We start from the raw sequence: 114,660 nt of genomic DNA, 5'->3' as shown, positions 1-114,660 counted from the left end.
GTCGGGGAGGCGGCCACCGGAGCAGAGGCCGTGTCCGTGGTGCGGGCCCTGGCCCCGGACGTGGTGCTGATGGACGTGCGGATGCCCGAGGTCGACGGGATCCAGGCCACCCGGCGGATCCTCGCCACCATGACCGAGCCGCCGCGGATCGTGGTGGTCACCACCTTCGAGAACGACGCCTACGTCTACGACGCGCTGCGCGCGGGAGCCGCCGGGTTCCTGCTCAAGCGGGCCCACCCCGACGAGCTGGTGGCCGCCGTCCGGCTCGTGGCGCGCGGGGAATCGCTGCTCTTCCCGGCGGCCGTCCGCTCCCTGGCCGCCGCCCACACCCCGTCCGGAGCGGGGCAGGGCGCCGCGCCCTGGGTGGCCCGGCTCACGGACCGGGAGGCCGACGTACTGCGCCTGATGGCCGCCGGGCTGTCCAACCACGAGGTGAGCGAGCGCCTCGGGGTCGGTCCGCAGACGGTGAAGACGCATGTGGCGGCGGTGCTGGCCAAGACCGGTTCCCGGGACCGCACCCAGGCGGTCATCGCGGCGTACGAGGGAGGTTTCCCCATGAAGAAAGGCTGAGAACTCCGCCACAATCGGGGCAGAGCGGAACGGCCGGGGCGGCCCGGACGTCCTTCTGGGGGATGAACAAGACGATCAGGCGTGCGTCGGTCTTCTGTCTGCTTCTGGTGCTGGCCCTTTTGGTGCGGGTCACCTGGGTGCAGGCATATCAAGGCCAGGCCCTCGCAGACGACAAGAACAACCGGCGGAACCTCATCGGGCAGTACGAGAACCCGTTGGGGAACATCATCGTGGGCGGTGAGCCGATCACCGGCTCCACGAAGACGGGCGGACGGGACTTCCAGTACAAGCGGACCTACACCGACGGGCCGCTGTACGCGCCGATCACCGGGTACAGCTCCCAGGCCTACGGCTCCAGCATGCTGGAGGGTGTCTACAAGGACGTCCTCAACGGCTCGGACAACCGGCTCAAGAGCATCATGGACACGCTCACCAACAAGCGTGCCTCCCCGGGCAACGTCCTGACGACCATCGACAAGGACGTCCAGAAGGCCGGCTACGACGCGCTCCAGGGCAAGCAGGGCTCCGCCGTGGCCATCGACCCGGCCACCGGCGAGATCCTGGCCGTGGTGAACAACCCCTCCTTCGACCCGGGCACGATCACGGGCGCCACGGACGAGGACGCCTGGAAGAAGCTCAACGCCGACGAGGGCAAGGCGATGGAGAACGTGGCGCTGCGCAAGCCGCAGGCGCCCGGATCCACCTTCAAGCTCGTCACCCTGGCCGCGGCGATCGAGAACGGCCTGGTCACGAACATCGACACGCCCACCGGGATCCCCGGCAACTACACGATTCCCGGCACCACCACCAAGCTGCGCAGCGAGGTGGACGACTCGATGTGCAACAACGTCTCCCCCCGGACCGCCCTGAAGCTGTCCTGCAACAACGTCTTCGCGGAGTTCGCGCACAAGCTCGGCCAGGACAAGATGCGCGCCATGGCGGAGAAGCTCGGCTTCAACGTGGTCCAGAAGCTTCCCGTCGAGGCCCGCCCCGCGAGCAAGTACCCGGCGAAGAAGATGTCGGTCGACCAGGTCGCGCAGACCGGTATCGGCCAGTTCGACGTACAGGCCACCCCGCTCCAGATGGCGATGGTGACGGCCGCGATCGAGAACGGCGGGAAGCTGGTCTCCCCCCACGAGGTCTCCGAGGTCACCGACTCCAACGGGAACGTGCTGGAGAGCTTCAAGAACCCGAAGTCCCAGCAGGTGATGAGCGAGAAGACCGCCTCGATGGTGCAGGACGCCATGCGGACGGTCGCCACCGAAGGCGGTGGCAAGAACGTCCAGATCCCGGGTGTCGAGGCCGGCGCCAAGACCGGTACCGCCCAGCGCGGAGTCAACAACAGCCTGCCGCCGCTCGCCTGGTACACGACCTACGGGAAGATGGGCGGCAAGCAGATCGTGGTCACCGTGGTGATCGAGAACTCGGACACCGACCGCTCCGAGATCGGCGGCGGCAAGCTGGCCGCTCCCGTCGCGCAGAAGATGATGCAGGCCTGGCTGAAGAAGTAGCCGCGCCGTCGCACCGACCGGAGAAGTCGCACGGACCCCGCGCCGCCTCGTACGCGTGGCCGAATCCGGTGGGTCGTGGACACGCGGGACGCGCGCCGGGAACCGACGGGGTTTCCGGCGCGTTCCCTTGTCCATGATCCGGACCGCGCACCCCGCCGACCTCGACGCCATCGCCGCCCTCCACACCCGGGCCCGTGCCACCTACTACCGGGGCCGGATCCCCGAGGAGAGCTACGGCGGCGCGGCCGAGCTGGCGCGCACCCGCGAGGGCTGGTCCCGGGCGGTCACCCGGACCGGCACCGAGGGCGGGGTGCTCTGCGCCGAGCGGGACGGCGAGCTCACCGGGGTCGCGGCCTTCCGCACGGACGGCGACGAGACCACCCTGACCCAGCTGCACGTGGACCCCGTCCACTGGCGCCGGGGCACCGGGGCCGCCCTGCACGAGGCCTGCCTCGAGGCCTGGCGCCGGGCAGGCATCCGCAGGGTCCGCCTGGAGGTCTACGAGCACAACCTCCGCGCCCAGGCCTTCTACGCCCGCCAGGGCTGGCTCCCGGACCCCGCCGGAGCCCAGGCCGGCTCCCACCGCATCCTCTGGCTCGCGGTGGGGGAACCGTCCGGGGAATGAGACAGGACCGGGAATGGTTGAACCCGGAACAGTTGATTCCATGGAGAGAAGAAGGAACATGCGCGTCGAGATCTGGAGCGACATCGCCTGCCCCTGGTGCTACATCGGCAAGGCCCGTTTCACCAAGGGGCTGGCCGAGTTCGCGCACCGCGACGAGATCGAGGTCGTCTTCCGCTCCTTCGAGCTCGACCCGAACGGCCCCAAGGGCGTGGTGGCGCCCGTCCTGGAGATGCTCGCCAAGAAGTACGGCCGCACCCTCGACGAGGCCCGCGGCATGGAGGAGCACGTGGCCGCGAGCGCGCGCGCCGAGGGGCTGGCGTACCGGACCGAGGGCCGCGACCACGGCAACACCTTCGACATCCACCGCCTGCTGCACCTGGCCGCCGCCCGCGGCCGCCAGGAGGAGCTGCTCGACCTCGCCTACCGCGCCAACTTCGGCGAGGAGCGCTCCGTCTTCGACCCGGAGACCCTGGTCGAGCTCGCCGTCGAGGCCGGGCTGGACGAGGCGGAGGCCCGTACGGTCCTGGCCGACGACTCGGCCTACGCCGCCGAGGTGCGGGCCGACGAGCGCGAAGCCGCCGAACTGGGCGCGAGCGCCGTACCGTTCTTCGTGCTCGACCGCCGCTACGGAATCTCGGGCGGCCAGCCCGCCGAGGTCTTCACCCGGGCGCTGGAGCAGGCGTGGGCCGGGCGCGAGGTCCTCGTCACGGCCGCCCCCGACGGCGAGGTCTGCGACCCGGACGGCAGCTGCGCGGTGCCGCAGCACTGACCCCGCTTACGGGCCGCGCTGCATAAGTAATCCTTTGGTGTGGCCCGTAAAACATGGCAATGGACTTTGGGTTGATCCTGGCGCAGAGTGGAATCCATGGATCTACTGCCGCCCGAAACGGTCCGCGCCGAGTTCGCGCACTCCACCACCTACCTCAACACCGCCACCTGCGGCGTCCTCCCGCGGGCGGCCGTCGCCGAGGTACGGCGACTGGCCGAGGCCGCCGGGGCCGGAATCCCGTCCGGCTTCGGTGACTTCGACCGGGTGAACCGGGTCCGGGGCGCCTTCGCGCGCATCGTCGGGGTGACCCCGGACCGGGTGGCCGTCGGCTCGGCCGTGTCCACCCACGTCGGCCTGGTCTCGGCCTCCCTCCCGGCCGGATCCGAAGTCCTGTGCCCCGAGGGTGAGTTCGCCTCCGTCATCAACCCCTTCGTGGTGCGCGACGACCTCAAGGTCCGCTTCGCCCCGCTGGAGTCGATCGCCGAAGCCGTCGGGCCGGGCACCGCGCTGGTCGCACTGAGCGCCGTACAGTCCGCGGACGGGCGTACGGCGGACCTCGCCGCGGTCCGCGAGGCCACCCGCGGCTACGGGGCGCGCATGCTGGTCGACGCCACCCAGGCGGCGGGCTGGCTGCCCTTCGACGCCTCGCCCTACGAGTACACGGTCACCGCCGGGTACAAGTGGCTGCTGGCCGCGCGCGGGGTCTCGTACCTCACGGTCTCCGAAGAGGCCCAGTCCACGCTGGTCCCGCTGCACGCGGGCTGGGTGGCGGCCGAGTCGATGTGGGACTCCACCTACGGCCCGATGCCCGAACTGGCCCACGGAGCCCGCCGCTTCGACGAGTCCCCGGCCTTCCTCGGCTACCACGCCGCCGAACCCTCGCTGGCCCTGCTCGAGCGGATCGGCATCGAAGCGGTGCACGCCCACGACACCGCCCTGGCCGCCCGCTACCGGGCCGGCCTGGCCCGCCTGGGCCGCGAACCGGTCCCCGGCGACGCCCCGATCGTCTCGGTCCCGGGCCTGGCCGACCGCCAGGGCGCCCTCCTCGCCGCGGGCATCGCCACCGCCGCCCGCGCAGGCAATCTGCGGGCCTCCTTCCACCTCTACAACACCGAGGCGGACGTGGACCGGCTGCTGGACCTGCTCTCCTGAAGCCCTGAAGCCCGTCCGTCAGGCGGACGGCGCCGCCGACCAGGCCGCCCCGGCTGCCGCCAGGCCCGCGGCCGGGTCGAGGGAGAGGGCCGCGGCGAGGGCCCGCAGGCAGGACCGGACGGATTCCAGGGAGGCCGCGGTGCCGTAGTGGTTGACCCGGAGCATCTCCTGGGCCAGGGCGCCGCCGCCCGCCGCGAGGGGGACCGCCGGGTCCGCCGCCAGGGCCTTCGCCGCCACCAGGGAGGCCTCCGGAACCCGCAGGGTGGTGGCGACCGGGGCGGCCGCCGCGTCCTGGGCCACGTACGGGGCGATGCCCAGGGCCGCGGCGCCCGCGCGGGTCGCCGCCGCCGCGGCCGCGTGGCGGGCCGTCACCGCGGGCAGCCCCTCGGCCGCGATGCGGTCCAGGCAGGCCTCCAGCGCCAGCATCTCCAGCTGCGCGGGCGCGTGCGGCAGCGCCATCCGCCCGCCGTCGATCCAGCGCTGCTTCCAGTCCAGGAGGGAGAGGTAGGAGCTCCTCGGGGCGGCGGGGTTCGCGGCGAAGCGGACCCAGGCGCGGTCCGAGACCGACACGGCCGAGACGCCCGCCGGTCCGCCCATCGCCTTCTGTGCCCCGATCACGCACAGGTCCACGCCCCACTCGTCCGGCAGCAGCGGCTCCGCGCCCACCGAGGCCACCGCGTCCAGCATGAACAGCGCCCCGTGGGCCCGTACGGCCTCGCCGATCTCCGCGACCGGGTTCGTGTTCCCGGTGGCCGCCTCCGCGTGCACCAGCGAGACGAAGTCGATCTCCGGGTGCGCCGCCAGGGCGTCCGCCACCTGGGCGCCCGTGACGGCGGTGTCGAAGGGGACCGCCAGATCCACGACGGTCGCCCCGCAGTCGCGCAGCCAGTTCCCGAAGGTGGTGCCGTAGGGGCCGGTGACGATGTTCAGCGCGGTGGAACCGGGCCGCGCGCCGGAGCGGATGCAGCCCTCCAGCGGGAGCAGCGCCTCGCCCTGGGTGATCACCACGTCCGCCCGGGTGGAGAGCAGCTCCGCGACGCCCCGCTCGATCGACGCGAACCGCGTGGCGGTCAGGGGCGGAAGGTCCAGGAGGGGGTGGCTCACGGCGGTGCTCTCTTCGTGTCTCGGGCTTCGTGTCTGGGGTTGGCCGGAATCGTCCGGAGCGACCTGGAGAGCCTACCGATCACGCACGTACAGTGCCGACATGAGCGACGACGTCAAAGGCGACAGGGCACAGGGCGGGCTGCTGCACGTGAAGGGACGGGTGCTGGTCGGCCCCGAGGAGGTGCGCGACGAGCTGTGGGTGATCGGCGGACGCGTCTCCTACGAGCGCCCGCGCGGGCCCGGTCAGGTCACCGAGGTGTCCGGCTGGGTGCTCCCCGGGCTGGTGGACGCGCACTGTCACGTGGGACTCGATGCCCACGGACCCGTGGACGCGCAGACCGCCGAACACCAGGCCCTGGCCGACCGCGACGCCGGCACCCTCCTGATCCGCGACGCCGGATCCCCGTCCGACACCCGCTGGATAGACGACCGCGAGGACCTGCCGAAGGTCATCCGGGCCGGGCGCCACATCGCCCGCAGCCGCCGCTACATCCGCAACTTCGCCCACGAGATCGAGCCGGCCGACCTCGTCGAGTACGTCGGCCGCGAGGCCCTGCGCGGGGACGGCTGGGTCAAGCTGGTCGGCGACTGGATCGACCGCGAAGTGGGGGACCTGACCGCCTGCTGGCCGCGCGCCGAGGTCGAGGCGGCCATCGCCGAAGCCCACCGGCTCGGCGCCCGAGTCACCGCCCACTGCTTCGCCGAGGACTCCCTGCGCGACCTGGTCGAGGCGGGCATCGACTGCGTCGAACACGCCACCGGGCTCACCGAGGACACGATCCCGCTGTTCGCGGAGCGCGGGGTCGCGATCGTGCCGACCCTCGTGAACATCGCCACCTTCCCGAAGATGGCGGCGGGCGGCGAAGCCAAGTTCCCCGGCTGGGCCTCGCACATGCGCCGCCTGCACGAGCGCCGCTACGACACCGTCCGGGCCGCCTACGACGCCGGCATCGGGGTCTACGTGGGCACCGACGCGGGGGGTTCCCTCCCGCACGGCCTGGTCGCCGCCGAGGTGGGCGAGCTCGTCAAGGCCGGGATCCCGCCCCTCCAGGCCCTCTCGGCGACCACGTGGGGGGCGCGCGAGTGGCTCGGCAGGCCCGGCCTGACCGAGGGGGCACCCGCCGACCTGGTGGTCTACGCGGGCGATCCGCGGGCCGACGTACGGGCGCTGGCGCAGCCGCTGCGGGTGGTGGTGAACGGCAACGTGGTCGCCTGAGCGCGATCCGGGCCCTGCGCGGCGGCGCGTTGACGGGGCGTGACCCCAGCCGCCGACCGGTCGTTGACTACCGCTTTCGGGGGTGGGGAACGGCCGCGGGCTGTGGTGGGAGGGAACTGTCGTTCCGGATGGGGCGTATTTATTCGAACCTGTGCGTGGAAACCACCCTTTGGGGTGAACTCACGCCGGGTTGGCACCCGTTCACTCTCGGTGCGTAAAGATTCCGGGGTCGAGGCCGTCGGCGCACGCGATGTCCCCCATTGGCGGCGCGACGGCTCCCATCTCCCTGGGGGTTCCACCACCTTGAACAGCAACACCTTCCGCATGCCCGTGGCCGCACTCCTCGCCACGGGAGCGGTAGCCCTCCTCGCCGCCCCGCCCGCCTTCGCCACCGCGCAGCACGGCGCCGGCGAAGGAAAGGCGGGCGCCGTCGTCCTGCGCACCACCCTGGACGTGGGCCTGCTCAACAAGACCGTGCACGTCCCGCTCACGGCGACCCTCAACGAGGTCAGCGCCCCGGCGGACGCGACGAAGACGGCGCTGAGCGTCACCCTCGACGGAGTCGAAGGGGGAGCGCCGGTGAGCGTGCTGCGCGCCGACGTCGCCACCTCCATGGCCACCGCCGACGGGCACCGGGCCCAGGCGGAGGCCAACCTGGCCAAGGCCCGGGTGCACGTGCCGGGACTGCCGGCGCTCGCCCTGATCGAGGTGGAGAAGGTCACCGCCAAGGCCGTCTGCGAGGCGGGCAAGAAGCCGGTCGCCAGCTCCGCCGTCCCCGGCGCGGTGACCGTCCTCGGCAAGAAGGTCACCGTCGCGGCGAGCGGGCCCACCAAGGTCGAGGTCCCGAAGGTCGGCCTGGTCAGCCTGGAGCTCTCGGCCGCCGAGACCACCTCCTCCACGGCCGCCGCGACCGCGCTGCGGCTCAAGGTGTCGGTCAACCCGCTCGACCTGAACGTGGCGCAGGTGGAGGGCGAGATCGTGCTCGCCGAAGCGCACTGCGAGTCCCCGGCCGGCCCCGCCCCCAGCCCCTCGCAGACGCCCGACATCAAGCCGCAGACGGGGACCGCGGGCACCTCGGCCGGCTCCGGCACCGCGGCCGACCTCGCCGAGACCGGCGGCGGTTCCCTCACCCCGTACGTCACGGGCGGGGCGCTGATCCTGCTCGGCTTCGGCGCCGCCGCGCTGGTCGCGACCCGGCGCGGCAAGGCCTCGTAGCGCGGCAGGGCCTCGTAGCGCGGCGGGCCGTCGTACCTACTTGGTGGCCCGCGTCAGACCCTGTTCGGCGGCGCCCCGCGACATCACGGCCTTGGTGACCTCGCGGTCGACGGCGGTGTAGGTGGCGTCGGCGGATCCGGAGCCGGTGGAGTCGCAGGAGGCGCAGACGACGCGGAACGGCTGCCGCATGTCCGAATACTGCGTGAGGTACTCGGCCTTGGACACCTCCCACCGGCCCGGATGGGCGGCCGAGGGGGCGAAGGTGAAGCGGGGGATCGAGGACATGTTGCCGCGGGCCTTGTCGGCCTCGTAGAAGCTGGCGACCTGGTCGCCCATGCCGTACACGACCCAGGTGCCGTTGATCTTCTCGTAGGGCTGCGGCACGTGGTTGTGGGTGCCCAGGATCAGATCGATGTCGGGAAGGCCGTCCGCCCCGCGCGAAGCGGTCAGGGCCTTTGCCAGGTCCAACTGCTGCTGGTCGGGCGCCGTCTGCCACTCGGAACCCCAGTGGACGCTGAGGACGACGACGTTCGCGCCGGCCGCGCGCGCGGCGCGGGCGTCGGCGACGATCCGCTCCGGGTCGATCAGGTTCACGGCCCAGGGCTTGCCGGAGGGGAGCGGGACGCCGTTGGTCCCGTACGTGTAGTCCAGCTGCGCGACCTTGGCGCCGCCGGCTTCCAGCAGCGCCGGGGCCTTGGCCTCCTCGGCGCTGCGGGCCGAGCCCACGTGGCGGACGCCGACGCGGTCGAGGTTGTCCAGGACGCGGACGAGGCCGTCGTATCCGTCGTCCAGGGTGTGGTTCGAGGCGGTGGAGCAACTGTCGTACCCGGCGTCCTTGAGGGCGTCGGCCAGTTGGTGCGGGGCCTTGAAGAGGGGGTATCCGGTGTAGGGGCCGCCGGGCCGGCCGTACGGTATCTCGTGGTGGCATATCGCCAGGTCGGCGGCGGAGACGATGGGCTTGACCCCGGCGAGCATCTTCCGGAAGTCGTAACCGCCCTTCTCCGCGGAGTCGTCGGCGGCCCGCTGGACGATGGACGGGTACGGGATGATGTCGCCGGTCCCGACGAGCGTGAAGGGTTTCGCGTCGGCGGGGACCGTGGTCCCCGGCGCGGGGCTCGCGCCGGACCCGGGCTTCGCCCCGAGCCGCTGCTCGGTGGAGGCCTTGCCGTCCTTGCCGACGAGGTGAGGTATGCCGAGCGCGGCGCCCCCCACGACGGCCAGTCCGGCCACGGCCGTGCCTATCTTCCCCGCTGTCTTCATTTCCGGACCCCCCGGTCTCAAATGATCTCTACCTGGGGAAATAGTCGCCCAGCCCGGATCCCGCGGCCACACCCACCCCCCGGAATACGGCCGTCCGGGTGACATCGCGCGGGCTTCTTCCCGGCCGGGTCCCTGCTCGTCCGCTTGCCTTGCTCGCTGCCGTCCGCGGTCCGGATCAGCGGCCGGCCAGCGCCACGTCCAGGGCCTGGAGGAGCCGGCCCGTCGTCGCGCGGTCGCGGACCGCCAGGCGCAGCCAGTTGCGGTCCAGGCCGGGGAAGGTGTCCCCGCGGCGGGCGGCGAAGCCCAGCGCGCGCAGCCGGGTGCGGATCTCCATCGCGCCCTCGATCCGGATCAGTACGAACGGTCCCTGCGCCACGCCCGCCACCGAGATCTCCTCGAACTCCGCGAGTCCGGCGAGCAGGTGCTCGCGGTCCACCGCGATCTGCCGGGCCGCGGCCTCCGCCTCGGCCAGCGCCTCCGGGGCCACGCAGGCCTCGGCCGCCACCAGCGCCGGCGTGGAGACCGGCCACAGCGGCTGCGCCGCCGCCAGCTTCGCGATCACCCCGGGCTCGGCCAGCGCGTAGCCGATGCGCAGCCCGGCCAGGCCCCAGGTCTTGGTCAGGCTCCGCAGCACCACCAGCCCCGGTATGTCCGTCCGCCCGGCCAGCGCCTCCCGCTCGCCCGGGACCGCGTCCATGAACGCCTCGTCCACCACCAGGATCCGGCCCGGCCGGGCCAACGCGGCCAGGGTGGCCGCCGGGTGCAGGACCGAGGTCGGGTTGGTCGGGTTCCCGACCACCACGAGGTCGGCCTCCTCCGGCACCGCCGCCGGGTCGAGGCGGAACCCGTCCGCCGCGCGCAGCACCACCCGCTCCACCTGGTGGCCCGCGTCGCGCAGGGCCGCCTCCGGCTCGGTGAACTGCGGGTGCACCACCACGGGCCGTACGCAGCCCAGGGCCCGCGCGATCAGCACGAAGGCCTCCGCGGCCCCCGCCGTCAGCAGCACCCGCTCGACCGGCAGCCCGTGGCGCAGGGCCACCGCCGCGCGGGCCCGGCGGCCGTCGGGATAGGCGGACAGGACGTCGAGCGAAGCCGCGATCCGGTCCTTGAGCCACTGCGGGGGCGTGTGCGCCCGTACGTTCACCGCGAGGTCCACCAGCGCCGCGTCCGAGTCCGCCACCTCCGCGTCCCCGTGGTGGCGCAGGTCGTGCGTGTGGGCCGTCGCGACCGCGCAGGTCGCCGCCACCGACCGGCGCTTGGGTACGAGGAGCTCCCCGCCCCCGGCCAGGGCGGCGGCCTCCGCCACCGACGGGGTGCCGGCGGCCTCGCGCGCCGCGTCCGAGGGGTGCGGCACGGCGATCGTGGCCAGCCGGTCGGCGGGATAGCTGAGCAGAGGCACGCCGAAACGTTCCGCCGCGCCCGCGATCCCCGCCTCCACCGCCTTCGCCTCCACCGTGGCCAGCGCCGTCACGGCCTTCGCCGACAGCCCGGCCCCGCGCAGGGTCTCCTCCACCAGCGCGCAGACCTCGGCCACGGACACCCCCGCGCGGCCGCCGACCCCGACCACCAGCTGCGTCGCGTACTCGCCCACCAGGTTCACCCGTTTCAGTCGATTTCAGTCGTTCGTCGTCGTGGCGGCAGTCACGGCCGTCGTGGCCGTCAACCGCCCGTGGTCCGCCACCCGGGCGCGGAAGTGCGCGGGAGGCGAGGAGTCGGTATGCAGGGGCACATGGCCGTGATCGTGGCGTTGGGTGCGTTCCTGATGACCCTGGCAGGCGGATGGACGGCGCAGCGCGTCACCGACCGCCGCCACCTCGTGCTGGGCCTGGCCGGCGGGCTGATGCTCGGCGTCGTGGGCCTCGACCTGCTGCCGGAGGCCATGCACGCCGCGGGCTCCGAGGTGTTCGGGGTCCCGCTCGCCCTGCTGCTCTTCGTCGGCGGGTTCCTGGTCGCGCACTGCGTGGAACGCGTCCTGGCCGTCCGCCAGGCCTCCCACGGCGGCGAGAACGGGTCCGCGGACGGGCACGGGCACGGCGACCACGGGGAACGGGTCCCCCAGGTCGGCCTGACCGCGGCCGCCGCCATGGTCGGCCACAGCCTCGCCGACGGAGTGGCCCTCGGCGCCGCGTTCCAGGTCGGAGGCGGGATGGGCGTGGCCGTGGCCCTGGCCGTCATCACCCACGACTTCGCCGACGGGTTCAACACGTACACGCTCACCCGGCTCTACGGGAACGCCCGCCGCAAGGCGCTGATCATGCTGTTCGCGGACGCCGTGGCCCCCGTCGTGGGCGCCGCGTCCACTTTGCTGTTCACTCTTCCGGAGGAACCCCTCGGGGCGTACCTCGGGTTCTTCGGAGGGGTCCTGCTCTACCTGGCCGCTGCCGAGATCCTGCCCGAGGCCCACCACAAGCACCCCGCGCTGTCCACGCTGCTGTGCACCGTGGGCGGGGTGGCCGGGATCTGGCTGGTGGTGGGCCTCGCGGACTGACCGCGGCGGCGAGGGTCTTCCGCTCACCGGTGCGCTGCCGCGGCCTCGGCGAACCGCAGGGCCACGGAGGGCTCCGCCGCCCAGTGGGTGTGCAGGTAGCTGGCGTGCACCCCGTGCTGCACGAAGCCCTCCACCCGGCGCTCGGGATGCGTGAAACCCCAGGCGGGCGCGGGGCCTGCGCCCGGCTCGATCACCGTCCGGTGGAACTCGTGCCCGCGCAGCCGGGTACCGGCCGGAGCCAGGACGCTGTCGGACACCGCCACCGCCTCGCGGTAGCCGAGCGTGAGCCGCTCCGACATCCGCGCGTCGGAGTCGAGCACCCCGCACATCGGCTTCCCGTCCAGCGAACGGGCCAGGTACAGCAGCCCGGCGCACTCGGCGGCCACCGGACCCCCGGCGGCCGCGAACGCCGCGACGGCCTTGCGGAGCGGCTCGTTGGCCGACAGCTCCGGGGCGTACACCTCGGGGAACCCGCCGCCGATCACCAGACCGGTGGTTCCTTCGGGCAGCGCCTCGTCCCTGAGCGGGTCGAAGGTGACCACCTCGGCGCCGGCCGCTTGCAGCAGCTCCGAGTGCTCGGCGTACGAGAACGTGAAGGCGGGCCCTCCGGCGATGGCGATGACGGGTGCGCCGCCGTTGCTGGGGCTCCGCCCCGGACCCCGCGCCTCAAACGCCGGCGGGGCTGGAGAATCCAGCCCGTCCGGCGTTTGAGGACCGGGTCCGGGCAGAGCCCGGTTTCGGGAAGGGGCGGGGTGGGGGAACAAGGCCAGGTCCGGAGCCCAGGCTTCGCAGGACAGCGCTGGGGCCGTGCGGGCCAGGGCCATCAGCGCGTCCAGGTCGCAGCCTGCCCTGACCTGCTCCGCCAGCGCCGCCACCGAGGCGACCGCGTCACGCCGCCGCTCGGCGACCGGGACCAGCCCGAGGTGACGGGAGGGCGCGGCCACCTGCGGAGCACGCCGCAGGACGCCCAGCACCGGCATCCCGGCCTCCTCCAGCGCCTCCCGCAGCATCACCTCGTGCCGGTCGGAGCCGACCTTGTTCAGGATCACCCCGCCGAGGCGCACCTGCGGGTCGAACGAGGCGAAGCCGTGGACCAGCGCCGCCACCGACCGCGACTGCGCGGACGCGTCGACGACCAGCACCACCGGCGCCCGCAGCAGCTTCGCCACCTGCGCCGTGGACGCCAGTTCACCCCGGCCCGCGGCCCCGTCGTAGAGGCCCATGACCCCTTCGACGATGGCCAGATCGCATCCGGCCGCGCCGTGCGCGAACAGCGGAGCGATGAGCTCCGCGCCGCACATGAAGGAATCCAGGTTGCGCCCCGGCCGGCCGGTGGCCAGCGCGTGGTAGCCCGGGTCGATGTAGTCGGGCCCGGCCTTGTGCGGGGACACGGCGAGGCCGCGCTCCGAGAAGGCCGCCATCAGGCCCGTGGCCACGGTGGTCTTGCCGCTGCCGGAGGAGGGCGCGGCGATGACCAGTCTCGGTACGTTGAACGAGGTCACCACTCGATGCCCTTCTGGCCCTTCTGGCCGGCGTCCATCGGGTGCTTGACCTTGGTCATCTCGGTGACCAGGTCCGCGAACTCCACCAGCTTCTCCGGCGCGTTGCGGCCGGTGATCACCACGTGCTGGGTGCCGGGACGGTTGCGCAGCACCTCGACGACCTCGTCGACGTCGATCCAGCCCCAGTGCATGGGGTACGCGAACTCGTCCAGCACGTACAGCTTGTGCGTCTCGGCGGCCAGGTCGCGCTTGACCTGCTCCCAGCCCTCCTTGGCCGCCTGCTCGTTGTCGAGCTGCGCGTCGCGCTGGACCCAGGACCAGCCCTCGCCCATCTTGTGCCAGACGACCGGGCCGCCCTCGCCGGAGGCGCCGAGCACCTTCAGCGCGTTCTCCTCGCCGACCTTCCACTTCGCCGACTTGACGAACTGGAACACCCCGATCGACCAGCCCTGGTTCCAGGCGCGCAGCGCCAGGCCGAAGGCCGCCGTCGACTTGCCCTTGCCCGGTCCGGTGTGGACGAAGACGAGCGGGCGGTTGCGGCGCTGGCGCGTCGTGAGTCCGTCGTCCGGAACGACGGACGGCTGTCCCTGCGGCATTACGCGGCCCTCCTGAGGGTCTGGGTCTGGGATGAGGTACGTACGTTCTTGACGAGCCCGGCCAGCGAGTCGGCCCGCAGCCCGTCCAGGGTGATGGCGGGCCCGCCCAGATCGGCGGCCAGCACTCCGGCCAGCCCCAGCCGGACCGGCCCCGACTCGCAGTCCACGACCACGGAGGTGACCCCTTCGGCCGCCAGCAGCCGGGCACTGCGGCCGGACAGCTCACGGGGGTTGCCCTCGACACCGCCGGCCGAAGTGGCCCGCCCGTCGGTGACGACCACGAGCAGCGGCCGTCGGCTGGGGTCCCGCAGCCGCTCGATCCGCAGCACTTCGCGGGCCTTGAGCAGCCCCGCGGCCAGCGGGGTGCGCCCGCCGGTCGGCAGCTTCTCCAGCCGGGCGGCGGCGGAGTCGACGGAGGAGGTGGGCGGCAGGGCCAGCTCGGCGGTGGAGCCGCGGAAGGTGATCAGGCCGACCTTGTCGCGGCGCTGGTAGGCGTCCAGCAGCAGCGACAGCACCGCGCCCTTGACCGCGCTCATGCGCTGCCGGGCGGCCATGGAGCCGGAGGCGTCGACCACGAACAGGACGAGGTTGCCCTCGCGGCCCTCGCGCGTCGCCTGCCGCAGGTCGTCCTTGCGGATCACCAGCCCGCGCCCGGCGCGCCCGCGCGCCCGCTGGTGCGGGGCGGCCGCCTGGATGGTCGCCGCCAGGTGCAGCTTCGTCAGATGGCCCCGGGGGTGCTGGGCGCCGGTGGTGCGCCCGTGCGCGGTGCGGGCGCGCGACCGGCGGCCGGACGCGCCCTCGCCGAGCCCCGGCACGCTGAGCATCTTGGTGCGGAACGGCTCGGAGGCCCGTACGGCGGGCTGCTCGGGCACCTCGGCCTCCTGCCGGGAGGGCTCCGGCTCGGGGGTCTCGGAGGGCTGCTCGGGCCCGCTCTCCGGCTGCCGGTCGTCCTCGGCCTCGGGGGCGTCCGGACCGGACCCCTGCGGGGGTACGCCACCCCCGTCGTCACCGCCGCCGTCCGGACCGTCGCCGTCGCCGTCCGGGCCCTCGCCCGGACCCTCCGGCTCGGGCTCCGGCTCGTGGTCGGGCTCGTCGTCGGGGAACTGGTCCAGGATCCGGTCGAGCTTCTCCTCGTCGAGGCCGGGGGCGTCGAAGGGATTGCGCCGGCGCCGGTGGGGGAGGGCCAGCAGGGCGGCCTGCCGGACGTCCTCCTTGCGCACCTCGGTCCGCCCGGCCCAGGCGGCCAGGGCCGTCGCGGTCCGGGCCATCACGATGTCGGCTCGCATGCCGTCGACCTCGAAACCGGCACAGGTCGCGGCGATCTGCAGCAGCGAGGTGTCGCCGAGGACCACCTTCGGGAGCAGGCCGCGGGCGGCCACCACCCGGGCGCGCACCTCGTCCTCGTCCCCGGCCCAGCGGCCGGCGAAGGCGGCCGGGTCGTCCTCGTAGGCGAGCCGGCGGCGCACGACCTCGACCCGCTGGACGGGCTCGCGGGAGGCGGCGACCTCCACGGTCAGCCCGAACCGGTCCAGGAGCTGCGGGCGCAGCTCGCCCTCCTCGGGGTTCATGGTGCCGACGAGGAGGAAGCGGGCGGCGTGCCGGACGGAGATGCCCTCGCGCTCCACGTAGGAGGCGCCCATCGCGGCGGCGTCGAGGAGCAGGTCGATGAGGTGGTCGTGGAGGAGGTTGACCTCGTCGACGTAGAGGATCCCGCGGTGCGCGTCGGCCAGCAGGCCGGGCTCGAAGGCCTTCACGCCCTCGGCGAGGGCCCGTTCGATGTCGAGGGCGCCGACCAGGCGGTCCTCGGAGGCGCCGACGGGCAGCTCGACCATCCGGGCGGGACGACCGGTGCCCGCGCCGGGCTCGTGCGGGCCGTCGGGGCAGCCGGGGTCGGGGGCGGCGGGCGCGCAGCTGAACCGGCAGCCGGGGACCACGTCGACCTGCGGCAGCAGTGTGGACAGCGCGCGGACGGCCGTGGACTTGGCCGTCCCCTTCTCGCCGCGCACGAGCACACCGCCGACCGCGGGGCTCACCGCGTTGAGCAGCAGCGCGAGGCGCAAGTCGGTTTGACCGACCAGTGCGGTGAACGGGTAGGGCGTGCTCACGTGTTGCTCACTCCTTCGAAGGTGCGGACCGTTGTCGTCTGCGGCGCCGTTGCCGGGGGCGCCGCCCCCGGACCCCCGCGCCTCAAACGCCGGCGGGGCTGGATTTGGCCCGGCGGGCTGGATTGCGCGCAGCGCAATTCCAGCCTCGCCGGCGATTGAGGCGCGGGTCTGGGCGGAGCCCAGGGAACGGGCGAAGGGCGGGTCGGGGACAGGCCCCGCAGGGTCCCCGTCACGGCGCGCCCGGCGGGAGGAAGGGGAGGCCCGAGGGGGCTCCGTCTTCGATCAGGCGCAGCAGCGCAGCGGTATCGGCGTGTTCCTCGATCAGGTCGCCGAGCAGGTCGAGCTGTTCCTCCCGCAGCGTGCCGAAGGAGGTGTCCGGAGCCGGGATGAATCGGCGGCCCGCCGCAGCCGCCACCTCACGCAGGAACGCCCGGCGGAAGCCGTCCGACTCCAGTGAGCCGTGCCAGTGCGTGCCCCACACCTCTCCGACCCGGCAGCCGTCCAGGAAGGGGGTCCCGCCCAGGACTTCGGCCACGCCGTGGTGGATCTCGTAGCCCTCGACGGACTCGCCCAGCGCCGAACCCACGGGCCGCGCCAGGATCTTCTCCCGCTCGAAGCGGACGCGCACCGGCAGCAGCCCGAGCCCGGGCACGGAGCCCGCCTTCGACTCGACCTCGTCCTCGATGTGTTCGCCCAGCACCTGGAAGCCTCCGCAGATCCCCAGCACCGGCCGCCCCTCGGCGGCCCGCCGCGCCAGCGCGTCCGCGAGCCCGCGCTCCCGCAGCCAGGCGAGGGCCTTCACCGTGCCGCGGGTGCCGGGTACGACGACCAGGTCCGCGTCTGCCAGCTCCTCGGCCCGGTCCACGAACCGCACCACCACCCCCGGCTCCGCCGCGAGCGCGTCCACGTCCGTGAAGTTCGACATCAGCGGGACCGCGCACACCGCGACCCGCAGCACGTCCTCGCCTACGGGCGGGGCGACCACGGATTCCCGTACCGCACCCCGCAGGGAGACCCGCAGGCCGTCCTCCTCGTCGATGCCCAGACCGTGCTGGAAGGGCAGCACCCCGTACGTCGCACGCCCCGTCAGGCCCCGCAGCATCTCCATGCCGGGCTCCAGCAGGCTGACGTCGCCGCGGAACTTGTTGACCAGGTAGCCCGCGATCAGCGACTGGTCCTCGGGCGACAGCAGCGCCGTGGTGCCGAAGAAGGAGGCGAAGACCCCGCCCCGGTCGATGTCGCCGACCACGACGACGGGGAACCGCGCGGCGCGCGCGATCCCCATGTTGACGATGTCGGTGCGCCGCAGGTTGATCTCGGCCGGGCTGCCCGCCCCCTCGCAGATCACGGCGTCATACGTGCCCCGCAACTGCTCCAGGCAGTCCGTCACGATGCCGAGCAACTGCTCCTGGCGGCCGCCGTGCAGTGCTTTTCCGGGGGACGACCCCCCAGCCCCCCCGAAGAACCCGCGGGCGCTCATCTCGCCCACCGGCTTGCCCAGCAGCACCACCTGGCTGCTGCGGTCACTGCCGGGCTTGAGCAGCACCGGGTTCATCAGCGCGGTCGGCTCCACGCGCGCGGCCTGCGCCTGCATGGCCTGCGCCCGGCCGATCTCCGCGCCCTCCCGGGTCACGAAGGAGTTCAGCGACATGTTCTGCGCCTTGAACGGAGCCACCTTCACCCCGCTGCGCGCCAGCCACCGGCAGATGCCGGCCGTGACCACGCTCTTGCCCGCGTCCGATGTCGTACCGGCGACGAGGAGTCCCCCGCCGCGCTTCGCGCCGCTGCTCATGCGCGCCGCCCCTTCTTCTTGCGGGAGTTCGTACGGGAGACCAGCGTCCGGACTGCCACGCAGGCACCCAGCGCCGCCCATGTCACCTGCCGCGAAAGCCTGACCGCCCGCTCGATGTCGGCGACCTCCACCGGCCGCCCCGCCGCTCCGTTGAGCACGGCCCGGTGCTCGATGCGGCCCCCGTACGCCAGGGTCCCGCCGAGGCGGACGCCGAGCGCCCCGGCGAAGGAGGATTCCACCGGCCCCGCGTTCGGGCTCGGGTGCTTGGCGGCGTCCGCGCGCCAGGCCCGTACGGCTCCCCGCCGGTCGGGTCCGGCCAGTACGGCGGCCAGGGCCGTCAGCCGGGCGCCCGGCCAGCCCGCCAGGTCGTCGAGGCGGGCGGAGGCCCAGCCGTAGCGCAGGTAGCGGGGGGACTTGTGGCCGACCATCGCGTCCAGGGTGTTCACGGCACGGAAGGCCAGCAGCCCGGGGACGCCGCCGACGGCGCCCCACACCAGGGCCCCGACCACCGCGTCGGAGGTGTTCTCGGCGACCGACTCCACGACGGCGCGGGCCATCTGCTGTTCGTCCAGGGCCTGCGGGTCGCGCCCGCACAGGTGCGGCAGCCGCTCGCGGGCCGTCTCGGCGTCCCCGGCGGCCAGCGCCCCGCCGATGGCGCGGGCTTCGCGGCCCAGCGAGGTGCCGCCCACGACGGACCAGGTGGCGGCGGCGGTCAGGGCTATGCGGGCGGCGGCGGGCCGGGAGCGCACGGCGCGGGCGCCCAGTGCGCCGATGGCGGCCGCGCCCCCGGCGCACACCAGGGTGTGCAGGGCGCCGCGGGCGCGGTCGTCGCGCCACAGGGCGCGTTCGACCGCGGCGGCGGCTCGTCCGAAGGCGGCCACGGGGTGCCCTCGGCGCGGATCCCCGAGGATCCGGTCGCCGATCAGGCCGGCCGTGGCGCCGTACGCGAAGACGCGATCGGCACGCATGGTGGCAGGTATGTCCTCACTCAGGGTCCGCGCCCTGGTTCGACGTGTCCGGCGGCGAGAGTTCCTGGCTCCCGGTCGCACTCGGCTGGAGCGCTCCGGTGACAGTGGCGGGACCGCGCCGGATTCGCACCGGACTTCCTCTCCATGCCGCCGTATTGGCTCGGGCAGTCCACCACGCACCGCGAAGGCCCGTCAACTCGCCGTTGACCTGCGTCGGGGGCGCCGGGACGGCGGGCTCGGGGGAGCCGGGACGGCCGGGCCGGGTGCGCCGGGAGGGCCCCCCGGGCACGCGAAAGCTCCCCCCGGGGGAAACCCGGAGGGAGCGTTCGCAAGGGGGTGCCCGGTGTCTCAGGCGACGATCAGGTAGATCCCGTAGCTCACGGCCGCCGCGCAGAGCGCGAAGCAGGCGTAGGCGCCGGTACGGGCCAGGGTGGCGGCGCCGCCCTGCTCCGTGGCGGCCTCGTGCTTGGACAGGCCCATGAGACCGAGGGTGAACAGGGTCACGAGGACGACGGTGGCGGTGAGGCTGACCCCGAAGACGGAGCCGAGTGCTGCCCAGTCGATCTTCATACTGCGGATTCCTCTGTCGTTCTCGGGGTCAGACCGCCGCGGCCGGAGCCGCGGGGGTCGCCGGGGCGGCCGGGATGGTGGCCTTGAGGGCTTCGTCCGTCACCGCGGCGGTCGTGCCGGCGGTGCCCGCGAGCGGCGGGACGGCGACGGCGGCCATGGCCGTGGTGACCACGCCGGGCTCCTCGGCGGCGGCCGGGGCCACCTCGTTGACGTTGGTGTGGTCGACGACCTGGCGGCGCGAGATGAACCAGATGGCCACGCAGGAGGCGACCAGGAAGACCGCGACGGCGGTGACGCCGATGTCACCGGTGCGCATGACCAGCTCGGCGCCGGAGGCGACGAGGGCCGCGGCGGGCAGGGTCAGGCCCCACGCGATGAACATGCGGGTGGCGGTGGACCAGCGGACCACACCGCCCTTGCGGCCCAGGCCCGAGCCCATGACGGCGCCGGAGCACGCGTGGGTGGTGGAGAGGGAGAAGCCGAGGTGCGAGGAGGCCAGGATGACGCTGGCGGCCGAGGTCTGGGCGGCGAAGCCCTGCTGCGGCTGCAGGTCGGTCAGGCCGCTGCCCATGGTGCGGATGATGCGCCAGCCGCCCAGGTAGGTGCCCATCGCGATGGCCATGCCGGCGGAGACGATGACCCAGACCGGCGGGTTGGAGCCGGGGGCGATGGCACCGCCGGCGACGAGCGCCAGGGTGATGATGCCCATCGTCTTCTGCGCGTCGTTGGTGCCGTGCGCGAGGGAGACGAGGCCGGCGGAGGCGATCTGACCGGCGCGGTAGCCCTTGGCCGAGGTCTTCTCGCCCATGCCCTTGCCGACCTTGTACGTGACCTTCGCGGCCAGGTACGCGGCGATGCCGGCGACGATCGGAGCGGCGATCGCGGGGATCAGCACCTTGGTGACGACGACACTGCCGTTGACCGCACCCATGCCGGCCGAAGCGACCGCGGCACCGATCAGACCGCCCATGAGGGCGTGCGAGGAGCTGGAGGGCAGTCCGACCAGCCAGGTGACGAGGTTCCAGAGGATCGCGCCGACCAGTGCGGCGAAGATGACCTCCGGCTGGATGCCTTCCTCGTTGACCAGGCCCTTGGAGATCGTCTTGGCGACCTCCACGGACATGAAAGCGCCGACGAGGTTGAGCACGGCGGACATGGCCACCGCGGTCTTGGGCTTGAGGGCGCCGGTCGAGATGGTGGTGGCCATCGCGTTGGCCGTGTCGTGAAAACCGTTCGTGAAATCGAACACGAGAGCGGTGATGATCACGATCCCGAGGAGAAGCGTTATGTGCTCCATTTACCCAGGCTTCTGTTTGACGTCAGTGGTTCGTGGACCGTAGGCAACCTGAATGAACGGAAGGTGAACTGGCGGGGGTCGTACGGTGTATCGATCCGGCACCGGATCGGGACCTTCGTCCTGTTAAAGCCGTGGATCCCTCCATTGATGCACGTCACGGGCGGGTCCGCGCCCGCCCCGGGACGGGACTTCCGGTAGGTTCCGCCGCGCGGACGGGCCGGGGAAGAGACCCAGATCACCCTCCGGCGAGCCCCTCCCGCACCCTTCCGCTCTCCACGGGCTCCCCTTCCCCGCACCCTCCCACCGCCCTCCGCGGCCCCTTCCGTTTCCCCTTCCGCTTCCCTTCCGCATCCCGTCCGGTCGCCCCGGGGGAGCGGGGTGCGGCGCCGGGAACGCCGGGCGCGGCGATCCCCTCCGGTGGCCCGCCGCCCGATCCGCCTCGACACTGGAGCGGTGCGTACCGCCACAGCGACGGCAGCGGCCGTCACCACGACTCTTCTGGGCGCCGGCGCGGCCGTCACCGCCGCCGCCCTCGCCGGGCGGTACGCCGCCGACGCCGCCCTGCGCAACGAGCCCGGCCGCCCGCTCCCCGGCGGCCCCCGGCTCAGCGTCCACTCCACCGCCGCGGGCCGGGTCGAACTGACCCGCTCGCTGGCCTCCCTGCGCCCCGGCACCTACGGGCTGACCGCGCCCGGGGTGCACGCCGTGGTCGGGCCCGTCCTCCCCGACGCCCCCCACGGCCCCGACACCGTGGTGCGCAGACTCCTCGCCGTCACCCACGGCAGCCTCGAACCCGGCACCCGCGTCACCCTCACTCCCCAGGTCCACCTGGGCAATCCGAGCTCCGCCCTCGGGCTGGACCACGCCGACGTGGACGTGCCGGGCGAGCTCGGAGCCCTGCCCGCGTGGTTCGTGCCCGCCGCCCGCGACACCTGGGTGATCACCGTCCACGGGCTCGGAGCCACCCGCGAGCACCCGATGGTGGTGATGCCCTTCCTGAACCGCCAGCGGATGCCCGTCCTGGACCTCGGCTACCGGGGAGACCTCGGGGCCCCCGCGTCCCCGGACGGCCTCGGCCACCTCGGGGAGTCCGAATGGCGCGATCTCGACGCCGCCATCCGCTACGCCCTGCGCTACGGAGCCCGTCGCGTGGTCCTGCACGGCTGGTCCACCGGAGCCACCATGGCCCTGCACGCGGCCGAGCGCTCTGCGCTCTCCGACCGGATCTCCGGGCTGGTGCTCGACTCTCCCGTCCTGGACTGGCACACCACCCTCAGGGCCCTCGCCGCGGCGCGCCGCACCCCGGCCGGGCTGCTCCCGCTCGCGGTCAAGGCCGCCGAGGGCCGGGCGGGGCTGCGCGCCGACCGCCGGGCCCCGGGATCGGATCCCGCGGCGCTGCGGGTCCCCGTCCTGATCTTCCACGGCCCCGACGACACCCTCGCGCCCTGGGAGCCCTCCCGCCGGCTCGCCGCCGCCCGCCCGGACCTGGTGACCCTGCGCCCCGTCCGCGAAGCGGCGCACGGGGCGATGTGGAACGCCGACCCGGCCGGATACGAGGAGGCGCTGCGCCGCTTCCTGACCCCTCTTATGTGACGCCCCATGTGACGGTCCGTCGGCCGCGGTGTCCGAAGAATGTGCGCCGGATGGGACGGGGAGGGTGGTTTATGTCGATCTGCCCCCTCGGTACCCCGTGGCAATGGCCGGTTCCGTTTGGGCTTTCGGCCGGTGACGGGCGAGACTGCTCACGTGACGTCCCGAAAGCCTGATGAGCAGTTGGCTCGCGACTCCAGACTCCGACTCGTCTACCCGCGGTCCGTGGGTACGGCCCGCAAAGCGGTGACCGACCGGCGGACCCGGACCGTCCCCAGGCCTCCGGCGGGCACCCCCGCCACGGCCGACCTGGCGAACAGAGCACGCGCCTCGCTCGCCGACGCCGTACGGCTGGCCCGCTGGGCCGAGCTCAACCTCGGCGCCGGAGACGGCGGCAGGCCCGCACCGGCGGGAGCCCTGCCCGCCGCCGATGTCGAACGCGCCGCCGCACAGCTGCGCCTGACGCCCGGCCAGATCCGGGTCGGCTGGGACCGCTCCCGGCTGGCCGGCCTGGTCGAGGTGCACGGAGGCCATGCCCGGCCGGGCTGGCGCCTGCGCGCCTGGGACCGGGACGACGCCGCCGTACTGCGCGGCTGGGTCGCCCTCTTCGACGCCTGGTCGCTGGTCCACCCCGCCCCCGCCGACATCGCCCCCGCGGCCGTCGCCGAGGTCGTCGAGGCCATGCCCCAGCTGCTCTCCCTGCTCCAGCTCTCCGCCGGTCCCGTGACCGTCCCCGACCTGCTGGACCTGCTCGGGCAGCGCGTCGACGAACTGCGCGACGAGCGGTGCGAGGTCCCCTACGAGGCCACCGCGCAGGCGGACGGCCCGGATCGGGACGACTCCGGACTGGACGACTCCGGGCGGGACGGCTCCGGGCCGGGCGACTCCGGTGCGTCCGACCCCGCTCAGGCCGCGCCCCCGGTACCGCTCGCCCGGCTGCTGCGCTGGGCGCTCGGCGGACTGGCAGCCGTCGACGCCGTCACCCTCGGTCCCGCCCGGGCCACCCTCACCCCGCTCGGGAGCTGGGCCGTCTGGGTCAAGCTGGAGCAGATCTGCGTCGCCGCGCAGAGCCCGGCCGGCAACATCGAGCAGTCCGCCGCCGCCATGCTCCACGGCTGCGCACGGCTGTCTCCGGGCCCGGCCCGCGCCGAGTACCAGGCATGGCTGGCCGCCCGGCCCGTCGGCCACGCCGTCTCCGAGCTGCTGCTCGCCGCCCGGGGCGAGGACGCCCTGCTGCGCGGGCTCGCCTTCGAGGCGCTGCGCGTGGTCGGGGCCCCGGCCGAGCCCGAGGTGCGCGCCGCCACCCGCGAGCCGGCCCTGCGGCCCTACGCCCTGCTCTGGCTCGCCGAGCACGACGGGGTCGACCCCGACGAGGCGCAGGACGTGCTCACCTCCGAGGAGCAGACCTGGCTCTGGGTGGACACGGCGGCCGCCATCGCCGACCACGGCGAAGCCGAGCTGCTCGCCCGCCACCTGGACTCGGCCGTGCGGACCACGGTCCCGCGGCTGCTGGACGAGGTCCGCGCGGTCGGTCATCCCCGGACGGTGCAGGTGCTGGTCGCGCTGGCCGCGGCCCACCCCGACCCGGCTCTGGCCAAGGCGGTCCGCCGGGCGGCCTTCCAGGTCCACACCGGCGGCTCCTGAGGCTCCGCAAGGCCGCGTAGGCCCCCGTAGGACCCGGAAGGGCCCGGCGGGGTCCCGTCCCGGCGGGGTCCCGATCGCCGGAAGCGCGCCGGGCGTGCGCGCCGCGGGTCAGACCTGCGGCGCGTACGTCCCGAAGCTCCAGATGTTGCCCTCGGAGTCCCGGGCCATGTAGTCGCGGCCGCCGTAGTCCTGGTCGGTGGGCGGCATCAGGATCTCCACGTCGTGCTCCACGGCACGCTTGTGGTGGGCGTCCACGTCGTCCACGACCACGTACACCCCGGTCGGGCCGCCGCCGGTCATCGCCGCGTCGAAGGCCCCGCCGCGGCCCTTGCTGCCCAGCATCACCACGCCGTTCCCGTAGGAAAGCTCCGCGTGCTGCACGATCCCTCCGTCCCCCTCGAAGGCGGCGACCTGGGTGAAGCCGAACGCCTCCGTGAGCTGGCGGATCGCCGCCTTGGCGTCGGTGTAGAGCAGTGTCGGACAGATGGACGCAGCGCCTGCCATGACGATCACTCCCTCTCGCTGTCGCGGGTCAGGGTGACCCGGATCACAGCATGGCAGGGGCCACTGACAGTCAGCGGAAGGTGTTGCACTGGGCCATGTCGCCCGTGCGGTAGCCCTGGTAGAACCACTGCTGGCGCTGCTCGGCCGACCCGTGCGTCCAGGACTCCGGGGTCACCCGGCCCTGGAACTTCTCCTGGATCCGGTCGTCGCCGACCGCGGCCGCCGCGTCCAGGCCGTCCTTGATGTCCTGGTCGGTCAGGCTGGTGATCAGCGGCTTGCCGGTGGACTCGTCCGGGGTCTTCGTCGCGTTGTGCGCCCACACCCCGGCGTAGCAGTCGGCCTGGAGCTCGACCCGCACCGCGTTGCTGTTCGCGCCCTGCCGCCCGTCCTGGGCCTTCTGCAGGGTGCCGGTCAGGTTCTGGATGTGGTGCCCGTACTCGTGGGCGACCACGTAGGCCTGGGCGAAGGGGCCGCCGCTCGCGCCGAACTTGCTGCGCAGCTCGTTGAAGAAGCCCAGGTCCAGGTAGACCTGCCGGTCGCCGGGGCAGTAGAAGGGGCCGACGGCCGAGGTGGCGGCGCCGCAGGCGGTGTTCACCTTCCCGGTGAAGAACACGGTCTTCGCCGGGGTGTACTGGGCGCCCCGCCTGGCGAACTCCTGCTTCCAGAAGTCCTGGGTGCTGTTGATCACGGCCACCAGTCGGCAGTCCTCCCGCGCGTTCGCGTCCTGCCCGGTCTTGCAGGCCTGCTGCACCTGGGCGGCGGAGGAGGAGGCCGACGCCGGCTGCGGGTTCCCGTCGGACAGGCCCAGCTGCTCCGGGCCCACCCCGAAGATCAGACCCATGATCAGTGCGATGAATCCCACGATGCCGCCGCCGATGGTGGCCCTCCCGCCCGGGATGCGGCTCCCGCGGACATCGTTGACCTCGGAAGTGTCCAGATTGGCGTTGTCGTCGAACTGCATCCCGCACCGCCCTCTATTCGTGAAGCCGTGGGCGGCCACGTGTCCGGCCCCTGCGGCGAGTACCAACGTGTTCATCCTGATACGCCCCCCGGCCGGGAGCCGCACGCGATGGGCCGAACGGGGGACGCGGCGGAGCGGGCCCGAGCGGCCGCGGATCGGCGTGCGTCAGCGGCGGACCGGTGGCGGACGGGCCCGAAAGTGGTTGCGCACCCCCGGTAGAATGAGTTCCATGGCAAATCTCCTCGCGGATTAGCGGCGTCGAAGCATCGCGTCCTGCCTTCCGCCGTCCCCACCCCGCCCTGGAGTATTTCCGTGATCACCGCCACCGGCATCGAGCTGCGCGCCGGCGCCCGCATCCTCATCGAGAACGCGTCCTTCCGTATCGCCAAGGGCGACCGCGTCGGTCTCGTCGGCCGCAACGGAGCCGGCAAGACCACCCTCACCAAGTGCCTCGCGGGCGAGGGGACGCCGGCCGCCGGCAGCATCGCCCGCTCCGGCGAGGTCGGCTACCTCCCGCAGGACCCCCGCACCGGCGACCTCGACGTCCTGGCCAGCGACCGGATCCTGTCCGCGCGCGGCCTCGACGTCCTGCTCAAGAAGATGCGGATGAACGAGGAGCGCATCTCCAGCGGCTCCGGCGCCACCCGCGAGAAGGCGATGCGCCAGTACGAGCGCCAGGAGACCGAGTTCCTCACCAAGGGCGGGTACTCCGCCGAGTCGGAGGCCGCGACCATCTCGGCCGCCCTCGGCCTGCCCGACCGGGTGCTCGGCCAGCCGCTCCACACGCTCTCCGGCGGTCAGCGCCGCCGCGTGGAGCTGGCCCGGATCCTCTTCTCGGACGCCGACACCCTCCTCCTCGACGAGCCGACGAACCACCTCGACGCCGACTCGATCGTGTGGCTGCGCGACTACCTGAAGAACTACCGCGGCGGGTTCATCGTGATCTCCCACGATGTCGACCTGGTCGAGACGGTCGTCAACAAGGTCTTCTACCTCGACGCCAACCGCGCCCAGATCGACGTCTACAACATGGGCTGGAAGCTCTACCAGCAGCAGCGCGAGGCCGACGAGAAGCGCCGCAAGCGCGAGCGTCAGAACGCCGAGAAGAAGGCCGCGGCGCTGAACTCGCAGGCCGACAAGATGCGCGCCAAGGCCACCAAGACGGTCGCCGCGCAGAACATGGCCAAGCGTGCCGACCGGCTGCTCGCCGGCCTGGAGGCCGTGCGCGTCTCCGACAAGGTCGCCAAGCTGCGCTTCCCGGACCCGGCGCCCTGCGGCAAGACCCCGCTGACCGCCGAGGGCCTGTCGAAGTCGTACGGCTCGCTGGAGATCTTCACCGACGTCGACCTGGCCATCGACAAGGGCTCGCGCGTGGTCATCCTCGGCCTCAACGGCGCCGGCAAGACCACGCTGCTGCGTCTGCTGTCGGGCACCGAGAAGCCCGACACCGGCTCGGTCGTCCCCGGCCACGGCCTCAAGCTCGGCTACTACGCCCAGGAGCACGAGACCCTGGACCCGGAGCGCTCGGTCCTGGAGAACATGCGCTCCTCGGCGCCCGACCTGGACCTGGTCGCCGTCCGCAAGACGCTCGGCTCCTTCCTCTTCTCCGGCGACGACGTGGACAAGCCCGCGGGCGTCCTGTCCGGCGGCGAGAAGACCCGCCTCGCCCTGGCGACGCTCGTGGTCTCTTCGGCGAACGTGCTGCTGCTCGACGAGCCCACGAACAACCTCGACCCCGCGAGCCGCGAGGAGATCCTGGGCGCGCTGCGCACGTACAAGGGCGCCGTCATCCTCGTCACGCACGACGAGGGCGCGGTGGAGGCGCTGGAGCCGGAGCGGATCATCCTGCTCCCGGACGGCGTCGAGGACCTCTGGGGCCCGGACTACCGGGACCTCGTGGCGCTCGCCTGATCCGCTTCCGCAGGTTGATCCAGTTGCTTATGGATCATTCGGCTCAGGCGTGATCCATCATCTGAGTGAGACGGTCTCATACCGTTCGGCGCTCGACTACGGCCCCGGTCGCACCTCTACGGATGTGCGACCGGGGTTTCGTGTTTTCGCGCTCTGGCCCCTGACCTGGCGATTCATCCCGGGGGAGCGGAAATGTGACGGAGGTCATGCAGCGGAAGAGGAGATTCCGTTCTGCATGGGTGTCCACCCCGCGAGAAATGCCGCCGCACCGACCTTGCTGAATGGGTGGCCAGGAAGGCGGGGAGGGGTGATCATGAGAAGTCCAGAGCGCACTTCCCATAGAGGAGGCACGGGTGGCCGAAACTCTGAAGAAGGGCAGCCGGGTAACCGGCGCCGCGCGTGACAAGCTCGCGGCAGACCTGAAGAAGCAGTACGACTCCGGTGCGAGTATCCGGGCGCTGGCCGAATCGACTGGCCGGTCCTACGGATTCGTCCATCGGATGCTCAGTGAGTCCGGAGTCACGCTGCGTGGTCGCGGTGGCGCGACGCGCGGCAAGAAGGCGGCTACGGCCTGAGCATCGGATCAGGGTTCCACTTGTAGTTCCGTTTGTGGTTCCACTTGTAGTTCCTGCAGTTCCGATTCCAGATCCACCGTCTTCGGTGACCCCCGGTCGGCTCCACGGTCGGCTGGGTGGTTACTGTGCAGTCACTTAGGCCGGCAATCCGGCCGACCGACCGCACAGCCCCACCGGAGGCATAGAGATGGCTCTGCTCGACAAGGACGGCGTACGGCTCACCGTCGACGACACGGTAGCCACGGTGACACTGACCAATCCGGCCAAGCGAAACGCTCAATCCCCCGCGCTCTGGCGGGCGTTGGCGGAGGCCGGACGGTTGTTGCCGGGCACCGTCCGGGTCGTCGTGCTGCGCGGCGAGGGGAAGTCCTTCTCCGCAGGGCTCGACAGGCAGGCCTTCACACCAGAAGGCTTCGAGGGCGAGCCGTCCTTCCTCGACCTGGCGCGCGGTTCGGACGAACTGCTCGACTCCACCATCGCCGAGTACCAGGAGGCATTCACCTGGTGGCGGCGCAACGACATCATCTCCGTGGCCGCCGTACAGGGGCACGCGATCGGTGCCGGTTTCCAGCTTGCGCTCGCGTGCGATCTGCGCGTCGTCGCGGACGACGTGCAGTTCGCCATGCGCGAGACCGGCCTGGGCCTGGTCCCCGACCTCACCGGCACCCAGCCGCTGACCGCCCTGGTCGGCTACGCCCGCGCGCTCGAAATCTGCGCGACCGGCCGCTTCGTACAGGCGGACGAGGCGGAGCGGGTCGGCCTCGCCAACCTGGTCGTCCCCGCCGACGAACTCGAGGCGGCGGTCCAGGACCTCGCCACGGCCCTGCTCGCCCCGCCGCGGGACGCGGTCATCGAAACGAAGGCCCTGCTCCAGGGCGCCGGTTCCCGCTCGTACGACGACCAGCGGGCCGCCGAACGCGCCGCCCAGGCCCGCCGCCTGCGCGACCTGGCGGGCCTCTCCGACTAGCCGCGGGCCCGTTCGCCGTTGCCCGACGGGGCTGGATTTTGCCGCGTAGCGGCATATCCAGCCCCGCCGGCGTTTGAGGCGCAGGTCTGGGCGGAGCCCAGGGAACGGTGGAAGGGCGGGTAGGGGACAAGCCCCGCAGGGTCGACCGCCCGCGGCCGAGCCGGGAGAGGCGGCGTACGGACTCCCGACTTAACGTGGTCGGGAGCCCGTACCTGCGAAGGGACACGCGATGACCGAATCCGCCGCTTCGGGCGGCAGCGCCGCCAAGCCCCCCGCCGACCGCGGCCGGACGACCATCGCCGACGGGGTGGTCGAGAAGATCGCGGGCCTGGCCGCAAGAGAGGTGGCCGGGGTCCACGCCATGGGCAGCGGCACCGGCCTCTCCCGTACCTTCGGCGCGGTCCGCGACCGCGTCCCCGGCGGGTCCAAGTCCTCCGTCAGCCGGGGCGTGAAGGCGGAGGTCGGCGAGGTGCAGACCGCCCTCGATCTGGAGATCGTCGTGGACTACGGCGTGTCGATCCGGGAGGTCGCCCGGGCGGTCCGTGAGAACGTCGTCTCGGCGGTGGAGCGGATGACGGGCCTGGAAGTCGTCGAAGTCAACATCGCGGTCAGCGACGTCAAGCTGCCCGACGAGGACGACGAGGAGCCGGAGTCCCGACTGCAGTAGAGGAGCCCGCATGAGCATGGCGGTCGTCGGCCTGATGGCCGGCATGGCACTGGGGTTCGCCGGGTACTTCGGTGGCTTCGGGGCCTTCCTGCTGGTGGCGGCGCTCGGCGCCATCGGCTTCGTCGTCGGCCGGTTCCTCGACGGGGACCTGGATCCCGGCGACCTCTTCCGTCCGCGCGACCGCGGCCGAGGCGGCGACCGTGGCAGCGACCGAGGCCGAGGCGGGGACCGATGAGCACCCAGCCGGGCTCCACCCCGCCGAGGTCCGCCCCGCCCCGGGTGGCCGCCGCCGACCGGGGGGCCACCCGGATCGCCGACCGGGTCGTGGCGAAGATCGCCGCCCGGGCCGCTCGGGAGGCGCTGGAGCGCCCCGCGCCGGACGGATCCCCGCCGCACGCCACCGTCACCGTGCACCACGACATCGCCCGCGTACGCGTGGCCCTGGACCTGCCCTATCCCTGCGACCTCGCCGCCCAGTGCGCGGCCGTACGCCGCCGGGTCGCCCAGCGCGTCGAGGAGTACGCGCAGATGTCCGTACCCGAGGTGGACATCGACATCGAGCACCTGCGCCCCACCGCGGTCCGGCCCGCCGCCGGGCGGGACCGGAGGCTGCGGTGAGCGCCCGGTTCCGGTCGCCCCGCAGGATCCCGGCCGCCGCCCTGGCCGTCGCCGTCCTGGCAGTGGCGGGGCTGTTCCTCTACGACCTGGCAGCCGTACGGGCCCACCGGCCCGGGATGCACTGGCGCCCGGAGCTCGTCCGCCAGCTGGAGCGGCACACCCCGGCGGACCCGGGCGTCCTGATCGGCGGCGGGATCCTCGCCGCGGCCGGGGCCGCGCTGCTGCTGTCCGCCGTCCTGCCGGGCCTGCGCGGGATCCTGCCGATGCGGGCCGAACATCCGCTGGTCCGGGCCGGTCTGGAGCGCGGGGCCGCCGTGCAGGTGCTGCGGGACCGGGCGATGGAGGTGGCCGGGGTGCGGTCGGTCCGGGTGAGCATGGGCCGGGCCCACGTCGGGGTCCGGGCGGTGTCGCACTTCCGCGAACTGGACGACGTACGGGCCGACCTGGACGCGGTGCTGGCCGTCGGGATCGGGGAGCTGGGCCTGGCGCACGAGCTGCGGCCGAGGGTACGGGTGAACCGGCGGTGACCCTCGGAGCGGTGAACCGGGCGCTGCTCGCGCTGTTCGGCCTGGCCCTGCTGGCGGCCGGGGTGGCCGTGCTCACCGGATCCTGGCCGCTCGGGGGCCGCGGGGAGCCGCTGCTGGCCCGGGGGCCGCACGGCGGGCTGCCGCCCTGGTGGGCGGTGCTGGCCGCACTCGCGGCCTGCGTGATGCTGGCGCTGTGGTGGCTGCTCGCCCAGCTGCGGCGGGCCCGGCTGGCGGCGCTGCTCGTGGACACCGGTGACGGGGCGTTCGCGGTGCTGCGCGGCCGGGCCCTGGAGGAGGCCGTCGCCGCCGATGTCCGCGCCGCGGTGGACGGGGTGGCCGACTGCCGGGTCGCCCTGCGGGGCCGCCGCGGAGCCCCGGACCTGTGGGTCCGCCTGGAACTGGAGCCGCACGCGGTGCCGTCCGACGCCCTGGCTGCCCTGGCGGGCCCGGTCCTGACCCGTGCCCGCACCTCGGCCGGCCTACCCACCCTCTCGGCCGAGGCCCGGCTCCGCGTCACCCCCCGGCGGTCCCGGCGGGTGACGTGAGCAGGGTGCGCCCCTCGTCAGAAGCCGTGGCGGGAGCCGCCGTCGACCGGGAGCATGATGCCGGTGAGGTACGAGGCCGCCGGGGAGAGCAGGAACGCCGCCGAGCGGCCGAACTCCTCCGGAGCTCCGTAGCGCCGCAGCGGGATGCGGGACTCGTTGCCGCTGCGCGCGGCGGCCGCGTCCCCGGACAGGGCGTCGAGCTCGCGGACCCGGTCGGTGTCGATGCGGGCGGGGAGCAGGCCGACCACGCGGATGCCGCGCGGACCCAGTTCCACCGAGAGGGACTTCGCGAAGCCGGCCAGGCCCGGGCGCAGGCCGTTGGAGATGGTCAGGCCGGGGATCGGTTCGTGGACCGAGCCCGACAGGACGAAGCCGATGACCCCGCCCTCGCCCAGCTCCGCGGCCGCCGCCCGCGCGAGGCGGACCGCTCCGAGGAAGACCGACTCGAAGGCCGCCGTCCACTGCGCGTCGGTGTTGTCGGCGGCGGAACCCGGCGCCGGGCCGCCGACGCTGATGAGGATGCCGTCGAACCGGCCGAAGCGCTCCCGGGCGGTGGCGACGAGGCGGCCGGCGGCCTCGGGGTCGGAGTTGTCCGCGGCCACGCCGACCGCGTTCGGGCCCAGTGCCGCCGCGGCGGCCTCGGCGCGCTGGGCGTCGCGGCCGGTCAGTACCACCTTCGCGCCGTCGGCGGTCAGTTCGCGGGCGGAGGCGTAGCCGAGGCCCCTGGTGGCGCCGGTGACGACGTAGACACGGTCCTTCAGTCCAAGATCCATGCCCGATACGCTACGCCGCCGGTGACGCCGCCGGCTCCTGGTCCAGCTCAGCGGCCGCCTTCGCCGCGGCCTCCTCGCGGTCGCGCTTCTCGCGCCGTACGAGGATGATCCAGCCCGCCGGCACGCCGAGGGTGAAGAGCCACCACTGCACGGCGTAGGCCATGTGCGGCCCGATCGAGTCGTGATCGGGCTCGGCGACCACCTCGGGGCTGCCGTCCGCCGGGACGGGGGCGGTGAGTTCCAGGTATCCGCCGAGGACGGGCTTGCCGAGGTACTCGGCCTGCTGCGCGCTGTTGATCAGCATCACCTGGCGGTCCGGGAGGCCCTTGCGGTCCTTGATCCCGCTGTCGCCGCTGGTCTCGTCGGCCTTGAGCCGGCCGGTCACCGTCACTTCGCCCGCGGGTGCGGCGGGGACGGGCGGGTAGGCGCGCGGATCGTCGCCGCCCGCCACCCAGCCGCGGTTGACGAGGACCGCCTTGCCGTCGTCCTGGACCAGCGGGGTCACGACCTGGAAGCCGACCTTGCCGTCGTTCGAGGTGCGCATCCGTACGACGACCTCGTGCGCGGAGTCGTAGGTGCCGGTGGCGGTCACGGCGCGCCAGAAGTCGGCGCGCGGGACGGTGTGGCCGGGGGAGGTGACCTGACCCATCGGAACCGGCTTGTCGGTGAGGTTCTTCGCGATCAGCTCGTTCTGCGCGACCCGGTGCTCATGGCGGTGGAACTGCCAGAACCCCAGCTTGATCATCGCGGGGATGAGCACGAGGCCGATGAGGGTGAGGCACACCCACTGCCGGGTCAGCACAAAGCGGTACACGCCCACGACGGTACCCCCAGCGGCGAAGACCCCGGAGGCCGGGTGGCCGTCCGGGGTCGTGGGGAAGGGAGGGGGGAGGGGAGCGGGGAGGGGGGTGCCGAGAGCGGGGGCGGGTCAGACGCGGTCGGTGATGCCCACCTTCCCCTCCGCGCGGGCGCAGTGCCCTCCGCAGAACCACTGCCCCTCCACCTCGACGCCCTGCCCGATGATCTGGACCCGGCAGTGCTCACAGATGGGCGCCATGCGGTGGATGGCGCAGGAGAAGCAGTCGAAGACGTGCACAGCACCCTGTGCGTGGACTTCGAAGGACATGCCGTAATCGTTTCCGCAGACTTCGCAACGTGCCATGCGCCACAGGGTGGGACCGGACCGGCCGGACGGGAAAGCGGACGCCGGGCGAGTCGCCCGACGGTCACCCGTCTGCCGCAGCCACGTCCCGCAGGAGCTGGGTGAAGGCGGCCTCGTCGACGACCGGGGTTCCGAAGGACTTCGCCTTGACCGTCTTGGAGGTCGAGGAGTCCGGGTCGTTGGTCACGAGCAGGCTCGTGAGCCGCGACACGCTCGTCGCGATGTGCAGGCCCGCCTCGACGGCGCGGTCCTCCAGCAGCTCCCGGTCCACGGAGGTGTCCCCGGAGAAGGCGATCCGCATGCCCTGCTTGAGCGGGGTGCCGTCCGCCCAGCGCCCCGGGTTGGGGTACGGGCACGGCGGCCGCTTGCGCGAGGCCCGCCAGCTCGAGCTCCCGCCGTAGGAGGCCTGGTAGCCGACGCGCGGGGCGGCGGGGGAGTCCGACCACTCCGTCAGCGGCCGGCATTCCAGCAGGGGCAGTCGTACGTTGTCCCGCGCGGCCGCGTGCAGGGAGGGCCGGAAGGCCTCCGCGAGGACGCGGGCGTCGTCGAGGGCGTGGTGGGCGCGCTGCTGGACCACGCCGAAGTGCGCGGCGAGCGACTCCAGCTTGTGGTTGGGCAGCGGGAGGTTCAGCTCCTTCGACAGGGCGATGGTGCACAGCCGCTGACGGACCGGAGCGGTGGCCTCGGCCCGCGCGTACTCGCGGGCGATCATCTGCCAGTCGAAGATCGCGTTGTGCGCGACCAGCACCCGGTCGGCGAGCCGGCCGGCGAACTCCTCGGCGATGTCCTTGAACAGCGGGGCGTCCTGGAGCATGTCGCTGGTCAGGCCGTGGATCCACACGGGGCCGGGGTCCCTCAGCGGGTTGACCAGCGTGTACCAGTGGTCCTCGACATTGCCCTGAGCGTCGAGCCGGTAGACGGCGGCGGAGATTATCCGGTCGTCGCGAGCGAGTCCGGTGGTCTCCACGTCGACGACCGCGTACCCCTGTGGGTAGGCGGTCGGCCACATCGTCTCTGCGGTCGTACGGTCGGCGAGCATGGTCACAGAGGATATCGGCCCGCACCGACACCCGGGGCCAGACGGGGTCCCGTCCCCTCCCCGTCCCCTCCCCGTCCCGTCCCCTCCCGGGCCACGGCTCGGCCGCGATCAGCCGCCGACCGTCAGCAGGGCCCGTACCAGCGATCGCACGGACAGCTGGAACAGCCGCTCCGGGTCCACCGGCCGGGCCAGGGCTCGAGCCAGGGGCGGGTCGTGCGGGGCGTCGGCCGGGTCCCACAGTTCGCTCTCGGCGGGGGACTGGGCGGGGGAGCGTTCGCGATTGCGCTCGACCAGGACGAAGCCGATGATCTGGAACTGGATCGCGCGCACCGCGTCGGCGGCCCGCGCGCCCCGCAGTCCGGCCGCGTGCACCTCGTGCACCAGGGCCTGCTGCGCGGGCAGGAACATCCGCTCGGTGAGTCCGCGTTCGTGGACCATCGCGATCAGGTGCGGGCGTGTCCGTAGTTCGCGGCGCAGGATCCGGGCCACAGACAGGATCCGGTCGGCGGGGTTGCGGCCGACCGGGCGGATCGCGCCCATGTCCTGCACGGTCCGCTCCACGAGGGCGTCGAGCAGGGACTCGCGGTTGCCGACGTGCCAGTAGATCGAGGTCACCGCCGTGCCCAGCTCGGCGGCGAGCTTGCGCATGGTCAGGGCGGCCGGGCCGTGCTGTTTGACCAGCGAGGCGGCCGTGTCCAGCACCTCGGCACGGGTCAGCGCGGTTCTGGCCATGGGGGTCGTCCCAACTTTCTGTCGATTCGTCAGATCGTGTCGGTGCAGGGGTCTTTACCCTTCATCGGTCCCGGTGTAACTGTGTTACAGACGAACCTACCGAAGGGTGGTGCTGGACATGGCACGCGTACGGTACGGAGCGCGCACCGAGGCCGAGATCGCGGCGTCGCGCGAGAAGAGTTCCAAGCTCCCCGACATCTGGTCCACCGGCGTGGTGGCCGTCTGGGAGAGCGATCCCGACGTGGTGGCGGCGGTCCTGCCGCCGCCGCTGAAGCCGGCCGACCGGCCCCTGGTCCGGGCCAACATCAGCAAGGTGGACCTGCCCGGATACCCGCTCGGCGCCGGCTCCGTGGCCGTCGCCGCCCAGCACGGCGGGGTCGAGGGCTGGTACCCGCTGGTCATGCCGATGACCATGGAGCGCGCCCTGACCGGCGGCCGCGAGGTCTTCGGAGAGCCCAAGAAGCTCGGCGAGGTCACCGTGGAGCGCGACGGCCTGGTCGTACGGGCCGCTCTGGCCCGGCACGGGATCGCCTTCGTGGAGGTGCGCGGGGCGGTGGACCGTGAACTGCCGCTGCCCGAGCCCACCGTGAAGACCGACTTCTACTTCAAGTTCCTTCCCGCCGTGGACGGTTCGGGCTTCGACTGCGACCCGGTGCTCGTGCACTGCACGCGCAACGAGAAGGTCCGCAAGCTGGAGCACATCACCGGCGACGTGGTGCTCCGGGAGTCGATGTTCGACCCCATCGCGGACCTGCCCGTACGCCGCATCGTCGAGATCACCATCGGCGAGAAGACCACCGACCAGAAGGGCAGGGTCGTCGAGCGGGTCAGCGCCCAGGCCCTGCTCCCGTACATCCACCAGCGCTACGACGACCCCATGCAGATCCTCGACGGACCGCCCGAGGGGAGCGTCTGATGCGACTCGAACCGGGACAGGTGGCCGTGGTCACCGGAGCCGCCAGCGGCATCGGCCTCGCCATGGCCCGCCGCTTCGCCGCCGAGGGACTGAAGGTGGTCCTCGCCGACGTGGAGGAGGGCGCCCTTCGCGAGGCCGCCGGGGAACTCGCGGCGGACGGCGCCGAGGTGCTCGCCAAGCTCGTCGACGTCAGCGACCGGGACTCCGTGATCTCGCTCGCGGACGCCGCCTACGAGACCTTCGGCGCCGTGCACGTGCTCTGCAACAACGCGGGCGTCGGATCCGGCGCCGAGGGACGCATGTGGGAGCACGAGCCCAACGACTGGAAATGGGCCTTCTCCGTCAACGTCTGGGGCGTCTTCCACGGCATCCAGGCCTTCGTCCCCCGCATGATCGCGGCCGGCGGCCCCGGCCACGTCGTCAACACCTCCTCCGGCGACGGCGGCATCGCCCCGCTGCCCACCGCGTCCGTGTACGCGGTCACCAAGGCGGCCGTGGTCACCATGACCGAATCGCTCTACGCCCACCTCAAGGCGGAGGGCGCGGCCATCGGAGCCTCCGTCCTGTTCCCCGGACCGCACATGCTGCGCACCGGGCTGTGGGAATCGCACCGCAACCGGCCCGACCGGTACGCGAAGGAGCGCCCGCGCAAGTCCCCGTACCGCAGCCTCGACCAGTACGAGGCCGCCATGAAGCAGGCCGGGCACGAGGTGAACTTCACTCCGGTCGAGGACGTCGCCGCCCACGTGGTCGACGGCATCCGCGCCGACCGGTTCTGGATGCTCCCGGACAGCGAGCACAGCGACCGGCAGATCCGCGCCCGCTCGCAGTCGATGCTCGACCGGGCCAACCCCGCCTATCTGGAGAGCTTCATCCTCGACTGAGGGAATCGACAGGAGTGCAGTGAGTACGTACGAAGATCCGTATCTGATCATCTCCTCCGACTGTCACGCGGGGCTGCCCACCGAGCAGTACCGCCCCTACCTGGACAGCGCGTTCCACCCCCAGTTCGACGAGTTCCTCGGCCAGCGCGACGCCCGCCGCGCCGAGGCCACCAAGCTGGGCGTGCGCAACGAGGCCTTCGCCGAGAAGTGGTTCCACGACCACGAGGAAGGCCTCAGGGGCGGCTGGGACGTCGCCCAGCGGCTGAAGGAACTCGACGGCGACGGCGTGGCCGCCGAAGTCGTCTTCCCCGACGCCGACGCCGTGGACAGCCAGACCGCCGCCCCCTTCGGGGTCGGCCTCGGGCTCTCCGGCGACCAGGACCCCGAGCTCGGCATGGCGGGCGCCCAGGCGCACAACCGCTGGCTCGCCGAATTCGTCTCCGAGAACCCCGAACGCCACTGCGGGGTCGCGCTGCTCCCCATCACCGGGGAGCCCGACAAGGTCGTCGCCGAGATCCACCGGGCCAAGGCGTCCGGGCTCGGCGCCCTGATGATCCCCGCGATGTGGGTGGACAAGGCGCCCTACCACGACCGCCGTTACGACCCGGTGTGGGCGGCGGCCGCCGAGACGCAGATGCCGATCGTCACCCACTCGGGATCCTCGCCGCGCCACGAGTACGGGGACCATCTGGGCATCTTCGTCTCCGAGGTCACCTGGTGGCCCTCGCGCCCGCTCTGGTTCCTGCTCTGGTCCGGGGTCTTCGAGCGGCACCCGGGGCTGAAGTTCGGCGTCGCCGAGTCGGGCTGCTGGTGGCTGCCGAACCAGCTGTGGTTCATGGACCGGCTCTACCTCGGCGCGCACGGCGGCAAGAAGCTCTCGCCCTTCGAGGAGCTGAAGCGGCCGCCGAGCGAGTACCTGGACCGCCAGGTGTTCATCTGCGCCACCAACACCAAGCGGCGCGAGCTCGCCCAGCGCTACGAGATCGGCGTGGACAACATCCTGTGGGGCTCGGACTTCCCGCACCCCGAGGGGACCTGGCCCGCCACCCGGAACTGGCTGAAGAACACCTTCCACGACATCCCCGTCGGCGAGACCCGCCGGATGCTCGGCCTCGCGGCGGCCGAGGTCTTCGGCTTCGACACCGAGAAGCTGGCGCCGATCGCCCGCCGGATCGGGCCCACCCCGGCCGAGCTGGGCCAGAGTCAGGACCAGGCGGCCGTCGAAGCCTCCTGGGCGCGCTCGCGCGACGTGGGCCGGCACTGGCTGACGGAGAACGACTTCCCGGTGCTGGGGGTGAACGGATGACCCCGGGCGAGGAGCGCGAGGACCGCTACACGGTCATCTCGGCGGACTGCCACGCGGGCGCCGACCTGCTGGACTACAAGCCGTACCTGGAGAGGCGCTACCACGAGGAGTTCGACGCCTGGGCCGCCACCTACGTCAACCCGTACGAGGACCTCCTCGCGGACACGGCGGACGCCAACTGGAACTCCCAGCGCCGGCTCGCCGAGCTGGAGGCCGACGGGATCGTCGCGGAAGTCCTCTTCCCGAACACCATCCCGCCGTTCTTCCCGAAGTCCTCGCTGATGGCCCAGCCCCCGACCCCCTCGGAGTTCGCCCTGCGCTGGGCGGGGCTCCAGGCCCACAACCGGTGGCTGGCCGACTTCTGCGCGGACGCCCCGGGCCGGCGTGCGGGCGTGGTCCAGATCCTGTTGAACGACGTGGACGAGGCGGTCCGCGAGATCCGCCGCACCAGGAAGGCCGGGCTCACCGGAGGGGTCCTGCTGCCCGGGGTCCCGCCGGGCTCCGGGATCCCCGAGCTCCACTCGCAGGTCTACGACCCGATCTGGGCCGTCTGCGACGAGCTCGACGTCCCGGTCAACCACCACGGCGGTTCGGCCTCGCCGCCGCTGGGCGACGAACCGGCCGCGCGGGCCGTCTTCATGGTGGAGACCACCTGGTTCTCCCACCGGGCCCTGTGGCACCTGATCTTCGGCGGGGCCTTCCGCCGCAACCCCGGGCTGAAACTGGTCCTGACGGAGCAGGGCTCCGGCTGGATCCCCGGGGTGATGGACATGCTCGACTACTACCACGGCCGCCTGGTGGCGGCCTCGGCCACCGCCGAGGCCAAGTTCGGGGCGGGCCTGGCGGAGTCCATGGGCAAGGGGCCGAGCGAGGTCTGGCGGGACAACTGCTTCGTGGGAGCGAGCTTCATGCGCCCCCACGAGGTCCCGCTGCGGGGGCGGATCGGCCTCGACAAGATCATGTGGGGCAGCGACTACCCCCACGACGAGGGCACCACCCCGTTCTCCCGCGAGGGCCTGCGCATCGCCTACGCGGGCCTGCCGCGCGAGGAGGTCGCCGCCATGGTCGGCGGCAACGCGGCCCGGGTGTACGGCTTCGACCTCGGCCTCCTCGACGCGCTGGCCGCGAAGCACGGCCCGCTGGTCTCCGAGATCGCGGAGCCCCTGACGGAGGTCCCGGCGGGCGCGACCAGCCCGGCCTTCGCCCGAGGGGGCTCGGTCCGGGTCTGGTGACACCGAGCGCGCAGGCCCCGTAGCCCCGTAGCCCTGTGGCTACGAGGTCCGGTGGCCCGGCGGTGATCCCGCCGGAGCGGCTCAGTCCTTGCGGACGAGCCGCTCCGGCGGGATCCGCTCCGCCCCGGTCACGTGCGTGCCCCGGCGCACCTCGATCACCAGCCGGTCCATGGCCGCCAGCGGGGACAGGTCCACGGTCCCCAGGCATTCGCTCAGCACCACCCGGCGCAGCGCCCCGAACTCGCGCAGCGGCTCCAGCGATCCCTCCAGGGCGCACCGGATCAGCACCAGCCGGGCGAGGCGCTCGTACGGCAGCAGCGCCGCGACCGACACCGGCGCGGCGTGGCGGATCTGCAGGCTGTCCAGGCTCCTGACGGGCAGCGCGCGCACCAGCTGCCGGTACTGGCCGCTCCCGGCCACCGTCAGAGTCGTCACCCCCGGCCAGCGCTCGATCCCGTCCAGGGTCATCCGCCGGGCGCCCTGCCACAGGTGCAGCGCGGTCAGCGACGGGGCCGCCGGAACCTCCCCGATCCGCCGCTCCCGCGGTTCGAAGCCGATGACCAGGGAGCGCAGCCCCGGCACCCCCGCGAGCGGGGCCAGCGACAGGTCGTCCTGCAGGTAGCCGAAGGCGAGGCTGTCCGTGCCCAGTTCGCCGACCACCTCGATCCCGTTCACCTGCGGGCAGTCCAGCACGCCCAGGTGCCGCAGCGTCGGGTGCCCGGCCAGCGGGGACAGGTCGGCCAGCCGCGGATTGCGGTGCAGGATCAGCGACTCCAGGTCCCGGCGCCGTGCGATCTCCTGCGGGACCGGGCCGTCCCAGGTGACGTGCAGCCGGCGGATGTGCGGCAGCCCGTCCAGGGCCCCCAGCTGGCCTGCGGTGCGCACGTGCAGGTGGGCCACGCGCATGGGGGCATCGGCCAGCACCGTCTCCGCGTACACCTCCACGGGGAACCGCCCCCAGGCGTCGGACAGTTCGCGGGCCGCCTCGTAGCGGTCGTCGGTCCGGAAGCCCGCGATCACCTGGAGCGCCCGGTCGCCGCCCACCAGCGCCGCCGTACGGATCGTCGCGGCCGCCTCGCCCTCGGTCAGCCCGGCCGGTTCCGGCAGCAGCTCCAGCACCAGCTCGCCCGCCTTGGCCAGCCCCTCGGCCTGGCTCGGGGAACGCGGGGGCAGCAGCCGCGCCGTACGGGCCTCCACTTCGCGCCAGACCTCCGGATCCAGCTCCGGGGCATGCTCCAGACAGGCCGCCGCGAGCAGCACCAGCCGACTGCGGTCGCGCTCGGACTGATCGGCCCTGGCCAGCAACTGGCGGAGGATGTAGGAGCGTTCGTCGGGCCGGGCGTGACCCACCGCCATCCGGACCACGTTGTCCCAGGTGTCCTCGTGGGCGTTGTGCACCAGCACCCCGAAGTCCCGTGCCTCCACCGCCGCCTTGGCGCCGAGGTAGTCCTGGAAGGTGCGGTGGACGAAGTGCACCGAGCCCGGCACCGGCTCCCGGAGCAGCCCGCTGCGGATCAGCAGGTGGCGGAAGACTGTCTGGGCACTGCCCTGCGCTTTGACCTGCGGCATCGCGTCGAGGGATTCGGCGATCATCCCGATCGCCTCGTCGGCCGCCGCCTCCACCTGCCCGTTGCGGATCAGCCAGTACGCGAGCCGCTGGAGCAGCAGGGTCTGCTCGTCCCGGCTGAGGTAGACGCCCTCGACCCCGGAGATGTCCCGCTCGCTGTCGCGGCGGATCAGGAGCATGTCCAGGGCGGCGTCGTAGAGCTCCTTGCGGGCCCGGGGCAGATGCATCCGCCGGTCCCGGTTCAGCGCGCACAGCAGGGCGCACATCAGCGGGTTCGTGGCGAGCCGGCCCAGGTCGCGGCGCTTGCCCACCGCCTCCAGGAGCGCCTTCTCGTACCGGTCGAGCAGCTCCCGCTCCCGCTGCGGGCCCTCGCCCGGACCTCCGTCGGGGCCGTCGGCCTCCACCTGCGCCCGGGCGGAGGCGTGCCAGTGCGTGATGAAGGCCTTGACGTCCTCGCGCTCCATCGGCAGCAGGGCGAGGGAGGAGAACCCCTGGGCGGTCAGCCAGTCCTCCGGGACGGCCGAGGGGCGGGTGGTGACCACGAAGCGGGCCGCGGGATAGGCGGCCAGCAGCGCCCGGAGCCAGGACTTGGTCCGGCTGCGCAGCCACGGGGGCACCTCGTCGACCCCGTCGACCAGCACCAGTGCCCGCCCCGCGGAGAGCAGCCCCTCCACCCAGCCCGGCGGCGCCGCCAGCGGCACGCCCGTCGCGTGCAGCCAGTCCTGGGGCCGGGGCAGTCCGGTGGGGGAGTTGAAGGAGCGCAGCGGCAGGACGAAGGGGACCAGGGAGTTCCAGTCCCGCAGCTGGGTGCCGAAGCTGCGGCGGGCCGCGTTGAGGGCCAGCCACTGGACGAGGGTGCTCTTGCCCGATCCGGCCGGGCCGCGCAGCAGCACCCGCTCGGTGGCGTCCAGTGCCGGTTCGGCCTTCATCGGCGTCTGCAGGCCGGGCTCTTCGAGGAACTGCGCCCCGCTGACCGCGAGGCTGATGTAGGCCAGGTCCAGCGGCCATTCCTGGCGGGCCTGGCTGAAGGTCAGGCCGAAGAGCTGGACCCGTCCCTGGGTCTGGGCCACGTACTGCGTGTACCGCGCCTCGAAGGCGGTCGAGGCGTTCTCGGCCTCCGTGCGGGCCGCGGAGCCCGGGGGGCCCGCCGCGTGCTCCGGGGTGTACTGGGCCGCGTACTCCAGGGCGTGCGCGCGGCAGACCGCGACCAGCTCGCGGTAGGCGGACCGAGCCTTGGGGCTCAGGGCCGATCCGGGCGGGGGCGGCAGCGGCGCGGTGCGGCCGGTGCCGCCCGCCGGATCCCGGTGCTCCGCCGCCTCCGCCGGGTCCGCCGGGCCGTCCGGGTCCGCCGGGCCGTCCGCCGCGAGGAGGGCCCGTGCCTCCTCCCGGCCCAGCGCGGCGAAGGCCTCGCCCAAGGCCGTCACCGCGGCGAGCCGGTCGCGCTCCGGGAGGTCCTCGCAGGCCCCGGCCAGCCGGCCGGCCAGCCCGCGCGCGAAGCTGCGTAACGCCGGTCTGCCGCGCTCACCCGCGGGCGGCAGCGCCCCCGCCACCACACTCGCCGCCCTTAAGGCGGCCGCCTCGAAAGCCGTCATTCCCCTGCCCTCCCCCTCGGACCGGACATCATCCTCCGAACCGTCGGTAACGCAGATGGATACCGATCGGTAACAACCTCTAGCCGAGTCCCCGAACCCGCCTCTATGGTGCGGACATGCCGAACCTGCCCGATGTCGTGCTGTGGTCCATACCCGCCTTCGTACTGCTCACCGTCATCGAGCTCGTGAGCTACCGCATCCATCCCGACGAGGACGCCGCCGGGTACGAGACCAAGGACGCCGTCACCAGCCTCGGCATGGGAATCGGCAGCCTGGTCTTCGACTTCCTCTGGAAGATCCCGATCCTCGCGATCTACACGGCGGTCTACGAGCTCACCCCGCTGCGGGTCCCCGTCCTGTGGTGGACCGTCCCGCTCATGCTGCTCGCCCAGGACTTCTTCTACTACTGGCAGCACCGCGGCCACCACGTCATCCGGATCCTGTGGGCCTGCCACGTCGTCCACCACAGCAGCCGCAAGTTCAACCTCACCACCGCCCTGCGCCAGCCCTGGACCAGCGCCACCTCCTGGCCGTTCTACCTGCCGATGATCGCGCTGGGCGTGCACCCGGCCGCCATCGCGTTCTGCTACTCGGTCAACCTCGTCTACCAGTTCTGGATCCACACCGAGCGCATCGACAAGCTGCCCCGACCCGTCGAGTTCCTCTTCAACTCGCCCTCCCACCACCGCGTCCACCACGCCTCCCAGGGCGGCTACCTGGACCGGAACTTCGGCGGGATCCTGATCGTCTGGGACCGGATGTTCGGCTCCTGGGTCGGGGAGACCGACAAGCCCGTCTTCGGCCTCACCAAGAACATCAGCACCTACAACCCGCTGCGGGTCGCCACCCACGAGTACGCCTCCATCGCCCGCGACCTCAAGGCCGCCCGGAGCTGGCGCGAGCGCGCCGGACGCGTCTTCGGCGGCCCCGGCTGGCAGCCCTCCGACGCCGCAGCCGCCGCAGCCGCCGCCCCCGCGAAGGCCTCGGAGCACGCCGCGTGAGCGCCACCGAGTCCCGTACGCCGTCCTGGGCGCGCCCCGTCGTGACGCCGGGCGCCGGGCCCGCCGCCCGGCTCCTGCTCGGCGCCTTCGCGGCCGCCACCGCCCTCGACCTCGGATCGCTCCTCGCCGGCTGGCACCCGGGGCACGTCGTCGCCAAGCCGCTGCTGATGCCGCTGCTCGTGGCCTACGTGGCCCGGGCCGCCCGGGACACCGGCCGCCCCGCCCCGAGGCTGCTGATCGCGGCCCTGCTGTGCGGCTGGGGCGGAGACCTGGCCCTGCTCTTCGACGCCGACCCGGCCTTCCTGATCGGCATGGGCTCCTTCGCCGCCGGGCACGTCTGCTACCTCGTCCTCTTCGGCCGCCGCCGGTCCCACCCCGCGCTCGGGGCCGCGTACGCCGGCGCGCTGCTCTCCACCGTCACGCTGCTCTGGAGCGACCTGCCGGCCGATCTGCGGATCCCCGTCGCCGGGTACAGCCTGCTGCTCACCGCCATGGCGTTGCGCTCCAGCGCCCTCGGGTGGCGGGCGGGGCTCGGCGGGGCGCTGTTCCTGCTCTCCGACACGCTCATCGCCACCGGGGTCGCCCACTGGCCGCAGCCGCCCCGGGCGGACTTCTGGATCATGGCCACCTACGTGGCGGCCCAGTACCTGCTGGCCACGGGAGCGCTCGCTCCCGAGCGGGCGTACGGTAGAGAAGTCCTACAGGACTGAACTATCTCCATCCCCTAGCCGGAGGATTGCATCACCATGCGCGCCACCGTCATCCACGCCCCGCACGACATCCGCGTGGAGGAGGTGCCCGACGCTGCGATCCAGCGCCCCGAGGACGCCGTCGTCCGCGTGCTGCGTTCCTGCATCTGCGGCAGCGACCTGTGGGCCTACCGCGGCGAGGCCAAGCGCCAGCCCGGTCAGCGCATCGGCCACGAGTTCCTCGGCGTCGTGGAGGCGACCGGCACGGCCGTCTCCGGCCTGCGCGCCGGCGACCTGGTCGTCGCCCCCTTCATGTGGTCCGACGGCACCTGCGACTACTGCTCCGAGGGCCTGTACACCTCCTGCGTGCACGGCGGCTTCTGGGGCTCGGTCGGCCACGACGGCGGCCAGGGCGAGGCCGTCCGCGTCCCGCACGCCGACGGCACCCTGGTGAAGCTGCCCGCCGAGGCCGTCTCCGACGACCACCTGCTGACCGGCCTGCTGGCGCTGTCCGACGTCATGGGCACCGGCCACCACGCCGCGCTGGGCGCGGGCGTCCGCAAGGGCTCCACGGTCGCCGTCGTCGGCGACGGCGCCGTCGGCCTGTGCGGGGTCCTCGCCGCCAAGCGCCTGGGTGCCGAGCGGATCATCGCACTGGGCCGCCACACGGCCCGTACGGACATCGCCAAGCTCTTCGGGGCCACCGACGTCGTCGCCGAGCGCGGCGAGGCCGCCGAGGCGGCCGTGCGCGAGCTCACCGGCGGCCAGGGCGCCCACTCCGTCATCGAGGCGGTCGGCACGGAGCAGTCCATGCGCACCGCCGTGAAGATCACCCGCGACGGCGGGGCCATCGGCTACGTCGGCGTCCCGCACGGCAGCGGCACCGGCCTCGACCTCGGTGTCATGTTCGACCGCAACATCACCCTGCGCGGCGGCGTCGCGCCGGTCCGGGCGTACATCCCGGAGCTGCTGGCGGACGTGCTCAGCGGCGCGATCGACCCGGCGCCGGTCTTCGACCGGGCCGTCTCCCTGGACGAGGTCCCGGACGGCTACCGCGCCATGGACGACCGCAGCGCGCTGAAGGTCCTCATCAAGGGCTGACGCCGGAACGCGGCAAGGGCCGGACGGGATGCTCCCCGCCCGGCCCTTGCGCGTATCAGCCGCTTGTTTGACCTATCGGCCGGTTACTTGACGGCCTTCAGCGCGTCGACCACGCCGTAGCCGTAGTAGCCCGTCTGGCCCCACGCACTCTTGCAGGTGGTGGCGTCGATCAGGGTGCCCGCGCTGTTGTATATCTGCGTCGGGCAGTCGGCCTTGGTGGCCTGGGCCTTGAGCATCGCCTGGAGCTGCGCCGGCGTGGCCGACGGGTGGGCGCTCTTGAGCAGCGCCGCGACGCCGGCGACGTGCGGGCCGGCCATCGAGGTGCCCTGCTTGTAGCCGTAGAGGCCGCCCGGGATGGTGGACAGCACACGGCCGTTGGCGTCCGGGGTGGCCGGGATCTGCCACTTGTCGCCGCCGGGGGCGGCGACGTCCACGACTCCGAGGCCGTAGCTGGAGTAGTACGACCGCAGGCCCTTGTCGCCGGTCGCCGACACCGTGACCACACCCGGGAGCTGGGTGGGCAGGTCCAGGCAGACCTTCGGGTCGATGGTGCGCGGCACCGGGGTGGCGTCGTCCGGGCTGGTGTCGTCCGTGAGGGAGTCCGCCGCCAGGTCCTGGTTCGAGTTGCCGGCCGAGGCCACGTGGAGCGTGCCCTTGCGCTCGGAGTACTTGGTGGCCCGGCCGATGGCCTCCACCAGCGCCTTCTGGTCGTCGTCCGTCTTGCAGTTGAAGAGGTACGGGTCGACGTAGTAGCTGTTGTTGGTCACCTCGATCCCCTTCTCGGCGGCGAACATGAAGCCGCAGACGACCGCCTCGGTGTAGAAGAGGCTGGTGCCGGGCTCGCTCACCTTGATCGCGGCGATCTTGACGCCGGGCGCGACACCGCTGATGCCGATGCCGTTGCGAGGGGCCGCGATGGTGCCAGCCACGTGCGTGCCGTGGTCGCTGCCGTCCGCGTACGGGCGCCAGGCGCCCTCGGTGGTGTCCGCGACACCGCCGACGCAGTTGGCCGACTGCTCCTTGGAGAAGTTCGCGGCGAGATCCGGGTGAGTGTCGTCGACACCCGTGTCGATGATGCCCACCGTGACGTCCGGGCTGCCATCGTTGATCTTGTGAGCCTGATCGGCCTTGATCGCCCGGAGGTCCCACTGGTTGGACTCCAGCGGCTCCTGACCCTCCGTTGCCGCCGCTGCCGCCTTGGCGGCGTCCGCCGCGCTCAGCTGCTGCGTCGCGCCCTCGTCGGTGGTCGCCACCGACTGGAGGGGGGCCGTACGAGTGGCGCCGACCGAGGCGAACAGGCCGCGGTTGGCGCGCAGCGTCTTGGCGAACTCCGGGTTCTGGGAGTGCGCGACGATGACGCCGATCTGCTCATAGGCCGTCACCACCGTTCCGCCGGCCCGCTCGACGGCCTTCTTGCCCGCCTGCACCGTGGCATACGTGTTCAGGTTCACCACGTACGACAGCTTGGGGCCGGTGAACTCGGCCTGCGATGCCGTGGCCGCGTCCGCCGTGCTGCCCAGCGGGGCGGCTGAGGCCGCGACCGAGGGCAGGAAGGCGAGCGAGGCGGTGAGCGCCAGGCCGACCGGTACGGCGAGAGCACGCCGGCGGCCGGATCCCAGATGAGCCATGGGTTCTCCAGATCATCTTTGAAAAGCCGTCCGGGCGCGGTCGCGACGGACGGGTTCATGACAGGCGAACCTAGCGTTCTCGTTCCCTTCTGCGCCATTAGTTCGAGGAATCAGTTCACGAAGAAGTAAAGGATGTTGAACCGCCCCGACGCGCCGGCCGTGCCGTTGACAGGGGGGATCAGCGCCACCGTCCCCCCACACGGAGGTTGTTTTGTCCGTCGTCCCCACCGCACCCGCGTCACAAGGAGAGCCCCCCGTGACCACCGAAGCAGCGCCGCCCCCGGGCAGCGCGGGAGCGCCGCCGGCGAGCCCCGCGGCCGCAGAGTTCGTACGCGTCCAGCAGAGCCCGGAGTTCGCCGAACTGCGCCGCGCCCACCGCTCCTTCGCCTTTCCGCTCACCGTGGCGTTCATCGCCTGGTACCTGCTCTACGTCCTGCTCTCGAACTACGCGGGCGGCTTCATGGGGACCAAGCTCTTCGGCAACATCAACGTCGCCCTCGTGCTCGGCCTGGCCCAGTTCGCGACGACCTTCCTGATCGCCTTCCTGTACTCGCGGCACGCCGCCGCCAAGCTCGACCCCAGGGCCTCGGCGATCAAGGCGCAGATGGAGGCCGGAGCGTGAGCGCCCCCCTGCTGGTCTCCGCCGGCACCGCGGCCACGGCCGGCACCACCGTCGCCGCCGGAGCCACCGAGCACCGTCCGCTGATCATCACCCTGTTCGGGCTGTTCGTCGTGGCCACCCTGGTCATCACGATCTGGGCCGGCCGCCAGACCAAGGGCGCCGCCGACTTCTACGCGGGCGGCCGCCAGTTCACCGGTTTCCAGAACGGCCTGGCCATCTCCGGCGACTACATGTCCGCCGCGTCCTTCCTCGGCATCGCGGGAGCCATCGCGCTCTTCGGCTACGACGGCTTCCTCTACTCCATCGGCTTCCTCGTGGCCTGGCTGGTCGCGCTGCTCCTCGTCGCCGAGCCGCTGCGCAACTCCGGCCGCTACACGATGGGCGACGTGCTCGCGTACCGGATGCGCCAGCGCCCCGTACGGACCGCCGCCGGCACCTCCACGATCGTGGTCTCGATCTTCTACCTGCTCGCCCAGATGGCCGGCGCCGGCGTGCTCGTCTCGCTGCTCCTCGGCATCACCAGCGACCTCGGCAAGATCGTGATCGTCTCGCTGGTCGGCGTCCTGATGATCCTCTACGTCACCATCGGCGGGATGAAGGGCACCACCTGGGTCCAGATGATCAAGGCGGTGCTGCTCATCGCGGGCACCCTGCTGATCACCTTCCTGGTGCTGCTCAAGTTCAACTTCAACATCTCCGACCTGCTCGGCAAGGCCGCCGACAACAGCGGTCAGGGCGCGAAGTTCCTGGAGCCGGGCCTGAAGTACGGCAAGGACTCGCTCACCAAGCTCGACTTCATCTCGCTGGGCCTGGCCCTGGTGCTCGGCACCGCCGGCCTGCCGCACATCCTGATCCGGTTCTACACCGTGCCCACGGCCAAGGCCGCCCGCAAGTCCGTCAACTGGGCCATCGGCATCATCGGCGCCTTCTACCTGATGACGATCGTCCTCGGGTTCGGCGCCGCGGCCCTGCTCAAGCGGACCGACATCATCGCCTCCAACAAGGCCGGCACCACCGCGGCCCCGCTCCTCGCCCAGGAGATCGGCGGCGGCGCGGACTCCACCGGAGGCGCGGTCCTGCTCGCCGTGATCTCCGCGGTGGCCTTCGCCACCATCCTCGCGGTCGTCGCGGGCCTGACGCTGGCCTCCTCCTCGTCCTTCGCCCACGACATCTACGTGAACGTGATCCGCAAGGGCAAGGCCACGGAGAAGGAAGAGATGCGGGCGGCCCGCTGGTCCACCGTGGTCATCGGCGCCGTGGCCATCACCCTCGGGGCCATGGCCCGGGACCTCAACGTCGCAGGACTGGTCGCGCTCGCCTTCGCGGTCGCGGCCTCCGCCAACCTGCCGACGATCCTCTACAGCCTCTTCTGGAAGCGCTTCACCACCCAGGGGGCGCTCTGGTCCATCTACGGAGGCCTGGTCACCGCCGTCGGCCTGGTGCTCTTCTCCCCGGTCGTGTCCGGAAAGCCCACCTCGATGTTCAAGGACGCCGACTTCTACTGGTTCCCCCTGGAGAACCCGGGGATCATCTCGATCCCGGTCGGCTTCCTGCTGGGATGGCTGGGAACCCTCCTCTCCAAGGAGCAGGCCGACCCGCAGAAGTTCGCGGAGCTCGAAGTCCGCTCACTGACCGGCACCGGCGCACACTGACACGCTGCACCCGAGCGAATTAGTCCGAACACCCAGCGTGGCCGTGTCGTATTTCCCTACGACGCGGCCACGTCCCGTCTCGTTCCTTTGGGCACCCCTACATGTCACAGCGGTCGCGTAGGCTCATTTATAACGACCGCGCTCTACCCACAGCGGCGTAAACCTCTACAAACCGGACAGGGGAGGGGGCCCACAGTGCTTCTCGACACCTACGGCCGCGTGGCCACGGACCTGCGCGTCTCGCTCACCGACCGGTGCAACCTGCGCTGTACCTACTGCATGCCAGAAGAAGGCCTGCAGTGGCTCGGCAAGTCCGATCTGCTCAGCGACGACGAGATCGTCCGGCTGATCCGCATCGCCGTCACCCAGCTCGGCATCACGGACGTCCGCTTCACCGGCGGCGAGCCGCTGCTGCGCCCCGGCCTCGTCGGGATCGTCGAACAGTGCGCGGCCCTGGAGCCGCGCCCCAAGATGTCGCTGACCACCAACGGCATCGGCCTCAAGCGCACCGCGCAGGCCCTCAAGGCCGCCGGCCTGGACCGGGTGAACGTTTCCCTGGACACCCTGCGGCCCGAGGTCTTCAGGACCCTCACCCGGCGCGACCGCCACAAGGACGTCGTTGAAGGCATGGCGGCCGCCCGCGAGGCCGGCCTCACCCCCGTCAAGGTCAATGCCGTGCTGATGCCCGGACTGAACGAGGACGAGGCCCCCGACCTGCTCGCCTGGGCCGTGGAGAACGAGTACGAGCTCCGCTTCATCGAGCAGATGCCGCTCGACGCCCAGCACGGCTGGAAGCGCGAGGGCATGATCACCGCCGGGGACATCCTGCAGTCCCTGCGCACCCGCTTCACGCTCACCGAGGAAGGCGCAGAGGAGCGCGGCACCGCTCCGGCCGAGCGCTGGATCGTGGACGGCGGCCCGGCCACGGTCGGAGTCATCGCCTCGGTCACCCGCCCGTTCTGCGGCGCCTGCGACCGTACGCGGCTGACCGCCGACGGCCAGATCCGCACCTGCCTCTTCGCCACCGAGGAGTCGGACCTGCGCGCGGCCCTGCGCTCGGGCGCCGCGGACGAGGAGATCGCCCGCCTGTGGAAGGTGGCGATGTGGGGCAAGAAGGCCGGGTCCGGTCTCGACGACCCGTCCTTCCTGCAGCCCGACCGCCCGATGTCGGCGATCGGCGGCTAGTCCGTCCGTCTCTTCCTTTCGGACCACGAGGACCCCGAGGGCTCGGCAGCGGCTACAGCCGCTCCGAGCCTTCTGGCTGTACCCACTCCTCGAGCTTCACCACGTCCTTGAGGAAGCCGCGGACCCCCAGGAACTGGGAGAGGTGCTCGCGGTGCTCCTCGCACGCCAGCCAGGTCTTGCGGCGCTCGGGGGTGTGCAGCTTCGGGTTGTTCCACGCCAGCACCCAGGTGGCCGCGTCACGGCAGCCCTTGGCCGAACAGGTGGGTGCCGGGTCGCCGGATGTGTCGTTTCGCGGTGCGTCGTCGAGGGGAGTCACGGCTCAACCCTAAGACGGAAAGGCGACGCCGAGCAGCCACGGGGGGAGCTGCCCGGCGTCGGTCCGTCGCTCCGACGGGGGATGCGGAGCGCGTAGGCAGTATGTCACGCAGGACCCCGTGCGGTGCACTGGAACTTCATGATTGATCTGAGCTTTTCTTGAGGTTTCCCTCGTCCAGTGCGGGGTGCACAGGGGTCGGGATGAAGTGCGAGGGGAGCGAGGGCGTCGACTCGCGCCCCGCGTTGGCGATGACCACCGCCACGTACGGCAGCAGGGCCCCCGCGACGAGCGTCACGATGGCCACGGGCCGCTGCACGTTCCACAGGACCACCGTGGCGATGACCGACAGGGTCCTGATGGCCATCGAGATCACGTACCGGCGCTGACGCCCCCGCACGTCTTCGGCGAGGCTCATCCGAGCCCCCGTGATCCGGAAGACCTCGGCCTTGTTCCGCTTCGACCGCTCCACAACCCACCACCCGATCAACCGCCGAACACTCCCCGGCCCGGACCCTCCCACGGTACGCCCGCCCCTTACGGCCGGGGGAGAGGGGGTATCCCCCGAATGGGGCTGTCCGAAATGCGCCGTACGCCGGACGGGTCGAGACTGGGCCCACATGCGCACGACGCGCCAGGAGGAGGCTCGACATGGGTTGGTTGTGGGCGATCATCGTCGGTTTTGTGCTGGGCCTGATAGCCCGGGCGATCCTGCCGGGCAAGCAGCACCAGCCGCTCTGGCTGACCACCGTCTTCGGCATCATCGGCGCCGTGCTCGGCAACGCGGTGGCCTCGTGGATCGGTGTGCACGACACCAAGGGCGTCGACTGGATCCGGCACTTGCTGCAGCTTGCCGGAGCCGTCGCGGTCGTCGGCCTCGGCGACATGGTCTACAGCATGGTCCGGGGCAACAAGCGCCAGATGACCTAGTGCGGTGACCTCGGTCCGCCGCCCGGCGGACCATGACGGAGGGGCCGGCCGGACAGTGCGTCCGAACCGGCCCCTCCGCCGTGCGCGGCGGGCAGGGCCCGCCGTCGTGCTCTCGTACCGGCTAGCCGGTCACCTCGACCGCGGCCAGGTTCTTCTTGCCGCGGCGCAGCACCAGCCAGCGCCCGTGCAGCAGGTCCTCCTTGGCCGGGACTGCGTCCTCGGCGGTGACCTTCACGTTGTTCACGTAGGCCCCGCCCTCCTTCACGGTCCGGCGGCCGGCCGACTTGCTGGCGACCAGCCCGGTCTCCGCGAGGAGGTCCACGACCAGGCCCGGCTCGGTGATCCTGGCGTGCGGCAGCTCGGACAGGGCCGCGGTCAGCGTGGCCTCGTCCAGCTCCGTCAGGTCGCCCTGGCCGAACAGCGCCTTGGACGCCGCGATCACGGCGGAGCACTGGTCCGCGCCGTGCACCAGCGTGGTCAGCTCCTCCGCGAGCGCCCGCTGGGCGGCGCGCGCCTGCGGCCGCTCGACGGTCTGCGCCTCCAGCGCCTCCAGCTCCTCACGGGTCTGGAAGGACAGGATCCGCATGTAGGTGGAGATGTCCCGGTCGTCCACGTTCAGCCAGAACTGGTAGAACGCGTACGGGGTGGTCATCTCCGGGTCCAGCCAGACGGCCCCGCTCTCGGACTTGCCGAACTTGGTGCCGTCCGCCTTGACCATCAGCGGGGTCGCCATCGCGTGGACGTGCGCGCCCGGCTCCACCTTGTGGATCAGGTCGAGCCCGGCCGTCAGGTTGCCCCACTGGTCGGAGCCGCCCTGCTGCAGGGTGCAGCCGTAGCGCCGGTACAGCTCCAGGAAGTCCATGCCCTGGAGGAGCTGGTAGCTGAACTCGGTGTAGCTGATGCCCTGGTCGGACTCCAGCCGCTTGGCGACCGAGTCCTTCGTCAGCATCTTGTTGACCCGGAAGTGCTTGCCGATGTCCCGCAGGAACTCGATGGCGGACATGCCCGCCGTCCAGTCCAGGTTGTTCACCATCAGCGCCGCGTTCTCGCCCTCGAAGGACAGGTACGGCTCGATCTGCGAACGCAGCCGGTTCACCCACTCCGAGATGACGGCGGGATCGTTCAGGGTGCGCTCGGCGGTCGGGCGCGGGTCGCCGATCTGGCCCGTGGCCCCGCCCACCAGCGCCAGCGGCCGGTGTCCGGCCTGCTGGAGGCGGCGCACGGTGAGCACCTGCACCAGGTGTCCCACGTGCAGGGAGGCCGCGGTCGGGTCGAAACCGCAATAGAAGGTGACGGGACCGTCCGCGAAGGCCTTGCGCAGGGCTTCTTCGTCAGTGGACAGCGAGAAGAGCCCGCGCCACTTCAGTTCGTCGACGATGTCCGTCACGGTTCTGGGTCTCCTTGAAAGATGAAACAGAATGTTGAGGCTTCCCCGCCAGCATAGGCGGGGAAGGCCCGCACGTCAGACGCCTTTCGGGATCAAACTCCCTTGCTGACCGAACTCATGTTGAAGTCCGGGATCCGCAGGGCCGGCATCGCCGTCCTGGTGAACCAGTCGTTCCACTCCCGCGGCAGGGTCTTCTCGGTCCGGCCGGCCTCCGAGGCCCGCGAGAGCAGGTCCACGGGGGACTCGTTGAAACGGAAGTTGTTGACCTCGCCGACCACCCGGCCGTCCTCCACCAGGTAGACGCCGTCCCGGGTCAGGCCCGTGAGCAGCAGCGTCGCCGGGTCCACCTCGCGGATGTACCAGAGGCAGGTCAGCAGCAGCCCGCGCTCGGTCTCGGCGACCATCTCCTCCAGGGACTTGTCGCCGCCCCCGTCCAGGATCAGGTTTCCGAACGACGGGGACACCGGCAGGTCGGTCAGGCCCGCGCTGTGGCGGGTCGTGGTCAGCCGGGCCAGCTCGCCGTTCCTGATCCATTCGGTCGCCGGGATCGGCAGGCCGTTGTCGAAGACGGAGGCGTCGTCGCCGGAGCTGTGCGCGATCACGAAGGGCGCCGACTCCAGGCCCGGCGCGTTCGGGTCGGAGCGCAGGGTCAGCGGCAGCTCGGTCAGCCGCTCGCCGAGCCGGGTGCCGCCGCCGGGCTTGGAGAAGACCGTCCGGCCCTCCACCGCGTCCCGGGCCGCCGCCGACCACATCTGGTAGATCAGCAGGTCGGCCACCGCGGTCGGGGGCAGCAGCGTCTCGTACCGCCCGGCGGGCAGGTCGATCTTCCGCTCCGCCCAGCCGAGCCGTACCGCCAGCTCCGCGTCCAGCACGGTCGGGTCCACGTCCTTGAAGTCCCGCGTCGCGCGGCCGGCCCAGGCCGAGCGCTGGCGGTCCGGGGACTTCGCGTTGAGCTCCAGGGTGCCGTTGGGCTGGTCGTGGCGCAGGCGCAGCCCCGTAGAGGTGCCCACGTAGGTGGAGACCAGCTCGTGGTTGGCGAAGCCGTACAGCTCCCGGCCGCCCGCGCGGGCGCGGGCGAAGGCCTCGCCGAGGGCCGGGGCGAAGGCGTCGAAGACGGAGGAGGAGGTCTCGCCCGGGGCGTCGGTGAAGTCCGGCGAGGACGGGGTCCCCGTGATCAGCGGCTGGGCGTCCTCGGCGGCGGCCGCGTCGCGCGCGGCGGCCTCGGCGGCCCGGACCAGCGGCTCCAGGTCCCCGGCGGTGACGGCGGAGCGCGAGACGACCCCCGAGGCCGTGCCCTCCTTGCCGTCGACGGTGGCGATGACGGTCAGGTTCCGGCCGCGCGTGACCCCGTTGGTCGTCAGGGCGTTGCCCGCCCAGCGCAGGTTGGCCGACGACTGCTCGTCGGCGATGACCACACAGCCGTCGGCGGTGGAGAGCTCCAGCGCCCGCTCGACGATCTCGTGGGGCTTGGTCGTTCGGTTCGTCGCCATCAGCGTCCGGCCTCCTGCGTGGTGTTCAAGATGTTCACGTCGCGGAACAGCGCGGACGGGCAGCCGTGCGAGACGGCCGCCACCTGGCCCGGCTGGGCCTTGCCGCAGTTGAAGGCGCCGCCCAGCACATAGGTCTGCGGACCGCCGACCTTCTCCATCGAGCCCCAGAACTCGGTGGTCGTGGCCTGGTACGCGACATCGCGCAGCTGTCCGGCCAGCTTGCCGTTCTCGATGCGGAAGAAGCGCTGCCCGGTGAACTGGAAGTTGTAGCGCTGCATGTCGATCGACCAGGAGCGGTCGCCGACCACGTAGATACCGCGCTCCACCCCGCCGATCAGGTCCTCGGTCGAGAGCCCGCCCGGATCCGGCTGGAGCGAGACGTTCGCCATCCGCTGCACCGGAACGTGCCCGGGGGAGTCGGCGAAGGCGCAGCCGTTGGAGCGCCCGAGGCCGGTGAGCTTCGCGATCCGCCGGTCCAGCTGGTAGCCGGCCAGGGTGCCGTCCTTGACCAGGTCCCAGCTCTGCGCCTCGACGCCCTCGTCGTCGTACCCGATCGTGGCCAGCCCGTGCTCGGCGGTCCGGTCGCCCGTCACGTTCATCAGGGGGGAGCCGTAGGTGAGCTTGCCCAGCTGGTCGAAGGTGGCGAAGGAGGTGCCCGCGTACGCCGCCTCGTAGCCCAGTGCCCGGTCCAGCTCGGTGGCGTGGCCGATGGACTCGTGGATGGTGAGCCACAGGTTGGACGGGTCCACGACCAGGTCGTAGCGCCCGGCCTCGACGCTCGGCGCCCGCATCTTCTCGGCGAGCAGCCCGGGGATCTGCTCCAGCTCCGCGTTCCAGTCCCAGCCGGTGCCGGTCAGGTACTCCCAGCCGCGCCCGGCGGGCGGGGCGATGGTGCGCATGGAGTCGAACTCGCCGCTGTCGGCGTTCACCGCGACGGCGGTGAACTGCGGGTGGATCCGGACCCGCTGCTGCGTGGTGGAGGTACCCGCGGTGTCGGCGTAGAACTTGTTCTCGTGGACCGCGAGGAGCGAGGCGTCCACGTGGGCCACCCCGTCGGCCGCGAGCAGCCGGGAGCTGAAGTCGGCGAGCAGCGCCGCCTTCTCCGCGTCCGGCACCACGAAGGGGTTCACGTCGTAGGCGGAGATCCAGGTCTTGTCCGCGTGCACGGGCTCCTCGGCGAGCTCGACCCGCTCGTCGGAGCCGGCGGCCTTGATCACCTTGGCGGACAGCTTGGCCATGGCCACGGCCTGCGAGGCCACCTTGGCGGCCCCGTCCATGGTCAGGTCCACGCCGGAGGCGAACCCCCAGCTGCCTCCGTGCACCACGCGGACCGCGTAGCCGAGGTCGGTGGTGTCGGAGCCGCCGGAGGGCTTGGCGTCCCGCAGTCGCCAGGAGGCGCTTCGGATCCGCTCCAGGCGGAAGTCGGCATGGTCGGCGCCCAGCGCGCGGGCCCTGGCGAGCGCCGCGTCGGCGAGCGCCCGCAAGGGCAGCGCGGTGAAGGCCGCGTCGATGGAATGGGGCACGGAGGTCCTCCCGGGGTCGGGGCAGCTGGCACGATCATGTCGCGCGGCGGCTTGCCGTGCCTACATCTTTCTGTAGGGACTCGACAGAGCGCGTACCAAGGCCCTGTGGGAGCCCGATTCTCCGTATGGGGTACCTGACCTATAGGTTTTTGGTATTCAGACCGCTAGTCGAAAGGGTGATCCGTTGAGCCGCTCGGTTCTCGTCACCGGAGGAAACCGGGGCATCGGCCTCGCCATCGCCCGAGCCTTCGCGGAGGCCGGAGACAAGGTCGCGATCACGTACCGGTCGGGCGAGCCGCCGGCGGAGCTCACCGCTCTGGGCGTGCTGGCGGTCCGCTGCGACATCACCGACTCCGACCAGGTCGACCAGGCGTACAAGGAGATCGAGGACGCCCACGGCAACGTGGAGGTCCTGGTCGCCAACGCGGGCATCACCAAGGACACGCTGCTGATGCGCATGTCCGAGGAGGACTTCTCCTCGGTCGTGGACACCAACCTGACCGGCACCTTCCGTGTGGTCAAGCGCGCGAACCGCGGGATGCTGCGCGCCAAGAAGGGCCGCGTCGTCCTGATCTCCTCGGTGGTCGGACTGCTCGGCTCGGCCGGCCAGGCTAACTACGCCGCCTCCAAGGCCGCGCTGGTGGGCTTCGCCCGTTCCCTCGCCCGCGAGCTGGGCTCCCGCAACATCACCTTCAACGTCGTCGCCCCGGGCTTCGTGGACACCGACATGACGAAGGTGCTCACCGACGAGCAGCGTGCGGGCATCGTCGGTCAGGTGCCCCTGGGCCGGTACGCGCAGCCCGAGGAGATCGCGGCTGCCGTGAGCTTCCTGGCGTCCGACAACGCCGCGTACATCACTGGAGCCGTCATTCCCGTTGACGGCGGATTGGGCATGGGTCACTGATCACCATGAGCGGAATTCTCGACGGCAAGCGCATCCTCATCACCGGGGTGCTGATGGAGTCGTCCATCGCCTTCCACACCGCCCGGCTGGCCCAGGAGCAGGGCGCCGAGGTCATCCTCACCGCGTTCCCGCGGCCGACGCTGACCGAGCGCATCGCACGCAAGCTGCCCAAGCCCGCCAAGGTGATCGAGCTCGACGTCACCAACGACGAGCACCTGGCCCGGCTGGCGGACCTGGTCCGCGCGGAGCTCGGCGGCCTCGACGGCGTCGTCCACTCCATCGGCTTCGCCCCTCAGGACGCCCTCGGCGGCAACTTCCTGAACACCCCGTTCGAGTCGGTCGCCACGGCCATGCACGTCTCGGCGTTCTCGCTGAAGTCGCTGACCATGGCGTGCAAGCCGCTGTTCCCGGCGGAGGGTGCGTCCGTCGTCGGCCTCACCTTCGACGCGCAGTACGCCTGGCCGCAGTACGACTGGATGGGCCCGGCCAAGGCCGCGCTCGAGGCCACCAGCCGCTACCTCGCCCGTGACCTGGGCAAGGAGAACATCCGCTGCAACCTGATCTCGGCCGGTCCGATCGGCTCGATGGCCGCGAAGTCCATCCCGGGCTTCTCGGACCTGGCGGACGTCTGGAACCACCGCTCCCCGATGGAGTGGGACATGGCTGACCCGGAGCCGACGGGCAAGGGCGTCGTCGCCCTGCTGTCGGACTGGTTCCCGAAGACCACGGGCGAGATCGTCCACGTGGACGGCGGCCTGCACGCGATGGGTGCCTGATCCCACGACCCGTTCCATCCGTACGGCGGCGGCCGCGGCTCCCTTTCCGGGAGGCGCGGCCGTCGCCGTTTTCGGCTGTGGGGGCTGTGGGCGGCTGGGGCCCCGTAGGCGTCGTGGTGGTGTGCCGGCAGCGTTCCCGCGGGCGGTTCGATCAGATTTTCGGCGGCTGATCAGATCTTCCCGAGTCGAAAATCGGGACATTTGCCTGCAAACTGGCCCCGTCGGGATCTTCCCGGCTCCTGTGGGGAGGAGGTACGGGAGTGCGTGCGAGGCGGAGCCGAGCGGTATCGCTGCTGGTCACCTCGATGGTCCTGACCGCATTCCTGGTCCCGGGGGCCGTTGCCCGGTCGGAGGACACCGATCCGGCGCCCGGCCCCGAGACGGTGGCCCCCGCCGCCGGGGACCGCGCCGTGGTGGACCTGGCCCAGATCCCCGCCGAACCCCCCGTACAGCCCGCTCCGCCCGCCGCCAAGGAGCTCTTCGGCGCCGACTGCGACACCGAGATCGTCGGCTCGCAGGTGGTCGCGAACTGCCACAACGGCTATCCCGACACCGATGTGGTCCGCCTGCACGTGGAGTGCGACCGCTGGTGGGACGTGGACGGCGACGGCGCGGCCGTCGCCGTCGGTCCGGCCGGCCGGGCCGAGCTCACCGGCCGCTGCTGGAAGGAAGTCCGCTCCGCCTGGGTCAGCCACCGTCGGCAGTGACTCGCGCCTCCCTGCCCAGGCAGATGAACGGATAACCGGCCGCCTCCGAGGCGGCCGTGTCCCCGTCCCCGCGCCGGATCGCCTCGATCAGGCGCCCGTGGTCCATTTGCGAGGCGGGATCGAGGTCCTTGCCCACGTCGGCGCGCAGCCAGTCGGCCACCAGGTCGCCGAGGTCCGCGTACAGCTCGATGAGCACGTCGTTGTGCGAGGCCGCCACCACCGCCATGTGCAGGGCCACGTCCGCCGCGACGAACACCTCCGCGTCCCCGCCCGACCACGCCTCCTCGCGCCGCGCGAGCAGCGCGTCCAGCTGTACGAGGTCCCGTGCGGTCCGCCGCTCCGCCGCGAGGCGGGCCGCGGAGGACTCCAGCGTCGAACGCAGCTCCGCGATGTGGCGCGGGTCGGCCCCGGCGAAGCGGCGGTGCATCACCCCGGCCAGCTCGCTGGTGGCCAGGACGTAGGTACCCGAGCCCTGGCGGATGTCGAGGAGGCCGTTGTGCGCGAGGGCCCTGACGGCCTCCCGCACGGTGTTGCGGGCGACCCCCATCAGCTCCACGAGCTCGGGCTCGGTGGGGATGCGGGAGCCGACGGGCCATTCGCCGGTGGTGATCTGGTTCCTGAGCTGGGCGATCACCTGGTCGACGAGCGCGGATCGCCGGGGCGAGGTCAGCGGCATGCGGTCGGGGGTCCTTTCCGGACACGGAAGAACAAACAGACTGGACAACCAATCATCCCATGATTCTATGATGGTTCAATGTCCGACGAAGAAATCCAGACCCTGAACCGGCCCACGGCCGCGCGCACGCACTCACCGCACCCCTCCTCCTCCGCCGCCACGCGTGCCGCGTCCGCCCTCCACGCCGCCCCGCAGCCGGCGTGGCTCGGACCCGTGCTCCTCGTCGGCATCGTGCTGGCCGCCCTCAACCTGCGGCCCGCCATCACCAGCCTCGGCGCCCTCTTCGAAGAGACCCGCACGGGCCTCGGCATGAGCGGCACCGTCGCCGGCCTCATCACCTCCGTACCCGCGCTCTGCTTCGCCGTCTTCGGCGTCACCGCCCCCCGGCTCTCCCGCCGCTTCGGCCCCGCCGCCGTCGTCTGCGCCGGCATGGCCGCCGTCGCCGCGGGCCTGCTGATCCGGCCCCTCGCGAGCAACGCCGCCGGGTTCCTCGCCGCCAGCGCCCTGACCCTGGCCGGCATAGCCCTGACCAACGTGCTCCTGCCGGTGATCGTCAAGCGCTGGTTCCCGGACCGGGTCGCCACCATGACCGGCCTCTACTCCATGGCCCTGGCCGCCGGCACCTCGCTCGCCGCGGCCGCGACCGTCCCCATGACCGAAGCCCTCGGCGGCAGCTGGCGCACCGGCCTGATGATGTGGGGCTTCCTCGCCCTGGCGGCCGTACTGCCCTGGCTGGCCATCGCCGCCGCGGCCCGCAAGGAGAAGGCGGCGGCCGCAGCCGACCCCGCCCGCCCCAACGGCCCCTCCGGCCGCGCCGGAGCCGACACCGGGCCGCGCGTCGTGCGCAGCCGCACCGCCTGGGCCCTCGCCTGCTACTTCGGACTCCAGGCCACCGGCGCGTACATCACCATGGGCTGGCTCCCGCAGATCTTCCGCGACGCCGGAGTCTCCGCCTCCACCGCCGGAATCCTGCTCGCCGTCACCATGGTCATGGGCGTCCCGCTCGCCTTCGTCATCCCCGGCCTGGCCGGCCGGATGAAGAACCAGGGCCCCATCGCCGCCGTCCTCGGCCTCTTCGGCCTCGTCGGCTACCTCGGGCTCTACTTCGCCCCCGTCGCCGGAGCGTGGGCCTGGGCCCTGCTGCTCGGCGTCTCCAACTGCGCCTTCCCGCTCGTCATCACCCTGATCGGGCTGCGCGCCAAGTCCCCGGCCGGGGTGGTCAAGCTCTCCGCCTTCGCACAGAGCACCGGATACCTCATCTCCATCCCCGGACCGCTCCTCGTCGGCGCCCTCTATCAGCACAGCGGCGGCTGGGACCTTCCCCTGGCCGTCATGGCCGCACTGCTCGTCCCGCAGATCGCGCTCGGCCTGCTGGCGGGCCGGGACCGCACGATCGAGGACGAATGCGGCATGCGAGACTGAACGGCATGTCGCCCGTACTCGAACCCAATCCCCAGAACGGCCACAAGAAGCTCGGCCTCGTGCTGGGCGCGATGCTCCTCGTGACCGTGATCATCTCCATCATCGCGACCATCGCCTCCCCGGGGTAGCAGGGCCGTTGGCACGTCGTTGCGGGGCTGTTCGCGGGGCCGTTCGCAGGGCCGTTGGTGGGGTTATCCCCCCAACCCCTAGGGGGTCAGGCTCAGGGTGAAGTGGGGTGCGTCCCCGATGGGAACCGCCGGCTCGAATCCTTAGATTCGAAGAACAAGAGCGAGCCCGTCCCACGCGCACCCACGGAGGCGGCCATGTCGGCCCCCACGCACACGCCCGCCCCCCGAGCCGTCGGGGCCAACGCCCGCCTGCACTGGTGGACGCTCGCCCTGCCCGCCCTCGCCTTCGCCCTGCTGTTCACACTCCTCGCCGGATCCGGCCAGGCCCACGCCGACTCCGGCGGCGGATCGGCGCTCGTCCAGGTCACCCACCAGCTGCTGCGCGCCGTCGGCTGACGGCGCACCAGGTCCCGGGAGACCGGGCGGTCGCCCGTGCGCCCCGGCGCTCCTCACCCCCCTGGGTGAGCCCCGGAGCACCCTGCGCCCCCTGGCTCGATTCATGCGAAGCTGGGAGCCATGAGCGCCGACACACCCCGCAGGATCGTCCTCCTCCGGCACGCCAAGGCCGAATGGTCGGACGGCACAGACCACGACCGCCCCCTGGCGGAGCGCGGCCGTCACGACGCCCCGGCGGCCGGCCAGAAGCTGGCCCAGACCGGTATCACCTTCGACCTGGCCCTCTGCTCCAGCGCGGCCCGGACCCGCGAGACCTGGAAGCTCGCCGTCCAGGAGCTGCCGCACCGGCCGAAGACCTCGTACGAGGAACGGCTCTACGAGGCCTCGCTCGGCGAGCTCATCGCCCTGCTCAACGAGACCTCCGACGAGGTCGACAACCTGCTGGTCATCGGCCACAACCCCGGCATGCACGCCCTCGCCGACGCCTTGGCCGGGACCGCGGAGGGCGACGTACTGGCCCGGATGAACCGCTCCGGCTTCCCGACCTCCGCGATCGCCGTGGTCTCCTTCGCCGGCTCCTGGAAGTCCGTGGAGCACGGCGTCGGCACCCTGCTCGACTTCTGGACCCCGCACGCCTGAGCGCGGTCCGAGCCCCCGGACACCCACGACGGAGCGGGCCCCGGCACTTGTCCGTGCCGGGGCCCGCTCCGTCGTACGACAGCCACCGCTCACGCCAGGTCGGCGGCCTCGACCTCTTCCCGGGTGATCCCCAGCAGGTACAGCACGGCGTCCAGGAACGGCACGTTCACCGCGGTGTCCGCGGCCTGGCGCACCACCGGCTTGGCGCAGAAGGCCACGCCCAGCCCGGCGGCGTTGAGCATGTCCAGGTCGTTGGCGCCGTCGCCGATGGCCACCGTCTGGGCCAGCGGTACGCCGGCCTCCGCGGCGAACCGGCGCAGCAGACGGGCCTTGCCGGCCCGGTCCACGATCTCGCCGATGACCTTGCCGGTCAGCTTGCCGTCCACGATCTCCAGGGTGTTCGCGGCGGCGAAGTCCAGCCCGAGCCGCTCCCGCAGATCGTCCGTCACCTGGGTGAACCCGCCGGAGACCACGCCCACCTGGTAGCCGAGCCGCTTGAGGGTGCGGATCAGGGTCCGGGCGCCGGGGGTGAGACGCACCTCGGAGCGGACCTTGTCCACGACGGAGACGTCCAGTCCGGCCAGCAGCTCGACCCGGGCGTGCAGGGACTGCTCGAAGTCCAGCTCGCCGCGCATGGCCCGCTCGGTCACCTCGGCGACCTCGGCCTCGCAGCCGGCGTGCGCGGCGAAGAGCTCGATGACCTCGTCCTGGATCAGCGTGGAGTCCACGTCCATGACGACGAGGCGCTGGGCCCGCCGGTGCAGCCCGGCCGAGACCACGGCCACGTCCACGCCGATCTGCGCGGCGGCGGTGGCCAGGGCGGTGCGCAGTGGCTCGGTCTCGGTGCCCGAGACGGCGAACTCCACCGCTGTCACAGGGTACTTCGCCAGGCGGAAGATGCGGTCGATGTTGCCGCCGGTCGCGGTGATCCGGGCGGCGATCTGCGCGGTGGACTCGGCGGTGAGCGGGTGCCCGAGCACGGTGACGTGCGAACGGCCACTGCCGCGCGGCCGGTTGTCACCGGTGCCGGAGAGGATCTCGGCCTGCAGCTTGAGCGAATCGGCCCAGCTGTGGACGGTGGCCCGCAGCTCGCCTTCGGAGCTGTCGGCGGGATGGGTGACGAGGGCGCACAGGACGATGCGGCCTCGGGTGACCACCTGCTCGATGTCGACCACGTCGACGGAGTAGGCGGCGAGGGTGTCGAACAGCCCGGCGGTGATCCCGGGACGGTCCTTGCCGAAGATCTTGACGAGGAGGGTGGGGACGTCGGAGGTCTGCGAAGCGCTCATGGTGGCTTCACCGTATCTCCCCGGCCTGCGGACCAGGACTCCCGTCCCACCTGCCGGAACCGTTTCGCTCCGGACGGCCGCGATCCGGCCTCGGACCGGCCGCGCGATCCGGCCTCGGACCGGCCGCGCGCACCGGCCGCGACCGACCGGTGCCCGTACCCCTCCGGGACGTCCCGCGAGGAGCGCGGGGGTGGTCGGGAAGTCCTGAATCAGACGCTCCGGGCTGCTTTCGCCCCTCTCCCAGAGCCCTCCGGAGCGCCGTGACGTGGCCCGGATTCCCCTTGTGGCCGTGCGCCTGAAATAGTTCCCCCGGATGTTCGCCATCCCTAGACTCCCTGACGTCATGGGGGATTCTCGGGGGACTTAAGTGGGGCTGGAGTGCCGGAACTCGTACTGGAATTGAATGGAAGGACCTGGACGCTCGATCCGTCCAGGTCGTACTCGCTGGGGCGCGATCCCCAGGGAGACGTGGTGATCGATGATGCCCGGGTGTCGTGGCGGCACGCCACCATCGCCTGGAACGGCCAGGGTTGGGGGATCGAGGACCACGGGAGCACCAACGGCACCTATGTGCACGGGGCGAGGGTCCAGCAGGCCGAGCTCGTGCCCGGTACGCCGGTGCACCTGGGCAACGCCACCGACGGCCCGCGGCTGAATCCCGTCGCGGGCGCGGCCGCGCCGGTGCCGCAGCAGGCCGTGCCGCAGCAGGCGCAGGCGCAGGTGCCGGCGTACGCGCAGCCGCAGCAGCCCCAGGCCCCGCAGGCCTGGGAACAGCAGCAGCCGCAGCAGGCTCAGCAGCAGACCCCGCCGTTCCCGCAGCAGCAGGGCGGCGGCACCCCGGGCTACGGGGACCACCGCAGCCCGACGACGTTCCACCAGCTCGCGCTGGGACACGTCATCCGGATCGGCCGTGCGCTGGAGAACGAGCTGGTGGTCTCCGACCTCCAGGTCTCGCGCCACCACGCGGAGTTCCGCTCGATGCCGGGCGGCCGCTTCGAGATCCGCGACCTCGGCAGCCACAACGGCACCTACGTCAACGGCCAGCCGGTGGCGAAGTCGGGTACCGCGCTGCTCGGCCCGAACGACATCGTCGGCGTCGGCCACTCGACCTTCCGCATCGTCGGGGACCGGCTCGAGGAGTTCGTCGACACCGGCGACGTCTCCTTCTCGGCCCGCCACCTCACGGTCACGGTCGACGGCGGCAAGCAGATCCTCAAGGACGTCACCTTCGGCGTCCCGGAGAAGTCGCTGATCGGGGTCATCGGCCCCTCCGGCTCCGGAAAGTCGACGCTGCTCAAGGCGCTGACCGGGTACCGCCCGGCCAACGAGGGCGACGTCCTCTACGACAACCGCAACCTGTACAAGCAGTTCGCGGAGCTCCGCCAGCGCATCGGCCTGGTCCCGCAGGACGACATCCTGCACAAGGAGCTGCGGGTCCGCACCGCCCTGAAGTACGCGGCCAAGCTGCGCTTCCCGGCGGACACCACCGAGTCCGAGCGGGCCGCCCGCATCGACGAGGTGCTGCGCGAGCTCAAGCTCGACATCCACAAGGACAAGAAGATCACCGCGCTCTCGGGTGGTCAGCGCAAGCGCGTGTCCGTGGCCCTGGAGCTGCTCACCAAGCCGTCGCTGATCTTCCTGGACGAGCCGACCTCCGGCCTCGACCCGGGCATGGACCGCGATGTCATGCAGCTGCTGCGCGGGCTGGCCGACGACGGCCGTACGGTCCTCGTCGTCACCCACTCGGTCGCCGAGCTGGCCATCTGCGACAAGCTGCTGGTCATGGCCCCGGGCGGTTCGGTGGCCTACTTCGGCCCGCCGGACGAGGCGCTGAACTTCTTCGGCTACACCACGTGGGCCGATGTGTTCTCCGCCTTCGAGAGCTACCGCGACTACGACTGGGCCGGCCGCTGGAAGGGCTCCCAGCACTACCAGCTGTACGCGGCCGACATCGACGCGGTCGCCCCGCAGTCGGTGCAGCCCGCCGTGCAGCAGACCCGGCCGCCCAAGCCGCAGGGCTGGGGTTCCCAGCTCTGGACGCTGATCCGCCGCTACCTGTCGGTCATCGCGTCCGACAAGGGCTTCATCGGCCTGATGCTGATCCTCCCGGCGGTCCTGGGCGTGGTCTCCACGGTCATCCCGGCGAAGTTCGGCCTCGCGCCCAACCCGGCCGGCTTCAACAGCGCCGCCGGCACGATCACGCTGATCCTCGCGGTCGGCATGTGCTTCTCGGGCGCCGCGAACTCGGTCCGTGAGCTGATCAAGGAACGGGTGATCTACGAGCGGGAACGCGCGACCGGCCTGTCCCGGTCGGCGTACCTGATGTCGAAGGTGATCGTCCTCGGATTCATCACGGCCATCCAGGGCGTGATCATCTGCGGGATCGGCTTCTTCCCCCGCAAGATGCCGACCGAGGGCCTGCTCATGCCCCCGGCCGTCGAGATCTGCCTGTCGATCACCGCGCTCGGCTTCACCTCGATGATGTTCGGCCTGGTCATCTCCTCGCTGGTGAAGACCTCCGAGAAGACGATGCCGCTGCTGGTCATGTTCGCGATCGTCCAGGTCGTGTTCACCGGCATCCTCTTCCAGGTCTACGACTCACCGGGCCTGGAGCAGGTCGCCTGGCTGATGCCGTCCCGCTGGGCCGTCGCCGCGGCCGGTACGACCCTGCACCTTGTGCAGCTCATGCCGCCGTGGGACCGCGACCACCCGGAGAACACCGACCCGCTCTGGGACGCCACGGTCGGCCAGTGGAGCTTCGACATCATCGTCCTGATCCTGCTGGGCGTCGCCTGCGGCTTCGCGGTCGCGCGCCTGCTGCGCCGCCACGAGCCCGAGGTCATGCGCAAGTAGCCCCTCGGACGGCCGCACGGCCCGCACGAACGCCTCAGGGCGGCACCGGAACACCGGGGCCGCCCTGAGGCGCATGGGGGGCGTGGGAGGTCGCCAGCGGCCTAGTAGGCGCTGTTGACGTTGTCCATCGAGCCGTAGCGGTCGGCGGCGTAGTTGCACGCGGCGACGATGTTCGCGACGGGGTCGTACAGGTCGAACTTCGTGCCCTTGACGTGGTAGGCGGCGAAGGTCGGCTGAATGACCTGGAGCAGGCCCTTCGAGGGGATGCCGTTCTGGGCGTTGATGTCCCAGTTGTTGATCGCGCGGGGGTTGCCGCTCGACTCGCGCATGATGTTCTTGTGGATGCCGGCGTACGAGCCCGGGATGCCCTCCTTCTTCATGATGAAGAGGGCTTCCTTGATCCAGCCGTCCAGGTTGTTCGCGAAGACCGGGGTGCGGGCGGCCGACCGGCTGGCGGCCTCCTTCGCGTCACGGTCCTTCTTCGCGTCCGCCTCGGCCTTGGCCTTGGCGGCGTCCTGCGCGACCTTCGCCTGCTTGTCGGCGAAGACCTGCTGGACGGTGAGGTGCTGCTGCATGGCCTGCGTCTGCGCACTGTCGACGACCTTGGACCAGGCGACCGGGGCCGTGGCCACGACGGTCGAGGTCTCATCGGCTCCGGCACCGGCGGCCGGGACGAGGGAGAAGGCGAGGGCGGCGGCGCCCAGGGTGGCTACACCGGCGAGCGAAAGCTTGTTGGCCTTCGTCAGACGACGACTGTGGCCGGGAGTGTTGGTCTCGGACATGCGTAGCAACCTCTTCGAATAGCGGGAGCCGCAGGAAGGCGCCGGGAGATCCGGGGATCAGCGGTGCTGTGCGACGAGGGCAATTCTTAGCGGTGGCAAAAACGCCTGGCAAAGGTGTGACGTACGATGCTGCTTAGTGGATCACGGGCAGTCGATCAGCCCGCATTTGACGGCTCGACGCTAGGCGCGGCAGTGCTGACAGCATCTTTATCTGTCCACTAGGGAGCTTCGTAAGTGATCTGCGTCCTATGCCCGGGCTCACATCGGCCGCGTAACAATCTCACCGACCGTTGCGACAGCAATTCATTGCGTGACCGATCTCATCCTTGAGTAGCAGGCGAACCGCCCGGAACTCCTGCCAGAGGCAGAGAAGGACCCCCGCTCGCACCTCCTCAGGCCGTACGACCGCCCCCGCGACCGCCGCCCCGAGCTCCGGCGGCGGGCGGCCCCGGGCCGAACGGCATGGCGGAATGTCCGTTATATGCAGCCCCTCTTTCCGTAGCGCCCGCCCCCGGCCCGCCCCCGGCCCGCCCCCGGCTCCCGCCGGTCCTAGGCCGATCCCTAGGCCGATCCCTGGGCCGACCCCCGGCCCCAGCCCTAGGACCCGCGCCCGATCCCGAGGACCGGCGCCGCGAGTACGGTGAGGCCATGACCGGTAGCCCCCCGCACGGCGGCCCCTGCACACCCCGAGGCCCCCGCAGCGGCCTGGCCGCCGTGAGCACCGCGCTGCTCGCCATGAGCCGCCGTCTCGAAGTGCGCGACGTCCTGCGCACGATCGTCGCCTCGGCCCGCGAGCTCCTCGACGCCGAGTACGCCGCCCTCGGCGTCCCGGACGACCACGGCGGCTTCGCCCAGTTCGTGGTGGACGGCATCAGTGAGGAGCAGTGGCGGGCGATCGGCCCGCTGCCCCGCCAGCACGGCATCCTGGCCGCGATGCTCCACCAGGACGGCCCCGAGCGGCTGGCCGACGTGCGCGAGGACCCGCGCTTCGAGGGCTGGCCCGCCGCCCACCCCGACATGTCCGACTTCCTCGGGCTGCCCATCCGCGACGGCGAGGAGACCCTCGGGGCCCTCTTCCTCGCGAACAAGCGCACCAATAGCGGCACCGGCACGGGCACGGGCACCGACGGCGACGGCGGGCGCGGATCCGGCTCCGGATCCGGCTCCACCGGCGGATTCACCGACGAGGACGAGGAACTCCTCTCCCTCCTCGCCCAGCACGCGGCGATCGCCCTCACCAATGCCCGCCTCTACGAGCGCAGCCGCGAGCTGACCATCGCCGAGGAGCGCTCCCGCCTCGCCCACGAGCTGCACGACGCGGTCAGCCAGAAGCTCTTCTCGCTGCGCCTGACCGCCCAGGCCGCCGCCGCCCTCGTGGACCGGGACCCGGCCCGGGCCAAGGAGGAGCTGCACCAGGTCGCCGCCCTCGCGGCGGAAGCCGCCGACGAACTGCGCGCCGCCGTCACCGAGCTCCGCCCCGCCGCCCTCGACGAGGACGGCCTCACCGCCACCCTGCGCAACCAGGTCCGGGTCCTGGACCGCGCGCACGCCGCACACGTCACCTTCGCGTGCGACGGCGTACGGGCCCTTCCCGCGGCCCAGGAGGAAGCCGTCCTGCGGGTGGCCCAGGAGGCCCTCCACAACGCCCTGCGCCACTCGGACGGCGAGCGGATCGCCGTCACCCTCACCCGCCGGGAGGCCGGGGGAGCCGTCCTGAAGGTCACGGACGACGGGTCCGGCTTCTCCCCACCCACGGTCCGCCGGGCCGGCCGGCACCTCGGCCTGGTCTCCATGCGCGACCGCGCGGCCGGCGTCGGCGGCCGGCTCACCGTCCACTCGCAGCCCGGTACGGGCACCACGATCGAACTGGAGGTCCCCGGTGGCTGACGCGTCCGGCCGGAGCAGCAGCACCGGCGACAGCGGCATAAGGGTGCTGCTCGTCGACGACCACCAGGTGGTCCGCCGCGGACTGCGCACCTTCCTGGAGGTCCAGGAGGACATCGAGGTGGTCGGCGAGGCCTCCGACGGAGAAGAGGGCATCGCCCGCGCGGAGGAGCTGCGCCCCGACGTCATCCTGATGGACATCAAGATGCCGGGCACCGACGGCATCGAGGCCCTACGGAGGCTGCGCGCGCTGGCGAACCCGGCCCGCGTGCTGATCGTCACCAGCTTCACCGAGCAGCGCACGGTGGTCCCCGCCCTGCGCGCGGGCGCCGCCGGATACGTCTACAAGGACATCGACCCCGACGCCCTGGCCGCCGCCATCCGCTCGGTGCACGCCGGTCACGTCCTCCTCCAGCCGGAGGTCGCGGTGACCCTGCTCTCCGAGGAGGGCCACCCGCCGTCCCCCGGCCGCGGGGGCTCCCTGACCGACCGCGAGCGCGAGGTGCTCCGACACATAGCGGACGGGCGCTCGAACCGGGAGATCGCCCGCTCGCTGGTCCTCTCGGAGAAGACGGTCAAGACGCACGTTTCGAACATCCTGATGAAGCTGGACGTCACCGACCGCACCCAGGCGGCGCTCTGGGCGGTCAGACACGGACTCGCCGAGTGATTCATACGGTCGGGTGTATGTCGCCCACATGGCGCATCCCGTTCGTCGGATGACCGTTCTTCATGACGTGCCGCGGCGGCTGGCCGCGGCAGACGTACGGAGGACCAGAACGTGAAGAACATCAAGAAGGCCGCTGCCGTCACCATGATCGCGGGCGGCCTCCTCGCCGCCGGCGCGGGTGTCTCCTCGGCGCACGGCGGTGCGTCGGCGGAGGGCGAGGCCCTGAACTCGCCCGGCGTGGCCGCGGGGAACCAGCTGCAGCTCCCCGTCCACATCCCGGTCAACGCCGTGGGCAACTCGGTCAACGTGATCGGCCTGCTGAACGGCGCGTGGGGCAACACGGGCGTCAACAACTGACCCGGCCCCTCCCCGCACCGCGGCCCCGTTTCCCCACCTCTCCCCGGGAAGCGGGGCCGTTGCGTTCTCCAGCGATCGGGGCCCGGCGCAGCCAAATCCAGCCCGGCCGGTGATCGGGGCCCGGCGGAGCCAAATCCAGCCCGGCCGGTGATCGGGGCCCGGCGGAGCCAAATCCAGCCTCGCCGGCGTTTGAGGCGCGGGGTCCGGGGCGGAGCTCCAGGAGCCCCGGCGCAGCCCGGAGCCGCCCCGGTCACCCCGGCCCGGCCACAGTGCGCAGCCGGGGGTCAGTCCCGCTCCCGCTCCTCGACGGCCGAGTTGTACGCCGCGACCAGCGCCCGCCGGGCCACCCGCTCCACGGGCCGCAAGGCCTCGGCCCGCGCGGCCATCTCCGAGGCCGCCACCGCCGCCCCGTGTCCGCGCTCGTACGCCAGCGACACCATCAGGTCCACCCGCTGCGCCAGCGACAGCACCCGCACCGCCCGCGGCGGGTACCCGGGGGCCAGTACGTCCCGGGCCGAGGCCTCGGCCCGCGCCCGGTACGCGGACAGCGCCGCCTGGGCCACCGGCCCGGACCCCGCCACGTCCAGCCGGGTCAGCACCACCGTGGCCTCGCGCAGCGCCTCCGCCAGCTCCCGCTCCGCCTCGCCGAGAGACGGCACGTCCGCCGGCGGAGCCTCCCGCACCGGCAGGCAGTGCCAGGTCACCGTGGTGTGCACGTCGCCCTTCGGCCCGACCTCGTACACCTCCGGCACCAGCCCGACCGCCGCACCCACCGCGAGGACCGCCTCCTCGGCGTCCAGCGCCCTCGCGTTGAACTCCGGCGGCCCGCTCAGCCCCAGCGGATGCCCCGGAGCCGGCAGGGCGACCCGCAGCCCGGTCACCCCCAAGGCCCGCAGCCGGCCCAGCGCGAGGGTCAGTCCCACCGGGCCGGATTCCCCCGGAAGCCCCTCCACGCGGTGCACGGCGTCCTCGCCCACGATCGACAACACGGCCTCGTCGGGCGAGACCAGACCGGCCAGCAGAGCGTTCCCCCAGGCGGCGAGCCGCCCTGAACGTGGTTCGAAAAGCATCCCCCTACTTTACGGATGAGCACTGACGGGTCACTAGGACCCGGCCTGGCGCCCGGACCCCTCCGCGAGTGGCGTAGGTTTTCCCCTGGGGCTGCGCCTTCCGGTGCACAGACGAACCGAGACTGCAAGGGGAGACAACACGCTCATGAGCGATGTTCTGGAGCTGGTGGACGTATCCGTGGTCCGCGAGGGCCGGGCGCTGGTGGACCAGGTCTCCTGGTCGGTCAAGGAGGGGGAGCGCTGGGTGATCCTCGGCCCCAACGGCGCCGGGAAGACCACCCTGCTGAACCTCGCCTCCAGCTACCTCTTCCCCACCAAGGGCTCCGCCTCCATCCTCGGCAGCACCCTGGGCAAGGTGGACGTCTTCGAGCTGCGCCCCCGCATCGGCATGGCCGGCATCGCGATGGCCGACAAGCTCCCGAAGCGGCAGACCGTCCTGGAGACCGTCCTCACCGCCGCGTACGGAATGACGGCGACCTGGCAGGAGGAGTACGAGGACATCGACGAGCAGCGCGCCCGCGCGTTCCTCGACCGCCTCGGCATGACGGAATTCCTGGACCGGAAGTTCGGCACCCTCTCCGAGGGCGAGCGCAAGCGCACCCTGATCGCCCGCGCCCTGATGACCGACCCCGAGCTGCTCCTCCTCGACGAGCCCGCGGCCGGTCTGGACCTCGGCGGCCGCGAGGACCTCGTACGCCGTCTCGGCCGGCTGGCCCGCGACCCCATGGCACCGTCCATGATCATGGTCACGCACCACGTCGAGGAGATCGCCCCCGGTTTCACGCACGTGCTGATGATCCGCCAGGGCAAGGTGGTCACCGCCGGTCCCATCGACCTGGAACTGACCTCGCGCAACCTCTCCCTCTGCTTCGGGCTGCCGCTCGTCGTCGAGCGCAACGGCAACGACCGCTGGACCGCCCAGGGCCTGCCCCTGCGCTAGACGCTCCAGGCCGTATCCGGGCCGCCTCCGGGGCTCACGCACCCTGTCCTGACCGCGCCCACCCGACCTACCATGACCATGTGGACATCGACGCGTGGGTGTGGTGGCTCATCGGCGCGGTCGGACTGGGGATTCCCCTCGTCCTGACCGCGATGCCCGAATTCGGCATGTTCGCGGCCGGCGCCGTGGCGGCGGCCGTCACGGCGGCCCTCGGTGGGGGAGTGGTCGCCCAGGTACTGGTCTTCGTGATCGTGTCGGTCGCCCTCCTCGCGGTGGTCCGCCCGATCGCCAACCGGAGCCGCAACCAGAAGCCCCAGCACCGCAGCGGGATCGACGCCCTGAAGGGCCGCAGCGCCGTGGTCCTGGAACGGGTCGACGGCAGCGGAGCCGGCCGGATCAAGCTCGCCGGGGAGATCTGGTCCGCCAGGGCCCTGGACGCGGACAGCAGTTTCGAACCCGGGCAGTCCGTCGACGTGGTGGAGATCGACGGGGCGACCGCGATCGTCATGTGACAAGCAGCCGACTCGCGGCCCCGAGGTCTGCGAGACTCCGCTCAACGGGGCAGCACAGACAGCCGGAAGGGCACGGGGAACCGCATGCAACCGATCATCATCGTTCTGATCATTCTGGTGGTTCTGGTCTTCATCGCACTGGTCAAGACGATCCAGGTGATCCCGCAGGCCAGCGCCGCCATCGTCGAACGGTTCGGCCGCTACACCCGCACCCTCAACGCGGGCCTGAACATCGTCGTCCCGTTCATCGACTCGATCCGCAACCGGATCGACCTCCGCGAACAGGTCGTCCCTTTCCCGCCGCAGCCCGTCATCACCCAGGACAACCTGGTCGTCAACATCGACACGGTCATCTACTACCAGGTGACCGACGCCCGCGCCGCGACGTACGAGGTGGCCAGCTACATCCAGGCCATCGAGCAGCTCACCGTCACCACACTGCGCAACATCATCGGCGGCATGGACCTGGAGCGGACCCTGACCTCCCGCGAGGAGATCAACGCGGCCCTGCGCGGAGTCCTCGACGAGGCCACCGGCAAGTGGGGCATCCGCGTCAACCGCGTGGAACTCAAGGCCATCGAGCCGCCGACCTCCATCCAGGACTCGATGGAGAAGCAGATGCGCGCCGACCGCGACAAGCGCGCCGCGATCCTCCAGGCCGAGGGTGTCCGCCAGTCCGAGATCCTGCGCGCCGAGGGTGAGAAGCAGTCCTCCATCCTGCGCGCCGAGGGTGACGCCAAGGCCGCCGCCCTGCGCGCCGAGGGCGAGGCGCAGGCCATCCGTACGGTCTTCGAGTCCATCCACGCCGGAGACGCCGACCAGAAGCTGCTCGCCTACCAGTACCTCCAGATGCTCCCGAAGCTCGCCGAGGGCGACGCGAACAAGCTCTGGATCGTCCCCAGCGAGATCGGCGACGCCCTCAAGGGGCTCTCCGGCGCGATGGGCAACTTCGGTCCGATGGGCGCCGCTTCGGGCTTCAATCCGGGCAACGTCGGCAAGGATGGCGGCGATGCGGCCGACAAGGCCGCCGCGGAGCGCCGCGAACAGCCCCCCATCGACTGAACCGCCCGTCCCCTCCGGCATGATCAGTGAGGCCCCTCGACCTTCATGGCGGGGAGGCGACTCACTCATGCAAAGGGGACGGCTGTGTCTGCCTTCTCGATGTCTCTCTGGGAATCCCTGGCGGTCTTCGCCGCCGGCGTCGGCGCCGGCACCATCAACACCATCGTCGGCTCCGGCACCCTGATCACCTTCCCGGTGCTGCTGGCCACCGGCCTGCCGCCGGTCACCGCGAACGTCTCCAACACCCTGGGCCTCGTACCCGGTTCGCTCAGCGGAGCCTTCGGCTACCGCAAGGAACTCCAGGGCCAGCGGGCCCGCATCCTGCGGCTCGGAGCCGTCTCGCTCGTCGGCGGACTCGCGGGCGCCGTCCTGCTCCTCACCCTGCCGTCGGACTCCTTCGACACGATCGTGCCCGTCCTCATCGGCCTGGCCCTCGTACTCGTCATCTTCCAGCCCCGGCTCGCCGCCGCCCTGAGGGGGCGCCAGGAGGCCGCCGGAGGCGATGCGGGCCACCCCGACGGCGGACCGGCCCTGCTCACCGGAATGCTGCTCTCCAGCGCGTACGGGGGCTACTTCGGCGCCGCCCAGGGCGTGCTCTACCTCGGGCTCATGGGACTGCTGCTCCGCGAGGACCTCCAGCGGATCAACGCGGTGAAGAACGTCGTCGCGGCGATGGTCAACGGCATCGCGGCCGTCTTCTTCCTCTTCGTCGCCGAGTTCGACTGGACGGCCGTCCTGCTCATCGCCGTCGGCTCCACCCTCGGCGGCCAGATCGGCGCCAAGGTCGGCCGCAAACTCTCGCCCACCGTCCTGCGCGCGGTCATCGTGACCGTCGGGATCATCGCGATCGTCCAACTGCTGCTCCGCTGAGCGACGTACCCCCAGTACGCCGCCCAGCACAGCCGTCTACGCATCAGGACGAAGCGGTCCTACGCCGTCCCCCGCCGGTCCAAGAGGCCCTACGCGGAACGCCCCAGCCACTCCGGCAGAGGATCGCGCCCGCCCACCCCCAGCGCGAGCAGCATGGCGTCCGCCGGCGAGGGAACGAAGGGCTTGCGCAGCAGCGGCATCCCGGCCTCCTCCGGAGTCCGCGCCGCCTTGCGGTGGTTGTCCTCGGCACACGAGGCCACCGTGTTCAGCCAGGTGTCCCCACCGCCCTGGGCCCGCGGAAGTACGTGGTCCACGGTCGTCGCGCGCTTCCCGCAGTACGCGCACCGGTGTTGGTCCCGGACCAACACCCCCCTCCGTGACCAGGGAGCATGTCTTCGGAAGGGCACCCGGACGTACCTGCACAGCCTGATCACCCGGGGCATCGGAAGCTCCATGGTGGCCGCGCGCACACGCAGCTCGGGGTGCGACTGTTCGACCACGGCCTTGTCCTGGAGAACCAGGACCACGGCCCGGTTCAGGGTCACCGTCGACAGCGGCTCGAAGCTCGCATTCAGCACCAGCGTGTCCCGCATCTCGCCCACCTCCCGTGTGCAGGCCCGCGACCACCTTGGCGGCAGGGCCCGCAACCACTCTGGTCGCGCGCGCCACGCGGGACAACGCAATAAAAATGCCCGGTCCTGGCCGTCTTTAGACCAGGACCGGGCAAACGCTCGGAGAACGAGAAGCGGAACGATCAGCCCGCGGGGGCTTCGTACTCACCGATCAGCTGCGCCCGCCCCAGGGTGTGGAAGCGCAGATTGAACCCGACGACCGCCGGCGAGACCTCCGCACCGGGACCCAGCTTCTCCGAGTCCACCGCGTACACGGTGAACACGTACCGGTGCCGCTCCCCGGCCGGCGGAGCCGCCCCGCCGAAGTCCTTGGTGCCGTAGTCGTTCCGTACGTGCACGGCACCGGCCGGCAGCCCCTCGAACTTCCCGCCGCCCGCCCCGGCCGGCAGCTCGGTCACCGAGACCGGCAGGTCGAAGAGGACCCAGTGCCAGAACCCGCTGCCCGTCGGAGCGTCCGGGTCGAAGCAGGTCACGGCGAAGCTCTTGGTCCCCTCCGGGAACCCCTCCCACCGCAGCTGCGGAGAGACGTTCCCACCCGAGAGGACCTGGGCATCCGCCAGATCCGCCCCGGGCTCGATGTCCGCACTCACCACGGAGAAGGTGTGCACCTCGGGGTGGAATGCGTGCGGAAGAGGTGCCCTGCTCTGTTCGGCCACTGCTGAACCTCCGGAATCGGATACGCGTACCACCCCGAGCCTAGAGCGCTCCTAGAACCAGTTGCGCTGAGAACCCACGGACGCGATCCACTGGTTCAGGTACGCCGCCCAGTCGGTCCCCTGGTAGGAGTGCAGCCCCACCTGGAAGCAGCGGTAGGTGTCGCTGCCCTCGCTGAACAGGCCCGGCTTCTTGTCCATCTCCAGAACGACGTCCATCTCGCGGCCGTCGGAGACGAAGGTCAGCTCGACCTGGTTCAGCCCCCGGTACTGCGACGGCGGCAGGAACTCGATCTCCTGGTAGAAGGGCAGCGTCTGGCGCGTCCCCCGGATGTGCCCGCGCTCCATGTCCGCACTGCGGAAGGAGAAGCCCAGCTGGACGAAGGCGTCGAGGATCGCCTGCTGCGCCGGCACCGGGTGCACGCTGATCGGGTCGAGGTCACCGGCGTCCACCGCGCGCGCGATCTCCAGCTCGGTGCTGACCCCGATGTTCATCCCGTGCAGGTGACGGCCTCCGAAGTGGGTGATCGGCGTCTCCCACGGGATCTCCAGCCCGAACGGCACCACGTGCACCGCGCCCGCCTGCACCTGGAAGGCACCGCCGAGGCGCTGCTTGGTGAAGACGATGTCCTGCTTGTACTCCTGGTCGCCGCCCTCCACCTCCACCCGCGCCTGGAGCCCGACGGACAGCCCCTCGATCTGCTGCTCCACGGACCCGCCCTGGATCCGCACCTCGCCCTGGACGATTCCGCCGGGCACCACGTTCGGCTCGGTGATGACCGTGTCGACCGAAGCGCCGCCGGCTCCCAGGCTCGCGAACAGCTTCTTGAACCCCATGCTCTGACTCCCCTTGAAGGCTCTGACGATTACCCCTACAAACGCGGAACCTTAGGCCCCGGTTGCAGGTGTGCCTCTTCCACTACGCTCGACCGGATGAGCGCGCGCCCCGACCGTACGCCCCTGGCCCGGTCCTTCTTCGACCGCCCGGTCCTCACCGTCGCCCCGGACCTCCTCGGCCGCACCCTGGTCCGCCGTACCCCGGACGGCCCCATCGAACTGCGCATCACGGAGGTGGAGGCGTACGAGGGGCAGTCGGACCCCGGCTCCCACGCCTACCGCGGCCGCACGGCGCGCAACGCGTCGATGTTCGGTCCACCCGGACACGCGTACGTCTACTTCATCTACGGCATGTGGTTCAGCCTCAACCTGGTGTGCGGCCCGCCCGACCACGCGAGCGGGGTCCTGCTCCGGGCGGGGGAGATCACGGTGGGCGCCGAGCAGGCCCGTAAACGTAGGGTTTCGGCCAGAACCGACCGAGAACTGGCCAAAGGCCCGGCCCGCCTGGCCACGGCCCTGGACGTGGACCGCTCCCTCGACGGCACGGACCTCTGCGCAGGCCCGGATTCCCCCCTCTCCCTCCTTACGGGGACCCCGACCTCGCCCGACCTGGTGAGCAACGGCCCGCGCACCGGAGTCGGCGGGGCCGGCGCGGCACACCCCTACCGCTACTGGATCACGCAGGACCCGACGGTGAGCCCGTACCGCGCCCACGCGCCACGCCGCCGCTCAACTTGACTCGGCCCGGGCGGACGCCTAACGTAGCCCGAGCCGCTTGAACGGGGCACTGCTATCGGCAGACCCCCAGAGCGGCCAAACCACACCTACGACTTACCCCTGACGGGGTCTTATTCGGCATGCCCGAATTCGATCTCAAGCGGCCGATTATGAGCCGCACGGGATAAGCGCTAATGTGGTGGAGCGCCGAAAGGCACAGGCCCTCCAACGGTCACCGAATTCAAATCCAAGTCGGAAACGACAACGGAAATGATCTGGTAGAGTTGGAAACGAAGGAAGCGCCCGGAGGAAAGCCCGAGAGGGTGAGTACAAAGGAAGCGTCCGTTCCTTGAGAACTCAACAGCGTGCCAAAAATCAACGCCAAAAAGTTGATACCCCGTCCACCTCGGTGGATGAGGTTCCTTTGAAAAAAGACCTGTGAGGTCGCGGTTCTGCCGTGGTGCTTGCAGGCAATTACACAGCGAGGACGCAGTGGACGGTCGGTCTTATTCCGACATGACTGTCCCGCTCTAAGTGCGTGTGCACCCGATTACGGGTAAACATTCATGGAGAGTTTGATCCTGGCTCAGGACGAACGCTGGCGGCGTGCTTAACACATGCAAGTCGAACGATGAAGCCCTTCGGGGTGGATTAGTGGCGAACGGGTGAGTAACACGTGGGCAATCTGCCCTTCACTCTGGGACAAGCCCTGGAAACGGGGTCTAATACCGGATAACACTCCTGCCTGCATGGGCGGGGGTTAAAAGCTCCGGCGGTGAAGGATGAGCCCGCGGCCTATCAGCTTGTTGGTGGGGTAATGGCCCACCAAGGCGACGACGGGTAGCCGGCCTGAGAGGGCGACCGGCCACACTGGGACTGAGACACGGCCCAGACTCCTACGGGAGGCAGCAGTGGGGAATATTGCACAATGGGCGAAAGCCTGATGCAGCGACGCCGCGTGAGGGATGACGGCCTTCGGGTTGTAAACCTCTTTCAGCAGGGAAGAAGCGAAAGTGACGGTACCTGCAGAAGAAGCGCCGGCTAACTACGTGCCAGCAGCCGCGGTAATACGTAGGGCGCAAGCGTTGTCCGGAATTATTGGGCGTAAAGAGCTCGTAGGCGGCTTGTCACGTCGGATGTGAAAGCCCGAGGCTTAACCTCGGGTCTGCATTCGATACGGGCTAGCTAGAGTGTGGTAGGGGAGATCGGAATTCCTGGTGTAGCGGTGAAATGCGCAGATATCAGGAGGAACACCGGTGGCGAAGGCGGATCTCTGGGCCATTACTGACGCTGAGGAGCGAAAGCGTGGGGAGCGAACAGGATTAGATACCCTGGTAGTCCACGCCGTAAACGTTGGGAACTAGGTGTTGGCGACATTCCACGTCGTCGGTGCCGCAGCTAACGCATTAAGTTCCCCGCCTGGGGAGTACGGCCGCAAGGCTAAAACTCAAAGGAATTGACGGGGGCCCGCACAAGCAGCGGAGCATGTGGCTTAATTCGACGCAACGCGAAGAACCTTACCAAGGCTTGACATATACCGGAAAGCATTAGAGATAGTGCCCCCCTTGTGGTCGGTATACAGGTGGTGCATGGCTGTCGTCAGCTCGTGTCGTGAGATGTTGGGTTAAGTCCCGCAACGAGCGCAACCCTTGTCCTGTGTTGCCAGCATGCCCTTCGGGGTGATGGGGACTCACAGGAGACCGCCGGGGTCAACTCGGAGGAAGGTGGGGACGACGTCAAGTCATCATGCCCCTTATGTCTTGGGCTGCACACGTGCTACAATGGCCGGTACAATGAGCTGCGATACCGTGAGGTGGAGCGAATCTCAAAAAGCCGGTCTCAGTTCGGATTGGGGTCTGCAACTCGACCCCATGAAGTCGGAGTTGCTAGTAATCGCAGATCAGCATTGCTGCGGTGAATACGTTCCCGGGCCTTGTACACACCGCCCGTCACGTCACGAAAGTCGGTAACACCCGAAGCCGGTGGCCCAACCCGTAAGGGAGGGAGCTGTCGAAGGTGGGACTGGCGATTGGGACGAAGTCGTAACAAGGTAGCCGTACCGGAAGGTGCGGCTGGATCACCTCCTTTCTAAGGAGCACAGTACCGATTGCAGACAAACGTTCTGCACGGTCAGCTCAGGGTGGAACGTTGATTAGTTGGCACCAGATGATCTGATGGTTCTCAAGTACTGCTTCGGCGTGGAAAGAGGATCCGGAAGAGGTCTGGTGCTTGGCACGTTGTTGGGTATCTGAGGGTACGGCCGTATGGTCATGCCTTCTGCGATGCCGGCCCCAGTGAACTCGCCAGCTTGTCTGGTGGGGTGATGGGTGGCTGGTCGTTGCTTGAGAACTACACAGTGGACGCGAGCATCTGTAGGCCAAGTTTTTAAGGGCGCACGGTGGATGCCTTGGCACCAGGAACCGATGAAGGACGTGAGAGGCCGCGATAGGCCCCGGGGAGCTGCCAACTGAGCTTTGATCCGGGGGTGTCCGAATGGGGAAACCCGGCAGTCGTCATGGGCTGTCACCCACTGCTGAACACATAGGCAGTGTGGAGGGAACGCGGGGAAGTGAAACATCTCAGTACCCGCAGGAAGAGAAAACAACCGTGATTCCGGGAGTAGTGGCGAGCGAAACCGGAACAGGCCAAACCGTATGCGTGTGATACCCGGCAGGGGTTGCGCATGCGGGGTTGTGGGAATTCTTTTGATCGGTCTGCCGGCCGGTCGGCGAGTCAGAAACCGTTGATGTAGTCGAAGGACATGCGAAAGGTCCGGCGTAGAGGGTAAGACCCCCGTAGACGAAACATCAGCGGCTTGCTTAAGAATCTCCCAAGTAGCACGGGGCCCGAGAAATCCCGTGTGAATCTGGCGGGACCACCCGCTAAGCCTAAATATTCCCTGGTGACCGATAGCGGATAGTACCGTGAGGGAATGGTGAAAAGTACCGCGGGAGCGGAGTGAAATAGTACCTGAAACCGTGTGCCTACAAGCCGTGGGAGCGTCGCCGTTATTCTTCGGAATAACGGTCGTGACTGCGTGCCTTTTGAAGAATGAGCCTGCGAGTTAGCGGTGTGTAGCGAGGTTAACCCGTGTGGGGAAGCCGTAGCGAAAGCGAGTCCGAATAGGGCGATTGAGTTGCACGCTCTAGACCCGAAGCGGAGTGATCTAGCCATGGGCAGGTTGAAGCGGAGGTAAGACTTCGTGGAGGACCGAACCCACCAGGGTTGAAAACCTGGGGGATGACCTGTGGTTAGGGGTGAAAGGCCAATCAAACTCCGTGATAGCTGGTTCTCCCCGAAATGCATTTAGGTGCAGCGTCACGTGTTTCTTGCCGGAGGTAGAGCACTGGATAGGCGATGGGCCCTACCGGGTTACTGACCTTAGCCAAACTCCGAATGCCGGTAAGTGAGAGCGTGGCAGTGAGACTGTGGGGGATAAGCTCCATGGTCGAGAGGGAAACAGCCCAGAGCATCGACTAAGGCCCCTAAGCGTACGCTAAGTGGGAAAGGATGTGGAGTCGCAGAGACAACCAGGAGGTTGGCTTAGAAGCAGCCACCCTTGAAAGAGTGCGTAATAGCTCACTGGTCAAGTGATTCCGCGCCGACAATGTAGCGGGGCTCAAGCGTACCGCCGAAGTCGTGTCATTGCAGCAATAGGGCCAACGCCCGCTGTGATGGGTAGGGGAGCGTCGTGTGCCGGGTGAAGCAGCAGCGGAAGCTAGTTGTGGACGGTTCACGAGTGAGAATGCAGGCATGAGTAGCGATACACACGTGAGAAACGTGTGCGCCGATTGACTAAGGGTTCCTGGGTCAAGCTGATCTGCCCAGGGTAAGTCGGGACCTAAGGCGAGGCCGACAGGCGTAGTCGATGGACAACCGGTTGATATTCCGGTACCCGCTTTGAAACGCCCAATATCGAATCAGGCGATGCTAAGTCCGTGAAGCCGTTCCGGACCCTTCGGGGAAAGGAAAGTGGTGGAGCCGACGAACCAGACTTGTAGTAGGTAAGCGATGGGGTGACGCAGGAAGGTAGTCCAGCCCGGGCGGTGGTAGTCCCGGGGTAAGGGTGTAGGCCGAGGGGTAGGCAAATCCGTCCCTCATATAAGGCTGAGACCTGATGCCGAGCCGATTGTGGTGAAGTGGATGATCCTATGCTGTCGAGAAAAGCCTCTAGCGAGTTTCATGGCGGCCCGTACCCTAAACCGACTCAGGTGGTCAGGTAGAGAATACCGAGGCGTTCGGGTGAACTATGGTTAAGGAACTCGGCAAAATGCCCCCGTAACTTCGGGAGAAGGGGGGCCAGTCCTGGTGATCGGATTTACTCCGTGAGCTGGGGGTGGCCGCAGAGACCAGCGAGAAGCGACTGTTTACTAAAAACACAGGTCCGTGCGAAGCCGTAAGGCGATGTATACGGACTGACGCCTGCCCGGTGCTGGAACGTTAAGGGGACCGGTTAGTCACATTTCGGTGTGGCGAAGCTGAGAACTTAAGCGCCAGTAAACGGCGGTGGTAACTATAACCATCCTAAGGTAGCGAAATTCCTTGTCGGGTAAGTTCCGACCTGCACGAATGGCGTAACGACTTCTCGACTGTCTCAACCATAGGCCCGGTGAAATTGCACTACGAGTAAAGATGCTCGTTTCGCGCAGCAGGACGGAAAGACCCCGGGACCTTTACTATAGTTTGATATTGGTGTTCGGTTCGGCTTGTGTAGGATAGGTGGGAGACTTTGAAGCTGTGACGCCAGTCATGGTGGAGTCGCCGTTGAAATACCACTCTGGTCGTGCTGGATGTCTAACCTCGGTCCGTGATCCGGATCAGGGACAGTGTCTGATGGGTAGTTTAACTGGGGCGGTTGCCTCCCAAAAAGTAACGGAGGCGCCCAAAGGTTCCCTCAGCCTGGTTGGCAATCAGGTGTTGAGTGTAAGTGCACAAGGGAGCTTGACTGTGAGACCGACGGGTCGAGCAGGGACGAAAGTCGGGACTAGTGATCCGGCGGTGGCTTGTGGAAGCGCCGTCGCTCAACGGATAAAAGGTACCCCGGGGATAACAGGCTGATCTTCCCCAAGAGTCCATATCGACGGGATGGTTTGGCACCTCGATGTCGGCTCGTCGCATCCTGGGGCTGGAGTCGGTCCCAAGGGTTGGGCTGTTCGCCCATTAAAGCGGTACGCGAGCTGGGTTTAGAACGTCGTGAGACAGTTCGGTCCCTATCCGCTGTGCGCGTAGGAATATTGAGAAGGGCTGTCCCTAGTACGAGAGGACCGGGACGGACGAACCTCTGGTGTGCCAGTTGTCCTGCCAAGGGCATGGCTGGTTGGCTACGTTCGGGAGGGATAACCGCTGAAAGCATCTAAGCGGGAAGCCTGCTTCAAGATGAGTATTCCCACCTCCTTGAGAGGGTAAGGCTCCCAGTAGACGACTGGGTTGATAGGCCAGATGTGGAAGCCCGGTAACGGGTGGAGCTGACTGGTACTAATAGGCCGAGGGCTTGTCCTCAGTTGCTCGCGTCCACTGTGTTAGTTCTGAAGCAACGAACGGTTGCTGGTTTCTAGAGCTAGAACATAACTATAAAGTGTGCTTGTTCGCTCGAAACCGATTAGGGTTTCGGTGGTCATAGCGTTAGGGAAACGCCCGGTTACATTCCGAACCCGGAAGCTAAGCCTTTCAGCGCCGATGGTACTGCAGGGGGGACCCTGTGGGAGAGTAGGACACCGCCGAACAATTTTTCAAAGGACCCCTGGTCCAGCGTTCAACGCTGGAGCAGGGGTCTTTTTTGTTTTCCAGATCTTTACGCCGAAGCGCGGCCATGGGTTGGTTGCGCGAGAATGACTAGCGGTACCCCGACGACAGGAGTCACACCCATGTCCAACTCTCCCGACGATCGTCCGGAGCGCGAGCCTCGGCGCAACGACGGCGGTGACAGGGGCGGCTACCGCGGGGGCCGTGACGACAGCCGTGGCGGCGACCGTCCGCCCTTCCGTCGCGATGACCGTGGTGGCCGTCCGACCGGCGCCGGAGCCGGTGGCGGCGGCGGTTTCCGCCGTGACGACCGTGGTGGCCGTCCCGCCGGCGCCGGTGGCGGTGGCTTCCGCCGCGACGACAGCCGTGGTGGCGACCGTCCCAGCTACCCGCGTCGTGATGACGACCGTGGTGGACGTCCCACCGGTGGTGGCGACCGTCCGTCCTTCCCGCGTCGTGACGACCGTGGTGGGGACCGTCCGCCGTTCCGTGGCAACGACCGGGGTGAGCGTCCCTCCGGTGGTGGCTTCCGCGGCAACGACCGTGGCGACCGTCCCAGCTACCCGCGCCGTGACGACGACCGTGGCGGCCGTCCCACCGGTGGTGGCGACCGTCCCTCCTTCCCCCGTCGTGACGACCGTGGTGGCGACCGTCCCTCGTTCCCGCGTCGCGATGACGACCGTGGCGGCTTCCGCGGCGGTCGTGACGACAGCCGCGGTGGTGACCGTCCGTCCTTCCCGCGTCGTGACGACCGTGGTGGGGACCGTCCGCCGTTCCGTGGGAACGACCGGGGTGACCGTCCGACCGGTGGTGGCTTCCGCGGCAACGACCGTGGCGACCGCCCGTCCTTCCCGCGTCGCGATGACCGTGGTGGGGACCGTCCGCCGTTCCGTGGCAACGACCGGGGTGAGCGTCCCTCCGGTGGCGGTTTCCGCGGCAACGACCGTGGCGACCGCCCGTCCTTCCCCCGTCGTGACGACCGTGGTGGCGACCGTCCCTCGTTCCCGCGTCGCGATGACGACCGCGGTGGGTTCCGCGGCGGTCGTGACGACAGCCGTGGTGGCGACCGCCCGTCCTTCCCGCGTCGTGACGACCGTGGTGGCGACCGTCCGCCGTTCCGTGGCAACGACCGGGGTGACCGTCCGACCGGTGGTGGCTTCCGCGGCAACGACCGTGGCGACCGCCCGAGCTACCCGCGCCGTGACGACGACCGTGGCGGCCGTCCCACCGGTGGTGGCGACCGTCCCTCCTTCCCCCGTCGTGACGACCGTGGTGGCGACCGTCCCTCGTTCCCGCGTCGCGATGACGACCGCGGTGGCTTCCGCGGCGGTCGTGACGACAGCCGCGGTGGCGACCGTCCGTCCTTCCCCCGTCGTGACGACCGTGGTGGCGACCGTCCCTCGTTCCCGCGTCGTGATGACGACCGCGGTGGCTTCCGCGGCGGTCGCGACGACAGCCGTGGCGGCGACCGTCCCAGCTATCCGCGCCGTGACGACGACCGTGGTGGCCGTCCCACCGGTGGTGGCGACCGTCCCTCGTACCCGCGTCGTGACGACCGTGGTGGCGACCGTCCGTCGTACCCCCGTCGTGATGACGACCGCGGTGGCTTCCGCGGCGGTCGCGACGACCGTGGCGGCGACCGCCCGTCGTACCCGCGCCGTGACGACCGCGGCGGCGACCGCGGTGGGTTCCGTGGCCGTGACGACCGCGGCGACCGTGACTTCCGCGCGGACCGCGACCCGGTCAAGCGGCTTCCGATCGACGACGACGTCACCGGTTTCGAGATCGACTCCGATGTCCGTCAGGAGCTCCTGAGCCTGCCCAAGGGCCTGGCCGAGGAAGTCTCCAAGAACCTGGTGATGGTGGCCCGGCTGATCGACGAGGACCCGGAGCAGGCGTACGCGTACTCGCGCATCGCCCTGCGTCTGGCCTCCCGTGTCGCCGCCGTGCGCGAGGCCGCCGGCTTCGCCGCGTACGCCACGCAGAAGTACGCCGAGGCGATCGCGGAGTTCCGTGCCGCCAAGCGCATGACCGGTTCCGTCGAGCTGTGGCCCGTCATCGCCGACTGCGAGCGCGGCCTCGGCCGTCCGGAGCGGGCGCTGGCCATGGCCGGTGAGCCCGAGGTGCAGAAGCTGGACAAGGCCGGCCAGGTCGAGATGCGTCTGGTCGCGGCCGGTGCCCGTCGGGACATGGACCAGCTCGACGCTGCCATCGTGACCCTGCAGAGCCCCGAGCTGGCCTCCAGCTCCGTACAGCCGTGGACCGCGCGTCTGCGGTACGCCTACGCCGACGCCCTGCTGGCGGCCGGCCGCGAGGACGAGGCGCGCGAGTGGTTCGCCAAGACCCTCGAGGCGGACAAGGACGGGGCCACGGACGCCTCCGACCGGCTCGCCGAGCTGGACGGCGTCGAGTTCGTCGACGCGGCCGCCGATGACGAGGACGAGGTCCAGGACGGCGCCGGCGTCGAGGACGAGTTCGACGACGAGGACGAGGACGAGGACGACGACCCCGAGGTCGCGGCCGCGGAGCGTGCTTCGGACCAGGCCGAGTACTACGACGAGGACGACGACGAGTACGAGGGCAGCGCCGACGGCGACGCCGATGTCGACGTCACCGACGAGATCGTGGTCCTGGACGAGGATGACGAAGACGTCGCCGACGACCGCGACGCGGACCGTCGTGACGCGGACAAGGCCCGTGACAACGGCTGAGTGAACTGAGAAAGGGCGGTACCCCCGATGGGGGTACCGCCCTTTTTTGTTGGTCGGCGCCAGTCAGTCCAGGCTCCGCAGCACCAGGCCCGTGGCCGGCTTGGGGCCGAAGGAGGTGGACTTGCGGGGCATCGTCACGCCCTGGCGGGCCAGGTCCCGGACGACCGCCTCCCGTACGGGGTGCATCAGGACCGCCGTGCCTCCGTTGCGCTCCGCCATGTCGACGGTGGCCGCCGTGTCGTGGATGTACACGATCTGCTCGGGGGTGTCGGGGATGCCCCAGAGGGTGTCGAGGAGGGTCGCGTGGAGCACGGTGGCGTCCAGCCGGCGCCAGGCCTCGGGGCGGTCACGGCGGACCGTGCGCTCGATGAGGGCCGGATCGGGGTCGGTGACCAGGTGGAAGGTGCCGTCCCCGGTGAGCAGGAAGGCGTTGCCGCGCTCCGCGGCCTCCTCCAGGGCCTCCATGGCCATCGGCAGCGGGCCGTCGACCGGGCGGACCCGGAAGTGGCCCTCGAGGGCGGCCAGCGCGGTGGGCAGCGGGAGGCGGCGCAGCATCCGGTGGATGGCGCGGACCTGGAGCGGGTAGCGGGCGGTGTCCACGAGGAGGACCAGGCCGAAGTCCCACTCGGTGGGGGAGCCGTGCTCCTCCTGGAGGCGCAGGTACGTGGCCCAGCGGTGGTGGCCGTCGGCGATGAGGGCCTGGCGGTCGCCCAGGTCGGCGGTGATGGCCGCCAGGCCGGCGGGGTCGCTGATGGCCCACAGCCGGTGCTGGAAGCCGTCCTCGGTGGTGGTGGAGAACAGCGGGGTGCTGCGCGCCGTGCGCTCGACGAGGGCGGCGGCGCCCGCCGCGGGATCGTCGCCGAGGTAGGTGAGCAGCAGCGGTTCGAGGTTGGCCGAGGTGGCCCGCATCAGGCCGGCCCGGTCGGTGACCACGTGGGGCATGACGTCCTCGTGGGGGAGGACGATGCCGGCGTCGGCCGTGGAGAGGGCGAGGGCGCCGATGATCCCGCGCTGGAGCAGATCGCCCTTGCGCTGCTCGTAGACGTAGAGCGCGGGCTCGGGGTCGGCGCTGAGGATGCCCTCGGCGAGCCAGTCGCGCAGGGTGCGGGCGGCCTGGAGGTTGCGCGCGTCGGGGGTGTCGGCCTGCGGCAGGATCAGGCGGACGATGTTGTGCGGGTCCGCGGACTCGAGGTGGTCGAGTCCGTCGGGGCGCACGACCACGTCGTACGGCGGCGAGGTGACGGCGGCCAGGCTGCCGACACGCTCGGGAACATAGCGCAGGCCGTGGAAGGGGATCAGCCGCAGTCCATGGTCGGCGGTGCCAGAGGTGGTCATTGGAGAATCGTAAGACCCGTCTCGCCATGCGGGATGATCAGGGTGTAGGGAAACCGGACAAGATCGATGCAGAACGACTAGAGGAGGAGCGGACACCATGACCCGGCAGAGCAGGACCAGCCCCGCGGGCAGTGAGCGGAGTCTGCACCAGGCGTACGACACGGCCCTGCTGGACCTCGACGGGGTGGTGTACGCCGGCGGCGAGGCCATCGCGCACGCCGTGGACTCGCTGGCCGCGGCGCGGGCCGACGGGATGCACCTCGCGTACGTCACGAACAACGCGCTGCGCACCCCGGACGCGGTCGCCGAGCACCTGAGCGAGCTCGGGATCCCGACGGAGGCCGCCGAGGTGATCACCTCGGCGCAGGCCGTGGCCCGCCTCATCGCCGAGCAGGTGGCGCCGGGTTCGAAGGTGCTGGTGATCGGCGGCGAGGGGCTGCGGGTCGCGCTGCGCGAGCGCGGACTGGTGCCGGTGGACTCGGCCGAGGAGGAGGGGCTCGCCGCGGTGGTCCAGGGGTACGGGGGCCCCGACCTGCCGTGGGGGCGGTTCGCGGAGGCCTCGTACGCGATCAACCGCGGGGTGCCGTGGTACGCGTCCAACACCGATCTGACGATTCCGGGGGCGCGGGGGATCGCGCCGGGCAACGGGGCCGCGGTGGAGGTCGTCCGGATCGCGACGGGCGCGGAGCCGCAGGTGGCGGGCAAGCCGCTGCCCCCGATGCACCGGGAGACCGTGCTGCGGACCGGGGCGAAGCGGCCGCTGGTGGTGGGGGACCGGCTGGACACCGACATCGAGGGCGCCTTCAACGGGGAGGTGGACTCGCTGCTGGTGCTGACCGGGGTGACCGACGGGGCGCAGCTGCTGCGGGCCGAGCCGAAGTACCGGCCGACGTACGTGGACCGGGACCTGCGCGGGATGCTGACGGGGCAGCCCGAGGTGGTGCCGGCCGGCGGGGCCGAGGGCGGGTTCCGCTGCGGGGACTGGACGGCGGTGGCGCGCGGCGGCGTACTGGAGCTGCGGGGCGAGGACGGCGACGCGTCGGATGTGCAGGGTGGGAGTGGCGCCATCGACGGGCTGCGGGCGCTGTGCGCGGCTGCCTGGACCCACGCCGGGGACGGTGCGTGCGACCTGGACGCGGGGAAGGCGTTGGCCCGGCTGGGGTTGTAGGAGGCGGGCTGCAGGAGGGCCGCTCGGGGGGAACCGAGCATCGCGCAGGGTAGGCTAACCTAACTTTCGTGTTGGTTGAGAGTCCCCCCGAACAGAGCGCGGCGCCGCCGGCGGCCGCCACCCGCCCGCGCCACGGCGCGCGGGCCGCCGGTCTGCTGGCCGCCTTCGGCGTCCTGGCGCTGATCGCGGTGGCGAGCATCGCCGTCGGCGCCAAGCAGATGCCCGTCCAGGAGGTCTGGCACGGCCTGTTCCACTACTCCGGAACGACCTCCGACGTCGTGGTGCGGGACCTGCGGGTCCCGCGCACCCTCCTCGGCATGCTCGTCGGGCTCGGCCTCGGCCTGTCCGGGGCCGTGATGCAGGCACTGACCCGCAATCCGCTGGCCGAGCCGGGCATCCTCGGCGTCAACGCCGGGGCCGCGGCCGCCGTCGTATCGGCGATCAGCTTCTTCGGGGCCGACTCGCTGAGCGAGTTCGTCTGGTGGGCCTTCCTCGGCGCCGCCCTCGTCTCCGTCCTCGTGTACGTGCTCGGCGGCAGCCGCACCGCCACCCCGGTGCGCCTCGCGCTCGCCGGTACGGCGGCCAGCGCGGCCCTCGTCGGCTACATCAACGCCGTGCAGCTGATGGACAGCAAGGCGCTGGACAAGCTGCGCTTCTGGACGGTGGGCTCGCTGGCCTCCGCCAATATGGACACCGTCAAGCAGGTGGCGCCGTTCCTGGTCGTCGGCGCCGTGCTCGCGCTCATGCTGGGGCGCCCGCTCAACGCCATGGCGATGGGCGACGACACCGCCCGCGCGCTCGGCGCGAACCTGACGCGGACCCGGATCGGCGCGATGGCCGCCGTCACCCTGCTGTGCGGGGCGGCGACCGCGGCCTGCGGGCCGATCGTCTTCGTCGGCCTGATGATCCCGCACCTGGTGCGGGTGTTCACCGGTCCGGACATGCGCTGGGTGCTCGCCTACTCGGCGGTGCTCTCGCCCGTGCTGCTGCTCGGCGCCGACGTCATCGGCCGGGTGGTCACCCGGCCGGCCGAACTCCAGGTCGGCATCGTCACCGCCCTCATCGGCGGACCCGTCTTCATCCACCTCGTCCGGCGCAAGAGGATGGCCCAGCTGTGACAGTGACCTCCGTACGCCGGAAGGGACGCACGGCCCCGGCCGGCCGGCCCGGACCCCGGACGCTGCACCTGCCCGGCGGGACATCGCTCCGGGTGGAGCGGCGGGCGCTGGGCGTCGGGGCGCTGCTCCTGGTGCTCGCGCTGGCGATGGCCGTGCTCCTCATCGGCACCGGCGACTTCGACATCGCCCCGTGGGACGTCGTGCAGACCCTGCTGGGCAACGGCACCCCGGCGCACGAGTTCATCGTCAACGACCTGCGGCTGCCGCGGGTGCTGGTCGCCGTGCTCGTCGGCGCGGCCCTCGGCATGGCCGGGGCCGTCTTCCAGTCCGTCTCGCGCAACCCCCTCGGCTCCCCGGACGTACTGGGCTTCGGCTACGGCTCGGCCGTCGGCGCGCTGCTCGTCATCATCGTCTTCAAGGGCGGCGCCGGCGAGGTGGCCGTCGGGGCGCTGGTGGGCGGCCTGGTGGCCGGACTCATCGTGTACCTGCTCGCCTACCGGAAGGGCATCCACGGCTACCGGCTGGTCCTCGTCGGAATCGGCGCCTCCGCGATGCTGACCGCCGTCATCCAGTACCTGCTGACGAAGGCCCAGCTCGTCGACGCCACCCGGGCGATGGTCTGGCTGACCGGGTCGTTGGCGGGCCGGGACTGGGCGCAGGTCTGGCCGCTGCTGGCCACCTGCGCGGTGCTGTTCCCGCTGGTCCTCGGCCAGAGCCGGGCCCTGCGGATGATCGAGATGGGCGACGACGCGGCGTACGCGCTCGGCGTGCGGGTCGAGCGGGTCCGGCTGCTGCTGATGGTGGCGGCGATCCTGCTCACCACCGCGGCCAGCGCCGCGGCAGGTCCCATCAGCTTCGTGGCGCTGGCCGCACCGCAGTTGGCGCGCCGGCTGACCCGGTCGCCCGGAGCGGGCCTGCTGACCGGCGCGCTGATGGGCTCCCTGCTGCTGCTGGTGTCCGACTGGGTCTCCCAGCGGGCCTTCGGGGCCGACCAGCTGCCGGTGGGCGTGGTGACGGGCCTGGTCGGCGGCGTCTACCTGTTGTGGCTGCTCGTCACCGAGCGCAAGGCGGGCCGGATATGAGGAATCAGAGCAGTACGGGCGACCAGAGGAGCAGGCAAGTGCAGCGGCTGACCGCGGAGAACGTGACCCTCGGCTACGACCAGCGGGTCATCGCCGAGAACCTGTCGGTGGAGATCCCGGACAACTCCTTCACCGTGATCGTCGGCCCCAACGCCTGCGGCAAGTCCACGCTGCTGCGCGCCCTGTCGCGGATGCTCAAGCCCTCGCGGGGGCGGGTGCTGCTGGACGGGCAGGCCATCGGGTCGATGCCGGCCAAGAAGGTGGCCAAGACGCTGGGGCTGCTGCCGCAGTCCTCGATCGCACCCGACGGGATCACCGTCGCCGACCTGGTCTCGCGCGGCCGCTACCCGCACCAGGGGCTGCTGCGGCAGTGGTCGCAGGAGGACGAGCGGATCGTCGCCGAGTCGATGGCCTCCACCGGGGTCGCCGAGCTCGCCGACCGGGCCGTGGACGAACTGTCGGGCGGCCAGCGCCAGCGGGTGTGGATCGCGATGGCGCTGGCGCAGCAGACGCCGCTGCTGCTGCTGGACGAGCCGACCACCTACCTGGACATCCAGCACCAGATCGACGTGCTCGACCTGTGCGCGGAGCTCCACGAGAACCGGGGCCGGACGCTGGTGGCCGTGCTCCACGACCTGAACCACGCGGCCCGCTACGCCACCCACCTGATCGCGATGCGGGACGGGAAGGTCGTCGCCGAGGGGCCGCCGGCCGAGGTGGTCACGGCGGAGCTCGTGGAGCGGGTGTTCGGGCTGCGCTGTCAGATCATCCAGGACCCGCAGACGGGGACCCCGCTGGTGATCCCGGCGGCCCGCAAGGCCCGTAAGAGGGCCGCGGCCGTGGCCGGGGCCGCGATCTCGGCCGTGGCCTAGGCGGGGGCCTGGGCGAGGGCCTTGAGGCGGCGCGGGAGCGCTACAGCAGGCTCTTGAGGCGGAGCAGGTCGCGGAAGCCGGCTTCCAGGCGGATCCGGCCGGAGGCCCAGGCCTTGGCGAACTTCAGCTCGCCCGCGACCAGCGCGACCAGGTCGTCGCCGGTCATGGCCAGGCGGATCTCGGCCTTGGCGGGCGGCGGCCCGGGCACCACCGCGTCCACCCGGATCCGGCCTCCGTCGAGGCGGCCCGTGAACGTCCGGTCCAGGTCGGTGATGTGGCAGCTCAGCGAGCGGTCGAACGCGGTCGCACCGCGCACGTCGCCTTCGGCCCGCGCCAGGTTGTCGGAGAGTTGGTCGAGTGCTTCACGGCACTCCTCGATCGTAGCCATCGTGATCACGACGGTACCGCAGAGCCGTGCGCGGCCGCGGGCGCGGTTGGGGGTAGCGTCGGGGCATGACCGACGAAGCGGCCCAGGCGCCATTCCAGGATCCGCCGGCGCAGGCCCCCGGGGCCCCGGAAGCCGGCCACGGGCCCGCCGAAGCCGACCCCGGGCCCGCCGGGCCGGCCGCGCTGGGCCTCGTACGCACCCCCACCGGGCACGCCGAGGTGGACGCGCGGCTGGAGCGGCTGGCGGACGCGGACGGGCTCCCGGCGGACGGACACGTCGAGGTGTACGAGGATGTGCACAGGGGGCTGCGCTCCGCGCTGACCGCGCTGGACGCGCCGACCGGCCCCCGTCCGTACGAAAACAGGAGCTGAACCGAACGTGGCAGGAGTGGCACGCCGCCGCCTGGACGCCGAACTGGTACGCCGCAGCATGGCCCGCTCACGCGAGCACGCCGCGCAGCTGATCGCGGCGGGCCGGGTGACCGTGGGCGGCAACACGGCGACGAAGGCGGCCACCCAGGTCGAGACCAGCGCGGCCCTCGTCGTCCTCAAGGACGAGGACGATCCCGACTACGTCTCCCGGGGCGGCCACAAGCTGGCGGGCGCGCTCGCGGTCTTCGGGCCGCAGGGGCTGCTCGTCGAGGGCCGCCGAGCCCTGGACGCGGGCGCCTCCACGGGTGGTTTCACCGACGTGCTGCTGCGCGCGGGCGCCGACCACGTGATGGCCGTCGACGTGGGCTACGGGCAGCTCGCCTGGTCGCTGCAGAGCGACGACCGGGTCACCGTGAAGGACCGCACGAACGTGCGCGAGCTGACGGTCGAGCAGCTCGACGGGGTCCCGGTGGACCTGGTCGTCGGCGATCTGTCCTTCATCTCGATCGGCCTGGTGCTGCCGGCCCTCGTACGGTGCTGCGCGCCGGACGCGGACCTCGTGCTGATGGTCAAGCCGCAGTTCGAGGTGGGCAAGGAGCGGCTCGGCAGCGGCGGGGTGGTGCGCAGTACGGAGCTGCGCGCCCAGACCGTGCGCGATGTCGCGGCGCAGGCCTGGAAGCTGGGCCTGGGCGTGGTCGGGGTCACCGCGAGCCCGCTTCCGGGTCCGTCCGGCAACGTCGAGTATTTTCTGTGGCTGAGGGCGGGGGCACCGGCACTCGACCCGGCGGATGTTGACCGTGCAGTGGCGGAGGGGCCGCAGTGACCAGTAAGTCGTGGGAATCAGCGCAGTCGGGGGAATCAGGGCAGGCCGAGTCGGGGCAGCGGACCGTCTTCCTGCTCGCGCACACCGGGCGGCCCGCGGCCATCCGCAGTGCCGAGCTGGTCGTACAGGGGCTGCTCAAGCACGGACTGGGCGTACGCGTGCTGGAGCACGAGGCGGTGGACCTGCCGCTGCCGCCCGAGGTGGAGCTCGTGGCCGAGTGCACCCCGGAGGTGTTCGACGGGTGCGAGCTGCTCATCGTGCTGGGCGGCGACGGGACCCTGCTGCGCGGAGCGGAGTTCGCGCGCGGCTCGGGGGTGCCGATGCTGGGCGTCAACCTGGGCCGGGTCGGGTTCCTCGCGGAGGCCGAGCGGGACGACCTGGACAAGGTCGTGGACCGGGTCGTGGCGCGGTCCTACGAGGTCGAGGAGCGGATGACCCTCGACGTGGTCGTGCGGACCAACGGGGACGTGGTGCACCGGGACTGGGCGCTGAACGAGGCGGCCGTCCAGAAGGTGTCCCCGGAGCGGATGCTGGAGGTGGTCCTGGAGATCGACGGGCGCCCGGTGTCCGGCTTCGGCTGTGACGGGATCGTCTGCGCGACTCCCACGGGCTCGACCGCGTACGCCTTCTCGGCCGGCGGGCCGGTGGTCTGGCCGGAGGTGGAGGCGCTGCTGATGGTGCCGATCAGCGCGCACGCGCTGTTCGCGAAGCCGCTGGTGACCTCTCCGGACTCGGTGCTGGCGGTGGAGGTGCAGACCGGCACCCCGCACGGGGTGCTGTGGTGCGACGGGCGGCGGACGGTGGAGCTGCCGGCCGGGGCCCGGGTCGAGGTCCGGCGCGGGACGGTGCCGGTGCGGCTCGCGCGGCTGCACCACGCTTCGTTCACGGACCGGCTGGTCGCGAAGTTCGCGCTGCCGGTGTCGGGGTGGCGCGGGGCGCCGCACTAGGCGCTGGCGGGCCGAGAACGGGCCGGGGACGGGTGATCCTACGTAAATCGTATGACTGTTCGAGTCGGTCTGGGCGGGTGACGTCACATGGCACCCGGGAAACCTCGGTATCGTCGTCCCGTGCTTGAGGAGATGCGGATACGGTCGCTCGGGGTCATCGACGACGCGGTGGTCGAGCTGTCGCCCGGTTTCACCGCGGTGACCGGCGAGACCGGCGCGGGCAAGACGATGGTCGTCACCAGCCTCGGGCTGCTGCTCGGCGGGCGCGCCGATCCCGCGCTGGTGCGGATCGGGGCCAAGGCGGCGGTCGTCGAGGGCCGCATCGTCATGCGCCCGGACGCCCCCGCCGCCCTGCGCGCCGAGGAGGCCGGGGCGGAGCTCGACGACGGCGCCCTGCTGATCAGCCGGACCGTCTCCGCCGAGGGCCGCTCGCGCGCCCACGTCGGCGGCCGCTCGGTCCCCGTCGGGCTGCTCGCCGAACTCGCCGACGACCTCGTCGCCGTCCACGGCCAGACCGACCAGCAGGGCCTGCTGCGGCCCGCCCGGCAGCGCCAGGCCCTCGACCGGTACGCGGGCGACGCCGTCGCCGTCCCGCTGGAGAAGTACGCCGCCGCCCACCGCAGGCTGCGCGCGGTCTCCGCGGAACTCGAAGAGATCACCACCCGGGCCCGGGAACGCGCCCAGGAGGCCGATCTGCTGCGCTTCGGGCTCGACGAGATCGCCGCCGTGGAGCCGGTCGCGGGCGAGGACGCCGAGCTGGCGGCGGAGGCCGAACGCCTCGGGCACGCCGAATCGCTGGCCTCGGCCGCGCAGATCGCCCACGCGGCCCTCGCGGGCAACGTGGAGGACCCCGAGGGCGTGGACGCGGGCGCGCTCGTCGCCGGGGCGCACCGCGCACTGGAATCCGTACGCTCGCACGACCCGGCGCTCGGCGTGCTCGCCGAACGGATCGGGGAGCTGGGGATCCTGCTCGGGGACGTGGCCGGTGAACTCGCCGGATACGCCGACGACCTGGACTCCGACCCGCTGCGGCTGGCGGCCGTGGAGGACCGGCGGGCGGCGCTGACCCAGCTGACGCGCAAGTACGCGTCCGCCGACAACACGGTCGACTCCGTACTGGAGTGGGCCGAGCGGGGTTCCGTACGGCTGCTGCAGCTGGACGGCGACGACGAGCGGATCGGCGAGCTGACCGTGGAGCGGGACGGGCTGCGCCTGGAACTCTCGGCCCTGGCCCAGGCGTTGACCGATGCGCGGGGCGAGGCGGCGACCCGCTTCGCGTCCGCGGTCACCGAGGAGCTGGCCTCGCTGGCGATGCCGCACGCCCGGGTCACCATCGACATCCGCCAGACCGAGGACCCCGAAGGGGTGGAGGTCGGCGGCCGCCTCGTCGCGTACGGGCCCTCGGGCACCGACGAGGTCGAACTGCTGCTGGCCCCGCACCCCGGCGCCCAGCCGCGGCCGATCGCCAAGGGCGCGTCGGGCGGTGAGCTGTCCCGGGTGATGCTGGCCGTCGAGGTCGTCTTCGCGGGCTCCGACCCGGTGCCCACGTACCTCTTCGACGAGGTGGACGCGGGCGTCGGCGGCAAGGCGGCCATCGAGGTCGGGCGCCGGCTCGCCAAACTGGCCAAGTCGGCGCAGGTCGTGGTCGTCACCCACCTGCCGCAGGTGGCGGCCTTCGCGGACCGCCAGCTGCTGGTGGAGAAGACCAACGACGGCTCCGTGACCCGCAGCGGCGTCACCGTCCTGGAGGGCGAGGACCGGATCCGCGAGCTGTCGCGGATGCTGGCCGGCCACGAGGACTCGGCCTCGGCCAGGGCGCACGCCGAGGAGCTGCTGGCGGCGGCGCGGGCGTCGTCGTAGGCCTTGGCCGAGGCGGGGCTCGGTCGTGAGACTGACGCCCCGCTAGCCCGTGTGGGTGAGGCTCGGGGGTGCACAGCGGTATCTCGTACGGGATCCGCACCCGTATGGTCCCGGAACGCGCGTGCGGACTGGCATCCTGGGCGACGTCTCTGCCTCCCTCACCCTGGAGCTTCGGCCCGTGAGCAGCTCCCCGGTCAACGTCCCTGTCCTTCGCACCGTGCAGGTGCTCGGCGGCGCGAGCGGTGGTGCGCACGTGCGGTCGCTGGCCACCGGGCTCGCCGCCCGGGGCGTACGGGTCACCGTGTGCGCCCCCGTCGAGGCGGAGGGGGAGTACGACTTCACCGGCGCCGGAGCGCGGTTCACCCCCGACGCGGTCAGCGCCCTGCGGGCCGCCTGCATCGAGGCCGACGTGGTGCACGCGCACGGCGTACGGGCCGGCATGCGCGCGACCCTGGCCCTGCGCGGCCGCCGGATCCCCCTGGTCGTCAGCTGGCACGGCGGCGGCCCCGGCGCGGGCCGCCTCAGCCTGCTGCTGGAACGGCACGTCGCCAGGGCCGCCGCGATCGTCCTCGGGGCCTCCTCTGCGCAGGTGGACCTGGCCCGGCGGCTCGGCGCGCGCGACGCGCGGCTGGCGGCGGTGGCCGTACCGGTGCCGGAGGGGCCGGTGGCCGTCCCCGACCCGGGCGACCCCGGCAAGGTTCGGGCGGAACTGGGCGTCGTGGGAAGGCCGTTGCTGATCGCGGTCGGCAGCCTGGTGCCCCGGCGCGGGTACTCCGTCCTGCTGGACGCGGCCCGGGCCTGGCGCACCCTGGACCCCATGCCGCTGCTGGTGATCGCGGGGGAGGGCCCGCTGCGGGCGGAACTCGCACGGCGCATCCACCTCGAAGGCCTGCCGGTACGGCTGCTCGGCCGCCGCCGGGACGCGGCGCGGCTGCTGGCCGCGGCGGACGTCGCGGTGCTGTCGAGCCGGTGGGAGGCGCGGTCCCCACTGGCGCAGGAGGCCCTACGGGTGGGCGTGCCGCTGGTGGCGACGGCGGTGGGCGGCCTTGCCGAGCTGGTGGGGGAGGCCGGTGTACTGGTCCCGTACGGGGACCCGGAGGCGCTGGCCGCGGCCGTGTCCGGGCTCTTGGCGGACCCCGACCGTCGGGAGGCCCTGGCCGTGGCGGGGCGGGCCCAGGCGGGGACGTGGCCGTCGGAGGACGACACGGTGGCGCAGGTCCTGTCGGTGTACGACGAGCTGGTGGAGCGGCGGCGGTAGGCAGCGACGCGCAGGTCCCCCCCGACGGACGGAGTCCGGCGCAGCGGCGCGAAGCCGGGGAGGCCCGCCAGGGCCGAGCCGCGCGAGCGGCGCGTTAAGAAGGAGAAGGAGTGGCGTGGCGGCGCGCCCGGAGCGCCAGGCTCAGGGAGAGGACCGTCTCCGGGTCGTCCAGGTCCGCGCCCAGGAGTTCCGAGATGCGGGCCAGGCGGTTGTACAGGGTCTGGCGGTTGAGGTGGAGCTCGCGCGCGGTCTCCGCCTTGCGGCCCGCGTGGGCCAGGTACGTCTCCAGGGTGGGGAGGAGGGGAGGCCGGGAGACGGTGTCGTGGACCCGCAGGGCCCCGATCGCGCGGTCCACGAAGGCCGCCAGGTCGGGGTGTTCGCGCAGCCGCCACAGGAGGAGGTCGATGTCCAGGCGCCGGGCGTCGTACCAGGGCCGGGCGGGGAGTCCGTGCGCGGCCGTCGCGGTTTCCGCGGCGTGGCGCAGGCCGGCCGAGGCCGCCGCCCAGCTGCCGCAGACTCCGACGACCACGGCCGGCGGGGCCCCCGCGCGGTCGAGGCCGGCGCGTTCGACGCCGGCCCGCAGCGCCGCGGCGACCCGGTCGGCGACCGTGGTGCGTTCGGCGTCGCTGCGCAGGGAGACCAGCAGGGGGACGCGGCCTTCGACCGGGCGGACTCCGAGGAGCACCGGGACGCCGACCGAGGAGAGTTCTTCCAGGACGGCGCGGGCCAGGACCGCCCAGTTCCCGGACGGGGCCAGCTCCGAGGAGAGCCGCATGACGACCGGGAGCAGGGGGCCCGTCCCGGGCTTGAAGCCCAGTACGCGCGCTTGCGCGGGGGCGTCCTCCGCGGAGATCCGTCCCTCCGAGAGGTCGGTCAGGAAGTCCCCGCGGCCGCGGGCCGCCAGCTCGTCCTCCTGCCGGGCCTGCATGAGTACGACGGCGAGTACGCCCGCGGTCCGTTCCGCCGCCATCCGGTGCACGGGCAGCAGCGGGGAGCCCACGCCGAGCAGGACGAGGCGGGCCCGGACCGATCCGCTGCCGTGGCCGCCGCCGGGGACGTCGACCACCACGGCGTTGCCGGACGGCTCGGCCGGGCGCTGGCCCCGTAGGCCCTCCCACACCTGGAGGGGATCGGCGGCGGCTTCGCCGGCGACCGGTCCGGCCGCGTAGAGGAGCTGTCCGTCGGGGGTTTCCAGGAAGACCGGGTTGGCCGTGAAGTCGGCCAGGATGTGCAGGACCTGGGGGATTCCGCCGCCGCCCAGCAGGGCTTCGGTGCAGCGCCGGTGGACCTCTTCGGCCCGCTGGAGCAGGGCGTAGTGGCCGTTGACGATCTCGGTGTGCACCTCCTCCGTCACGGTCACGAAGGGGACCTCGCGGTGCAGCTGGACCAGCGGGAGGCCGGCGGCGCGGGCGGTCTCCACGATCGTGGCGGGCAGCCGGGTGAACCGCGGGCCCAGTTCGACGACCAGAGCGGCGATGCCGCGGTCCGCGAGGCGGCGTACGAAGGCGCGCTGCTCGGCGGGCCGGGTGCCGAGGCCGAGCCCCGTGGTCAGCAGCAGCTCGCCGCCCTTGAGCAGGGACGCGATGTTGGGGACCTCGCCCGCGTGCACCCAGCGCACGTTCCGGCCGAGGCGGTCGGCGCAGGCCACCACCTCGGGCAGTCCGCTCCGCAGCCCCGGCAGCTCCAATGCCCGCTGAACCGTGATCCCGCCCTGGTTGTCCATATCGCGGACGGTACCGGGCACCCTGTTCCCGGAACATCACCGGGCGGTTACGGCGTCCGTTATGCCCCCGTCCGGCCTGACAACTCGTCGGCATTACAAGGGGATTATCGGACCGCATGCCGATTGTGGTCTACGTCACTCAGGCAGAGAGTAGGCGCCCTCACGACAGGAAACGAGGAGCCATGAGTACGGAAAGCAGCGCGGGCAACGGCGTACCCCAGGTCCAACGGCTCAAAGCCAATTCGGTGGGCCTGGTCGGCGTCGTCTTCATGGCCGTCGCCACCGCCGCCCCCATCACCGCGATGACCGGCAACCTGCCCATCGCCGTCGGCTTCGGCAACGGCATCGGTGCGCCCGCCGGCTACCTCTTCGCGACCGCCGTACTGACCGTCTTCGCGGTCGGCTACGTGGCCATGGCCAAGCGGATCACCGCCGCCGGCGCCTTCTACGGGTACATCTCGCACGGGCTCGGCCGGATCGCCGGCATGGCCTCCGGGATGCTCGCGGTCCTCGCGTACATCGTCTTCGAGGCCTCGATCGTCGGCGTCTTCTCCTACTTCACCAAGACCACCGTCCACGACCAGCTCGGCATCGACCTGCCGTGGATCGTCTACGCGGCCGCCATGATCGCGATCACCGCCGCCCTCGCCCACTTCGACATCAACCTCACCGCCAAGGCGCTGGGCGTGATGCTCGTCGCCGAGATCGCGGTCCTCTTCGCCGTCGCCACCGCCGTCCTGATCGCGGGCGGCGGCCCGGACGGGATACCGGTCGCGCCCCTCAACCCGAAGAACGCCTTCACCGGCACCTCCGCCGGGCTCGGCCTCTTCTTCGCCTTCTGGTCCTGGGTCGGCTTCGAATCCACCGCCATGTACGGGGAGGAGTCCAAGAACCCGAAGAAGGTCATCCCCAAGGCGACCCTGATCTCCGTCGTGGGCGTCGGCCTCTTCTACATCTACGTCTCCTGGATGACCATCGCCGGCAACGGCCTCGCCAAGTCGGTGGAGCTCTCCGCCTCCGCGAGCCCCCTCGACCTGTTCTTCGCCCCGACCCAGACCTTCATCGGCGCCTGGGCCGTCGACGCCTTCCAGTGGCTGCTGCTCACCGGCTCCTTCGCCTGCGGCATGGCCTTCCACCAGTGCGCCGCCCGCTACCTCTACGCCATCGGCCGCGAGGGCTTCCTCCACCCGGGCCTGGGCCGCACGCACCCCAAGCACGGGTCCCCGTACATCTCCTCCATGGTGCAGACGGCCATCGCCACCGGCCTGGTCGCGCTGTTCTGGCTGACCGGCCAGGACCCCTACGTCCACCTGTACACGCTGCTCGCGATCCTCGGCACGATGGCCATCCTCATCGTCCAGACCCTGTGCTCCTTCGCGGTGATCGGCTACTTCCGCAAGAACCACCCCGAGGACCGGCACTGGTTCCGCACCTTCACGGCCCCGCTCGTCGGCGGCATCGCCATGGCCGCCGTGGTCGTGCTGCTGCTGGTCAACATGAAGACCGCGGCCGGGCTGGCCGCCGACTCGTTCTTCTTCACGCTGATCCCGTGGATCGTCGGGGCGGTGTTCTTCGGCGGGCTCGGACTCGGCCTGTGGCTGAAGTTCAAGGCCCCCGAGCGCTACGAGATCATCGGCCGCGTGGTCCTGGAGGACGCGGCCGAACGCGCCGACGACCCCGCCCCCGCCGCCCCCTCCGCCGCGACCGTCCGATAAGGAGCCACCGCCATGGCCCGTACGCCGCTGATGCACGCGCTGCGACAACTCGCCGCCGAACACGCCGCCGCCCGCCGCCTGGGCCTGCCCGTGGCAGAGGTCCGCGGATCCACCCGCCGCCAGCTGCTCGGCCGGGCCGCCGCCCTGGGCCTGGGCACCGCCCTGGCCTCCTCGGCGGGCGCCACCGCCCACGCGGTGGAGGCGCTCCCGGAGAAGAAGCCCGTCACCCCCGCCCGGATCGCCATAGTCGGCGCCGGCATCTCGGGGCTGACCGCGGCCCTCACCCTCCAGGACGCCGGGGTGAACTGCACGCTCTACGAGGCCAATCCGAGCCGCGTCGGCGGCCGGATGTGGAGCCAGCGCTCCCTGTGGGGGTACGGGCAGACCTCCGAGATCGGCGGCGAGCTGATCGACACCAGCCACAAGAAGATCCTGGAGCTGTGCCGCCGCTTCAACCTGCCCACCGAGGACTTCCTCGGCGGCGGGCCCAACGGGGCCGAGGAAGTCCTCTGGTTCAACGGGACCTACTACCCGCGCGAGCAGGCCGACGCGGACTTCAACGCCGTCTACCAGGCGCTGCACCGCGACCTCCAGGAAGCCGGCGAGGTCGCCTGGAACTCCACGACCCCCGCCGGCACCGCCCTCGACAACATGACCCTCTACCAGTGGATCGAGACCCGGATCCCCGGCGGCCACGGCTCGCAGCTCGGCCGCTTCATCGACGTCGCCTACAACGTCGAGTACGGGGCCGACACCGATCAGCAGTCCGCGCTCGCCCTCGTCCTGCTCATGGGCTACCAGTCCAACCCCGGCAACTTCAACGTCTGGGGGCTGTCCAACGAGCGCTACCACATCACCGGCGGCAACGATCAGCTGCCGAACGCCATCGCCAAGGCCCTGCCCGCCGGTTCGCTCGTGATGGGCCGCGAGCTGACCGCCGTCCGGGTGGCCGCCGACGGCACCCAGACGCTGACCTTCAACGACGCGGGCGCCACCCGGACGGTCGTCGCGGACCACACGATCCTGTGCCTGCCGCTGCCGATCCTGCAGCGGATCGACCTCACCGGGGCCGGCTTCGACCCGCTGATGAAGAACCTGCTGCGCGATGCCCGCATGGGGTACTGCACCAAGCTCAACATGCAGTTCACCAGCCGCCCCTGGCGCGGCACCGGCCCCTGGCCGGGGGTCTCCTCGGGCGACTGCTTCACCGACACCGAGGTCCAGCAGACCTGGGACACCACGAAGGTGCAGCCCGGCAACGCGGGCATCCTGCTCCAGTACGGCGGCGGCACCCTGGCCGGCTCGCTCACCCCGGCGACCCCCTTCGCCACCGACTCCGACCCCTACGTACGCACCCTCGCGGGCCGGATGCTCACCGGGATCGACGCCTTCTTCCCCGGCACCAAGGCCGCCTGGACCGGGCGCGCGCAGCTCTCGGCCTGGCACCGCAACCCGTACTCGCTCGGCGCGTACTCGTACTGGCCGACCGGCTACCTCCACAAGTACGCCAAGTACGAGGGCACCGCGCAGGGCCGGATCCACATCGGCGGCGAACACTGCAGCTACGACTTCCAGGGCTTCATGGAAGGCGGGGCCACCGAGGGGGAGCGGGCGGCGAAGGAGGTGATCACCGCCCTGACCGTCTGACCCGAGGGCTCTAAGCGGGCTTGATGTTGTGGTTGAAGCGGAAGACGTTGTCCGGGTCGTACGTCCGCTTCACCGCACCCAGCCGGGCCAGGTTGTCCGCGCCCAGCCCGGCCACCACGCGCTCCGGGCCCTCGTCGCCGGTGAAGTTGAGGTAGACCGCGCCGCTGCTCCACGGCCGCACGTCGGCCCGTACGTCCTTGACCCACTGGCGGCAGCGGGCGTCGTCGGCGGGGTCCTCCCAGATGCCGAAGGGGTGCACGGCCCACGGGGAGTCCCGGTACGGAACGGGGAACTCCGTGGGCCCCTGCGCGATGGCGCCGCCCAGCGGGAACATCACGTGCTGGGTGCCGGTCGGCACCGGCATCGTGTCCGCGCGGGCGCAGAACACGTCCACCAGCTCGTCCGGGAGCCCGGTCAGGTACTCCGCGGACCAGTAGTTCCGCAGTCCGGGCGGATCGTCCATCATGCACTGGAAGTCCGGGTACGGGATCGCCGTCAGCACCTCGGCCACGTGCGGCAGCGCCAGCAGCGGCCCGGCTATCTTGCGCAGGGCCTCCTCGCCGCCCGCGTACGTCACCAGGGCGCCCGCGAGCAGGGTCCCGACCAGGTGCTCCGGCACGAAGGGCTCCGGCGGGCCGGTCATGTAGATGACGCCGCCGCTGACCTCGGGTCCGGCGGTGGCGATCAGCTCCCGGTACGCGCGCAGCACCTCGGGTCCCGACTCCGGCGGGTAGAGCAGCAGGCAGATCGCGTACTCGGGCAGCTCGTGCAGGCGCAGCGTCAGGGAGGTGGCCACGCCGAAGTTGCCGCCGCCGCCGTGCAGGGCCCAGAACAGCTCTGGATGCTCCTCGGCGGTCGCGGTCAGGGTGCCCCCGTCGGCGGTGACCAGGTCCACGCCGAGCAGGTTGTCCACGGCCAGCCCGAAGTCCCGGTCCAGCCAGCCGGATCCGCCGCCCAGTACGAAGCCCGCGACTCCCGTGGTGGAGACGCGGCCGCCGGTGGTGGCCAGGTCGTAGGGCTGGCAGGCCCGGTCCAGGTGGCTCATCACCGCGCCGCCGGCCACCCGGACGGCCTTCGCCCCCGGGTGCACGGTGACCTCGTTCATCCGGCGCATGTCGACGACGACCCCGCCGTCGTTGAGGGACATCCCCGCCACGCTGTGGCCGCCGCCGCGGACCGCGACGGGGAGGTCCAGCTCACGGGCGAAGCGGACCGTGGTGACCACGTCCGCTTCGCTCTCGCACCGGGCGATGACCGCCGGGCGCCGGTCGATCATCGCGTTGAAGAGCGTGCGGGCTTCGTCGTAGCCCGGATCGCCGGGGGCGAACACCTCGCCGGCGAGGTCCTCGCGGAGCGCGGTCAGGGCCGTGCCCGCCTTCGAAGTGGGGGCCATCGCTGTCGCCCCTTTCCGCGCGGAGCCAGGGGACCACTCCAGCGTAGGCGGGGGCCCCGCCGGGGGCACGGCGAGCGGCGCCCGTGCGGCGCCGCTGCCGTCCCCCGAGCGCCTACCCCCCGTACGCCCCGCTCGCCGTGAGCCGCAGGGCCGTGTCGATCAGGGGGACGTGGCTGAAGGCCTGGGGGAAGTTGCCCACCTGCCGCTGGAGCTTGGGATCCCATTCCTCGGCGAGCAGGCCCAGGTCGTTGCGGAGCGAGAGGAGCTTCTCGAAGAGGCGGCGGGCCTCGTCGACGCGGCCGATCATCGCCAGGTCGTCGGCCATCCAGAACGAGCACGCGAGGAAGGCCCCCTCGTCCCCCTCCAGGCCGTCCACGCCCGCTTCCTCGCCCGCCGTCGGATAACGCAGGATGAAGCCGTCGGGGGTGGACAGCTCGCGCTGGATCGCCTCGATCGTGCCGATCACCCGCTTGTCGTCCGGCGGCAGGAAGCCCATCTGCGGGATCAGCAGGAGGGAGGCGTCCAGCTCCTTGGAACCGTAGGACTGCGTGAACGTGTTGCGTTCCTTGTCGTAGCCCTTCTCGCACACGTCCTGGTGGATCTCGTCGCGCAGCTCGCGCCACCGCTCCAGCGGCCCGTCCGCGTCCCCGCTCTCGATCAGCTTGATCGTGCGGTCCACGGCCACCCACGCCATCACCTTGGAGTGCACGAAGTGACGGCGCGGGCCGCGCACCTCCCAGATGCCCTCGTCCGGCTGGTCCCAGTGGGTCTCCAGGTAGCGGATCAGTTTCAGCTGGAGCAAGGACGCGTAGTCGTTGCGCGCCAGACCCGTCATGTGACCCAGGTGCAGGGCCTCGGTGACCTCGCCGTACACATCGAGCTGGAGCTGCCCGGCGGCGCCGTTGCCGACCCGGACCGGGCGCGAGTTCTCGTACCCCGGCAGCCACTCGAGCTCGGTCTCGCCGAGCTCCCGCTCGCCCGCGATCCCGTACATGATCTGCAGGTTCTCCGGGTCGCCGGCCACCGCGCGCAGCAGCCAGTCCCGCCAGGCAGCGGCCTCGTCGCGGTAACCCGTGCGCAGCAGCGAGGACAGGGTGATGGCGGCGTCGCGCAGCCAGGTGTAGCGGTAGTCCCAGTTGCGGACCCCGCCGATCTCCTCGGGCAGGGAGGTGGTCGGCGCGGCGACGATCCCGCCCGTGGGGGCGTACGTGAGGGCCTTGAGGGTGATCAGGGAGCGGATCACCGCCTCCCGGTACGGGCCGTGGTACGTGCACTGCTCGACCCAGTCGTGCCAGAACCCGGTGGTGGCCGTCAGGGCCTCCTCGGCGTCCGGCTGCTGCGGCGGCTCCTTGTGCGAGGGCTGCCAGCTGATGCAGAAGGCCATCCGGTCGCCGGGGCCGACGGTGAAGTCGGAGTACGTGGTCAGGTCCTTGCCGTAGGTCTGCGCCTCGGTGTCCAGCCAGACCGAGTCGGGACCCGCGACGGCGACCGTACGCCCGTCGACCTTGTGCACCCAGGGCACCACGCGGCCGTAGCTGAAGCGCATCCGCAGGGCGGAGCGCATCGGGACGCGCCCGCTGATGCCCTCCACGATGCGGATGATCTGCGGGGCGTGGTTCTCGCGCGGCGGCATGAAGTCGATCACGCGGACCGTGCCGCGCGGGGTGTCCCACTCGGATTCCAGGACCAGCGAGTCACCTCGGTAGCGACGGCGCGAGGCGCGCGGGGCCTCGGCGCCGGCCGGGAACGCCGGACCGATCCGCCAGAACCCGTGTTCCTCGGTACCGAGGATGCTCGCGAAAACAGCATGGGAGTCGAAACGTGGCAGGCACAACCAGTCCACTGCCCCGTCCCGGCAGACCAAAGCCGCGGTCTGCATGTCCCCGATCAGTGCGTAATCCTCGATGCGCCCGGACACGTTGCATCTCCAGTCGAACAGCACGTCCGCCCCGTAGGGCGCTGGCATTGCGCGGTCGCGCGGTGAGGCGGAGCTCCCGTCCCTGTGTGTGTGGAACGCCGCGCCCCGCCCATAATTCCGGAACCGGGCGGGTTACGCCGTTCGCGGGGCTGCTCGACGGTGTATTGATCGATCTCCGAGCAGGATAAGACGGAACCCTAGTGATCCAGCTGAGTCCCGGGACAATGGCGCTCGGCCGAACGGGTGAGCAGGAACGATGTCCCCGTGACGAGGGTCCGGACAGGCTCCGGCGCGTGGCCGGAAGCGGACCGGCCCGGGCGCTGATAGGCTGGTATCCCGTGGACCGGTGGTCTGCCTGTGCGAATCAGGAGCCCCGAAACCGCAGCTTCGGCGCCGCCTGAGACCCCTCCGGATCGACGGTGGCAGGCGCCGGACGCACCTCACCTCGCGACCCACGGGAGCCCCCTCTTGGCGATGCCGCCCAAATCCATGACGACCAAGCACATCTTCGTCACCGGGGGTGTCGCTTCCTCCCTCGGCAAGGGCCTGACGGCCTCCAGCCTGGGTGCGCTGCTGAAGGCGCGCGGTCTTCGGGTCACGATGCAGAAGCTCGACCCGTACCTGAACGTCGACCCCGGCACGATGAACCCCTTCCAGCACGGCGAGGTGTTCGTCACCAACGACGGCGCCGAGACCGACCTGGACATCGGTCACTACGAGCGCTTCCTCGACGTCGACCTCGACGGCTCGGCCAACGTCACCACCGGCCAGGTCTACTCGCAGGTCATCGCCAAGGAGCGGCGCGGCGAGTACCTCGGTGACACCGTGCAGGTCATCCCGCACATCACCAACGAGATCAAGCACCGCATCCGCCGCATGGCGACCGCGGACGTCGACGTGGTCATCACCGAGGTCGGCGGCACCGTCGGCGACATCGAGTCGCTGCCGTTCCTGGAGACGGTCCGCCAGGTCCGCCACGAGGTCGGCCGCGACAACGTCTTCGTCGTGCACATCTCGCTGCTGCCCTACATCGGCCCCTCCGGCGAGCTGAAGACCAAGCCGACCCAGCACTCGGTCGCGGCCCTGCGCAACATCGGCATCCAGCCCGACGCCATCGTGCTGCGCGCCGACCGCGAGGTCCCCACCTCCATCAAGCGCAAGATCTCGCTGATGTGCGACGTCGACGAGGCGGCCGTGGTCGCGGCGATCGACGCCAAGTCCATCTACGACATCCCCAAGGTGCTGCACACCGAGGGCCTGGACGCCTACGTCGTGCGCAAGCTCGACCTGCCGTTCCGCGACGTCAACTGGACGGTGTGGGAGGACCTGCTGGACCGGGTCCACAACCCCGACCACGAGGTCAAGGTCGCGCTCGTCGGCAAGTACATCGACCTGCCGGACGCCTACCTGTCGGTGACCGAGGCGCTGCGCGCCGGCGGTTTCGCCAACAAGGCCCGCGTCGAGATCAAGTGGGTCACCTCCGACGACTGCAAGACCCCGGCCGGCGCCGCGGAGGCGCTCGGCGACGTGGACGCGATCTGCGTGCCCGGCGGCTTCGGCGACCGCGGTGTCAACGGCAAGGTCGGCGCGATCACCTACGCCCGCGAGAACAAGATCCCGCTGCTCGGCCTGTGCCTGGGCCTGCAGTGCGTGGTCATCGAGGCCGCGCGCAACCTGGCGGGCATCGAGGACGCGAACTCCACCGAGTTCGACGCCTCCACCCCCAACCCGGTGATCTCCACGATGGAGGAGCAGCTGGCCTTCGTCGAGGGCGCGGGCGACCTGGGCGGCACCATGCGCCTGGGCATGTACCCGGCGAAGCTCGCCGAGGGTTCCATCGTGCGCGAGGTCTACGGCGACCAGGCGTACGTGGACGAGCGCCACCGCCACCGCTACGAGGTCAACAACGCCTACCGCGGCGAGCTGGAGAAGAAGGCCGGTCTGGTCTTCTCCGGCACCTCCCCGGACAACAAGCTGGTCGAGTACGTCGAGTACCCGCGCGAGGTGCACCCCTACCTGGTGGCCACCCAGGCCCACCCGGAGCTGCGCTCGCGCCCCACGCGCCCGCACCCGCTGTTCGCGGGCCTGGTCAAGGCGGCCGTGGAGCGCCAGCAGGCCGCGAAGTAGAGGTACGACCGCATAACGTTGGCAGCCGGGGTACGGAGATCCGTACCCCGGCTGTCGCGCGTTGTGGAGGGCTTCGGGGCATGGACATCGGGATCGGCATCAAGGACACGGCGGAATCCTGGGAGACGGTGTCGGCCGAGCGGCCGTTCCAGGGCGCGAAGACGGCGGTGGCCTCGGACCGGGTCCGGATGCCGGACGGCTCCGTGGCCCGCCGCGACTACCAGGTGCACCCGGGATCGGTGTGCGTACTGGCCCTGGACGACGAGGGGCGGGTCCTGGTGCTGAGCCAGTACCGCCACCCGGTGCGGCGGCGGCTGTGGGAGCTCCCGGCGGGCCTGCTGGACGTGGTGGGGGAGAACCCGCTGCACGGGGCGCAGCGCGAGCTCTACGAGGAGGCGCACGTCAAGGCCGAGGACTGGCGGGTGCTGGCCGACTTCTACGCCTCGCCCGGCGGCTCGGACGAGGCGATCCGGGTCTTCCTCGCCCGCGGGGTCTCGGACGCGGAGGGGGAGCGGTACGAGGAGTCCGGCTCGGAGGAGGCGGACATGGAGGTGGCCTGGGTGCCGCTGCCCGAGCTGGTGCGCGGCGTACTGGCGGGCGAGCTCGGCAACCCGGGGATGGTGACGGGGGTCCTGGCCCTGTCGGTGGCCCTTGCCTCCGAGGGCGGCCTCGACTCCCTCCGCCCGGCCCAGTCCCCGTGGCCGGCCCGCCCGTACGAGGCGTAGCTCGCGCGGCGCCGGCCCTTACGCCAGGTGGCGGTGCCGGCACCCCGTCCACACGGAAAAGCCCACCATCGGCTGATCCGATCGGGCGATTTGTCCGCCGCGCTCCACCCGGGTCGTCGCTCTGTGTGAACTACGCTCGCAATCCGAAGGCAGCGAGAGGAGCGGATCCGTGACGGATTTCGTCGGGCGGCGGCGTGAGCTCAAGGAGCTGCGCGAGGACATCGCGCGGACCGGGCTCGACACCCTCTCGGGCCGCAAGGCCAAGGCGCCGCGGGCCCGGGTCCTGCTCGTCGCGGGGCGGCCGGGATCCGGCCGCACCGCCCTCGCCGAAGCCCTGGTGCGCGAGATCGCCGACGACTATCCGGACGGGGTGCACAAGGTCCGCCTCACCGCCCCCGGCGGCGAGGCCGTCGCCACCGAGCGCGCCATCCGCACGCTCCTGGAGGGGCTCGGCCAGCCCACCCCGCCCGGAGCCGCCGAGGACGAGCTCAGCTCCGTCCTGCGCACGGCCCTCGCCGGCCGCCGGGCCGTGCTCCTCGTCGACGACGCCGCCGACCCGCACCAGGTCGACGCCCTGCTGCCGGACACCCCCGAGTGCCTGGTCGTGGTCACCGCCGAGGGCCCCCTCACCGGGATTCCGGATGTCCGCCCCTGCACCCTCGGAGGCCTGGACACCCCCTCCGCCGTCCGCATGCTCGTCCAGCGCATCGGCGACATCCGGGTGGCCAACGACCCCCGCGCCGCCGAAGCCCTCGCCGAGGAGTGCGGGGGCCAGCCCGCCGCGCTGAGTCTGGCGGGCGGCTGGCTCGCCGCGCACCCCAAGGCCTCCATCACCGATGTGGCCAAGCAGCTCCACGACATGCCCGCCGGCACCAGCGGCCCCCTCGCCCGGACCTTCCGGCTCGTCTACGAGTCCCTGCCGCAGCCCGCCCAGCGGACCCTGAGGCTGCTTCCGCTTGCCCCGGCCGGGCTCGTCGACTCGCACACCGCCTCCGCCCTGGCCGGCTGCTCGGTGGCCGCCGCGCAGTCGATCCTGGAGGACTTCGCCGCGCTGGGCCTCGTACACAGTGCCCACGACGGGCTGTTCCTGCTGCCCGGCTGCCTCGCCCCCCTGCTCCAGGCCCTGCTGAAGGCCAAGGAGCGCCCCGCCGAGGTCCAGCTGGCACGGGCCCGGATGCTGGAGCGCACCGTACGGCTGCTGCTCTCCTGCCGGGCCATGGCCGAGGACGACGAGGGCAGCGGTCTCGGTGTCCCGGAGAAGCTGGACGGGCTGCCGCGCGCCCTGCGCTTCGCCGACCGGCGGGCCGCCGCGACCTGGCTGGACACCCGGCTGCCCGCGCTGACCGCGGCGGCCTGTCTGGCCGTCGCCGACGGGGAGCTGGACACCCTGGCCCGGCGCCTGGTCGCGGCGCTCGCCGGGGCCCTGGCCGACCACCGAGGCACCGCGGAGGCCGCTCCCGAGCTGTACGGGCTGCACCGGCTGGTCCTGGACGTGGCCCAGCGGCGCGATCTGCACCGGGAACAGGCCGCCGCGCTGCTGAACCTGGCCGATCTGGACGCCGAGACCGGCCGTACCCAGGAGGCGCTGGAGCGCTACCGGGCCGCGCTGGACGCGGGAAGGGCGGCGAATGACCCGTACGCGGCGGGCCGCGCGATGGAATCCGTAGGCGGCGCGTACCAGGAGCTCGCGGACTGGCACCGGGCCTCCGACTGGTTCGGCCGGGCCCTGTCGCACTCCCTCGCGCGGGGGGAGCGGGCCGACGAGGCGAGGCTGTACGGACGGCTCGGGAACGTGCACACGTACGCCGGCCGGTACGGGGAGGCGCTGCGGAGCTGGCGGGCGGCCTCCGCGGGATACCGCAGGCTCGCCGATGTCCCGGGCCAGGCAAAGGCGTTGAGCGAAATGGCGCGGGTCCAGGAGTACGCGGGGCGGCCCGAGGAATCGCTGCACACCTGCCGTGAGGCGGTGGAGCTCGCGCGCAAGGCCGGGGACCTGCGGCTTCAGGCCGCGCTCCAGGTGCGGCTGGCCGACACCCTCGACCGGCTCGGCGATCCCGCGGCGGCCCGGCTGCACCGGTCCGCGGCCGACAGATTGTTGGGAGATGACCCCGCAGCCTGCGAAATCCGTAGTGGTTCCGACTGAGATTATTGGTTTGCAAGGCTAGACAGCAGCTCGTCCTTCATTAGACTGGGTTCACCAGGGCAGTCCCTGGGGCATCCCGTTGCGTGTTCTTGTAAACGGGTTTGTATGGAAGTACCCCGAAACATCCCCTGAGCCAAGGACCGTGAGCCACGATGAAGGTCGGCATCCCCCGCGAGGTCAAGAACAACGAGTTCCGGGTCGCCATCACGCCTGCCGGCGTGCATGAGCTGGTCCGCAACGGCCACCAGGTCTTCATCGAGCAGAACGCCGGTGTGGGCTCCTCGATCACGGACGCCGAGTACGTCTCGGCCGGCGCCGAGATCCTGGGCACCGCCGACGAGGTCTGGGCTACCGCGGACCTGCTGCTGAAGGTCAAGGAGCCCATCGCGGAGGAGTACCACCGCCTCCGCAAGGACCAGACCCTCTTCACCTACCTGCACCTCGCGGCCTCCCGCGAGTGCACGGACGCCCTGCTGGAGTCCGGCACCACCGCCATCGCGTACGAGACGGTCGAGACGGCGAACCGCGCCCTCCCGCTGCTCGCCCCGATGTCCGAGGTCGCGGGCCGCCTCGCCCCGCAGGTCGGCGCCTACCACCTGATGCGCTCGGTCGGCGGCCGCGGCGTCCTCCCCGGCGGCGTGCCCGGCACCCACGCCGGCGAGTGCGTGGTCATCGGCGGCGGCGTCTCCGGCTGGAACGCCGTGCAGATCGCCGTCGGCATGGGCTTCCACGTGACCCTGCTGGACCGTGACATCAACAAGCTCCGCGAGGCGGACAAGATCTTCGGCACGAAGATCAAGACGATCGTCTCCAACGCCTTCGAGCTGGAGAAGGCCGTGGTCGAGGCCGACCTCGTCATCGGCGCGGTCCTCATCCCGGGTGCGAAGGCCCCCAAGCTGGTCACCAACGAGCTCGTCGCCAAGATGAAGCCCGGAAGTGTCCTTGTCGACATTGCGATCGACCAGGGCGGCTGCTTCGAGGACTCCCGCGCGACCACCCACGCCGAGCCGACCTTCCAGGTCCACAACTCGGTCTTCTACTGCGTCGCGAACATGCCGGGCGCGGTGCCGAACACCTCCACCTACGCGCTGACCAACGCCACGCTGCCCTACATCGTGCAGCTCGCGAACCTCGGCTGGGTCGAGGCGCTGCGTCGTGACCCGGCGCTCGCCCTGGGCCTCAACACCCATGACGGCAAGGTCGTTTACCGCGAGGTCGCCGAGGCCCACGGTCTCGAGACCCTCGAGCTGAGCACGCTCCTCGGCTGATTCCGAGCCGCTCCGTCAACGACTGACGTCAATCTCACGTATCCGGCCGGACCTTGCCCGCAAGGTCCGGCCGGACGTGTTTGCGGGACCGTCGGCGGGGCCGCTCAACTCGCCTCGAACGTAACCCTTTAACCCTTTCGCACACCTGCGAAACTTCCCGGCGACAGCTCGTACGCCCTTGACAGAGTGGTGTTCGGTTGCCGACACATCGTGCCGGGTCCGGCGGATTGTGTTGCCGCTGAGTGGTGACACGCCATAGAGTCGCCAACCGTCGGCATGGTGCCACGCTGACCTATCGATAAGTGTCCTGGTCACGTCCGAGGAGGTAAGACGACTTGTGAATGAGTCGACATTTGCTCCTGGGGGTGGTCGAGCAGGTACGCCTGCGCGGGGTCAGGGCCCTGCCGGAATCGAAGCTGTCGGCTCCGTCGCAGTCCGCACCTTCGCAAACCACCAGCGCATGACGACGCCCCAAAAGAGCATGGACGGCCTAGACGTGAACTCCAGGGCCGGCGACCTGAGCGGCGAAAAGCCCGTGGGTTTCGCCGACTACGACAAGGTGCCCGAAGGGCACTTCTACGACCCCGACGCGGAGTACGAGCCGGACCCCGAGTACGCGGCCACTCTCGCCCCCGACGCTGCCCGCCAGCGCCGTGAGCGGATCGGCCCGACCGGACGCCCGCTGCCGTACTTCCCGATCCCGGGTCCGCTGACCGACCACGGTCCGGCGACGATCATCGCGATGTGCAACCAGAAGGGCGGCGTGGGCAAGACCACGTCGACCATCAACCTGGGTGCCGCTCTCGCCGAGTACGGGCGCCGCGTGCTGCTCGTCGACTTCGACCCCCAGGGCGCACTGTCCGTGGGTCTCGGCGTGAACCCGATGGAGCTCGACCTGACGGTCTACAACCTGCTCATGGAGCGGGGCATGTCGGCCGACGAGGTGCTGCTCAAGACGGCGGTTCCGAACATGGACCTGCTGCCGAGCAACATCGACCTGTCCGCTGCGGAAGTGCAGTTGGTCAGTGAGGTCGCGCGCGAATCGACGCTGCAGCGGGCCCTGAAGCCCCTGATGGCCGACTACGACTACATCGTGATCGACTGTCAGCCCTCGCTCGGTCTGCTGACCGTGAACGCCCTGACGGCGGCTCACAAGGTCATCGTGCCGCTGGAGTGCGAGTTCTTCGCACTGCGCGGCGTGGCCCTGCTGACCGAGACCATCGAGAAGGTGCAGGAGCGGCTCAACCCGGACCTGCAGCTCGACGGCATCCTCGCCACGATGTACGACTCCCGTACGGTGCACAGCCGCGAGGTGCTGGCGCGCGTGGTCGAGGCCTTCGACGACCACGTCTACCACACGGTCATCGGCCGCACGGTGCGCTTCCCGGAGACCACGGTCGCCGGTGAGCCGATCACCACGTACGCCTCCAACTCCGTCGGCGCCGCCGCCTATCGCCAGCTGGCCAGGGAGGTGCTCGCCCGGTGTCCCGCCGAGTGAGTCTGCCCGGAGCCGACGAACTGTTCCGTACGACCGGGGGGATGGCGCTCACGTCGTCCTCGCCGGCGTCGCGGGGAGTCGAGCACGCCGCCTCGGCGGCGGAGGGCACGGCGGGGGAGGGCCGCAGCCGGGAGGCGGCGGCCGGTACGGAGCCGGGAGTGGGCGCGCAGCGGCGTCCGCAGGAAGGTTCCGGTGGCGTCGCCGTCCCGGCCCCTTCGCCCGGTCGGGTCAAGGGACAGGGCCGCGGTGCGAACCGGCGGCCCAGCGGGCGCGAGCGGCACGACGAGAAGATCACGGTCTACGTCTCCGCCGAGGAGCTCATGGACCTGGAACACGCGCGGCTGGTGCTGCGCGGGGAACACGGTCTGGCGGTCGACCGCGGCCGCATCGTCCGAGAAGCGGTGGCCGTGGTCCTGGCGGACCTGGAATCCCGCGGCGACGCCAGCATCCTGGTGCGCCGCCTGCGGGGTCGCTGACCCCTTTTTGACGCGCCGCTCGCACGGCTCGGCCCTGGCGGGCCTCACCGCCACGCTGCGGAGCAGCTCGTGTCACAGCGCGCCGCTGCGCCGGACTCCGTCCGTCGAAGTCCGGGCGGGGTCCCGGCCACCGCCGCCGGCGGGTCCGCCCTGGCGGGTCCGCCCTGGCGGGTCCCCGCGCCGGGGCCACGGCCGCGCGTGGGAGCCTTGGGCACGGGCCCCCCGGCCCCGGCCCGACCGGCCGCTCCCTTCCGCACCACCCTGGACCGCGATGCCCTCTCCCGACGAACCCGGCCACCCGTCCCGCCGTCGGCTGGGCCGCGGCCCGGGTGCCCCCGTAGCGGTGGAGGAGGCGCCCGCGGGCTCCGTGGCCGCTCCGGGCGACTCCGTGGGCCCCGTAGAGCCCTCAGGGGCCCCGTACGGGCCCGGCGCGGCCCCGGAGGCCGCCGGTGCGACCGAGGGGGCCGAGGCGGCCGACGGGGCGCCCGCAGGGCCCGAGGGGGACGGTGGGGCGCCGGGGCCCGAGGCCGGGTCCGGTGGCGACGGGCGGTTCACCCTGCGGCTCGCCAACTTCGAGGGGCCCTTCGATCTGCTGCTGCAGCTCATCTCCCGGCACAAGCTCGATGTCACCGAGGTCGCGCTCTCGAAGGTCACCGACGAGTTCATGGCGCACATCCGTGCCATGGGGCCCGACTGGGACCTCGACCAGACCACCGAGTTCCTGGTGGTCGCCGCCACCCTGCTCGACCTGAAGGCCGCCCGGCTGCTGCCCGTCGCCGAGGTCGAGGACGAGGCCGACCTCGCGCTGCTGGAGGCCCGGGACCTGCTCTTCGCGCGACTGCTCCAGTACCGGGCGTACAAGCGGATCGCCGAGATCTTCCAGGAGCGGGCGGAGAGCGAGGGCAAGCGGTACCCGCGGACCGTCGCCCTGGAGGCCCGCCTCGCCGAACTGCTGCCCGAGGTGGTCATCGGCATCGGCGGCGAGGGGCTTGCGCGCCTCGCCGTCAAGGCCATGCAGCCGCGGGCCAGGCCGCAGGTCTACGTGGACCACATCCACGCACCGCTGGTGAGCGTCCGGGAGCAGGCCGGGCTGGTCGTGGCGCTGCTCAAGGCGCGCGGCGAGGCCACCTTCCAGGAACTCACCGAGGACGCGGGCGACACCCTCACCGTGGTCGCGCGCTTCCTGGCCCTCCTGGAGCTCTACCGGGAGAAGGCGGTGGTCCTGGACCAGGAAGAGGCCCTGAACACGCTCACCGTGCGCTGGAGCGGCGGGGACGGGGACGGCATGCCGAAGGTGACGGACGAGTTCGACCGGATCGTGGAGGTCCAGGAGTGATCGCGGGAACGGGCGGTACGGGCGGTACGGGCGGTACGGGCGAGGGCGCGCGCCCGGCGGGCGGCGGCGAGGTGGCCGCGCTGGCCCTGAAGCCGGCGCTGGAGGCCGTCCTCATGGTCGTGGACGAGCCGGCGACCGAGGCGCACCTCGCCAAGGTGCTGGAGCGGACCCCCCGGGAGGTCGCGGGGGCGCTGCGCGAGCTCGTGGACGAGTACGAGATCCAGGGCCGCGGATTCGAGCTCCGGCTGGTCGCCGGGGGCTGGCGGT

At 71.4% G+C, this 114,660-nt stretch carries 99 protein-coding genes, 3 rRNA genes, 4 pseudogenes and 1 riboswitch (2 of these 107 running past the window's edge); of the genes and pseudogenes, 70 read left to right on the top strand and 36 right to left on the bottom strand.

The window, feature by feature from the left end; all coding sequences use genetic code 11:
* The 5 genes from OG490_RS09020 to OG490_RS09000 form a co-directional block, all read left to right on the top strand.
* On the top strand, positions 1-570 hold the 3' portion of the coding sequence (locus OG490_RS09020) for a response regulator transcription factor (RefSeq protein WP_330295754.1). The gene continues 108 nt to the left of window position 1, outside the view; only the last 570 of its 678 coding nucleotides appear in the window; its start codon lies off the left edge, out of view; the stop codon is at positions 568-570.
* Between the two features lie 62 nt (positions 571-632).
* Positions 633-2,081 (top strand): peptidoglycan D,D-transpeptidase FtsI family protein, encoded by a 1,449-nt coding sequence (locus tag OG490_RS09015; protein ID WP_330295753.1) that lies wholly within the window; start codon positions 633-635, stop codon positions 2,079-2,081.
* 133 nt (positions 2,082-2,214) lie between these two features.
* Positions 2,215-2,706: a GNAT family N-acetyltransferase gene (locus OG490_RS09010; RefSeq protein WP_330295752.1), complete on the top strand. Its 492-nt coding sequence runs from the start codon at positions 2,215-2,217 to the stop codon at positions 2,704-2,706.
* 58 nt (positions 2,707-2,764) lie between these two features.
* Complete coding sequence (locus tag OG490_RS09005; RefSeq protein ID WP_330300847.1) at positions 2,765-3,475, top strand: DsbA family oxidoreductase; 711 nt, start codon at positions 2,765-2,767, stop codon at positions 3,473-3,475.
* 96 nt (positions 3,476-3,571) lie between these two features.
* A complete protein-coding gene (locus OG490_RS09000; protein WP_330295751.1) occupies positions 3,572-4,627 on the top strand; it encodes an aminotransferase class V-fold PLP-dependent enzyme in 1,056 nt (351 codons plus the stop codon).
* Between the two features lie 18 nt (positions 4,628-4,645).
* On the opposite strand, the gene OG490_RS08995 is transcribed toward OG490_RS09000, so the two are convergent.
* On the bottom strand, positions 4,646-5,731 hold the full coding sequence (locus OG490_RS08995) for a pyridoxal-phosphate-dependent aminotransferase family protein (RefSeq protein WP_330295750.1): 1,086 nt from the start codon (positions 5,729-5,731) through the stop codon (positions 4,646-4,648).
* 100 nt (positions 5,732-5,831) lie between these two features.
* Here OG490_RS08995 and OG490_RS08990 point away from each other — a divergent pair, with 100 nt between their 5' ends.
* Positions 5,832-6,947 (top strand): amidohydrolase family protein, encoded by a 1,116-nt coding sequence (locus OG490_RS08990; RefSeq protein ID WP_330295749.1) that lies wholly within the window; start codon positions 5,832-5,834, stop codon positions 6,945-6,947.
* 303 nt (positions 6,948-7,250) lie between these two features.
* Positions 7,251-8,162: an SCO1860 family LAETG-anchored protein gene (locus OG490_RS08985; RefSeq protein WP_330295748.1), complete on the top strand. Its 912-nt coding sequence runs from the start codon at positions 7,251-7,253 to the stop codon at positions 8,160-8,162.
* 36 nt (positions 8,163-8,198) lie between these two features.
* Here OG490_RS08985 and OG490_RS08980 read toward each other — a convergent pair whose 3' ends face one another.
* Together OG490_RS08980 and cobC are read right to left on the bottom strand one after the other, a co-directional pair.
* Complete coding sequence (locus OG490_RS08980) at positions 8,199-9,422, bottom strand: CapA family protein (RefSeq protein WP_330295747.1); 1,224 nt, start codon at positions 9,420-9,422, stop codon at positions 8,199-8,201.
* A gap of 175 nt (positions 9,423-9,597) precedes the next feature.
* Positions 9,598-11,022: an Rv2231c family pyridoxal phosphate-dependent protein CobC gene (gene cobC / locus OG490_RS08975; RefSeq protein ID WP_330295746.1), complete on the bottom strand. Its 1,425-nt coding sequence runs from the start codon at positions 11,020-11,022 to the stop codon at positions 9,598-9,600.
* Between the two features lie 129 nt (positions 11,023-11,151).
* Here cobC and OG490_RS08970 point away from each other — a divergent pair, with 129 nt between their 5' ends.
* A complete protein-coding gene (locus OG490_RS08970; protein ID WP_330300846.1) occupies positions 11,152-11,910 on the top strand; it encodes a ZIP family metal transporter in 759 nt (252 codons plus the stop codon).
* A 23-nt stretch (positions 11,911-11,933) separates the two neighbouring features.
* Here OG490_RS08970 and OG490_RS08965 read toward each other — a convergent pair whose 3' ends face one another.
* The 7 genes and pseudogenes from OG490_RS08965 to OG490_RS08935 form a co-directional block, all read right to left on the bottom strand.
* Positions 11,934-13,415: a cobyrinate a,c-diamide synthase gene (locus OG490_RS08965; RefSeq protein WP_330295745.1), complete on the bottom strand. Its 1,482-nt coding sequence runs from the start codon at positions 13,413-13,415 to the stop codon at positions 11,934-11,936.
* Positions 13,409-14,008 carry a cob(I)yrinic acid a,c-diamide adenosyltransferase gene (gene cobO, locus OG490_RS08960; protein ID WP_330295744.1) on the bottom strand — a complete coding sequence of 200 codons (600 nt, stop codon included), beginning with the start codon at positions 14,006-14,008 and terminating at the stop codon, positions 13,409-13,411. Before cobO ends, OG490_RS08965 begins: the two co-directional genes overlap by 7 nt.
* Positions 14,008-16,113: a putative cobaltochelatase gene (locus tag OG490_RS08955; protein WP_330295743.1), complete on the bottom strand. Its 2,106-nt coding sequence runs from the start codon at positions 16,111-16,113 to the stop codon at positions 14,008-14,010. The genes cobO and OG490_RS08955 overlap by 1 nt, the downstream gene beginning before the upstream one ends.
* Positions 16,110-17,905 (bottom strand): annotated as a pseudogene (locus tag OG490_RS08950) (cobyric acid synthase). Before OG490_RS08950 ends, OG490_RS08955 begins: the two are co-directional and overlap by 4 nt.
* Entirely contained in the window at positions 17,902-18,873 is a 972-nt protein-coding gene (locus OG490_RS08945; protein WP_330295741.1) for a cobalamin biosynthesis protein, read from the bottom strand. Before OG490_RS08945 ends, OG490_RS08950 begins: the two are co-directional and overlap by 4 nt.
* A gap of 37 nt (positions 18,874-18,910) precedes the next feature.
* Positions 18,911-19,061: riboswitch (cobalamin riboswitch) on the bottom strand.
* 160 nt (positions 19,062-19,221) lie between these two features.
* Positions 19,222-19,443: a hypothetical protein gene (locus OG490_RS08940; RefSeq protein ID WP_330295740.1), complete on the bottom strand. Its 222-nt coding sequence runs from the start codon at positions 19,441-19,443 to the stop codon at positions 19,222-19,224.
* A 28-nt stretch (positions 19,444-19,471) separates the two neighbouring features.
* Complete coding sequence (locus tag OG490_RS08935; protein ID WP_330295739.1) at positions 19,472-20,740, bottom strand: inorganic phosphate transporter; 1,269 nt, start codon at positions 20,738-20,740, stop codon at positions 19,472-19,474.
* A gap of 453 nt (positions 20,741-21,193) precedes the next feature.
* Here OG490_RS08935 and OG490_RS08930 point away from each other — a divergent pair, with 453 nt between their 5' ends.
* The gene (locus OG490_RS08930) at positions 21,194-22,333 is read left to right on the top strand and encodes an alpha/beta hydrolase family protein (RefSeq protein WP_330295738.1); all 1,140 of its coding nucleotides are present in this window, start codon (positions 21,194-21,196) and stop codon (positions 22,331-22,333) included.
* A 153-nt stretch (positions 22,334-22,486) separates the two neighbouring features.
* On the top strand, positions 22,487-23,974 hold the full coding sequence (locus tag OG490_RS08925; protein ID WP_443065772.1) for a hypothetical protein: 1,488 nt from the start codon (positions 22,487-22,489) through the stop codon (positions 23,972-23,974).
* Positions 23,975-24,082: 108 nt separating this feature from the next.
* On the opposite strand, the gene OG490_RS08920 is transcribed toward OG490_RS08925, so the two are convergent.
* Both OG490_RS08920 and ypfJ read right to left on the bottom strand, forming a co-directional pair.
* Positions 24,083-24,478: a VOC family protein gene (locus tag OG490_RS08920; RefSeq protein ID WP_330295737.1), complete on the bottom strand. Its 396-nt coding sequence runs from the start codon at positions 24,476-24,478 to the stop codon at positions 24,083-24,085.
* Between the two features lie 70 nt (positions 24,479-24,548).
* Positions 24,549-25,439 (bottom strand): KPN_02809 family neutral zinc metallopeptidase, encoded by an 891-nt coding sequence (gene ypfJ / locus OG490_RS08915; protein WP_330295736.1) that lies wholly within the window; start codon positions 25,437-25,439, stop codon positions 24,549-24,551.
* Positions 25,440-25,751: 312 nt separating this feature from the next.
* Here ypfJ and OG490_RS08910 point away from each other — a divergent pair, with 312 nt between their 5' ends.
* The 8 genes from OG490_RS08910 to OG490_RS08875 all read left to right on the top strand — a co-directional run bounded on the left by OG490_RS08910 (position 25,752) and on the right by OG490_RS08875 (position 31,249).
* Entirely contained in the window at positions 25,752-27,350 is a 1,599-nt protein-coding gene (locus OG490_RS08910) for an ABC-F family ATP-binding cassette domain-containing protein (RefSeq protein WP_330295735.1), read from the top strand.
* A gap of 353 nt (positions 27,351-27,703) precedes the next feature.
* Positions 27,704-27,925: a helix-turn-helix domain-containing protein gene (locus tag OG490_RS08905; RefSeq protein ID WP_204357858.1), complete on the top strand. Its 222-nt coding sequence runs from the start codon at positions 27,704-27,706 to the stop codon at positions 27,923-27,925.
* 187 nt (positions 27,926-28,112) lie between these two features.
* Positions 28,113-28,892, top strand: coding sequence for an enoyl-CoA hydratase/isomerase family protein (locus OG490_RS08900; RefSeq protein WP_330295734.1), 780 nt, complete (start codon positions 28,113-28,115; stop codon positions 28,890-28,892).
* Between the two features lie 229 nt (positions 28,893-29,121).
* Entirely contained in the window at positions 29,122-29,559 is a 438-nt protein-coding gene (locus OG490_RS08895) for an Asp23/Gls24 family envelope stress response protein (RefSeq protein WP_330295733.1), read from the top strand.
* A 10-nt stretch (positions 29,560-29,569) separates the two neighbouring features.
* Entirely contained in the window at positions 29,570-29,794 is a 225-nt protein-coding gene (locus OG490_RS08890) for a hypothetical protein (protein WP_330295732.1), read from the top strand.
* Entirely contained in the window at positions 29,791-30,177 is a 387-nt protein-coding gene (locus OG490_RS08885; RefSeq protein WP_330295731.1) for a hypothetical protein, read from the top strand. The genes OG490_RS08890 and OG490_RS08885 overlap by 4 nt, the downstream gene beginning before the upstream one ends.
* A complete protein-coding gene (locus OG490_RS08880) occupies positions 30,174-30,704 on the top strand; it encodes a DUF6286 domain-containing protein (protein WP_330295730.1) in 531 nt (176 codons plus the stop codon). Before OG490_RS08885 ends, OG490_RS08880 begins: the two co-directional genes overlap by 4 nt.
* Positions 30,701-31,249 carry an alkaline shock response membrane anchor protein AmaP gene (locus OG490_RS08875; protein ID WP_330295729.1) on the top strand — a complete coding sequence of 183 codons (549 nt, stop codon included), beginning with the start codon at positions 30,701-30,703 and terminating at the stop codon, positions 31,247-31,249. Before OG490_RS08880 ends, OG490_RS08875 begins: the two co-directional genes overlap by 4 nt.
* A gap of 17 nt (positions 31,250-31,266) precedes the next feature.
* Here the strand turns inward: OG490_RS08875 and OG490_RS08870 are convergent, their stop codons facing one another.
* The 5 genes from OG490_RS08870 to OG490_RS08850 form a co-directional block, all read right to left on the bottom strand.
* Positions 31,267-32,022 carry an SDR family oxidoreductase gene (locus OG490_RS08870; RefSeq protein ID WP_330295728.1) on the bottom strand — a complete coding sequence of 252 codons (756 nt, stop codon included), beginning with the start codon at positions 32,020-32,022 and terminating at the stop codon, positions 31,267-31,269.
* A 10-nt stretch (positions 32,023-32,032) separates the two neighbouring features.
* Positions 32,033-32,836, bottom strand: a complete 804-nt coding sequence (locus tag OG490_RS08865) for an SURF1 family cytochrome oxidase biogenesis protein (protein WP_330295727.1) — start codon at positions 32,834-32,836, stop codon at positions 32,033-32,035.
* 114 nt (positions 32,837-32,950) lie between these two features.
* Positions 32,951-33,184, bottom strand: a complete 234-nt coding sequence (locus OG490_RS08860; protein WP_112453882.1) for a hypothetical protein — start codon at positions 33,182-33,184, stop codon at positions 32,951-32,953.
* A 64-nt stretch (positions 33,185-33,248) separates the two neighbouring features.
* Positions 33,249-34,229 (bottom strand): DEDDh family exonuclease, encoded by a 981-nt coding sequence (locus OG490_RS08855; RefSeq protein WP_371615245.1) that lies wholly within the window; start codon positions 34,227-34,229, stop codon positions 33,249-33,251.
* A gap of 102 nt (positions 34,230-34,331) precedes the next feature.
* Positions 34,332-34,955, bottom strand: coding sequence for a TetR/AcrR family transcriptional regulator (locus OG490_RS08850; RefSeq protein WP_330295725.1), 624 nt, complete (start codon positions 34,953-34,955; stop codon positions 34,332-34,334).
* 118 nt (positions 34,956-35,073) lie between these two features.
* Here OG490_RS08850 and OG490_RS08845 point away from each other — a divergent pair, with 118 nt between their 5' ends.
* Genes OG490_RS08845 through OG490_RS08830 form a run of 4 tightly spaced genes read left to right on the top strand, consistent with a single transcriptional unit; the run spans position 35,074 to position 39,293 of the window.
* Positions 35,074-35,871: an acetoacetate decarboxylase family protein gene (locus OG490_RS08845; RefSeq protein WP_330295724.1), complete on the top strand. Its 798-nt coding sequence runs from the start codon at positions 35,074-35,076 to the stop codon at positions 35,869-35,871.
* The gene (locus OG490_RS08840; protein ID WP_330295723.1) at positions 35,871-36,755 is read left to right on the top strand and encodes an SDR family NAD(P)-dependent oxidoreductase; all 885 of its coding nucleotides are present in this window, start codon (positions 35,871-35,873) and stop codon (positions 36,753-36,755) included. Before OG490_RS08845 ends, OG490_RS08840 begins: the two co-directional genes overlap by 1 nt.
* 19 nt (positions 36,756-36,774) lie before the next feature.
* Complete coding sequence (locus OG490_RS08835) at positions 36,775-38,061, top strand: amidohydrolase family protein (protein WP_330295722.1); 1,287 nt, start codon at positions 36,775-36,777, stop codon at positions 38,059-38,061.
* A complete protein-coding gene (locus OG490_RS08830) occupies positions 38,058-39,293 on the top strand; it encodes an amidohydrolase family protein (protein WP_330295721.1) in 1,236 nt (411 codons plus the stop codon). The genes OG490_RS08835 and OG490_RS08830 overlap by 4 nt, the downstream gene beginning before the upstream one ends.
* A gap of 81 nt (positions 39,294-39,374) precedes the next feature.
* On the opposite strand, the gene OG490_RS08825 is transcribed toward OG490_RS08830, so the two are convergent.
* Complete coding sequence (locus tag OG490_RS08825; protein ID WP_330295720.1) at positions 39,375-42,452, bottom strand: NACHT domain-containing protein; 3,078 nt, start codon at positions 42,450-42,452, stop codon at positions 39,375-39,377.
* A gap of 116 nt (positions 42,453-42,568) precedes the next feature.
* On the opposite strand from OG490_RS08825, the gene OG490_RS08820 reads away from it, so the two are divergent.
* Genes OG490_RS08820 through OG490_RS08810 form a run of 3 tightly spaced genes read left to right on the top strand, consistent with a single transcriptional unit; the run spans position 42,569 to position 45,243 of the window.
* Positions 42,569-43,453 (top strand): sterol desaturase family protein, encoded by an 885-nt coding sequence (locus tag OG490_RS08820; protein ID WP_330295719.1) that lies wholly within the window; start codon positions 42,569-42,571, stop codon positions 43,451-43,453.
* A complete protein-coding gene (locus OG490_RS08815; protein ID WP_443065771.1) occupies positions 43,450-44,163 on the top strand; it encodes a lysoplasmalogenase in 714 nt (237 codons plus the stop codon). Before OG490_RS08820 ends, OG490_RS08815 begins: the two co-directional genes overlap by 4 nt.
* Positions 44,164-44,199: 36 nt before the next feature.
* On the top strand, positions 44,200-45,243 hold the full coding sequence (locus tag OG490_RS08810; protein WP_330295718.1) for a zinc-dependent alcohol dehydrogenase family protein: 1,044 nt from the start codon (positions 44,200-44,202) through the stop codon (positions 45,241-45,243).
* An 83-nt stretch (positions 45,244-45,326) separates the two neighbouring features.
* Here the strand turns inward: OG490_RS08810 and OG490_RS08805 are convergent, their stop codons facing one another.
* Positions 45,327-46,871: a S8 family serine peptidase gene (locus OG490_RS08805; RefSeq protein WP_330295717.1), complete on the bottom strand. Its 1,545-nt coding sequence runs from the start codon at positions 46,869-46,871 to the stop codon at positions 45,327-45,329.
* Positions 46,872-47,127: 256 nt separating this feature from the next.
* Here OG490_RS08805 and OG490_RS08800 point away from each other — a divergent pair, with 256 nt between their 5' ends.
* The 3 genes from OG490_RS08800 to moaA all read left to right on the top strand — a co-directional run bounded on the left by OG490_RS08800 (position 47,128) and on the right by moaA (position 50,330).
* Positions 47,128-47,493 (top strand): DUF485 domain-containing protein, encoded by a 366-nt coding sequence (locus OG490_RS08800; protein ID WP_330295716.1) that lies wholly within the window; start codon positions 47,128-47,130, stop codon positions 47,491-47,493.
* An 11-nt stretch (positions 47,494-47,504) separates the two neighbouring features.
* Positions 47,505-49,145, top strand: coding sequence for a solute symporter family protein (locus OG490_RS08795; protein ID WP_330300843.1), 1,641 nt, complete (start codon positions 47,505-47,507; stop codon positions 49,143-49,145).
* A 195-nt stretch (positions 49,146-49,340) separates the two neighbouring features.
* Positions 49,341-50,330 (top strand): GTP 3',8-cyclase MoaA, encoded by a 990-nt coding sequence (gene moaA, locus OG490_RS08790; RefSeq protein ID WP_330295715.1) that lies wholly within the window; start codon positions 49,341-49,343, stop codon positions 50,328-50,330.
* 52 nt (positions 50,331-50,382) lie between these two features.
* On the opposite strand, the gene OG490_RS08785 is transcribed toward moaA, so the two are convergent.
* Together OG490_RS08785 and OG490_RS08780 are read right to left on the bottom strand one after the other, a co-directional pair.
* A complete protein-coding gene (locus OG490_RS08785) occupies positions 50,383-50,646 on the bottom strand; it encodes a hypothetical protein (RefSeq protein WP_330295714.1) in 264 nt (87 codons plus the stop codon).
* Positions 50,647-50,782: 136 nt separating this feature from the next.
* Entirely contained in the window at positions 50,783-51,115 is a 333-nt protein-coding gene (locus OG490_RS08780) for a DUF3099 domain-containing protein (protein WP_330295713.1), read from the bottom strand.
* A gap of 179 nt (positions 51,116-51,294) precedes the next feature.
* Between OG490_RS08780 and OG490_RS08775 the strand changes: the two genes are divergently transcribed.
* On the top strand, positions 51,295-51,573 hold the full coding sequence (locus OG490_RS08775) for a GlsB/YeaQ/YmgE family stress response membrane protein (protein ID WP_330295712.1): 279 nt from the start codon (positions 51,295-51,297) through the stop codon (positions 51,571-51,573).
* A gap of 121 nt (positions 51,574-51,694) precedes the next feature.
* On the opposite strand, the gene tyrS is transcribed toward OG490_RS08775, so the two are convergent.
* From tyrS to OG490_RS08760, 3 genes are all read right to left on the bottom strand, one after another.
* A complete protein-coding gene (gene tyrS / locus OG490_RS08770; protein WP_330295711.1) occupies positions 51,695-52,960 on the bottom strand; it encodes a tyrosine--tRNA ligase in 1,266 nt (421 codons plus the stop codon).
* 92 nt (positions 52,961-53,052) lie between these two features.
* Positions 53,053-54,450, bottom strand: a complete 1,398-nt coding sequence (locus tag OG490_RS08765) for a metallopeptidase TldD-related protein (protein WP_330295710.1) — start codon at positions 54,448-54,450, stop codon at positions 53,053-53,055.
* Complete coding sequence (locus OG490_RS08760) at positions 54,450-55,973, bottom strand: TldD/PmbA family protein (RefSeq protein ID WP_330295709.1); 1,524 nt, start codon at positions 55,971-55,973, stop codon at positions 54,450-54,452. The genes OG490_RS08765 and OG490_RS08760 overlap by 1 nt, the downstream gene beginning before the upstream one ends.
* A 184-nt stretch (positions 55,974-56,157) precedes the next feature.
* Here OG490_RS08760 and fabG point away from each other — a divergent pair, with 184 nt between their 5' ends.
* The 3 genes from fabG to OG490_RS08745 all read left to right on the top strand — a co-directional run bounded on the left by fabG (position 56,158) and on the right by OG490_RS08745 (position 58,360).
* A complete protein-coding gene (fabG, locus tag OG490_RS08755; protein WP_330295708.1) occupies positions 56,158-56,877 on the top strand; it encodes a 3-oxoacyl-[acyl-carrier-protein] reductase in 720 nt (239 codons plus the stop codon).
* A 5-nt stretch (positions 56,878-56,882) separates the two neighbouring features.
* Positions 56,883-57,653 (top strand): enoyl-ACP reductase FabI, encoded by a 771-nt coding sequence (gene fabI, locus OG490_RS08750; RefSeq protein WP_330295707.1) that lies wholly within the window; start codon positions 56,883-56,885, stop codon positions 57,651-57,653.
* A gap of 260 nt (positions 57,654-57,913) precedes the next feature.
* Positions 57,914-58,360, top strand: coding sequence for a hypothetical protein (locus OG490_RS08745; RefSeq protein WP_330295706.1), 447 nt, complete (start codon positions 57,914-57,916; stop codon positions 58,358-58,360).
* Here OG490_RS08745 and OG490_RS08740 read toward each other — a convergent pair.
* Positions 58,341-59,036, bottom strand: a complete 696-nt coding sequence (locus OG490_RS08740) for a FadR/GntR family transcriptional regulator (RefSeq protein WP_330295705.1) — start codon at positions 59,034-59,036, stop codon at positions 58,341-58,343. The genes OG490_RS08745 and OG490_RS08740 overlap by 20 nt on opposite strands.
* 78 nt (positions 59,037-59,114) lie before the next feature.
* Between OG490_RS08740 and OG490_RS08735 the strand changes: the two genes are divergently transcribed.
* From OG490_RS08735 to OG490_RS08720, 4 genes are all read left to right on the top strand, one after another.
* On the top strand, positions 59,115-60,458 hold the full coding sequence (locus OG490_RS08735; protein ID WP_330295704.1) for a CynX/NimT family MFS transporter: 1,344 nt from the start codon (positions 59,115-59,117) through the stop codon (positions 60,456-60,458).
* Positions 60,459-60,463: 5 nt separating this feature from the next.
* Positions 60,464-60,586, top strand: coding sequence for an SGM_5486 family transporter-associated protein (locus OG490_RS08730; RefSeq protein WP_330295703.1), 123 nt, complete (start codon positions 60,464-60,466; stop codon positions 60,584-60,586).
* A 195-nt stretch (positions 60,587-60,781) separates the two neighbouring features.
* Positions 60,782-60,982 (top strand): hypothetical protein, encoded by a 201-nt coding sequence (locus OG490_RS08725; RefSeq protein ID WP_330295702.1) that lies wholly within the window; start codon positions 60,782-60,784, stop codon positions 60,980-60,982.
* 120 nt (positions 60,983-61,102) lie between these two features.
* The gene (locus OG490_RS08720; RefSeq protein ID WP_330295701.1) at positions 61,103-61,621 is read left to right on the top strand and encodes a SixA phosphatase family protein; all 519 of its coding nucleotides are present in this window, start codon (positions 61,103-61,105) and stop codon (positions 61,619-61,621) included.
* Positions 61,622-61,710: 89 nt separating this feature from the next.
* Here OG490_RS08720 and serB read toward each other — a convergent pair whose 3' ends face one another.
* Positions 61,711-62,910, bottom strand: a complete 1,200-nt coding sequence (gene serB, locus OG490_RS08715) for a phosphoserine phosphatase SerB (protein ID WP_330295700.1) — start codon at positions 62,908-62,910, stop codon at positions 61,711-61,713.
* Positions 62,911-63,288: 378 nt separating this feature from the next.
* Between serB and OG490_RS08710 the strand changes: the two genes are divergently transcribed.
* Complete coding sequence (locus OG490_RS08710) at positions 63,289-65,763, top strand: ABC transporter ATP-binding protein/permease (protein WP_330295699.1); 2,475 nt, start codon at positions 63,289-63,291, stop codon at positions 65,761-65,763.
* 101 nt (positions 65,764-65,864) lie between these two features.
* On the opposite strand, the gene OG490_RS08705 is transcribed toward OG490_RS08710, so the two are convergent.
* Complete coding sequence (locus OG490_RS08705) at positions 65,865-66,545, bottom strand: transglycosylase SLT domain-containing protein (protein WP_330295698.1); 681 nt, start codon at positions 66,543-66,545, stop codon at positions 65,865-65,867.
* Positions 66,546-67,007: 462 nt separating this feature from the next.
* Here OG490_RS08705 and OG490_RS39165 point away from each other — a divergent pair.
* From OG490_RS39165 to OG490_RS08690, 4 genes and pseudogenes are all read left to right on the top strand, one after another.
* Positions 67,008-67,721 (top strand): annotated as a pseudogene (locus tag OG490_RS39165) (GAF domain-containing protein); the annotation flags it as partial.
* Positions 67,713-68,432 (top strand): annotated as a pseudogene (locus OG490_RS39160) (sensor histidine kinase); the annotation flags it as partial. The pseudogenes OG490_RS39165 and OG490_RS39160, both read left to right, overlap by 9 nt.
* On the top strand, positions 68,425-69,099 hold the full coding sequence (locus OG490_RS08695; protein ID WP_330295696.1) for a response regulator transcription factor: 675 nt from the start codon (positions 68,425-68,427) through the stop codon (positions 69,097-69,099). The pseudogene OG490_RS39160 and the gene OG490_RS08695, both read left to right, overlap by 8 nt.
* 111 nt (positions 69,100-69,210) lie before the next feature.
* The gene (locus OG490_RS08690) at positions 69,211-69,456 is read left to right on the top strand and encodes a chaplin (RefSeq protein WP_330295695.1); all 246 of its coding nucleotides are present in this window, start codon (positions 69,211-69,213) and stop codon (positions 69,454-69,456) included.
* 284 nt (positions 69,457-69,740) lie between these two features.
* On the opposite strand, the gene OG490_RS08685 is transcribed toward OG490_RS08690, so the two are convergent.
* Positions 69,741-70,526 carry a hypothetical protein gene (locus tag OG490_RS08685; RefSeq protein ID WP_330295694.1) on the bottom strand — a complete coding sequence of 262 codons (786 nt, stop codon included), beginning with the start codon at positions 70,524-70,526 and terminating at the stop codon, positions 69,741-69,743.
* A gap of 145 nt (positions 70,527-70,671) precedes the next feature.
* Between OG490_RS08685 and OG490_RS08680 the strand changes: the two genes are divergently transcribed.
* The 4 genes from OG490_RS08680 (at position 70,672) to OG490_RS08665 (ending at position 73,910) form a co-directional block, all read left to right on the top strand.
* Positions 70,672-71,466, top strand: coding sequence for an ABC transporter ATP-binding protein (locus OG490_RS08680; protein ID WP_330295693.1), 795 nt, complete (start codon positions 70,672-70,674; stop codon positions 71,464-71,466).
* Positions 71,467-71,546: 80 nt separating this feature from the next.
* Complete coding sequence (locus OG490_RS08675) at positions 71,547-71,978, top strand: NfeD family protein (RefSeq protein ID WP_330295692.1); 432 nt, start codon at positions 71,547-71,549, stop codon at positions 71,976-71,978.
* A gap of 84 nt (positions 71,979-72,062) precedes the next feature.
* Positions 72,063-73,040, top strand: coding sequence for an SPFH domain-containing protein (locus tag OG490_RS08670; protein WP_330295691.1), 978 nt, complete (start codon positions 72,063-72,065; stop codon positions 73,038-73,040).
* Positions 73,041-73,139: 99 nt separating this feature from the next.
* Complete coding sequence (locus tag OG490_RS08665) at positions 73,140-73,910, top strand: sulfite exporter TauE/SafE family protein (protein WP_330300842.1); 771 nt, start codon at positions 73,140-73,142, stop codon at positions 73,908-73,910.
* An 89-nt stretch (positions 73,911-73,999) separates the two neighbouring features.
* Here the strand turns inward: OG490_RS08665 and OG490_RS08660 are convergent, their stop codons facing one another.
* The 3 genes from OG490_RS08660 to OG490_RS08650 form a co-directional block, all read right to left on the bottom strand.
* Positions 74,000-74,503 carry an HNH endonuclease gene (locus OG490_RS08660; protein WP_330295690.1) on the bottom strand — a complete coding sequence of 168 codons (504 nt, stop codon included), beginning with the start codon at positions 74,501-74,503 and terminating at the stop codon, positions 74,000-74,002.
* A 161-nt stretch (positions 74,504-74,664) separates the two neighbouring features.
* Entirely contained in the window at positions 74,665-75,198 is a 534-nt protein-coding gene (locus tag OG490_RS08655; protein WP_330295689.1) for a YbhB/YbcL family Raf kinase inhibitor-like protein, read from the bottom strand.
* 51 nt (positions 75,199-75,249) lie between these two features.
* The gene (locus OG490_RS08650) at positions 75,250-76,032 is read right to left on the bottom strand and encodes a sporulation protein (protein ID WP_330295688.1); all 783 of its coding nucleotides are present in this window, start codon (positions 76,030-76,032) and stop codon (positions 75,250-75,252) included.
* 96 nt (positions 76,033-76,128) lie between these two features.
* Between OG490_RS08650 and OG490_RS08645 the strand changes: the two genes are divergently transcribed.
* The 6 genes and pseudogenes from OG490_RS08645 (at position 76,129) to OG490_RS08620 (ending at position 85,202) form a co-directional block, all read left to right on the top strand.
* Positions 76,129-76,770 (top strand): DNA-3-methyladenine glycosylase, encoded by a 642-nt coding sequence (locus OG490_RS08645; protein ID WP_330295687.1) that lies wholly within the window; start codon positions 76,129-76,131, stop codon positions 76,768-76,770.
* Positions 76,771-77,312: 542 nt separating this feature from the next.
* Positions 77,313-78,837: ribosomal RNA gene (locus OG490_RS08640) — 16S ribosomal RNA — on the top strand.
* A 287-nt stretch (positions 78,838-79,124) separates the two neighbouring features.
* Positions 79,125-82,248 (top strand): 23S ribosomal RNA (locus OG490_RS08635).
* Between the two features lie 107 nt (positions 82,249-82,355).
* Positions 82,356-82,472, top strand: a 5S ribosomal RNA gene (gene rrf / locus OG490_RS08630).
* Together the 16S, 23S and 5S rRNA genes form the textbook arrangement of a ribosomal RNA operon.
* A gap of 105 nt (positions 82,473-82,577) precedes the next feature.
* A pseudogene (locus OG490_RS39155) lies at positions 82,578-84,209 on the top strand (hypothetical protein); the annotation flags it as partial.
* A 93-nt stretch (positions 84,210-84,302) separates the two neighbouring features.
* Entirely contained in the window at positions 84,303-85,202 is a 900-nt protein-coding gene (locus tag OG490_RS08620) for a hypothetical protein (RefSeq protein WP_443065940.1), read from the top strand.
* A 63-nt stretch (positions 85,203-85,265) separates the two neighbouring features.
* Here OG490_RS08620 and OG490_RS08615 read toward each other — a convergent pair whose 3' ends face one another.
* Complete coding sequence (locus OG490_RS08615; protein WP_330295686.1) at positions 85,266-86,537, bottom strand: DUF1015 domain-containing protein; 1,272 nt, start codon at positions 86,535-86,537, stop codon at positions 85,266-85,268.
* Positions 86,538-86,634: 97 nt separating this feature from the next.
* Between OG490_RS08615 and OG490_RS08610 the strand changes: the two genes are divergently transcribed.
* The 4 genes from OG490_RS08610 to OG490_RS08595 all read left to right on the top strand — a co-directional run bounded on the left by OG490_RS08610 (position 86,635) and on the right by OG490_RS08595 (position 90,777).
* On the top strand, positions 86,635-87,705 hold the full coding sequence (locus OG490_RS08610; protein ID WP_330295685.1) for an HAD-IIA family hydrolase: 1,071 nt from the start codon (positions 86,635-86,637) through the stop codon (positions 87,703-87,705).
* Positions 87,706-87,773: 68 nt separating this feature from the next.
* Positions 87,774-88,823 (top strand): FecCD family ABC transporter permease, encoded by a 1,050-nt coding sequence (locus tag OG490_RS08605; protein WP_330295684.1) that lies wholly within the window; start codon positions 87,774-87,776, stop codon positions 88,821-88,823.
* Positions 88,820-89,905, top strand: a complete 1,086-nt coding sequence (locus OG490_RS08600) for a FecCD family ABC transporter permease (protein ID WP_443065770.1) — start codon at positions 88,820-88,822, stop codon at positions 89,903-89,905. The genes OG490_RS08605 and OG490_RS08600 overlap by 4 nt, the downstream gene beginning before the upstream one ends.
* Positions 89,902-90,777, top strand: a complete 876-nt coding sequence (locus OG490_RS08595) for an ABC transporter ATP-binding protein (RefSeq protein ID WP_330295683.1) — start codon at positions 89,902-89,904, stop codon at positions 90,775-90,777. The genes OG490_RS08600 and OG490_RS08595 overlap by 4 nt, the downstream gene beginning before the upstream one ends.
* Positions 90,778-90,817: 40 nt before the next feature.
* On the opposite strand, the gene OG490_RS08590 is transcribed toward OG490_RS08595, so the two are convergent.
* Positions 90,818-91,165: an SCP2 sterol-binding domain-containing protein gene (locus OG490_RS08590; protein ID WP_330295682.1), complete on the bottom strand. Its 348-nt coding sequence runs from the start codon at positions 91,163-91,165 to the stop codon at positions 90,818-90,820.
* Positions 91,166-91,230: 65 nt separating this feature from the next.
* Between OG490_RS08590 and OG490_RS08585 the strand changes: the two genes are divergently transcribed.
* The 5 genes from OG490_RS08585 to OG490_RS08565 all read left to right on the top strand — a co-directional run bounded on the left by OG490_RS08585 (position 91,231) and on the right by OG490_RS08565 (position 96,424).
* Complete coding sequence (locus tag OG490_RS08585) at positions 91,231-91,536, top strand: hypothetical protein (RefSeq protein ID WP_330295681.1); 306 nt, start codon at positions 91,231-91,233, stop codon at positions 91,534-91,536.
* A 7-nt stretch (positions 91,537-91,543) separates the two neighbouring features.
* Positions 91,544-92,359, top strand: a complete 816-nt coding sequence (locus tag OG490_RS08580) for a TlyA family RNA methyltransferase (RefSeq protein ID WP_330295680.1) — start codon at positions 91,544-91,546, stop codon at positions 92,357-92,359.
* A complete protein-coding gene (locus OG490_RS08575) occupies positions 92,356-93,306 on the top strand; it encodes an NAD kinase (protein WP_330295679.1) in 951 nt (316 codons plus the stop codon). The genes OG490_RS08580 and OG490_RS08575 overlap by 4 nt, the downstream gene beginning before the upstream one ends.
* Positions 93,307-93,438: 132 nt before the next feature.
* On the top strand, positions 93,439-95,166 hold the full coding sequence (gene recN, locus OG490_RS08570; RefSeq protein ID WP_330300839.1) for a DNA repair protein RecN: 1,728 nt from the start codon (positions 93,439-93,441) through the stop codon (positions 95,164-95,166).
* Positions 95,167-95,344: 178 nt separating this feature from the next.
* Positions 95,345-96,424 carry a glycosyltransferase family 4 protein gene (locus OG490_RS08565; protein WP_330295678.1) on the top strand — a complete coding sequence of 360 codons (1,080 nt, stop codon included), beginning with the start codon at positions 95,345-95,347 and terminating at the stop codon, positions 96,422-96,424.
* Positions 96,425-96,518: 94 nt separating this feature from the next.
* Here the strand turns inward: OG490_RS08565 and OG490_RS08560 are convergent, their stop codons facing one another.
* Positions 96,519-98,147, bottom strand: a complete 1,629-nt coding sequence (locus OG490_RS08560; protein ID WP_330295677.1) for a PucR family transcriptional regulator — start codon at positions 98,145-98,147, stop codon at positions 96,519-96,521.
* Between the two features lie 182 nt (positions 98,148-98,329).
* Between OG490_RS08560 and OG490_RS08555 the strand changes: the two genes are divergently transcribed.
* Complete coding sequence (locus tag OG490_RS08555) at positions 98,330-99,862, top strand: APC family permease (RefSeq protein ID WP_330295676.1); 1,533 nt, start codon at positions 98,330-98,332, stop codon at positions 99,860-99,862.
* A gap of 12 nt (positions 99,863-99,874) precedes the next feature.
* On the top strand, positions 99,875-101,509 hold the full coding sequence (locus tag OG490_RS08550; protein WP_330295675.1) for a flavin monoamine oxidase family protein: 1,635 nt from the start codon (positions 99,875-99,877) through the stop codon (positions 101,507-101,509).
* A gap of 10 nt (positions 101,510-101,519) precedes the next feature.
* Here OG490_RS08550 and OG490_RS08545 read toward each other — a convergent pair whose 3' ends face one another.
* Positions 101,520-102,902, bottom strand: a complete 1,383-nt coding sequence (locus tag OG490_RS08545; RefSeq protein WP_330295674.1) for an FAD-binding oxidoreductase — start codon at positions 102,900-102,902, stop codon at positions 101,520-101,522.
* A gap of 112 nt (positions 102,903-103,014) precedes the next feature.
* Positions 103,015-104,820: a glycoside hydrolase family 15 protein gene (locus OG490_RS08540; RefSeq protein WP_330295673.1), complete on the bottom strand. Its 1,806-nt coding sequence runs from the start codon at positions 104,818-104,820 to the stop codon at positions 103,015-103,017.
* Positions 104,821-105,294: 474 nt separating this feature from the next.
* Between OG490_RS08540 and OG490_RS08535 the strand changes: the two genes are divergently transcribed.
* The 8 genes from OG490_RS08535 to scpB all read left to right on the top strand — a co-directional run.
* Positions 105,295-106,947: a CTP synthase gene (locus OG490_RS08535; protein WP_330295672.1), complete on the top strand. Its 1,653-nt coding sequence runs from the start codon at positions 105,295-105,297 to the stop codon at positions 106,945-106,947.
* A 92-nt stretch (positions 106,948-107,039) separates the two neighbouring features.
* Positions 107,040-107,672 carry an NUDIX domain-containing protein gene (locus OG490_RS08530; protein ID WP_443065939.1) on the top strand — a complete coding sequence of 211 codons (633 nt, stop codon included), beginning with the start codon at positions 107,040-107,042 and terminating at the stop codon, positions 107,670-107,672.
* A 169-nt stretch (positions 107,673-107,841) separates the two neighbouring features.
* Positions 107,842-109,815: a tetratricopeptide repeat protein gene (locus OG490_RS08525; RefSeq protein ID WP_330295670.1), complete on the top strand. Its 1,974-nt coding sequence runs from the start codon at positions 107,842-107,844 to the stop codon at positions 109,813-109,815.
* Between the two features lie 152 nt (positions 109,816-109,967).
* Entirely contained in the window at positions 109,968-111,083 is a 1,116-nt protein-coding gene (gene ald / locus OG490_RS08520; RefSeq protein WP_330295669.1) for an alanine dehydrogenase, read from the top strand.
* A 337-nt stretch (positions 111,084-111,420) separates the two neighbouring features.
* Entirely contained in the window at positions 111,421-112,581 is a 1,161-nt protein-coding gene (locus OG490_RS08515; RefSeq protein ID WP_371615195.1) for a ParA family protein, read from the top strand.
* Entirely contained in the window at positions 112,566-113,057 is a 492-nt protein-coding gene (locus tag OG490_RS08510) for a hypothetical protein (RefSeq protein WP_330295667.1), read from the top strand. Before OG490_RS08515 ends, OG490_RS08510 begins: the two co-directional genes overlap by 16 nt.
* 271 nt (positions 113,058-113,328) lie before the next feature.
* Entirely contained in the window at positions 113,329-114,393 is a 1,065-nt protein-coding gene (locus OG490_RS08505) for a segregation and condensation protein A (RefSeq protein ID WP_330295666.1), read from the top strand.
* Positions 114,393-114,660: the 5' portion of an SMC-Scp complex subunit ScpB gene (gene scpB, locus OG490_RS08500; protein ID WP_443065938.1), read on the top strand. It continues 416 nt past the right edge of the window; only the first 268 of its 684 coding nucleotides appear in the window; its start codon is at positions 114,393-114,395; the stop codon falls past the right edge of the window. The genes OG490_RS08505 and scpB overlap by 1 nt, the downstream gene beginning before the upstream one ends.

The sequence above is a fragment of the Streptomyces sp. NBC_00503 genome (genome assembly GCF_036346895.1).
In the GTDB taxonomy this organism is placed as follows: domain Bacteria; phylum Actinomycetota; class Actinomycetes; order Streptomycetales; family Streptomycetaceae; genus Streptomyces.
This window is presented reverse-complemented; position numbering and strand designations above follow the sequence as displayed.

Coding starts and splice junctions, on each gene's coding strand:
- OG490_RS08845 (WP_330295724.1), top strand. CDS start 35,074: ATGGCACGCGTACGGTACGGAGCGCGCACCGAGGCCGAGATCGCGGCG.
- OG490_RS08940 (WP_330295740.1), bottom strand. CDS start 19,443: ATGAAGATCGACTGGGCAGCACTCGGCTCCGTCTTCGGGGTCAGCCTC.
- cobO (WP_330295744.1), bottom strand. CDS start 14,008: ATGCCGCAGGGACAGCCGTCCGTCGTTCCGGACGACGGACTCACGACG.
- OG490_RS08665 (WP_330300842.1), top strand. CDS start 73,140: ATGTCTCTCTGGGAATCCCTGGCGGTCTTCGCCGCCGGCGTCGGCGCC.
- OG490_RS08885 (WP_330295731.1), top strand. CDS start 29,791: ATGAGCACCCAGCCGGGCTCCACCCCGCCGAGGTCCGCCCCGCCCCGG.
- OG490_RS08735 (WP_330295704.1), top strand. CDS start 59,115: ATGTCCGACGAAGAAATCCAGACCCTGAACCGGCCCACGGCCGCGCGC.
- OG490_RS08840 (WP_330295723.1), top strand. CDS start 35,871: ATGCGACTCGAACCGGGACAGGTGGCCGTGGTCACCGGAGCCGCCAGC.
- OG490_RS08935 (WP_330295739.1), bottom strand. CDS start 20,740: ATGGAGCACATAACGCTTCTCCTCGGGATCGTGATCATCACCGCTCTC.
- OG490_RS08990 (WP_330295749.1), top strand. CDS start 5,832: ATGAGCGACGACGTCAAAGGCGACAGGGCACAGGGCGGGCTGCTGCAC.
- OG490_RS08560 (WP_330295677.1), bottom strand. CDS start 98,147: ATGGACAACCAGGGCGGGATCACGGTTCAGCGGGCATTGGAGCTGCCG.
- OG490_RS08945 (WP_330295741.1), bottom strand. CDS start 18,873: ATGCGTGCCGATCGCGTCTTCGCGTACGGCGCCACGGCCGGCCTGATC.
- OG490_RS08860 (WP_112453882.1), bottom strand. CDS start 33,184: ATGGCACGTTGCGAAGTCTGCGGAAACGATTACGGCATGTCCTTCGAA.
- OG490_RS08680 (WP_330295693.1), top strand. CDS start 70,672: ATGAGCGATGTTCTGGAGCTGGTGGACGTATCCGTGGTCCGCGAGGGC.
- OG490_RS08535 (WP_330295672.1), top strand. CDS start 105,295: ATGCCGCCCAAATCCATGACGACCAAGCACATCTTCGTCACCGGGGGT.
- OG490_RS08900 (WP_330295734.1), top strand. CDS start 28,113: ATGGCTCTGCTCGACAAGGACGGCGTACGGCTCACCGTCGACGACACG.
- serB (WP_330295700.1), bottom strand. CDS start 62,910: ATGAGCGCTTCGCAGACCTCCGACGTCCCCACCCTCCTCGTCAAGATC.
- OG490_RS08725 (WP_330295702.1), top strand. CDS start 60,782: ATGTCGGCCCCCACGCACACGCCCGCCCCCCGAGCCGTCGGGGCCAAC.
- OG490_RS08595 (WP_330295683.1), top strand. CDS start 89,902: ATGAGGAATCAGAGCAGTACGGGCGACCAGAGGAGCAGGCAAGTGCAG.
- OG490_RS08775 (WP_330295712.1), top strand. CDS start 51,295: ATGGGTTGGTTGTGGGCGATCATCGTCGGTTTTGTGCTGGGCCTGATA.
- OG490_RS08505 (WP_330295666.1), top strand. CDS start 113,329: ATGCCCTCTCCCGACGAACCCGGCCACCCGTCCCGCCGTCGGCTGGGC.
- OG490_RS08615 (WP_330295686.1), bottom strand. CDS start 86,537: ATGACCACCTCTGGCACCGCCGACCATGGACTGCGGCTGATCCCCTTC.
- OG490_RS08730 (WP_330295703.1), top strand. CDS start 60,464: ATGTCGCCCGTACTCGAACCCAATCCCCAGAACGGCCACAAGAAGCTC.
- OG490_RS08555 (WP_330295676.1), top strand. CDS start 98,330: ATGAGTACGGAAAGCAGCGCGGGCAACGGCGTACCCCAGGTCCAACGG.
- OG490_RS08545 (WP_330295674.1), bottom strand. CDS start 102,902: ATGGCCCCCACTTCGAAGGCGGGCACGGCCCTGACCGCGCTCCGCGAG.
- OG490_RS08740 (WP_330295705.1), bottom strand. CDS start 59,036: ATGCCGCTGACCTCGCCCCGGCGATCCGCGCTCGTCGACCAGGTGATC.
- OG490_RS08890 (WP_330295732.1), top strand. CDS start 29,570: ATGAGCATGGCGGTCGTCGGCCTGATGGCCGGCATGGCACTGGGGTTC.
- OG490_RS08610 (WP_330295685.1), top strand. CDS start 86,635: ATGACCCGGCAGAGCAGGACCAGCCCCGCGGGCAGTGAGCGGAGTCTG.
- OG490_RS08895 (WP_330295733.1), top strand. CDS start 29,122: ATGACCGAATCCGCCGCTTCGGGCGGCAGCGCCGCCAAGCCCCCCGCC.
- OG490_RS08970 (WP_330300846.1), top strand. CDS start 11,152: ATGGCCGTGATCGTGGCGTTGGGTGCGTTCCTGATGACCCTGGCAGGC.
- OG490_RS08920 (WP_330295737.1), bottom strand. CDS start 24,478: ATGGCAGGCGCTGCGTCCATCTGTCCGACACTGCTCTACACCGACGCC.
- OG490_RS08685 (WP_330295694.1), bottom strand. CDS start 70,526: ATGCTTTTCGAACCACGTTCAGGGCGGCTCGCCGCCTGGGGGAACGCT.
- OG490_RS08645 (WP_330295687.1), top strand. CDS start 76,129: ATGAGCGCGCGCCCCGACCGTACGCCCCTGGCCCGGTCCTTCTTCGAC.
- recN (WP_330300839.1), top strand. CDS start 93,439: ATGCGGATACGGTCGCTCGGGGTCATCGACGACGCGGTGGTCGAGCTG.
- OG490_RS08590 (WP_330295682.1), bottom strand. CDS start 91,165: ATGGCTACGATCGAGGAGTGCCGTGAAGCACTCGACCAACTCTCCGAC.
- OG490_RS08765 (WP_330295710.1), bottom strand. CDS start 54,450: ATGGCGACGAACCGAACGACCAAGCCCCACGAGATCGTCGAGCGGGCG.
- OG490_RS08705 (WP_330295698.1), bottom strand. CDS start 66,545: ATGTCCGAGACCAACACTCCCGGCCACAGTCGTCGTCTGACGAAGGCC.
- OG490_RS08825 (WP_330295720.1), bottom strand. CDS start 42,452: ATGACGGCTTTCGAGGCGGCCGCCTTAAGGGCGGCGAGTGTGGTGGCG.
- OG490_RS08670 (WP_330295691.1), top strand. CDS start 72,063: ATGCAACCGATCATCATCGTTCTGATCATTCTGGTGGTTCTGGTCTTC.
- OG490_RS08980 (WP_330295747.1), bottom strand. CDS start 9,422: ATGAAGACAGCGGGGAAGATAGGCACGGCCGTGGCCGGACTGGCCGTC.
- OG490_RS09015 (WP_330295753.1), top strand. CDS start 633: ATGAACAAGACGATCAGGCGTGCGTCGGTCTTCTGTCTGCTTCTGGTG.
- OG490_RS08720 (WP_330295701.1), top strand. CDS start 61,103: ATGAGCGCCGACACACCCCGCAGGATCGTCCTCCTCCGGCACGCCAAG.
- OG490_RS09010 (WP_330295752.1), top strand. CDS start 2,215: ATGATCCGGACCGCGCACCCCGCCGACCTCGACGCCATCGCCGCCCTC.
- OG490_RS08810 (WP_330295718.1), top strand. CDS start 44,200: ATGCGCGCCACCGTCATCCACGCCCCGCACGACATCCGCGTGGAGGAG.
- OG490_RS08650 (WP_330295688.1), bottom strand. CDS start 76,032: ATGGGGTTCAAGAAGCTGTTCGCGAGCCTGGGAGCCGGCGGCGCTTCG.
- OG490_RS08550 (WP_330295675.1), top strand. CDS start 99,875: ATGGCCCGTACGCCGCTGATGCACGCGCTGCGACAACTCGCCGCCGAA.
- OG490_RS08585 (WP_330295681.1), top strand. CDS start 91,231: ATGACCGACGAAGCGGCCCAGGCGCCATTCCAGGATCCGCCGGCGCAG.
- OG490_RS08850 (WP_330295725.1), bottom strand. CDS start 34,955: ATGGCCAGAACCGCGCTGACCCGTGCCGAGGTGCTGGACACGGCCGCC.
- OG490_RS08805 (WP_330295717.1), bottom strand. CDS start 46,871: ATGGCTCATCTGGGATCCGGCCGCCGGCGTGCTCTCGCCGTACCGGTC.
- OG490_RS09005 (WP_330300847.1), top strand. CDS start 2,765: ATGCGCGTCGAGATCTGGAGCGACATCGCCTGCCCCTGGTGCTACATC.
- OG490_RS09000 (WP_330295751.1), top strand. CDS start 3,572: ATGGATCTACTGCCGCCCGAAACGGTCCGCGCCGAGTTCGCGCACTCC.
- OG490_RS08870 (WP_330295728.1), bottom strand. CDS start 32,022: ATGGATCTTGGACTGAAGGACCGTGTCTACGTCGTCACCGGCGCCACC.
- OG490_RS08820 (WP_330295719.1), top strand. CDS start 42,569: ATGCCGAACCTGCCCGATGTCGTGCTGTGGTCCATACCCGCCTTCGTA.
- ald (WP_330295669.1), top strand. CDS start 109,968: ATGAAGGTCGGCATCCCCCGCGAGGTCAAGAACAACGAGTTCCGGGTC.
- ypfJ (WP_330295736.1), bottom strand. CDS start 25,439: ATGCAGTTCGACGACAACGCCAATCTGGACACTTCCGAGGTCAACGAT.
- OG490_RS08660 (WP_330295690.1), bottom strand. CDS start 74,503: ATGCGGGACACGCTGGTGCTGAATGCGAGCTTCGAGCCGCTGTCGACG.
- OG490_RS08830 (WP_330295721.1), top strand. CDS start 38,058: ATGACCCCGGGCGAGGAGCGCGAGGACCGCTACACGGTCATCTCGGCG.
- fabI (WP_330295707.1), top strand. CDS start 56,883: ATGAGCGGAATTCTCGACGGCAAGCGCATCCTCATCACCGGGGTGCTG.